The organism is Methylobacterium sp. E-046 (assembly GCF_022829625.1).
GTDB classification, from domain to species: Bacteria; Pseudomonadota; Alphaproteobacteria; order Rhizobiales; family Beijerinckiaceae; genus Methylobacterium; species Methylobacterium longum.
Genome location: NZ_JAKSYP010000160.1, coordinates 1 through 110,714 on the forward strand (window position 1 = coordinate 1; position 110,714 = coordinate 110,714).

The following is a 110,714-nucleotide window of genomic DNA, read 5'->3' on the forward strand; positions in this document are numbered from 1 at the left end:
CGACATGCTGTTCATGGCCGGCGGCGGGCGCACCACGCGCGTGCACGGGCCGTTCTGCTCGGACAGCGAGGTCGAGACCGTGGTCGCCCACCTCAAGCGCCAGGGCCGACCCAGCTACCTCGACGCCGTCACCGCGGACGACGAGGAGGGCGCGGCCGAGAAGGGCGGCGCCAAGGGCAAGGCCGGCCCGGCGGAACTCGAACTCGACGGTGCCGTGTTCGATCAGGGTTCGTTCGGCGAGACCGGCGGCGACCTCTACGATCAGGCCGTGCAGGTGGTGCTGCGCGACCAGAAGGCGTCGACCAGCTACATCCAGCGCCGCCTGCAGATCGGCTACAACCGCGCCGCCTCGATCATGGAGCGGATGGAGGTCGAGGGCATCGTCGGCCCGGCCAACCATGCCGGCAAGCGCGAGATCCTGGTGGAGGACGCCGTCGGCTGAGGGCGGCTTTCCTCGGACGGTGCCTCGGCCAGCGCAGCTGGCAGCGCATCGGATGGCGCGCCGGGCTGGTCGGACGGAAGGCCGCCCCTCCGCGTCCCGGGGCCGCCGGCGCGCCGGGACCGGTTTCCGGCCGTGCGGCGTCGCGATGACGTCTCCAGACGCGCCGCGCTCGATGCGCAGCGGGCGCCGGCGTCGCAGACGCCGATGTCCATCCGGGACGCCGCCATCCTAAGGTCGGCTCCGCGGAGCCGCCGGGACTCCGGAACGGGCCCCGCCCCGGCGGGTTGTCTGGCCGGTTTGCTGCAGCGCAGCCGCACGGGAGGCAGGGATGGCCGAGCCGACGACGACCCTCAAGGACAAGGCCGCCTGCGGCACCAAGCCGGCGCCGCCCTGCACGCTGGTGATCTTCGGGGCCGGCGGCGACCTGACCAAGCGCCTCCTGATGCCCTCGCTCTACAACCTCGCGGGGGCCGGGCTCCTGCCGGAGGGCTTCTCGATCCTCGGGGTCGACCACAACGACGGCACCGACGAGGGTCTGCGCGACACCCTCACCAAGACCCTGGAGGCGTTCAGCCAGGACCCGACCTCCGAGTTCCACGCCGACCATATCGACCAGACGAGCTGGGGCTTCATCCGCGACCGGCTGCACTACCTCAAGGGCGACTTCGAGAAGCCCGAGACGTTCTCCGCGATCCGGGAGCGGGTGACGGGCAGCGCGGTGTTCTACTGCGCGGTGGCGGCCCGCTTCTTCGGGACGATCGTGGACGGGCTCGGGCAGGCCGGCCTGCTCAAGCAGGAGGGTGACGAATTCCGCCGCGTGGTCATCGAGAAGCCGTTCGGCTCCGACCTCGCCTCGGCCCGGGAACTCAACGCCCGCATCCTCAAGCAGGGCGACGAGAGCCAGTTCTACCGGATCGACCACTTCCTGGGTAAGGAGACGGTGCAGTCGATCATGGCGTTCCGCTTCGCCAACGGGCTGCTGGAGCCGGTCTGGCGGCGGGAATACATCGACAGCATCCAGATCACGGCCGCCGAGACGGTGGGCGTCGAGGAGCGCGGCGGCTTCTACGAGCCGACCGGGGCGCTGCGCGACATGGTGCCCAACCACATGTTCCAGCTCCTCTGCATGGTCGCCATGGAGCCCCCGAACTCCTTCGACGCCGAGGCGGTGCGCACCGAAAAGGCCAAGCTCGCCGAAGCCGTGCGGCCGATCCCGCCGACGGATGCGGTGCGCGGCCAGTACACGGCCGGCACCTCGGAGGGGCGCGACGTGCCGGCCTACCGGGACGAGCCGCACGTGGCCGAGGATTCGGTCACCGAGACCTACATCGCCCTCAAGCTCCATATCGAGAACTGGCGCTGGGCCGGCGTGCCGTTCTACGTCCGCACCGGCAAGCGCATGGCCGGGCGGCGCACCGAGATCGCGGTGCTGTTCAAGCCGGCCCCGTTCAAGATGTTCGCGGATACGCCCAATGCGGATCTCGGGCCCACCGTGATGCGGATCCTGATCGATCCCGATCACGGGGTCAGCACCGAGTTCAACGTGAAGGTGCCGGGGCCGCAGATGCGGATCGGCCGGGTGCGGTCCGGCTTCCGCTACAAGGACTTCTTCGCCGACACGCCGAATGTCGGCTACGAGACGCTGCTGTACGACTGCATGACCGGCGACGCGACGCTGTTCCAGCGCGCCGACAACATCGAGGCCGGCTGGGCCGCGGTGGAGCCCCTGCTCGCGGGCTGGCCGCAGGCGGAAGTGGCCTTCTACCCCGCCGGCAGCACCGGCCCCAGAGAGGCCGACGCGCTCCTGGCGCGCGACGGCCGCCACTGGCTGGGTCTCGACGGGACGACGGATTGAGCGAACCGGGCGGAACCGGGCGGGGGCTGCCGGCCGGGCCGCCCGGCTTCACGCCCCCTGGCGACGCCCCCGCCCTCGAGGGCTGAGAGGCGGAACTGGAGCCGGCGCTCCTGTCCGTCAGGCGGGACCCCACCCGGATCCGCCTCGCGGCGATCGGCCCGCGGGCGACCTCGCGGCTTCGGACGGCCCGTGACCGTTTGCGGGTGCAGGGCCGTGCCCTCCGGAAGCGCGGCGGAACTCCGCCCGGGCGACCCGCCGGCGGTGGGCAATCCTTCCGAAACCCGGAATCTCAGCGGCGCTTGAACGGCACCATCGCGGCCACCGCGAGGGCGTCGACCCGGTTGTTCAGCGGGTCGCTGGCGTGGCCCTTCACCCAGTGCCACGCCACCTCGTGGCGCTCCCGGGCGGCGTCGATGCGGCGCCAGAGATCCTCGTTCTTGACGGGCTTCTTGTCGGCGGTGCGCCAGCCCCGGGCCTTCCAATTGTGGATCCAGCTGGTGACGCCCTGGCGCAGGTACTGCGAGTCCGTGAACAGGTCGACCCGGCAGGGGCGCTTCAGCGCCTCCAACGCCGCGATCGCCGCGAGGATCTCCATCCGGTTGTTGGTGGTGTGGGCCTCGCCCCCGGAGAGTTCCTTGCGGGTGTCGCCGAAGATCAGGATCGCGCCCCAGCCACCGGGCCCGGGATTCCCCGAGCAGGCGCCGTCCGTGTAGATCATCACGCGCTTCGGTTCGGCGGCAGACCCAGCCTCGGATTCAGCCTCGGACCCGGCCTCGGGTCCAGCCTCGCTCAGATCGGTGCTCATCCAGCCCTCAACCCTGCCGCCCGTAATCCCGCGCGTCCCGCGCCCGCCGGTGGAAGGTGAGCCGGCGATCGAATTCCCGCGGGTCCTTGGGCTTCACCAGGGCACCCGGCGGCACGTTCAGCCAGTCCACCAGCCGGGTGAGCATGAACCGGAGCGCCGCGCCCCGGCACAGGACCGGCAGGGCCGCGACCTCGGCGGGTTCGAGCGGCCGCACGGCCTCGTAGCCCGCGATCAGCGCCGCCGCCATGTCGCGGTGGAAGGTGCCGTCGACCGAGAAGCACCACGCGTTGAGGCAGACCGCGAGGTCGTACGCGAAGGCGTCCGTGCAGGCGAAGTAGAAGTCGATCAGCCCCGACAGGGCGTCGCCGATGAAGAACACGTTGTCGGTGAAGAGATCCGCGTGGATCACCCCGCCCGGCAGGTCCCGGGGCCAGTGCGCCTCCAGGACGTCGAGGTCGGCGCGGGTGCGCGCCGCGAGGCCGGGCTCGACCGAATCGGCCTGCGCCTCGGCCTGTTCGAAGAGCGGTCGCCAGGCCTCGACCGAGAGGTTGTTCTCCCGCGCCATCGCGAAATCCCGCCCGGCCGCATGCAGCTCGGCCAGTGCCCGGCCGAGTTCCCGGCAATGCTCCGCGCCCGGCGCCTTGACGGACACGCCCTCCAGGAAGCTCACGATCGCGGCGGGCCGCCCGCACAGCTGCCCCAGGGCCTGGCCGGCCCGGTCCCGCACCGGCTGCGGGCAGGCGAGGCCGCGGGCGGAGAGGTGCTCCATCAGGCCGATGAAGAACGGCAGATCCTGCTCCCGCACCCGCTTCTCGTACAGCGTCAGGATGTAGGAACCGTCGGTGGTGTGCAGGAAGAAGTTCGAGTTCTCGACCCCCTCGGCGATGCCCTTGTAGGAGAGCAGGCTGCCGATCGCGTAGGCGGACAGGAAGTCGGCGAGCGCCGCGTCGGATACCTCGGTGTAGACGGCCACGTGTTCGCGCTCTGGATTTTCGGATCTTCGATACAACGAGGGGCGCCGAAGCGCCCCCGCATAAAGCCTGCCGCGCCCGTGTCCAGGCTGCCTACTCGGCGGCCTCGCTGCGCAGCTCCCGCGGCAGCGGGAAGACCATGTCCTCGATCACCGTCGAGACCGTGTCGACCAGGACGTCGTAGCGGGCCGCGAAGGCGTCGATGATCTCCTCAACCAGCACCTCGGGGGCCGAGGCCCCGGCGGTGAGGCCGAGCTTCCGGATGCCCTCGAAGGCCGGCCAGTCGATCTCCTCGGCGCGGAGCACCAGGCGGGTGATCGGGCAGCCGACGCGCTCGGCGACCTCGCGCAGGCGCTGCGAATTCGACGAGTTGGACGAGCCCACGACGATCAGGGCGTCCACCAGCGGGGCCACCTGCTTCACCGCCTCCTGGCGGTTGGTGGTGGCGTAGCAGATGTCGTCCTTGTGCGGCCCGGTGATGGTCGGGAACTTCTTCTTCAACGCCTCGACGATGTGCCGGGTGTCGTCCACCGACAGGGTCGTCTGGGTGACCCAGGCGAGGTTGTTGGGGTTGTCGGGGGTCAGGGCCGCGATCTGGTCGAGATCCTCCACCAGGGTGATCGAGCCCTTGGGCAGCTGGCCCATGGTGCCGACCACCTCGGGATGGCCGGAATGGCCGACCAGCAGCACGTGGCGGCCGCGCTTGTGGTGGATCTCGGCCTCGCGGTGGACCTTCGTCACCAGCGGGCAGGTGGCGTCGATGGTGGTCAGGCCGCGCGAATCGGCGTTGGCCGGCACCGTCTTGGCGACGCCGTGGGCGGAGAAGATCACCGGGGCGGCGCCGTCCGGCACCTCGTCGAGCTCGCGGACGAACACCGCGCCCTTCCGCTTCAGGCTCTCGACCACGTACTTGTTGTGCACGATCTCGTGCCGCACGTAGACGGGCGGCCCGTAGATGGCGAGCGCCCGTTCCACCACATCGATGGCCCGCACCACGCCGGCGCAGAAGCCGCGAGGGGCACAGAGCAGGATTTCCAGCGGCGGCTTGCCGGTGGTGCCCGCGACGGGCTCAGAAGGCGCGATTTCGACGGTCATAGGGGGGATGTGGCGAGGGCGGGGCTATCCTGTCAACAGGAGTCACCCACGAACAGGGCAGGAAGAGGGACGCGGAGCGGCTCTGTAGCACGATTGCCGCGGGACGCACGACGGGGGCGGACCGGGACCCGCGCCGGTCCTCGAACGCCCCCCGAGACTAAAGGCGTCTGAGGCCCGTGACCGCGCCGAAGCTGTTCGCCCGGATCCGGGCGACCGCCGCGTCCAGCGGCTCCGCAGCCACCGCCATGTGGTGACCGTTGGCGTGGATCAGCGTCCCGGGATCGAGCATCAGCCCGACATGGCCGCGCCAGAACACGAAGTCGCCCCGGCGCAGGCCCGCGAGATCGAGCGGCAGGGCCTGCCCGAGATCTCGCTCCTGCATGTCCGCGTCCCGCGGGCAGGGCAGGCCGGCCGCGTCGAGGCAGAGCTGCACGAGGCCCGAGCAATCGAGGCCGAGGCTGGTGCGCCCGCCCCACAGGTAGGGCGTCCCGATGAGCCGCGCCGCGGTGGCCGGGTAGTCGGGTTCGCACTCCGCGGCGGGCGCGCAATGGTCGGCGAACACGAAGCCGCCCGGCGTTTCCAGGTACGCCCCGGCCGCGCCGGTCACGACGAGGCGCGCCCCCAGGCTCAGATGGGCGCGGACCGGCCGCTTCAGGTCCGGCGCGGGATACAGGAAGGTGCGCAGAGCCGTGACCCGGTGCGTCGGCTCCGGCTCGGCCGGTCCCAGGCAGGCGGACGGCAGGTAGCCGACATACCCGTCGCGGACGAGCTGCACGAAGGCGAAACCGTCCGCCTCGGCGTAGAGCGTGACCGGGTCGCCCTGGAGCGCTTCAGTGTCGAGCCCGGCCTCCGGTCCGGGTTCGCGGCGGAGGGGCGCCGAGGGCGCGACGACCCGGCGCGGCGTGCCATCCACGTAGCGGGCCGCCGCGACGCGGCCGCGCAGGCCGCTGTCGGCGATGTCGGGGCGGGCCGGCGTCAGGCGCGGATCGAGCGTGTCGGTCATGGGAGGATCGTACACGCACCTCGTTAATCCCGCCCGCCCCGCGCGGCCGGGCGACGCGACCGCCGTGCCGGGGCACCGGCGCGCGAATCCGCTGATGCGCCATTATGCCGCACGAGCCGCGTTCCGGGATGGGGAGTGCTGAAGACGTGGTCGTCTGCCCCACCCCGCCGGGCGGATCCGCCCGGGCGCCCTGCTCATTTCGACGCCACGCGACCGTCGGGCGGCATTGGCGCCGCCTGCAAGCCGGCTTCCCGCAGCCATCAGGCATGTGCCCGGCACGGCGGTCGTCCGTTTTTGATGCACTGCACAACCGGCCCGGAAGACGCTATGTCTGTCCCATGAAGACTGCGAGTCGCCCCGTGAAGAAGACGCAGAAGAGCTTTGCCGACCTGCCGCCGATCCGGGTGCGCCGCGAGCCGCCGACGGTGAACGAGGCGGTGGCCGCCGCGCAGGACCTCGCCGACGACGTCGAGCAGCAGGTCGAGATCGCCGCCGGCCTGATGGGCCTGCCGGCGGATGAGGTCCGTCCCCACGTCCTGGCGGCCAAGCTGGCGGCCAGGACGGCCAAGCCGGAGCGCGTCCCGGAGCGGATCCTGACCCATGCGAGCCCGAGCCGGGCCCCCCGCACCGTCGTGGTCGAGCGCCGCACCCGACCGACCGTGGTGATCGAGCGCCGCGGCCGGCCCCTCGACCCGCGGCGCTGAGCCGCCGTCAGGGCGATGGCCTCACCAGGTCAGCGCCTCGCCCCGGAAGTCGAGGTAGTGGGCGCCCGGTCGGCCGAGCTGCGCCGTGATCACGTCGGCGAGGCCGGCGACGCTGGTCGCCACGTCGATGTCGGCCGCCGCCCCGCCCATCTCGGTGCGCACCCAGCCCGGGTGCAGGATCAGCACCGACAGGTTCTCCGCCCGGTGGCGGATCTCGAAGCTGCGCGCCAGGGTGTTCAGCGCCGCCTTGCTGGCCCGGTAGGTCTCCCAGCCCCCGGTGTCGTTCAGGCCGACGCTGCCGAGGACCGAGCTCATCACCGCGATGCTGCCGCCGGCGGCGAGGCGATCGAGGAAGGCTTCGGCGAAGCGGATCGGGCTGACGGCGTTGGTGAGATAGACCTGCGCGGCCACCGCCCGAGGGACCACGTGGAGCGGGTCCTGCGCCTGCGTGGCGACGCCGGCGACCACGAAGATCAGGTCGAACCGCTGGTCCGCCAGCCGGTCGTGAAGGGCGGCGACACCCGCGTCGTCGTCGATGTCGGCGGTCTCGATGCGCAGCGCCGGCGCGCTCAGGCGGCCGAGTTCGGGGGACGGCGTGCGCTGGGTCGCGGTGACGCGCCAGCCCCGCGCCAGGAAGGTCTCGACGAGGCCGAGCCCCAGGCCGCGGGAGGCCCCGACGATCAGCGCGCTCTTCTGGGATGGAATCATGGTCGGTCTCCGGGATCGGCCGGATAAGGTCCGATCGGGTCCGGAGGTTGCGTGACCGGGCTCACGTCCCGGGCGGTCGGGCCTCGTCCGGATCGGATCTGTGGCCGCGTCAGGACACCCTGGCGTGTCGGGGCCTCGGACGCGTTGTGTGCGGGTTCCGACTCAACCGCTCCCGTGCGCGGGCCGCCCGACCGCGGCGCATCGCACGAGCCGCAGGCCATGATCCCGACCCCCACTCTGCTGACCGCCATGCTCAAGCGGGACGACGCCGATCTCTCCTACCTCCAGCAGGCGCTCGCGACCGTCTGCGCGCAGACGGGCGGCAAGGCCGGCACCGTCCTCGAAACGGTCCTCACGCCCGTGCCGAGGCAGCGCGCCGCCGTCGTGCGACCGTTGGCCGTCCAGGTCCAAGCGGAACGATCGCCCGGCCCGCCGGACGCGGACGACCCCTGGCCGTAGGCCGAATGCGGCTTCCTCGTTCGCGAGCGCCGGACGGTGCGCGCCCACCGGCGGGCAGGTCCTCGGTCGGCAAGGCTCTCGGTCGGCGAGATCCGCGGCAGGGTCGAGGCGGAACGCCGGCTCACCGGCGACGAGCCAGGGTCCGACCCCTACCGGTTGCGGACCTGCAGGGCGGGCGCCGGGCGCCGGATCGTCATCGCGACCCTGCGGGATACAGGGCGCTGTGCGGGGGGAAGCTGGCGAGATACCGCGCACGTTCCCAGAGATCGATGCCGTGACCGTTGGACAGCGTGGCCGCCAAGGCTTTCGCCTCGTCGTCGGTGCGTGCGTCGAGGATGTTGGCCTCCCCCACCGTTCCGTCGGGGCTGAGCCTGATCACGCGGTACGCCCTCGGTCCCGGATCAGGATCATCGATGCTGGTTGGGGACCCTGACACGCGCTGATCCGTCTGTTCCGGGCCGAACCACGACAATCGCCCCACGCCCCGTTGCGGGCGCCTACGCCAGCGGATCGAGGCAGACGCGCATCGGCGCGGGCGACGCCGGCGGGAGCCGACCAAGCCGATTTTGCACAATCAACCTGAGAATGCACTTCGGAAAACCACGCAGGATCGCTGATTCCCAGAGCATTCGATCACTTTTCCGTTGATCAGGTGACGCGGTTTGTTTTCGAACATCGAATGATTACGGTGATCATCGCGCAATCCTTGAAGCCCTGCGGGCCCTCGACCCCATCGATCGGACGTTCTTGCAGCGCGGCGGCGGGACTATTCGGTCCTAGAAAGGCAACATCTCTGTCGAGTTCGTGTCGAAGATAATCTTGACTATTCGACTTAAGTCCACCCGCGGTCCTTGGACTGTCGGCGTGGACCGGCGTTCCGGAAGCCCCGGCCGATCCCGGGCCGTTCCTCGCAGGTCCGGGATGGCCGGACGCGGATTCCGATACGACCGGGCCAATCGGGGGTGCTCCCTGTGAATCAGTCGGCGGTCTGGAGCGACCAGGTGGCGTGGCGGATACCCGGGGCGCGGGCGAGTTCGGCCGTGACGGCGTCGAGCTCCTCCGCCTTCACGGCGCTGGCCGTGAGGGTCGCCACCACGTCGACCGCGCTCTCGCCCCGCTCCGCGACCTCGACGTTGCTCACCGGGTAGTTGGCCGCCTCCAGGCGCTCGACCAGAAGGTCCTGGGCGGGTCCCGCCTCGCCGGGGGCCGTGGTGACCTGGACCTCGTAGGTCGCCTCGGTGGCGGATTCGCGGATCGGCGCGCGGTTGATGGCGTTCACCAGCGGCCGGAGCGCGGTGTTGCAGGCGAGCACCGTCACCATCACGAACACGGCCTCCAGGGGCAGGTCGGCCCCGCAGAACGCGCCGACCGCGGCCGAGCACCAGAGGGTGGCGGCCGTGTTGAGGCCGCGGACGTTCATGCCTTCCTTCATGATCACGCCGGCGCCGAGGAAGCCGATGCCGGAGATCACGTAGGCCACCGTGCGGACGCCCCCGTCCGGGCCGGTCAGGCGCATGCCGAGATCCACGAAGGCGCTCGCCCCCACCGCGACCAGCACCGCCGTGCGCAGGCCCGCGGTGCGCTGCCGGTACTGCCGCTCGGCCCCGATGATCGTGCCGAGCACGAAGGCCACGAGCAGGCCGATACCGGATTTGAGCTCTTCGGGAAGGGAGGCGTAGCTGATCATCCGCGGTCTCATGGGAGCGGGGCGGTGACGAAACCGTGACACCGTGGCCCGGGTCGGGCTCGAAAGGGCGACCGGATCGGGATTGACGGCCGCACCGGGCAGCGGGCACACCGGCAAGAGCCTGAGGATCCCTTAAGAATTCGGGACCCGGCCGAGGAGACGTGCAGGATGCAGCACACGGCCCAGGATATGGCCCGACGGGCGGCTTCGGTCCGCACCGGATCGTTCTCCGCATGAGCGGCGCCCTCGCCGAACGCCGGCCCGACACCGCGCCCAGCAGCGCCCCCGACGCCGCCCTGCACGGCCGCGTCATGGCGCTGCGCGAGGGGCTGGAGCGCGGCCTGATCGGCAGCGCCGGCCTCGTGGAGCGCCTGCTGATCGGGCTCCTGACCGGCGGCCACCTGCTGATCGAGGGCGCGCCGGGGCTGGCCAAGACCCGCGCGGTCAAGCGCCTCGCCGACGGCCTCGACGGCTCCTTCGCGCGCATCCAGTGCACCCCGGACCTGATGCCGGCCGACCTCACCGGCACCACCGTCTGGCGCCAGGACAGCGGCACCTTCGAGTTCCTGCAGGGACCGCTGTTCCACGCCCTCGTGCTGGTGGACGAGGTCAACCGCGCCCCCCCGAAGGTGCAGTCGGCGCTGCTCGAATCCATGGCCGAGGGGCAGGTGACGGTCTCCGGCCACACGCATCGCCTGTCCGATCCGTTCATGGTGGTGGCGACCCAGAACCCGATCGAGCATGCCGGCACCTTCCCGCTGCCCGAGGCGCAGCTCGACCGCTTCCTCTTGCACGTCGTCGTCGACATGCCCGACGAGGCCACCGAGCGGGCGATCCTCGACCTCGTGGAGGGTGAGATCACCCACCACGTCGACGCGATGACCATGCGGTTGTCGCTGGCGGACGTGCGCGCGGCCCGGGAGGCGGCACTCGCCACCTACGTGTCGCCGGCGCTCAAGGACTACCTGGTCCGGCTGGTGGCGGCGACCCGCACCGACGCGGCCGCGCCGGACCTGCGCGCCATGATCGAGCACCCGGCCTCCCCGCGCGGCACCCTGGCGCTGATGATGGCCGGCAAGGCCCGGGCCTGGCTGCGGGGGCGCGACCACGTCATCCCCGAGGACGTCACGGAGCTGGCCCGCGACGCCCTCTCCCACCGCATCGGCCTGACCTGGCGGGCGGCCGCCGAGGGCAGGACGGCGCGCGGCCTCGTCGGCGAGCTGGTGCAGCGGGTGCGGGCGCTCTGACGGTGTTCGGGTTCGGGCAGGCGCGCCGCAGATCCCCTCCCCCCTCCGCGGCGGAGGGTACCCCGCGCGGCAGGGGAGGAGCGGGGACCGAGGCCGCGGGCACGGTCTCCCCCGACGTGAAGGCGACATCCCTCTTCGGAAGCGTCGCTGCCCTCTCCCGACCCGGCCTGACGGCCGGGCCACCCGTCCCCGGAAAGGGGGACGGGATTGGCAGCGGCGCGGGCATCCACCTCTCGGGGGAGGCCCTGATGGGCCTGCGCCACCTCGCCCGGCGGGGTTCCGCGCCCGCCACCCAGACGCTGGCCGGGCTCCCCGGCGGCATCGTCACCCGCCGCCGCGGCCGCGGCTCCGAGCCGGAGGATGTCCGCCTCTGGTCCGAGGGCGACGACCGTCGCTTCATCGACCGCAACGCCACCGCCCGCACCGGGCAGCTGCACGTCCGCACCCACCACGACGAGCGCGACCGGGCCGTGGTGCTGCTCGCCGATTTCCGGCCCTCCATGCTGTTCGGAACCCGCCGGGCCCTGCGCTCGGTGGCGGCCGCCGAGGCCCTGGCGCTGCTCGGCTGGCGGATCGCCGCCGATGGCGGCCGGGTCGGCCTCGCGGTGGCGGCCTCCGGGGCGCCGACCGTGCTGCGGCCCGCGGGGGGCGAGCGCGCCATGATCGCGGTCACCGGCGCCCTCGCCCAGGCCCATGCCGACGCTCTCGGGGCCGAGTCCGGTTCCCCGGCCCGCGCGGAGCCGCCGCTCGAGGCGACGCTGGGTCTCGCCCGCAGCCTGCTGCCGGCCGGCGGCCACCTCGTGATCGCCAGCGCCCTGGACGATCCCGGCCCGGGCTTCGACGAACTCCTGACGCTGCTCGCCGAGCGGATCGCCATCCGGCTGATCCTGGTGAGCGACGCCTTCGAGCGCGCCCGGCCGCCGGGCTTCTACCCCTTCGCCCTCGCGGATGGCCGCCGCGGGACCGCGCTGCCGACGGCCGCCGGGCCGGCGGGCGAGTCCGCCGAGGCCCGGCTCGCCGACTACGCCCGCCGGGGCATCGCGGGGGTGCGCCTCGACGTCGAGACCGGCCCGGAGGCCTACGCGCCGCTCATGGAGCGCCTCGATGCGGTGCTGTGAGGCCGGACCCGGCGGCGCGATCCGATGAATCCCGTCACGCCCGCCGAGATCCCCCTGACCCTCGATCAGCTCCGGGGCCTGCACCTGCCCGGCGGCGCCGCGGGCGCCGTGCAGGGCGAGGTCGTCGCGGCGGCCGCCCTGGGCTTCCTCGCCGCCCTGCTGGTGGGGCTCGTGCGCTACGCCCGCGGCCGGGCGCGGGCCACCGTCCGCCGGGCGGCCCTCGCCGAACTCGCCCGGAGCCGCGGCCTCGACCCGGAGGCGCGCCTCGTCGCCCAGGCCCGGCTCCTGCGCCGCCTCGGCCGGACGCTCGACCGGTCCGGCGCGGCCGAGGTCCGGGCGACGGGCGCGGACTGGGCCGCGCGGCTGGACGGGCTGTTCCGGACCGACTTCTTCACCCGGGGCGCCGGCCGGGTGCTCGCCGACGGGCTGTACCGGCGGCAGGATCCCGACCTCGACGCCCTGGACGCCGAACTCGGCCGCCTGATCGGACGGCTGCGGGCATGACCGGCTTCCTGCCCGCGTGGCTCAGCGCGCTCCTGTCGGCCTTCGACCTGGCCGCGCCCTGGGCGCTCCTGGCCCTGCCCCTGCCCCTGCTGGCCGCGCGCCTGATCCCGGCCGAGCCCGAGGGCGGCAGCGGCGCCCTGCGCGTGCCCGGCACGCTGGTGGGCGGGGCGCGCTCCGGCGCCGACCTCGCGGCCCGCGGGCGGCGTCGGGCCCTGCTGACCTGGACGCTCTGGATCGCCCTGGTGGCGGCGCTGTCGGGCCCGCGGCTGGTCATGCCGGCGGCCGCGCTCCCGGCCTCGGGCCGCGAGATCATGATCGCCATGGACCTGTCGGGCTCGATGGAGCGGCGCGACTTCACCCTCGACGGCGAGACCGTGAACCGGCTCACCGCGGTCAAGCGCGTGGGCACCGACTTCATCCGGCGCCGGGCCGGAGACCGGATCGGCCTCGTGATCTTCGCCGACCAGGCCTACGTGGCGGCGGCCCCGAGCTTCGACACCGCCGCGGTCGCCCGCGCCCTCGACGAGGCCACGATCGGCATCAGCGGCCGCTCCACCGGCATCGGCGACGGCCTCGGCCTCGCCCTGCGCCGCCTGGACCCGCGGGATGCCGAGGGCGAGGCCGGGTCCAAGGGCGCCAAGCCCGGCGAGAAGGCCGCGAAGGCCGTGATCCTGCTCTCGGACGGCGCCAACAATGCCGGCCAGACCGCCCCCAAGGACGTGGCCGAGCTCGCCAAGACGCTGGGCATCAAGGTCTACACGATCGCGCTCGGCCCCCGCGACATGGCCGATGCCGACGGCGAGCAGGACGTGGTCGACACCGAGACCCTGCGCGACATGGCGCAGGCCAGCGGCGGCGAGGCGTTCCGGGTGCGCACCACCGACGATCTGGTCCGGGTCGCCGACGCCATCGACCGGCTGGAGGGCGGCCGCGCCCTGGCGCCGCCCCTGCCCCTGCGTCGGGACCTCTGGCCCTGGCCGGCCGGCCTGGCGCTCCTCGCCGCCGCCGCGCTGCTCGCGAGCCGGAGGGGCGCGTGATGGGTCCGCACCCGACCCTTACAGCCGGCCCCCTTATCCCGAGATGCGCGCAGCGCGAGCCCCGCACGAGGGCTCCCGGGATCGCGGCGTCTTCCGGCGGGATCCTTCGTGGCCCCCTTCGCGGCCCCCTTCGCGCTCCGGCCCCTCAGGGTGCGGGGATCTTGGCGGGAGGACCGGCCCGATGAGCGCACTCACCGCCTTCGCCCTCCTGCGCCCCTGGTGGTTCCTGGCGATTCCCGCGGTCGTCCTGCTGGGCCTGCGCGCCGCGTGGCGCTCGGCGCCGCTGGGCGACTGGGCGCGGGCCGTGGACCCGGCGCTGATGGCCCATCTCGCCCGCGCCGGCGCGGTGCTGGGCGGGCGGCGGCAGGCGAACCTCGCCGCCGCGCTGGCGGCCGGGCTGATCGCCCTCGCGCTCACCGGCCCGGCCGTGGAGCGGGCGGACGGGCGGACCTTCCGCAACCTCGACGAGACCGTGATCGTCGTCGACCTGTCCCGCTCGGTCACGGAGGGCGGCAGCCTCCAGGGCGTCCGGCAGGCCGCCGCCGCCGTCGCCGAGGCCGCCGGCACCCGGGCGGTCGCCCTCGTGGTCTACGCGGGCGACGCCTACCTCGCCGCCTCCCCCACCACCGACCGCGACAGCCTCGGCACCACCCTGTTCGCGCTGGACGCCGACACGGTGCCGGACCGCGGCTCCCACCCCGAGCGCGGGCTGGCGCTGGCCCGCCGCACCCTGGCGGAGGCCAACGTGGTGGCGGCCGACGTGGTGCTGATCAGTGACGGCGACGGCATCGGCGAGGCCGCCAACCGCGAGGCCCGCGCCATCGCCGAGCACGGCTGGCGGCTCCAGGCCCTGTTCGTCCCGGCCGACAAGCCGCTGCCCCCCGGCGCGCCCAAGCCCGACCGGACCGCCCTCGACGCCCTTGCCCGGGCCGGCGGTGGCACAGCCGCCGACATCGCGACGCCGGGCCCGGTGCTCGACGCGGTCGGCGCCGGTCTGGCGCAGCACCTCGCGGCGGGCGGCTACGGCGTCCTGGCCTACGCGGATCTCGGGCGCTGGCTGCTGCTGCTGGCGGCCCTGCCGGCCCTGGTCCTGTTCCGCAGGAGCGCATGATGAGGAGCGCGTGATGCGGCTCACCCTCCCCGATACGGGCTTCGCCGCCCCGCTCCGGGCCGGCCTGCCGCCGCGCTGGCGGCGCCGCGCGCGGATCGCCGGCCTGGCGCTCGCCGGCGTCGGCCTCCTGGCGCTGCTCACCGTCTCGCAGCCCCGCACCGGCTTCGGGCGCCTGCTGATGGGTCTCGGCCTGCCGGGACTCGCCGCCGACGTCTTCGTCGATCCGGCCTGGCGCGCCGCCGCGCTCTACGAGGCCGGCCGCTACGACGCGGCGATCGCGCTGTTCCGCACCGGCGGGCGGCGCGCGAGCTACAATCTCGGCAACGCCCTCGCGAGGGCGGGCGACCTCGACGGGGCGCTCGCGGCCTACGACGAGGCCCTGCGCTTCAACCCCCGCGACGCCGACGCGCAGGCCAACCGCTCGCTGATCGCCCGGATGCAGGCCGAGGTGATCGACCGCGGGCCCGGCGGCGGCATCGCCAACGGCACGGCCCAGTACGGCGCCCGCTACAACAACACCGCCAACCAGGATCAGAACAACGACATCAACGCCGCCTCCAGCGGCGAGGGTCTGGCCGGCAACAAGGAGTCCAACGCCAGCGCGTCGCTGCCCGGCAACAGCAAGGTCGCCCGCCGCGGCAAGGCCGAGCAGCAGTCGATCGACGCCGGCAAGGGCCAGGCCCGCGGCTCCGCGGGCGACGCGGCGGGTCGCGGCCGGACCGGCGGCGGCGCCGCCATGGTGGCCGAGGCCCCCGAGCGGGAGGTCCGCCGGGTGACCAAGAGCTTCGAGGCCCACGAGATCCGCCCGGACCGGCTCTGGCTCCAGACCCTGCCGGACGATCCCGGCCGCTATCTCAAGCTGCGCCTGCGCGCCGAGCAGACCCGCCGGGTCGAGGCCGGCACCGCGATTCCAGCCGGGAGCAACCCGTGGTGACTGTGTCCGGGATGCCCGAGAGGCGCGCCCTCGTCCTCATCCTCCTCGCTCCCCTGCTCGCTCCCCTGCCCGCCCGCGCCGAGGTCGAGCCCGGCGACCTCACCCTGACGGTGACGGCCGAGCTGAACGGCAACAGCGCGCCCTTCTCCCGCGAGATGGTGCTCTTGAAGATCCACGGGGTCTACAAGCAGCCGATCCTGCTGGAGGAGGTGGTGCAGCCCTCCCTCGCCAATTTCTCCTGGACGCAGCTCGGCCGCGACCACTGGAGCCGGACCAAGCTCCCCGACGGCCAGAGCGCCATCGCGTTCGACCGCACCGTGGCGGTGTTCCCGCACCATGCCGGGCAGTTCACCATCGAGCCGTTCACCCACAAGCTGACCGTCAACGATGTCGGCGAGCGGCGGGTGGTCGAGGTGCGCTCGAAGCCGATCCCCTTCCCGGTCGCGCCCTGGACCGAGCCCGCCGGCGGCCCGGACGCCAAGGAGCCCTGGTGGCTGCCCGCCAAGGACGTCGCCATCACGGATTCCTGGAGCCCGGACCCCGAGACCATCAAGATCGGCGAGACCGCCCGCCGGATCGTCACCCTGGAGGCGCAGGGCATGGTGGCCGAGGGGCTGCCGCCGCGGCCGGTGATGCGCACCCGCGGCATCATCACCTTCGCGGGGCCCGTCACCCGCGAGACCCTGCTGACGCCCTCGGGCCCCGTGGCCCGCGCCACCTATCAGTGGGACGTGAAGCCCGGCGTCCCGGAGATCATCCCCCTCGACGCCATCGCGATCCCCTGGTTCGACACCAGCACCCGCACGATGCGGGAGACCGAGATCCCGGCCCGGCAGATCGGCGGCGGCCTGCCCGATCAGGAGACCGACCGGGCGCCGCCCCCGGTCCCCTCGCCGCTCGTGACCGCCGCCGCGGCCCTCGCGGCCTTCGGGCTCGGACTAGCCCTGATCGGCTTCGGCCTCGGCCGGCCGTCCTTACGCCTCTCGGGACCGAACCGGCGCGCCCTGCGGGCGGCGGCCCGCACGGGCGATCCGGCCCGGTTCCGCGCGGTTCTGGACGCCGCGATGCGGGAGGCCCCGGACCTCGTCCGGATCTGGCGGGCGCGACCCGGCCTCGCGGCGTCCTTCGCGGCCCTCGACCGGGCGGTGTTCGGCGCGTCCGGCGCCCCCGTCCCGGACCTGCCGGCCCTGGCCCGGTCCCTGTCGCGCCCCGAACGCGTCGCCGGCCCGGCTCCGGGCACGGGCCGTCTCGCCCCCCTCGACGGTCCGGTCGGCTGACCCCGGCGACGGGCACGGGCCGCACGGACTCGGCGGCGGGTGATCGGCGGCTGTGGTCGGCGGCGGTGGTCGGCGGCTTGCGGACGCGCCGCCGGGAGCGGCCCGCCGCAGGGCGGCTTGGGCTGACGATCCCGACGGCGACGGCCCCTCGATGCCGGGGACCCCACGAGCCCGGCCGGACGGAGCCTGCCGGTGGGCCTCGCGCGAGGCCGACCCACCGGATGATCGCCGTTGCACAGTTCGTGAGCAAGTATTATTCCTGTGCAACGGCTCAAGTTTCGAGCAGGCATCAATATTTTGCACGATATTGCATCGTCTGATCTGCCTCCGTAGGTTCACAATGTCCGGGCGACAAAGCATCGGGCAGAACCATCAGGGAGGCGCGCGATGGCACACGTGAACGAGGTCAAGGACAGGTTCCGCGCGCGGCTGCAGGAGGCCGATGCCCGCAGCAACGATTTCCGCAAGAAGCTCCTGGAGGACGGCGCCCGGGCGCTGGAGCCGGTCGTCGGCGTGCTGCACCTCATGGCCGAGGTCCTCAACGAGGAGGACAACGTCCACGGCAGCATCACCGGCCTCGAGGCCAAGATCGACCAGGACAACTTCATCAGCCTCTGCGCGCAGCTGCGCGGCACCGAGTCGGAGCAGAAGATCAAGATCAAGTACGGGCCCGAACTCGGCGGCAGCAACTACATCTCGGTCTCGGGCCTGAACCAGCGCTACAACGAGCGCCTCGTGCCCGGAGCGGCGAGCTGCGCCGTCGGCCGGACGGTCGGCAGCGACATCCAGCTCGACGAGCACCGGGGCGACGAGCTGGCCGAGGTGGTGCGCGAGGTCATCGAGGATTTCTACGCCGCCCAGATCGAGCAGCGCAGCCACTTCGCCTTCGCGCGCTGATCCGGCGGGATCGCGGGCGAGCCGGAAAACCCGTTTCCCCCGTCGCGCATCCTGCGCTATCCCTGTCCGCGATGGGGATGGAGCTCCCCGACAACCGCCCGGCAATCCCGTGCCGGGCTGATGGCTCCTACCGCACGGGCGCGCCTGACGCCGTCCGCGGTGGGGCCGTGCGCCGAGCCGCGACGTGACGCAGCCGCCCGACCGAACAGGAAGGGCAGGCATGATCAACACCCTCATCGTCATCCTCGGCGCCGGGCTCGGCGGCGGGACCCGCCACGGGATCAACGTCGCGGTGGCGCGGCTGCTGCCCGGCCTCGGCTTCCCCCTCGCCACGCTGATCATCAACGTGCTGGGCTCGTTCCTGATGGGCGTGCTCGCGGAGGGTTTTGCCCTGCGGGGCGCCGCCGGCCATCCGGCCCGGCTATTCCTGACCACCGGGATCCTCGGCGGCTTCACGACCTTCTCGACCTTCTCCCTCGACGCGATCAGCCTGTACGAGCGCGGCGAGCCGGCCGCGGCCGCGGGCTACGTCGTCGCCTCGGTGGCGGCCGGCCTGGTCGGCCTCGTGGCGGGCCTCGCGCTGGTGCGGGCGATCCTGAGCGGGGGGTGAAACGTTCCGGTTCGCGGGGACCGGTCCTGCCGAGACTCCGCCCTCAATCGGCGATGAACTTGAGCCGGTGGTCGCGGTACAGGTCGACGATCGCCGCCGCGGTCTCCTCGATCGAGCGGCGGGTCACGTCGATCGTCGGCCAGCGGTTCCGGGTGAACAGCCGGCGCGACATCGTGATCTCGTCGGCCACCGCCGAGCGGTCGACGTAGAGGGAGGATTCGTCGGCGTTGAGGCTGGAGAGCCGGTTCTGCCGGATCTGCACGATCCGCTCCGGTGAGGCGAACAGCCCGACGACCAGGGGCTTGCGGGCGCGCTCGATCGCCGGCGGCAGCGGCATGCCCGGCACCAGCGGCAGGTTGGTGGTCTTGAGGCCGCGATTGGCGAGGTAGATCGAGGTCGGCGTCTTCGAGGTCCGGCTGACGCCCAGCAGGATCACGTCGGCCTCCTCCAGATCCTCCGGCAGGTTGCCGTCGTCGTGGGCCAGCGTGAAGTTCATCGCGTCGATGCGCTTGAAGTACTCGGCGTTCAGCATGTGCTGGGCGCCGGGTCGGGCCGTGGTCTCGGCGCCGAGATAGGCGCGCAGCAGGTCGTGGACCGGCCGCAGCACCGACAGGCAGGGGGATCCGGTCTCCCGGGCAACCTCCTCCAGCCGCTCGCCGAGGTCACCGCCCACCAGGGTGTAGAGGACGAGGCCCGGCGCCGCCCGGATCTCGGAGATCACCCGGTCGAGCTGCGCGGCCGAGCGCACCAGAGGGTAGACGTGCTCGATCGCCGAGACGCCCTCGTACTGGGCGGCCGCGGCGCGCCCGACATTGATCAGCGTCTCGCCGGTGGAGTCGGAGACGAGGTGCAGGTGGAAGTAGCTGCGGCCCATTCTGGTCGCCTTTGCGGTCGCCGTTGGCGGGGCCCACGTTGTCCACCGCCGGCCGCCAGGGGAGTCGATGAGTGTGGATAGGATGCCCGACCGGGCCGGTCCAGGGCGATTCCGTTGCGCGCTATCGACTCCGCCGTTCACAGGCAGACGGTCGGGACGCGCAGAATCCGGCCCGCTGGGAGAATCCGGGACGCATCCGGGGCCCGCACTGGACTCGGCGCCGCCAAGCCGCTGTCGGACTTGGCCGTTCTCACAAGATGAAGCGAATCCTTTAAAGCCCCGTTAACGGCGCGGCGCCGGGGACCGCCTGTGGACGCTTTTGCGCTCCCGCGATTCGCCCCCCCAATAGAAAAAACAGAGTCCTAGAATCTCTCTTTTCTTTTCGAAGGGGCCTGTGTGGGGATCGTCGCGCTTCGACTCGACAGGAGGCGCGCCGACGGGCATGCGGGATGACGGATACGGGATGGGAACGACGATGACGGGGACGCAGCGCGAGTCCGAGCGGAAGCCGTCCGAGCGGAAGGTGCTGCGCGTCCTCGAAGGGGACGCGGTCGGACCGCCCCCCGCCTGGATGATGCGTCAGGCCGGGCGCTACCTGCCGGAATACCGGGCGACCCGGGCCGAGGCCGGCTCGTTTCTCGACCTCTGCTACAGCCCGGATTTCGCCGTCGAGGTGACGCTCCAGCCGATCCGGCGCTTCGGCTTCGACGCCGCGATCCTGTTCTCGGACATCCTCGTCATCCCCCACGCGCTCGGGCAGGACGTGCGCTTCGTGGAGGGCGAGGGGCCACGCCTCGACCCCCTCGACGGCCGCGCGGCCTACGGACGGCTGCGCGAGGCCGGCGATCCGGCCGTGATGACGCATCTCGCCCCGGTCTTCGAGACGGTGACGCGGCTGCGCGCGGAATTACCGGGCGAGACCACGCTGCTCGGCTTCTGCGGCGCCCCCTGGACGGTGGCGAGCTACATGATCGGCGGGCGCGGCACCCCGGACCTCGCCCCCGCGCGGGCGCTGGCCGAGGGCGACACCGCGCTGGTGGACGCCCTGATCGACCGCCTCGTCACGGTGCAGACCGACTACCTCGTGCGCCAGCTCGAGGCCGGCGCCGACGCCGTGCAGATCTTCGAGTCCCATGCCGGCACCCTGCCACGCGCCCTGCCGGCCTCCGGCGGCCCGGTCGAGCCCGTGGGCGACGTCGCCGAGAGCGCGCTGCCGGACGCGCCCGCTGCGGATGCCCTCACCCGCTGGTCCCTGCGGCCGATCGCCCGGATGGTGGCGGGCGTCCGCGCCCGGGTGCCGGGCGCCAAGATCATCGTGTTCGCCCGCGGCTCGGGGCTCGACGGCCACGCCCGGGTGGTGCCCGAGACCGGCGCCGACGCGGTCGGGGTCGATTGGGGCGTGGACCTGAAGGCCCTGCGGGCCGCGGTCCCGCCCACCATGGTGACGCAGGGCAACCTGCATCCCGAGACGCTGATCGAAGGCGGCGCCGCCCTGGACGCGGCGGTCGATACCGTGCTGGCGGCGACCGCCGGCCTGCCGCACATCTTCAACCTCGGCCACGGCATCACGCCGCAGACGCCGGTGGCCCATGTCGAGCGGATGCTCGCGCGGCTGCGCGGGCAGGGCTGAGGCGGGACGCGTGCTGTACGACTGGATCAAGGCCGGCCACGTCATCAGCCTGATCGCCTGGATGGCCGGCATGCTCTACCTGCCCCGGCTGTTCGTCTATCACGCGAGCCTGCCGCCCGGCTCGGAGCCGCAGGCCGCGACCTTCAAGGTGATGGAGCGCCGCCTGCTCAAGGCGATCATGACCCCGGCGCTGATCGCCACCTGGGCGTTCGGGCTGGCGCTCGCCGGGATGAGCGGCTTCTACGCGAGCCCCTGGCTGCAGGCGAAGTTCGTGCTGGTGCTCGCGATGTCGGGCATCCACGGCTGGCTCGCCCGGATGGTCAAGGATTTCGCCGCCGACCGGAACACCCGCGGGCACCGGTTCTACCGGGTGCTCAACGAGGTGCCGACGCTGCTGATGATCGGCATCGTCATCCTGGCGATCGTCAAGCCGGGCTCCTGAGCCCGGGATCCCGGGCCGGTTCACCACGCCGCGGCGGCGCGCGGAGCCTTTCGCCGGCCGGACCGTTCTGAGGCCATGTCGAAGTCGTTCCCCGCCGTCCTGGTCCTGACCGCCCTGGCGTTCGGACCCTGCGCGCAGGCCGCGAGCTTCCCGTGCGACAGGGCCGAGGCGGCCGACGAGAAGGCCGTGTGCGCACACCGGCCCCTCAACGACCGGGACGTCGAGATGGCGACCCGGTTCGAGATCCTGAAGGCCGTTCTGCCGATGGGCGGCCAGACCAAGCTGCGCGATGACCAGGAGGCGTGGCTGACGGAGCGCCGGACCTGCGGCGGCGACGTCGCCTGCCTCACCGGGGTGTACGACACGCGGCTGAAGGTGCTGCGCGGGGTCTTGGCGGAGTTCGCCAAGCAGGGGCCGCAGTAGTTCGAGCGGCCGGTCCAGGGCCCCGAACGCGGACGACGGCCGGAACATGCCGATGCCGTCGGCCGGCGCCGGCCGCGAACCCCTAGCGCGCGCCCGCCCTCCGCCCCCGGATATCGGCCCTCACAACCGCGCCAGCAGCCGCTCCGCCAGGGGGTTCTCGGCCGCGAAGGCGTAGTCCACGCGCCGCACCGTCACGGCCCGGGCGCCGGCCTGGACCAGGGCTCCCGCGAGGTCGAACACCGCGCCCTCCGGGCAGCGCAGGACGATCTCGCCCTCCGCGCCCTTCGGCGCGCCGTAGGGCAACTCGGCCTCGTGCAGGCCCGCGATGGTGGCGAGGTCGATCGTGCCGCTCTCCGGCAGGGCGGCGCGCACCTCCCGGGTGGTCCGGGCGCGCTCCTCGGCGGCGATGCGGCCGAGCACGGTGCGCAGGGCCGCCCGCTGGCCCTCGCCCCAGGGCGCCTTCAGCGAGGCGACGAGGTTCGCCTCCGAGCGCAGGATGATGCCGTCGTCCAGCACCTTCAGGGCGTTGGCGCTGAGGGTGGCGCCCGTGGTGGTGATGTCGACCACGATCTCGGCCGAGCCCGCCGCCGGCGCCCCCTCGGTGGCGCCCAGGCTCTCGACGATCCGGTAGTCGGCCACGCCCTTCTCGGCGAAGAACCGGCGGGTCAGGTTCACGTACTTGGTGGCCACGCGCAGGCGCCGCCCGTGGCGGGTGCGCATGCCGGCCGCGACCTCGTCGAGGTCGGACATGTCGCGCACGTCGATCCAGGCCTGGGGCACCGCCACCACCACGGTGGCGTTGCCGAAGCCCAGCGGCGTCAGCAGCTCGACCTGGCCGCGCACGTCCGGCAGGGTCTCGCGGATCAGGTCCTCGCCGGTGACACCGAGATGGGCGGCGCCCGAGGCGAGCTGCGCGGCGATCTCGGAGGCCGAGAGGTAGCGCACCTCGACGTCGGGCACGCCCAGCAGCTTGCCGCGGTAGTCGCGGGCGCCCGCGCCTTGAGCGAGCTTGAGGCCCGCGCGGCCGAAGAACGCGCTGGCATTCTCCTGCAGGCGGCCCTTCGACGGGACGGCGAGGATCAGCGGCAGGGTGGTCGCGTCCGAAGCACTCATCGGCCGGCTCCCGCCACGCGCTCGATCCAGAAGGTGCAGCCCACCGCGGGCAGCGGGACGGGGCTGCCGAGATGGCCGAGCAGGCCGTCGTAGCGGCCGCCGCCGACCAGGATCGGGCCCGCTTCTTCGGTCACCTCGAAGATGAAGCCGGTGTAGTAGTCGAGGTTGCGGGCGAAGCCGCCCTGGAAGCGGAACCGCTCGATCGGCAGGCCGCGGGCCGCGATGAAGCCGGTGCGCTCCTCGAACAGGTCGAGGGCGGCCGAGAGGGCGTCGTGGCGGATCTGCGCGTCGGCGACCAGCGCCCGCAGGTCGCGGGCGGCCGCGTCCGGATGGCCGGCGATCACCCGGTAGCGGTCGAGGATCGCGCGGTTCTCGGCGTTGAGCCCAGCCCCGCCATGGGCCTGTGCGGAGGCCTTGGCGAGGAAGCGCTCGGCAATCTCGCCGGCGCTGCGCCCGCCCACCGCCGAGATGCCGGCGATCGCCAGCACGTCCTCCACGAAGGCGCGCACGCCCCGCGGGTCCTGGCCCTGGATCGCCGCCAGCAGGCCCGCATGGGGATCCTCGGGACGGGTCCCTTCGGCGCCGTTGGTGACGGCATCGAGCGAGCGCCCGGCCGCCAGCGCCCGGAGCGTCCGGCGCTTGGCGGCGGGCGGGACCGCGAGGCCGTCGAGGAGCGCCACGGTCAGGCCCATGTCGCCGAGCCGCACCGCCGGGTCGGTCCGGCCGAACAGCGCGAGGCCTTCCAGGGCGAGACCCAGCACCTCGGCGTCGGCCGCCGGCGTGTCGGTGCGCCCGATCGACTCGATCCCGGCCTGGAAGAACTCGTCGGGCTCGTCGGCGGCGAGCCGGAAGACCGGGCCGCAATAGCTGTAATCCGCCGCCCGTCCGTCGGACTCCGCGCGGTGCAGGCGGCAGACCGGAATGGTGAATTCGGGCCGCAGGCACAATTCGGCCCCGCCCGCGTCCTGGGTGACGAAGATCCGCCGGCGGATATCCTCGCCCGACAGTTCGAGGAACGGCTCCAGCGGCTGCAGCACCGGCGGCGTCACCGGCCGGTAGCCGGCCGCCGCCAGATGCGCGAGCAGCCGCGTGCGCGCCGCGTCCCCCGCCCCCGTCTCTCCCGCCTCCGGTCGTGTCATCGCAATCCACCTCGCGGGCGCTCTGTAGCAACCGCGACCGGGCTTGGCGACCGGGTTGGCGACCGGGTTGGCGACCGGGCTTGGCGACCGAGCTTGGCGACGCCGTCGGTCGACCCGAACGGCATCGGCTTCCTCTCCACGGACGCAGCGCCGCGATCCCGGCGGGGCGATCTCGGTGAGCGCGGCGCCACCCGGGCCGGCCCGGCCGCTGGGCCGCGGCCGTCGACCTGCTCCGCGTCCCCGTCGCGGATCGTCTACCCGGTGGATACCGCAAATACAGGGTCGGTTTCGTCGTCGGACATCGTGTCGTGTCAGGACCCTTCCGAGGCCTGATCCCTCGGCGCGATGCAGAGGCGGCGCCTGAAATCTCAGGACGGATCGAAGACGCGGCCGATTGCGTCCGGAGCGATGCCGGATCCATCATGGCGTAACCGGATCGTCCGGCGACGGAGTGGGGACAAGGCTGCGATGCGGCGGCGCGCTTCTCGGGCCGTGGGCCGGCCGCGATGCACCGGGCTGTGCGCCGCGCTGATCACGCTCCTCGCCGCCGCCCCCCGCCGCGCGGCCGATCTCCTGCACCGGACGCCTGAGATCGCGGCATTCCGCGCGGCGACGCTGCTGCGGATGCTGGCGGACCTGCTGGCCGGTGAGGCGCCCCGGGGGCTCGGCGTGCCGCCGCTGGGCCCGCGCGCCCGCCTCGTCGTGCTGGCCGGTGACGACACCACCCTGGCGAACCTGTCGGGCGCCCTCGGTCTGGGCTGGTCGCTCCCGGGGCAGCCGGATCCCACGCCCCCCGGCGCCGCCCTCGCCTTCGAGCTCTGGCGCAACACCGAGACCGGCGCGCGGACGGTCCGGGTCCGGATCTACGCCCAGACCCTCGACCAGCTGCGGTCCGCCCGGGTGCTCGGCCCCCTCGATCCGCCGGTGACGTTGCCGCTGGCGATCGGGATCTGCCGGGCGCGGGAGGGTGCGTGCGGCGTGGAAACCTTCGCGACCAACCTCTGCGCCGCCGTGCCGCCCGTCTGCGTCCGATAGCGCCCGCGCGGAGCCGGCCCCGGACGAGGGCGCGGGCTGGAGACCGGCCGTCTCGGCCCTCCTCCGGATACGTCGCGATGCGTCCGGATGCGTCCGGAGGCCGGACAGGTTCTCAGAGGGGTCGGATGCTGCCGAGCCGGGCCCCGCGGGGCCGACGTGCCGGCTTGCGCCGTGTGAGGGAGGCGAGTGCGGGGGCGCCCGCGACGCCGGCGCTGAGGACGGGGGCACTGCCGGTGCCCGGCGTGGCGGCCGCGACGGCGCTCGGCAGGGGACCGGGGACCGGACGGGCCGCCGAGGCCGGCGCCGCGCAGGCGAGGACCAGCCCGGCCGACAGGATCAGGATCTTGGTGCGCATCCCCGGATCTCCCTGCCGACGGCGTCGCGGCATCGACCGGGATCAACGCCGTCGAGGCCGCGGCGTTTCAACCGGCCGTGGATGTGAAATGCCGGGCCAGCACGGCGCGGACCTGCGCCACCAGATCGGCCTCGGGACAGGAGATCTGCGCCGGCCGCGCGGCCTTCCACTCGGCGTTGCTGGCGATGGACTCGGCTGCCCGGGCACCCTCGATCAGGTCCTTGATCTGGACCTCGCCGGCCAGCCGCTCGTTCGAGCCCTGGATCACCGCCACCGGGGCGCGGCGGCGGTCGGCATACTTCATCTGCGCCTTCATGCCGGCGGCGCCGAGATAGAGCTCGGCCCGGATGCCGTCGGCCCGCAGCAGCGCCACCAGCCGCTGGTAATCGGTCATGTTCTCCCGGTCGAGGACCAGCACCACGACGGGCCCGGGCGTCTCGGCACCGGCGAGCAGCGGGCTGCCGACGAGCTGCAGCGCCGAGAACAGCCGCGAGACGCCGATCGAGAAGCCGGTGGCCGGCACCGGCTCGGCCCGGAACCGCCCGACGAGGCCGTCGTAGCGGCCACCGCCGGCCACCGAGCCGAAGCGCACGGTCTGGCCGTCCTCGTTGGTGACGGGAAACGTCAGCTCGGCCTCGTAGACCGGGCCGGTATAGTACTCGAGCCCGCGCACCACGCTCGGATCGGCCCGGATCACGTCGTGGCCGTAGCCGGCGGCGGCGCAGAGCCGCATGATCGCGTGCAATTCGGCGATGCCCTCGCGGCCGGTCTCGGACGCGCCGACCGCGTCGTGCCAGCCCGCGAAGAACTTCTCCCAGAACGCCATCTTGTCGGCGCCGTCCCCGGCATCGGCCTGGAACGACACGTAGGCGAGGATCCGGCCGATCGCCGCCGCGTCGAGGCCCGCGCCCCGGGTGAAGTCGCCGCTCTCGTCCTTGCGGCCGGCGCCGAGCAAGTCGCGCACCCCGTCGACGCCCAGCCGGTCGAGCTTGTCGATGGCGCGCAGGACCGTCAGGCGCTGGCCGGCCTTGTCGGCGCCGGCGAGCCCGATCGCCTCCATGACGCCGTCGAGCACCTTGCGGTTGTTGACCTTGACGACGTACTGCCCGCCGAGCCCGAGGCGGTTCAGCGTGTCGGCCATCAGCATGCAGGTCTCGGCGTCGGCCGCCACCGATCCGGCGCCGACGATGTCGGCGTCGAACTGCATGAACTGGCGGAACCGGCCCGGCCCCGGCTTCTCGTTGCGGAAGACGTAGCCGGCCCGGTAGCTGCGATAGGGCTTCGGCAGCGCGTCGTAGTTCTCGGCCACGAACCGGGCCAGCGGCGCCGTGAGGTCGTAGCGCAGGCTCAGCCACGCCTCGTCGTCGTCCTGGAACGAGAACACGCCCGCATTCGGACGGTCGAGGTCGGGCAGGAACTTGCCCAAAGCTTCGGTGTACTCGACGAAGGGCGTCTCCAGGGCCTCGAAACCGTAGAGTTCGAAGCTCCTGCGAATCGTCTCCAGCATCCGTGCCTGCGCGGCGATCTCGCCGGCGCGCCGGTCGACGAAGCCGCGCGGCAGGCGGGGCTTCAGGGTCTCGGCCTTCTCGGCCCGGGGGGTATCGGCCTTGGACATGGGTGCGCGTTCGCTTCTCGCGGACCCGGATTCCGGGTCCGGCATCGGATCTTGAATCGTCTCCGGCGGGCGGAGATCCTGGGGCCGGGCTCTAGAGCATGCCGCGCGAAAGGGGAATTCGGTTTCCGGCTGCCCGATGCGAGGCTGGCCCGGTGCGAGGCCGCCTCCCCGATCGGGTCCGGCTCCGCTCGACCGTGTCGTTCCGGAGCGCCGCCGGGGGTCCGGACCGACGGCCCGCGGGCGGGATCCGTCAGTACGGCGCCGTCAGCTTGAGCCAGAGCAGGGCCGCGAGGCTCACGACGGCGATCGGCATCTGCAGGGGGCGCAGGCGCGCATGGGCGAGCGGCACCTCGCCGGCCCGCGCGGCGATCGGGTCGAGGATGCCGATGAGGGCGTAGCCGAGGATCAGCATGGCGAGCGCCGGCACCGCCTTACCCATCACCGCCGCGAACAGGCTGGCGAGCCCGAGGACGTACAGGATCAGCATGGTCACGATCTGCGAGACCTGCGGGCCGCCCTCGGTCCGGAAGCTAACGCCCCGGTGCACGCCCGCCAGGAACAGCAGGATCGAGGCGGCGTACAGCAGGGTGAACAGCGCCACCAAGTAGTCGAGGGGCTGCCCGTTCAGCCACCACGCCCCCGCGGCGCCGACCGCGATCGGGACCATGGGCCCGAAGCCGAAGACGACGTCGAGCCAGGGGATCCGGCGCGGCTCGTGCGCGGTGAGGGTGCGTCCGGTGGCGTCGTCGCGCATGGCGTTCAGGCAGGCTCTCGTGGGATGTTCGGGCGGATTTCTGTTGCGCTGCGGCGCCGGCACGGTGAACGGCCCCGCGCCGGCACGGTTCCGAACCGGGGCCGGCGGCGCCGCGGGCGTCGCCCCGGCCGACCCGCCGGGAAGTCCCGGGCCCGCCGATCCTGACGCCTTGAACTTGCCGAACGCTTGCGCCGCCGCAAGCCCCCTTGAGTACGGTGAGGAAACGCGTTATTTCTGTCCCGCCCTCATCACAAGGTCTGCGCCACAGCGCGCCCGTGAGCCACGAGGGTCCTGCCAAAACGGTTTCGCCAACCTGATCCTCGGGCCCCTCGCCGCAGCGCGGCCCGTCCTTCGGCGCCCGTCCCCCGGGCGCATGGCACAGAACCGGCCCTCCCACCTTCTCCGTCGGTTGCAAGACACTCCATGACGCAAAACCCCGACGCCCTCGCCGACGACATCGAGACCGCGGAGCCGGCTGAAATGCCCGCCGCCCTCGTGGGCGTCCGCGAGGTCAAGCTCCAGGACCTCAAGTCCAAGACGCCCACCGACCTCACGGCCTTCGCCGAGGAGGTCGAGGTCGAGAACGCCTCGACCATGCGCAAGCAGGAGCTGATGTTCGCCATCCTGAAGCAGCTCGCTGCCAAGGAGGTCGAGATCATCGGTTCGGGCACCGTCGAGGTGCTGCAGGACGGCTTCGGCTTCCTGCGCTCCTCCGACTCGAACTACCTGCCCGGTCCGGACGACATCTACATCTCGCCGACTCAGATCCGCCGCTTCGGCCTGCGCACCGGCGACACGGTCGAGGGTCCGATCCGCGGCCCCAAGGACGGCGAGCGCTACTTCGCGCTTCTGAAGGTCAACACGATCAACTTCGAGAATCCGGAGAAGATCAAGCACAAGGTCCATTTCGACAACCTGACGCCGCTCTTCCCCACGAAGCGGTTCAAGCTCGAGCTCGAGAATCCGACCAAGAAGGATTTCTCGCCCCGGATCATCGACATCGTCTCGCCGATCGGCAAGGGCCAGCGCGCCCTGATCGTGGCGCCGCCGCGCACGGGCAAGACCGTGCTGATGCAGAACATCGCCCAGTCGATCACCCTGAACCATCCCGAGTGCTACCTGATCGTGCTGCTCATCGACGAGCGGCCCGAGGAGGTCACCGACATGCAGCGCTCGGTGAAGGGCGAGGTCATCGCCTCGACCTTCGACGAGCCGGCCACCCGCCACGTGCAGGTCGCCGAGATGGTCATCGAGAAGGCCAAGCGCCTCGTGGAGCACGGGCGCGACGTCGTCATCCTGCTCGACTCGATCACACGGCTGGGCCGCGCCTACAACACCGTGGTGCCGTCCTCCGGCAAGGTGCTCACCGGCGGCGTCGACGCCAACGCCCTGCAGCGGCCCAAGCGCTTCTTCGGCGCCGCCCGCAACATCGAGGAGGGCGGCTCGCTCTCGATCATCGCCACCGCGCTCATCGACACCGGCTCGCGCATGGACGAGGTGATCTTCGAGGAGTTCAAGGGCACCGGCAACTCCGAGATCATCCTGGACCGCAAGGTCTCCGACAAGCGCATCTTCCCAGCGATCGACATCACCCGCTCGGGCACCCGCAAGGAGGAGCTGCTGGTCCCGCCGGACGCCCTCAAGAAGACCTACGTGCTGCGCCGCATCCTCAACCCGATGGGCGTCACCGACGCGATCGAGTTCCTCCTCGACAAGCTGCGCCAGACCAAGAGCAACGGCGACTTCTTCGACTCGATGAACACCTGAGGCGACGCCACGGGTATCCCGGCCGCCCGCCGCATCCGGGGTCCGCACGTCGGCGGACCTCGCGGGAGAGCTCCGGGGATCGCCGGGCCGGCCGGTGCCTCTGCCCGTGTCCCGCCGCGGCACAGTTGCGCCCCGCCGCCCGGCGCGGCCGTTGACCGTCCTCTAACCGGTCCCTGCCAGGATCATCACCGGGCGCCAGGTTGCGTATCGGCCCCGCGACAGCCCCGCCGGCCGGTCGAACCCGGCGGTGGGGCTCGTCGCAGCCCCCGCGTCCGGGGCGGCCGCCGACTTGCGCCCGACGCCGGATCCGTGACACTGGCGCGATGCCCCGCTCGCCCTGGATCGGCCCGGACCCGCTCCTCCTCGCCTCCACCAGCCCGACCCGGCGCCTTCTTCTGGAGAGCGCCGCCCTGCCGGTCGAGACCGCCGCCCCCGACGTGGACGAGCGCGCCCTGGAGGCGCAGTGCGCCGGCCTGTCCCCGGCCGACCTCGCCCTGACCCTGGCCCGCGCCAAGGCCCGCGCGGTGGCGGCCCGGTTCCCCGGGCGGCTGGTGGTCGGCGCCGACCAAGTGCTCGCTCTCGACGGCACCGTGTTCCACAAGCCGGAAGACGCCGCCTCGGCCCGGGCGCAGCTCGCCCGGCTCGCCGGCCGGACCCACACCCTGCACGCCGCTGTGGCGCTGGCCGGTCCGGTCACGGACGCCTTCGTGGAGACCGCGCGGCTGACCCTGCGCCCCCTCGATGACCGGGCCATCGCGGCCTATGTGGACTGCGCCGGCGCGGACCGGGTGCGGTCGAGCGTCGGCGGCTATCAGCTCGAAGGGCCGGGGATCCACCTGTTCGAATCGGTCGCGGGCGACCACAGCACCGTCCTGGGCCTGCCGCTGCTGCCGCTCCTCGCGCGGCTCCGCGCCGCCGGGCGTCTGGATTTCTGAGGGAGCACCGCCTTGGCGGGACACGACCACGCGCATGGCGGCCCTGCTCGGGGCAGCCCCGGGCCCGGGAGCCATTCCCACGGGGGACACGGCGGGCATGGGGGGCACGGGGGACACGCCCACGGCGGCCACGCGCACGCGCCGAAGGATTTCGGCGCGGCCTTCGCCATCGGCATCGGGCTGAACACCGCCTTCGTGGTGGTGGAGGCCGTCTACGGCTATCTCAGCAATTCCATGTCGCTCGTGGCCGATGCCGGCCATAACCTCTCGGACGTACTGGGCCTCGCCGCCGCCTGGATCGCCGCGATCCTGGTCCGGCGGCGCGCCACCGCGCGCTTCACCTACGGCTACCGGGGCTCCTCGATCCTGGCCGCCCTGTTCAACGCGGTGTTCCTGCTGATCGCCATGGGTGCGGTGATCTGGGAGGCCCTGGTCCGGCTGGTCCATCCCGAGCCCGTGGCGGGCACGACCGTGATGGTGGTGGCCGCCATCGGGATCCTGGTCAACGGCCTGACCGCGTGGCTCTTCGCCAGCGGCGCCAAGGGCGACATCAACGTCCGCGGCGCCTTCCTGCACATGATGGCCGACGCCGCGGTCTCGGCCGGGGTCGTGGTGGCGGGCCTCGTGATCCAGCTGACCGGCCTCGCCTGGCTCGACCCCGCGGTCAGCCTCGTCATCGCCGCCCTCGTCGTCTGGGCGACCTGGGGACTCCTGCGCGACAGCGTGGCGATGTCCCTCGATGCGGTGCCGCCGGAGATCTCCCCGGAGGCGGTCACCGGCTTCCTGCGCGACCGGCCCGGCGTCGCCGACCTCCACGACCTGCATATCTGGCCGATGAGCACCACCAGCATCGCCCTCACCGTCCACCTCGTGATGGAAGAGGGCCATCAGGCGCACCGGACGCCCGGCAACGGCTTCCTGAACGAGACGGCGGACGGCCTGCGCGCGCGCTTCGGCATCGGCCACGCCACGGTGCAGATCGAGGAGGCCGGCGGCCCGGCCTGCCGCCTCGCGACGGCGTGCGCGGCATGAGCGCCGCCGCGCCGCCCCGCGCCTTCGTGGTCGGCCACCCGATCGCCCATTCGCGCTCGCCGCTGATCCACGGCCACTGGCTCGCCGCGCACGGGATTCCCGGCTCCTACGAGCGCCTGGACGTGGCGCCCGAGGCGTTTCCGGACTTCGTCCGCGGCCTGCCGGCCTCCGGCTACCGGGGCGGCAACGTCACCCTCCCCCACAAGGAAGCGGCCTTCGCGCTCGCCGACACCCTGACGGCGCGGGCCGAGAGGATCGGGGCCGTGAACACCCTGGTGGTCGAGCCGGACGGCCGGATCCGCGGCGACAACACCGACGCGCCGGGCTTCTGCGCCCATCTCGACCAGGCCCTGGGGGCGGACTGGCCGGCGCGGGGCACGGCCGTGGTCCTGGGGGCCGGCGGGGCGGCGCGCGCCATCGTGGCCGGCCTCGCCGAGCGCGGCGTGCCGCGCATCCTGGTGGCCAACCGCACCCCGGCCCGGGCCGAGGCGGTCGCGGCGCTCGCGCCGGGCATCGGCGCGGCGCTGGCCTGGGACGACCTGCCGTCGGCGCTGGAGGCGGCCGGGCTCCTCGTCAACACCACGTCGCTCGGCATGAAGGGCCAGCCGCCCCTCGACCTCGACCTCGCGCCCCTGCCGGCCCGGGCCGCGGTGGCCGACATCGTCTACGCGCCGCTGGAGACGGCCCTGCTGGCCGCCGCGCGGGAACGGGGCCTCGCCGCCGCGGACGGGCTGGGGATGCTGCTGCACCAGGCGGTGCCGGGCTTCGAGGCCTGGTTCGGGCTGCGCCCGACCGTGACCCCAGCCCTGCGCGACCGGATCGTGGCGGATCTCGCCCCATGAGGCCGAAGGCCGGTTCCGGACCCGTCGTGCTCGGGCTCACCGGCTCGATCGGCATGGGCAAGTCGGCCACCGCGGCGATGTTCGCGCGGCTCGGCGTCCCGGTCCACGATGCGGATGCGGCCGTGCACGCCCTCTACGGGCCGGGCGGTGCGGCCGCGGCGGCGATCGGGGAGGCCTTCCCGGGCGTGCGCGACGCGGAGGGCGGCGTCGACCGGACGCGCCTGCGCGCCGCCGTGCTGGGCGCCCCCGACCGGATGGCGGTCCTCGAGAGACTCGTCCACCCGCTGGTCCGGGCGGCCAGCACGGCGTTCCTGGCCCGGCACGCGGACGCGCCCCTGGTCGTCCTCGACATCCCGCTCCTCTACGAGACCGGCGGCGAGGGCCGCTGCGACGCGGTCGCGGTGGTGAGCGCGCCGCCGGACGTCCAGCGCGCCCGGGTGCTCGCCCGCCCCGGCATGGACGAGGCGGCCTTCGCGGCGATCCTCGCCAAGCAGATGCCCGATGCCGAGAAGCGCGCCCGGGCGGATTTCGTGATCGACACGAGCCGGGGTTTTCCCGCTGCCGAGGCCGCGGTGGCGGGGATCGTCGCCCGGCTGACGGAGGGGGGTGCGCCGACGCACCGGGCGGACGGATGACACGGCCGCACGGCCGCATATCTGCGGGTGCCGGTCGCGCGGGCGCGAACCGGCCACGGGGTGGACGCGATGGGACGGCGGTTCGGAATGGTCGATCGGACCGGGCGCGCCGGAATCCTGGCGGTGACGGCCCTGCTCGGAACGACACCGGCGCAGGCCCCGTACGCCGCGTCCTGTCCGCCGCCCCTGAAGCTGGCCGCCGGCGCCTGCCTGGCCGCCTGCCCGGCCGGCTACGCGGATCAGGGCCGCGTCTGCCTCTACCGCAACAGCTCGCGCTGAGGGGCACGGGAGCTTAACCACGCCGGCCTATCCGGGTAGGATCCGCCCCCCATCTGCGAGCCGCGAGACCCATGCTGCGCGAGATCGTCCTCGACACCGAGACCACCGGCACCGAGGCGAAGGGGGGCGACCGGCTGATCGAGATCGGCGCGGTGGAGCTCCTCAACCACATCCCGACGGGCCGGACCTTCCACCGCTACTGCAACCCTCAGCGCGCCGTCTCCGAGGGCGCGTTCAACGTCCACGGCCTGTCCGACGCGTTCCTGTCCGACAAGCCGCCCTTCGCCGACATCGTGGGCGAACTCCTGGCCTTCCTCGCCGACGGGCGCCTCGTCATCCACAACGCGCCCTTCGACGTCGGCTTCCTCAACATGGAATACGCGCGGCTCGGGGCGAACGCCCCCCCGCCAATCCGGCTGGAGGACGTGGTCGACACGCTGCCCATGGCCCGGCGCAAGCACCCGGGGGCGGCCAACAATCTCGACGCCCTCTGCAACCGCTACGGCATCGACAACACCCGGCGCACCAAGCACGGGGCGCTCCTCGACGCGCAGATCCTGGCGGAGGTCTATGTCGAGTTGCTCGGCGGCAAGCAGACCAGCCTCGGCCTCACGGCGGCGGCGACCGCGGCCCCGGCGGCGGGGTCGTCCGGCCGCGAGGCGGCCCCGGCGATGTCCCGACCCTACCGGAGCCGCCTGACCGAGGCGGAGCGCGCCCGCCACGACGGCTTCCGGGCGAGCCTCGGTCCCGCCGCGATCTGGTCCGAGTATATCGGCGCGGACGATCCCGCCTGACCGGTCCGCGCCCGAGGGCGTTGCCGCATCGCACATCGGCGTTTATTGCAATGCACAATAGGTTGTCGGCGCTCCCACCCGCCGGGTGGTGACGCCGAGGCACGCGGCGGCACCGGCGAGCCGGTCCCGCCCGCGGCAGGAATGCTGAGGCAACGAGGCGCGCACGCATGGCCGAGAATTTCGGGACTCGCGACAGGGACAACGAGGCCCAGGACGGCATATCCCGCGGCGGGTCGCCCCTCGCCGACATGATCGAGGCCACCCGCCTCACCGGCCTCGGCCGCCTGGAGGAGGCGACCGCCCTGATCCAGCGCAGCCTCGGCGGCCACAGGGCGGCCCCGCCGGCGGCTCCCGCCCGCAGCGACGAGACCCGGGCCGATACAGGGGCCGAAACACGGGCCGAGACCTCCCGCGGCGCGGCTGAGTCGGGGACGCGGGTGCGCGAGGTGGTCGGCCACGTGGTGCGCGGCCTCGCGCCGGTGCTGAAGGGCCTCGGCAGCCCCCGGCGCCCGTCCGCGCCCCCCGGTGAGCGGAAGCGCCCCGCCGGCAGCCAGTTCGTGGCTCTGAGCCACGCCGAGACCGCCGGCACCCGCGAGTACAAGCTGTTCATCCCGAGCCATCCGGAGGCGCGGGCGCCGCTGATCGTCATGCTGCACGGCTGCACGCAGAACCCGGACGATTTCGCCGCCGGCACCGGCATGAACGAACTGGCCGAGCGCGCGGGCGTGTATGTCGCCTATCCGGCGCAGAGCCGTCAGGCCCACGCCCAGCGCTGCTGGAACTGGTACGAGCCCCGCGACCAGGCCCGGGGATCGGGCGAGGCGGCGATTATCGCGGGCCTCACCCACGCGATCGTGGCGGAGCACCCGATCGACCCAGCACGGGTCTACATCGCCGGCCTGTCGGCCGGCGGCGCGGCCGCCCTCAACATCGCCCGGGCCTATCCCGACCTCTACGCCGCCGTGGGCGTCCATTCGGGCCTCGCCGCCGGCTGCGCCCGCGACCTGGGCTCGGCGCTGATGGCCATGCAGGTCGGCGCGCCGGGCCTCGGCGCCGCGACCGCCTTCGGGGCGCCGGCCGCGGCGATCCGGGTGCCCACCATCATCGTCCACGGCGAGGATGACGGTACGGTGAGCGTGCGCAACGCCGACCAGGTGCTGGCGCAGGCCAACGTCGCGGACCTGACCGCGCGGTCCGAGACCATCGAGGGCCGCGGCCACCCCTTCACCCGCACCCGCTACCGGGATGCCTCCGGGCGCGTCGTCGTCGAGGATTGGCGGGTGCGCGGCGCCGGCCATGCCTGGTCGGGCGGCCACCCCGAGGGCAGCTATACGGACCGCGAGGGGCCCGACGCCTCCCGCGCCATGCTCGACTTCTTCGCCGAGCACCGGCTGGGCCCGCAGCGCCGATAAAGGGTTCCCCAGGGGCAAGCCCTCCGGCGGGCCGCCGGGGCGGGCTCGGGCTTCAGCGCGCCGTGCCCGCTTGCAGGGCGCCGCCCCGCACCCCCACAAGGTCCCGGACCTTCAGAAACCACGATTTCCACGGACCATCATGACCGCGATCCCGACCCTCGACGGCCTCTCGAACGTCGCCGACCGGTACGACCTGATCCTCTGCGATGTCTGGGGCGTGCTGCACGATGGCCAGAAGGCGCACGAACCCGCCGGCGCGGCGCTGATCCGCTTCCGCGGCCTGTCGGGAGACCGGCCGCGCCGGGTGATCCTCGTCTCGAACGCCCCGCGGCCCGGCGACGGCGTGGGGCGCATCCTCGACCGGTTCGGCGTGCCGCGGGAGGCCTACGACGCGATCCTGACCTCGGGCGACCTCACCCGCGGCCTGATCGCCCAGCGCCCCGGCGCCCGGATCCGGCATCTCGGGCCGGAGCGCGACCTCGGCATCTTCCAGGACCTCGACCTCAGCCTCGTCCCCGAGGGGGAGGCCGACCTCGTGGTCTGCACCGGGCTGTTCGACGACCGCAGCGAGACCGAGGAGGATTACCGCGAGGAACTCACGCGCTGCGCCACCCGGGGGCTGCCGATGATCTGCGCCAACCCCGACCTCGTGGTCGAGAGCGGCGACCGGCTGATCCCCTGCGCGGGCCTCCTCGCGGCCGCCTACGCGGAGATCGGCGGCACCGTCGTCTATGCCGGCAAACCGCACCGCCCGGTCTACGAGGCGGCCCTCGGCAAGGGGGCGGACCTGACCGGCGCCCCGGTGGACCCGACCCGGGTCCTGGCGATCGGCGACGCGATCCGCACCGACATCGCGGGCGCCAGCGGCTTCGGCATCGCGAGCCTCCTGGTGGCGCGGGGCATCCACGCGGGGGAACTCGGCGTCACCGCCGCGCATCACCGGCTCGGCGACGTGGCGGAATGGCTCGGCCGGCAGGCGGTGCACCCGGACGCGGTGATCGAGCGGCTGGTCTGGTAGGCACCGGCGCCGCACGATCCGGTGAATGCACGCATCGGGTCGAACAGGTCTGGCCCTCGGAGCGGTCCGTCGGCCACGCGAGCCCCGATACGAGGGGCCGCCCGGTTCAAGGATCGGACGCCTGCATACGCCCCGTGACCCCACGGCGATGGCCGAGAGCCTGCGCTCGCCGCCCGGCGGATCGCCGTCGCCCACAGGGACAGCCCGGGATGCGGGGCCCGCCAGCTCGGCTGGCGGGCCTGGAACATCCTTGCGGCGGAGGGCTCGCGGCGCGACGACCACGAGACGGGCTTCGATCCGCGGGTCGACTGCGCGCTCATCCGGTACAGGGCCGACGTCGCGGCGCCGGTTCCGGCCCGGCGGGGATCCGGCATCGGGCCGCTGACGCAGCCGTTCCTTCGTAGAGTGACCGTCGTAGGGTGACCTTCGGCCCGGCGGTCGGGATCGCCGGGCCGATCCACCGGCGCCGACACCGCCCGCGCCGGCGTAGCGCGGGCGCCAAGCCGCCGATCTCATCACCGGAAGCGGACCTATGACCGAGCCTGTATCCACCGCCGCCCATGCCCGGACCATCCTGGCCGCGCACGAGCATCGGCGCCCGATCCCGCCGCTGACCGGCTGGGATCCGGCCCTCGACCTGCCGGCCGCCTACCGGGTGGCCGCGGAGGTCCGGCGGCTGCGGGAGGCGCGGGGCGAGCGTCCGGCGGGCCGCAAGATCGGCTTCACCAACACGACGATCTGGGAGCGGTACGGCGTCGGCGCCCCGATCTGGGGCCACGTCTACGACACGACCCTGCGTGACCGGGACGCCCTGACGGGGCCGGTGGCGCTCGCCGCCTTCGTGGAACCCCGGATCGAGCCGGAGATCGTGTTCGGCCTCGCCCGCGCGCCGGAGCCCGGCCTGGACGCGGCGGCCCTGCTCGCGTGCTGCGACTGGGTGGCGAGCGGCTTCGAGATCGTGCAGTCGCTCTATCCCGGCTGGCGCTTCGCGGCCCCCGACACCGTCGCGGCCTTCGGGCTGCACGGGATGCTGGTGGTCGGCGAGCGCGTGCCCGTCGCCCGGGCGGACCCGCGGGCCTGGATCGGCGGCCTTGAGAGCTTCACGGCCGATCTCCTGTGCGACGGCGCCGTGGCGGATCGTGGCGGCGGCCGCAACGTCATGGGGACCGGGCCCCTGGCCGCCCTCGCCCACCTCGTCGATGTGCTGGCTAACGATCCGGCTGCGCCGCCGCTCGCCGCCGGCGAGGTCGTCACCACCGGCACCCTCACCGACGCGCTGCCGGTCGCCGCCGGCCAGGTGTGGCGCCTGCGGCTCGCGGGCCTGCCGCTGCCCGGCCTCGACCTCGCCCTGATCTGAACGACCCGCCCGGATCGCCGGGCCGGAACCCTGCGGATTTCCGGACCGGTTCGGGAACTCGGGCATTGGTAATGGTTAGCCGACATGCCAGATGCTGAGACATGCCCGGACGCCTGCGGAGACGCTACACGACCTTCCTCGTTTCCGTCACGGCGGGACGATCCCGCAGCCAGGGCACCACGGTCTACGCGGTCATGATGCCGGGGGCCGAGGAGGCGCTGGAGGCGGTCCGCGCGCGCGCCGACCCGGGCGCCACCGTGGCCATCGTGGGCAGCCTCTCCACCCGGATCGCCAAGGCCCTCAAGCTGAAGCCCGACGAGCCGCGCGCGGTGTAGGGCGGCCCGGGACCGGCCGCCCCGGTCCCGCGGCCGGAAGCCCCGGTCCCGGGCCGGAAGCCCCTGGCCCGGGCTCAATCCACCGCCAGCCGGTAGCCCACGCCCCGCACGGTCTGCAGGAAGACGGGGTTCGCGGGATCGACCTCGGTCTTGCGGCGCAGGCGGTTGATCTGCACGTCGACGGTGCGCTCCGCCGCCGCGCCGCCGCTGCCGGCGAGCTGCTCGCGCTCGACATTGGCGCCGCCCGCCATCGCCAGGACGGTCAGGATCTCGCGCTCGCGCTCGGTGATGCGGATCAGCTCGTCGTCCCGGCGCAGCTCGCCCCGGTCGATCCGGTACGCGAACGGACCGAAGGTCACGGATTCGGCGCCCGCCGCCCGGGGGCGCACGCCGCGCTTGATGATGTTGTTGAGCCGGAGGGTCAGCTCCCGCGGCTCGAAGGGCTTGGGCAGGTAATCGTCCGCGCCGATCTCCAGGCCCATCACCCGGTCGTTGGTGTTGGAGCGGGCCGTGAGCATCAGGATCGGCACCCGGGAGGTCTCGCGCACGCTGCGGGCGTAGTCGAAGCCGTTCTCGCCCGGCATCATTACGTCGAGCACCATCGCGTCGAACACCACGCTCTGGGCCCGCGCCCGCGCCTCCGCGGCGCTCGCCGCCGTGGTGACCCGGAAGCCCTGGTCGGTGAGGTAGCGGGCGAGCAGCTCCCGCAGCCGGCGGTCGTCGTCGACCACCAGGACGTGCGGGGCCTCGTCGGGCAGCTCCGCCCGGACGGGGATCGTCACGCGCCGCTCCCGCGCCGCGCCATCAGGCGTTGGACCGCCGGGCGGTCCTCCGGCTCGATCATGGCCATCAGGAAATCCTCCGGCGAGCCCCGTGCGTCCGGGGCGGCCAGCGCCCGCGCGAGGCGACGGGCCTGGACGCGGGTGAGGTCGGCGGCCAGCCCCGCGCCGGCCTCCGTGCAGTAGAGCAGGCGCTGGCGCCGGTCGCTGGCGCCGGGCTTCTGCGCCACGTAGCCCTGGCCGATCAGGTCCTTGAGGACCCGGTTCAGGCTCTGCTTGGTGATGCGCAGGATGTCGAGGAGTTCGGCGATGGTCAGGCCCGGATAGCGGTCGACGAAGTGCAGCACCCGGTGGTGCGCCCGGCCGAAGCCGTAATCCGCCAGGATCCGGTCCGGATCGCCCACGAAGTCGCGGTAGGCGAAGAACAGGAGCTCGATCAGGTCGTCGCTGCCGAGGGTGGCCGGCGCGGCGACCGGGACGGGTTTGGCCGCGAAGGACTCCTCGTGCGGGGCTGTCCGTGTCACGGCGCGGCCGCTCCCAACGTGATAGGTCAGTTTCGGTGACGTTTCTCAAGCAGGGCGGGGCCCGTCAACCCTGACGCGCCCCGAGGCACCCGGGCGCGTGACCCGCCCGGCCTGGCGGCGCCTCGCCCGCCCGACTCGCGCGTCCGCGCCCGGACCGGTCCGGGCACTTGCCCCCGGCCGGGCTTGCGGGCGATCCGGCCCCTCCGCTACGCAGTCCCGGGCGGACGGACGGAGCGATCGACCATGGCCGAGGCAGCTGAACCGGGGCGCCGCCTGTGGATCCGCGACCCGCTCGCCATCCTGGCCGAGGGGGCCGGCGGCGGGATCGTGGTCGCGGGAACCCGGATCGTCGAACACGTACCGGCCGGGGCACGGCCCGCGGGGCCCGTGGACGAGATCTTCGACGCGTCCCGCCACGTGGTCATCCCCGGGCTGATCAACACCCACCACCACGCCTTCCAGACGCTGACCCGCGCCCACCCGCTGGCGATCGACAAGCCGCTCTTCCCCTGGCTGAAGGCGCTCTACACGGTCTGGGGGCGGATCACCCCGGAGGCGTTCCGGCTGGCCACGCGGGTGGCCTTCACCGAACTGCTGCTCTCGGGCTGCACCACGGCGGGCGACCACCATTACCTGTTCCCCAGGGGGCTGGAGGATTCCGTGGACGTCCAGGTCGCGGAGGCCCGGGACCTGGGCATCCGCGCCTTCGTCACCCGCGGCTCCATGAGCCTGTCCGACCGGGAGGGCGGCCTGCCCCCGGAGGCGCTGACGCAGGACGACGACGCGATCCTCTCCGACAGCGAGCGGGTGCTGAACCTGTTCCACGACCCCGCCCCCGGCGCGATGGTGCAGATCGGGCTGGCGCCGTGCTCGCCCTTCGCGGTGACCAAGCGCCTGATGCGCGAGAGCGCGGACCTCGCCGCCCGCCACGGAGCCCGCCTGCACACCCATCTGGGCGAGACGCTGGACGAGGACGGCTATTGCCAGTCGATGTTCGGCTGCCGGCCCGTGGAGTACCTGGAGGAGGTCGGGTGGCTGAACGACCGGGTCTGGCTCGCCCACGGCATCCACTTCACCGATGCCGAGGTGGCCCGGCTCGGCGGGGCGGGGGTCGGCGTCTGCCACTGCCCGACCTCGAACATGACCCTGGCCTCGGGCCGCTGCCGCACCTGCGAACTGGAGGCGGCGGGCTCGCCCGTGGGCCTCGGGGTCGACGGCTCGGCCTCCAACGACAGCTCGAACCTGATGGAGGGGGTGCGTCACGCCCTGATGATCAACCGGCTCACCTACGGGGCGGAGGCCGTGACCCATCTGGATGCCCTGCGCTGGGCGACCGAGGGCTCGGCCGCCTGCCTCGGCCGCTCCGATATCGGCCGGATCGCGCCGGGCCGGGAGGCCGATCTCGCGCTGTTCACCCTGGAGGAACTGCGCTTCTCCGGCGCCCACGACCCGCTGGCCGCGCTGGTCCTGTGCGGCGCCACCCGGGCCGACCGGGTGATGGTGGCGGGGCGCTGGCGGGTGATCGACGGGCAGCCGCTCGGGGTCGATACCGGGATGCTCCACGAGGCGCATTCCCGGCTGGCGGTGGCGCTGTTCGGGACGCTGTAGGATCCGGCCGCCGGAGGGCCCGCGCCCGTCCGCGGTCTCCGCCCCGGTCCGGCCCTATCGGGACGGGTCGCCGGCCGCGACGGCGCTCATCCGCGGCCCGAGGGTCGTGACCGGCGAGGTGATCGACGGCGGCGCGACCGGCGTGCCCCGGCCCGATCCCTGGACCGGCTCACCGGAGGGGCGAGCCGGTCCGGCTGCGGGAACCGGCGCTCCTCAGAACAGCCCGTCGATCTGGCCGTTGGCGTCGAGGCGGATCGTGTCGGCGGCGGGCACCCGGGGCAGGCCCGGCATGGTCATGATCTCCCCGCAGATCGCCACCACGAAGCCGGCGCCGGCCGAGAGCCGCACGTCGCGCACCCCCACGATGTGGCCCTCCGGGGCACCCATCAGCCCCGGGTTGGTGGAGAACGAGTACTGCGTCTTGGCCATGCAGATCGGCAAGTGGCCGTAGCCGTCCTTCTCGAAGGCGGCGAGCTTGCCGGCCGCCTTGGCCTCGATCTGGATGTCGGCCGCGCCGTAGAGCTTGGTAGCGATCGACCGGATCTTCTCCGAGAGCGGCGCCTCCGTCTCGTAGGCGTGGCGGATCGGCGCCGGCTCGGCCTGCGCGAGCTTCACCACGGCCCGGGCGAGTTCCTCGGCCCCGGCCCCGCCCTCGGCCCAGTGGCGGCAGGTGATCGCCTCGACGTCGAGCCGCGCGCGGCACAGCTCCTTGAGCTTGGCGTGCTCGGCGTCGGTGTCGGCGTGGAAGTGGTTGACGCCGACCACCACCGGCAGGCCGAAGCCGCGCAGGTTGGTCACGTGCCGGGCGAGGTTGGCGAAGCCCTTCTCCAGGGCGTCGATGTTCTCGGCCCCGAGGTTCTTCTTGTCGACGCCGCCGTGCATCTTGAGGGCGCGGATCGTGGCGACCACCACGACCGCCGAGGGGGCCAGCCCCGCCTGCCGGCACTTGATGTCGAGGAACTTCTCGGCGCCCAGATCGGCGCCGAACCCGGCCTCGGTCACCGTGTAGTCGGCGAGCCGCAGGCCGGCCCGGGTGGCGATCACCGAGTTGCAGCCATGGGCGATGTTGGCGAAGGGGCCGCCATGGATCAGCGCGGGGTTGCCCTCCAGCGTCTGCACGAGGTTGGGCTGCAGGGCGTCCTTGAGCAGCACCGTCATGGCGCCGGTGGCCTTCACGTCCTTGAGGGTGACGAGCTTGCGGTCGCGGGTCTCGGCGATGACGATCCGGCCGAGGCGCTCCTCCAGGTCGGCGAGGTCACGCGCGAGGCAGAACACCGCCATCACCTCGGAGGCGACCGTGATGTCGAAGCCGTCCTCCCGGGGGAAGCCGTTGGCGACGCCGCCGAGCGACTGGGTGATCTGGCGCAGCGCCCGGTCGTTCATGTCGACGACGCGGCGCCAGTGGATGCGGCGCACGTCGATGTTGAGCTCGTTGGCCCAGTAGACGTGGTTGTCGATCAGCGCGGCCGCGAGGCTGTGGGCCGACGTGATGGCGTGGAAGTCGCCGGTGAAGTGCAGGTTGATCTGCTCCATCGGCACGACCTGCGCCTTGCCGCCGCCGGCCGCGCCGCCCTTCATGCCGAAGCACGGCCCGAGCGAGGGCTCGCGCAGGCAGATCATGGTCTTCTCGCCGATGCGGTTCAGGGCGTCGCCCAGGCCCACCGTGGTGGTGGTCTTGCCCTCGCCCGCCGGCGTCGGCGAGATGGCGGTCACCAGCACGAGCTTGCCGGGCGTCCGGCTCTCCAGCCCGGCGATGTAGCCGTGGTCGATCTTGGCGATGTGCCGGCCGTAATTGTGGAGTGCGTCATCCGGGATGCCCAGCGTCTCGGCGACCTGTGCGATCGGCTTCAGGGTCGCGGCGCGGGCGATCTCGATGTCTGACGGCATGGGCGTTCCCTCCCTGGATTGCGGGCTCGGAGCCCGACCGCCGGCTGTTGCCGTGACGGTGTCCGCTCGTGCGGGCAGCCGCCCGCGAACGGCTGCGCAGTGTGCGTCAAACGTGCGGGAAATGCGCGTCGATTTTTATGAGGCGGCGGACAAAAACAAGTTTCTGGTCCGCCGGCCGGGGGAGGCCGGGGGATGGCCGCCATCCCCGGGCCTCATCCGGAGGCGCCGGAGCGCGGCGCAGGCCGCGAAGGGGGCGCCGGAAGGTGCCGCGACCCGTCGAGCCCGCCTTCCCGGGCGGCCTCGCCGCACCGCGGGATGACGGGGGTGGAGGGGAGCCGGCGTCGCGGGGCCGGGCCCCGTCAGCCCCCCGACTTCTTGGCCTTGTCGGCGGCGCCGGGCGCCTCGTGGGGCTGCGGCGCGCCCTTCGGAAGCTCCGGGTTCTCGGCATTGTGCGGGGCGGCCACCGGCGCCGGCACGGTCTCGGCCGTGGCGGTCGGCTTCTCGATGTCCGGCAGACCGTCCTTCAGCTTCGCGTTGATCTGCGCGAGGTCGTCCGGCTCGGGATTGAGGTCCTTGGCATGCTGCCACTGGAACTTGCCCTCCAGCCGCCGGCCCGCGCGCCAGTAGGCGTCCCCCAGGTGGTCGTTGATGGTCGGATCGCCGGGCTTCAGCTCGACCGCCTTCTCCAGCTCCCGCACCGCGTCGTCCCAGCGGCCGAGGCGGAAATAGGCCCAGCCCAGGCTGTCGACGATCATGCCGTCCCGCGGGCTCGCGTCGGCGGCCTGCTGCAGCAGCTTGAACGCCTCGTCGATGTTGGTGTTCTGGTCGACCCAGGAATAGCCCAGGTAGTTCATCACCTGCGCCTTGGCGGCCGGCTGGTTGGCCGGCACGAGGGACAGCGCCTTCTTCAGGTCGGCCTCGGCCTTCGGCCACTGCTTGGCGCGCTCGTAGGCGGTGCCGCGGAAGTAGTAGGTCGTCCAGTAATTGGCCTGCGGCCGGTCGCCGATCAGGTTGATCGCCCGCGAGTAGGTGGCGGCGGCCTCCTCGTACTTCTTGCGGGCGCGCTGGACGTTGCCGAGCGCCGAGATCACGTCGATGTCGTCCGGGTGGGCCTTCATGGTCGCGTCGAGATGCGCGAGCGCCTCGTCGCCCTTGCCCATCTGCTCCAAGTTCAGGCCGACCTGGATGTCGGCGTTGAGCTTGAGCGGCGAGGTCGCGGGGATCTGCGCGTAGGCCTCGTTGGCGCGCTCGGTCTGCTTCATCCGGTCGAGGGTGTCGGCCAGCGTCAGCCGGGCGAGGGCATGGTCGGGGGCGAGGTAGAGGGCCAGCCGCAGGTAGATCACCGCGGGCAGCTCGTCGCCCTGCGTGGAACCGGCCGAGCCCAGCCCGTACAGCACCTCGGCGGCGCCCTCCTGCGCGGTGGTGACCAGGCGCGTGAGGGGCTTGCCCTCCTTGAGCTTGTCGAGGGCGTCGCGCACCAGCGGGTGGCGCGGCGAGAGCTGGTCGAAGTCCGAATAGGCCTGGATCGCGAGGTCGGTGCGGCCGAGGCTCGCCTCCATCCGGGCATAGGCGTCGACGATGCGCAGGGTGTTGCGGTCGGCCTCGTAGGCGGCCTTGAGGCGCCGCTCGGCCTCGGCGTTGTCGCCGGTCACCGCCGCGATCAGGCCGGCATGGTAGTCCCGGAAGGTGTTGTAGTAGCGCTCGCCCCGGAGCTTGTTGACCGTCTCCAGCGCCTTCTTGCCGTCGCCCGCGCCGGCATACGACCAGGCGGTGAGCAGCGTCGCGGTCAGGTCGGTGGCCGCCCCGCGCCCGCTGCGGGAGAAGTTCTGGCGGGCGGCGGCCCACTGGCCGGCCTTGATCTGGCGCACCCCGAGGGAGAGGTTGGCGAGCCCGTTGGTGGGATCGCGGGCGATCAGCTTCTCGGCCGCGCGGAACGCGTCCGGCAGGGCGCCGTCGGCGAGCAGCGAGATGAAGGCGCGCTCGACCAGCTCGGCGTTGCGCGGGTCGGCCTTCACGGCCTCGCGGTAGAAGGTGGCCGCCGCCGCCGTGTCCCGGGAGGCGCCCGCGATGTAGGCCGAGAGGAAGTTGCCCTCCAGCGAGTCCGCGGGCTCGTAGTCGAGCACCGGGGCCGATTCCTTGGGCTGCGCGGCCAGCACGGTCTGCGGGAGCCCGGCGGCGAGCAGCAGGGCGAGCGCCGAGACGCTCCGGCGGGCGCGTGATGTCATCATGAACCGATCGCGGCTCCTGGGCGCCGGCCAGCCAAGGGGCCAGGCGCGAGAATGGCGGGTTATCCCCGGAAAAACGCCGGGGACACTGGACCCATCCCGCCAGCCCCGCAAGGCGAAAGGATGGCGCGGGGCGGATGAGCGGGTCGTCCGCCGTCCCGTCGGCGGGCGCGCCGCGACCCGGTGCGGCACGGGGCCGGCCGCGACGCCCCCGCGCCCGCGGGCGGCGCGCCTCGGCGCCCCTCGGCGTTCCGGCCGGGACCCGGCCTCACATGTTCGGGTAGTTCGGGCCGCCCGGGCCCTCCGGCGTCACCCAGTCGATGTTCTGGTTCGGATCCTTGATGTCGCAGGTCTTGCAGTGGACGCAGTTCTGCGCGTTGATCTGGTAGCGCACGCCGTCGCTGGCGGCGGCATCCTCCACCCACTCGTACACGCCCGCCGGGCAGTAGCGGCCCGAGGGCCCGCCGTAGACGTCGTGCTCGGAGCGCTTCTGCAACTCCAGGTCGCGGACCTTGAGGTGGGGCGGCTGGTCCTCCTCGTGGTTGGTGTTCGACAGGTAGACCGAGGAGAGCCGGTCGAAGGTCAGCTTGCCGTCGGGCTTCGGGTAGACGATCGGCGTCACCTCGGAGAGGGGCTTCAGGCAGGCATGGTCGGGCTTGCCGTGCGAGAGCGTGCCGAACGGCGAGGCGCCCAGCAGGCTGGTCGCCCACATGTCGATCCCGCCGAGCCCCACGCCCACCAGGGTGCCGTAACGCGACCAGAGCGGCTTGACGTTGCGCACGGCCTTGAGGTCCCGCCCGATCGGGCTGTCGCGCCAGCCGGCCTCGTAGGCGGTGAGCTCGTCGCCGGCGCGACCGGCCTTCAGGGCGTCCGCGATGGCCTCGGCCGCCTGCATGCCGGACAGCACCGCGTTGTGCGAACCCTTGATCCGCGGGACGTTCACGAACCCCGCCGAGCAGCCGACCAGGCAGCCGCCGGGGAAGACGAGCTTCGGCACCGATTGCCAGCCGCCCTCCATGATGGCGCGCGCGCCGTAGCCGATGCGCTTGGCGCCCGCGAAGGTGTCGGCGATCAGCGGGTGGGTCTTGAAGCGCTGGAACTCCTCGAACGGCGACAGGGTCGGGTTCTCGTAGTTCAGGTGCGTGACGAAGCCGACCGAGAGCAGGTTGTCGTCGAAATGGTAGAGCCAGGAGCCGCCGCCGGCCTTGTTGGGGAGCGGCCAGCCCATGGTGTGGCGCACCAGCCCCCGCTCGAAGGTCGCGTCCGGCAGCTGCCACAGCTCCTTCACGCCGAGCCCGTACTTGAAGTGGTCGCTGTGCCGGCTGAGGGAGAAGCGCTGGATCAGGCCCTTGGTGAGGTTGCCCCGCGCGCCCTCGCCGAACACCGTGTACTTGGCGCGCAGCTCCATGCCGCGGGTGTAGTCCTCCCGCGGCTCGCCCGAGCGGCCGATGCCGAGATCGCCCGTGGCGACGCCCGCCACGGCGCCGTTGGCGTCGAACAGCACCTCGGAGGCCGGGAAGCCCGGATAGATCTCGACCCCGAGCGCCTCGGCCTGGGCGCCCAGGTACTTGCACACGTTCGACAGCGAGCCGACGAAGTTGCCGTGGTTCGACATGAGCTTGGGGAAGAACACGTTCGGCATGGTGACGCCGCTGTTCCGGGTGAGCAGCATGAACTCGTCGCGCTGGACCTCCGTCTTGAGCGGGCGCTCCGGATCCTGGCGCCACTCGGGCAGCAGCTGGTCGAGGCCGCTCGGGTCGATCACCGCGCCCGACAGGATGTGGGCGCCGACCTCCGAGCCCTTCTCGACGACGACGACGGAGATCTCCTCGCCGATCTCGGCAGCGCGCTGCTTCAGGCGGATCGCGGTGGCGAGGCCGGCCGGGCCGGCGCCCACCACGACCACGTCGAAATCCATGCTCTCGCGTTCGGGCAGCGCCATCCTGGCCTCCTTATTCTTGTTCCGGCGCCCGGTACGTCGCCGGGCCGGCATCCCTGCTGCCGTCTCAAGCGATTCCAAGCTGGAAAGGCAAGGTGCCGAAGCGTCGGCCGCAGGCAAAGTTCCCTGTGCCGCAGGGCGGGCCCCGCGGCGCCGCGCAGCCGGCCGGTCCCCTCCGGCGCGGGCGCCCCACCCTGCGGGGGCCGGGGCGGACCGGCGCCCCCGGGGCGCGGGCACCGCGCTGTTGCGTCACGCAAGCCCTTGCCGGCGGACGGGTTTCATGAGTTGTCCACAGGCTGCCGCGACCCCATCTACCGAGTCACATGCCGAGCCCCTCCGACGCGCAAGCCGACCTGATCGCCTATCTCGACTTCCACGTGGAGGCCGGTGCCGACGCGGTGCTCGACGAGCGGCCGCACGACCGGTTCGGGGAGGCGGATGCGCCGGCGCCGGCCCTACGCGCCCCGCGCCGGCCCGCCGTCCAGGCCGAGGCGCCGGCCCGGACCCTCGTGCCGCCCCCCGGTTCGCCCCCGCCCTCCGCGGCGCCGGCCCGCACCTTCGGCCGCGCCGCGAGCGCCCAGCCCGACGAGGCCGCGAGCGACGCCCGCGCCCGGGCGCGGCAGGCGAAGACGCTGGACGAGCTGGAGCGGATCCTGGCCGATTTCGACGCCTGCCCGCTGCGCTTCACCGCCAAGAACCTCGTCTTCGCGGACGGCAATCCCGCGGCGCGGGTGATGTTTCTCGGCGAGGCGCCCGGCGCCGACGAGGACCGGATCGGCAAGCCGTTCATGGGCCGCTCGGGCCAGCTCCTCGACAAGATGATGAAGGCGGTCGGCCTCGACCGGTCGAGCGCCTATATCGGCAACATCGTGCCCTGGCGCCCCCCGGGCAACCGCAACCCGACGCCCCAGGAGGTGGCCGTGTGCCGGCCCTTCGTGGAGCGTCAGATCGAGCTGGTCGACCCGGACATCATCGTGTGCCTCGGCGCGCCCGCGACCCAGACGCTCACCGGCAGCAAGGACGGCATCCTGCGGACCCGCGGCCGGCTGTTCCCGTACCGCCTGCCGCACCGCGAGGTGAAGCTGCTGGCGACGCTCCACCCGGCCTTCCTGCTGCGCCAGCCGGTGCAGAAGCGCCTGGCGTGGCGGGATTTCCGCGCCCTGCGGTCGCTGCTGGACGGGAAAGCTTGACCGCGGTGGCGGAACCGGCTCTCCCCTCCCGTCATTAGAGCTTCGTTCCCGCCGGCGGTTCGCCGCTGTCCGGACACAACGACGCACAGCAAGGTCCGGCCCCCCGCGGCGGCCGGCGCAGCATCGATGGCGGGACCCAACCATGCGCTGGGAAGATCTACGCAGCTCCGACAACGTCGAGGATCGGCGCGGTGAAGGCGGCGGCGGCGGGGGCGGCATGGGCTTCCCCGGCGGCGGCGCCGGCGGCCTCGGCATCGGCACCATCGTGGTGCTGCTGATCGTCAGCTACTTCACCGGCATCAACCCGGCGATCCTGATCGGCGGCGCCGAGCGGATCGGCGGCGGCCACAGCAGCCAGGAGCAGCCGGCCGACCCGCAGACCCAGGCCAAGCGCCGTCAGGCCCCCACCGACGACAGCGGTCGGTTCGCGTCGAAGATCCTGGGCAACACCGAGGACGTGTGGAGCCAGATCCTGCCGCAGCAGACCGGCAAGCAGTACACGCCGACGACGCTGGTGCTCTACACCGGCGGCACCCGCTCGGGCTGCGGCTCGGCCCAGGCCGCCATGGGCCCGTTCTACTGCCCGCTGGACAAGAAGGTCTACCTGGACACGGGCTTCTTCAAGGAGATGGCCTCGAAGTTCGGCGTGAAGGGCGACTTCGCCTACGCGTACGTGATCGCCCACGAGGTCGGCCACCACGTCCAGGACGTGCTGGGCATCCTCGGCAAGGTGCAGGCCCGCCAGCAGCAGGCGTCGAGCAAGACCGAGGCGAACGCCCTGTCGGTGCGCATCGAGCTGATGGCCGATTGCCTCGCGGGCGTCTGGGCCAAGAACTCCAACGACAAGTATGCCGAACTCGACCAGGGCGACATCGACGAGGCTCTGAACGCCGCCGCCCAGATCGGCGACGACGCGCTGCAGCAGCGCTCGCGCGGCTACGTGGTGCCGGATTCCTTCACCCACGGCTCCTCGGCCCAGCGCCAGCGCTGGTTCACCGCCGGCTACAAGAGCGGCCAGACCAAGTCCTGCGACACGTTCCGCACGGCGAATAACTGAGGCGGCACGGGTTCTCGGGATCGCCCGAGGCTTGACCCGACACGCGCCCTCCCTCCCCGCGGAGGGCGGGCGGCTCCCGGTCACGCGTCGCCCGAGGCCTCAGCGGGGGCGCGGGAGCAGATGCGGGCTCACCCCCGGCTCAACCGCTGCGCGTTGGCCTGCACCTTCCGCCGGTAGCTGCGGATCACCTTGCCGTTGGAGGCGCCGGCGGCCAGCATCAGGGCGGCCTCGCCGGCGGCCAGCATCTTCTCGGTCACCATGAGCTGCGCCTCGGCCTGCGCGGCCGGACCGCCGAAGGCGAACATCGCCATCCGCTGGGCGATCACGCCCTGAGCCTCCAGGCCCAGCATGGCCATGTCGAGGCTCGTCGTCCACCAACCGCAAAGCATCGTGTTCCTCAAAGGTGTCGGCAACCGCCAAGCCCCATGCCAATGGGCCAAGATCCCTGCCAATGGGCCAAGCTTCCTGCCCTCGGCCAGGATCCCTGCCGGTGGCTAAGATTCCTGCCTTCGGCAACGATCCATGCCGTCGGCCGAGCCCCGTGCCGTCGGCCGAGCCTGCCACCATACGCCGGAGCGGCGGCCGGTGCGGCCGGGAAACGACGTAGCTCGCAGAATCGGGCCGAATAGCCGCAAAGCGCACGGATGAAGGCCACGGTTGCGCGGCGCGCAGGTCTCACCGCCGCGCCGCCCGTCTTTGCGCCGTCTCGATCCATGCCGTAAGCGCCCGGGAGGTTTCCCCCGACACGGCCCGCGCCATGATACGCCTCGACAAGATCACCAAGCAGAACGGGCGGCAGCTCGTGTTCATCGAGGCCTCGGCCGCCCTGCAGCGGGGCGAGAAGGTCGGGCTCGTGGGCCCGAACGGGGCCGGCAAGACCACGCTGTTCCGGATGATCATCGGCCAGGAGCAGCCCGACGAGGGTCAGGTCGCCGCCGACCGGGGCATCACCATCGGGTATTTCAGCCAGGATGTCGGCGAGATGGCCGGCCGCAGCGTCGTCACCGAGGTGATGGACGGGGCCGGTCCGGTGAGCACGGTGGCGGCGGAACTCGCCGAGCTCGGCGCGGCGCTCGCCGATCCGGACCGCGCCGACGAGATGGACGCGCTGATCGAGCGCTACGGCGAGGTCCAGGCGCGGTTCGAGGAACTCGACGGCTACGCGCTGGAGGGCCGCGCCCGCGAGGTGCTCGACGGGCTGAGCTTCAGCCAGGAGATGATGGACGGGGATGTCGGCGCCCTCTCGGGCGGCTGGAAGATGCGCGTCGCCCTCGCCCGCATCCTGCTGATGCGCCCGGACGTGATGCTCCTCGACGAGCCGTCCAACCACCTCGACCTCGAGAGCCTGATCTGGCTCGAATCCTTCCTCAAGGCCTATGACGGCGCCCTGCTGATGACCTCGCACGACCGCGAGTTCATGAACCGCATCGTCACCAAGGTGGTCGAGATCGACGGCGGCGCGCTCACCACCTACTCGGGCGACTACGCCTTCTACGAGGGCCAGCGGATCCTGAACGAGGCGCAGCAGCAGGCGCAGTTCGAGCGGCAGCAGGCCATGCTCGCCAAGGAGATCGCCTTCATCGAGCGGTTCAAGGCCCGGGCCTCCCACGCCGCCCAGGTGCAGAGCCGGGTGAAGAAGCTCGACAAGATCGAGCGCGTCGAGCCGCCCCGGCGGCGGCAATCCGTGGCCTTCGAGTTCCAGCCGGCGCCGCGCTCGGGGGACGACGTCGTGATGCTGAAGGGCGTCAACAAGCGCTACGGCAGCCGCACGATCTACGAGGGGCTCGACTTCTCGGTGCGGCGCCGGGAGCGCTGGTGCGTGATGGGCATCAACGGCGCCGGCAAGTCGACGCTGCTGAAGCTCGTGACCGGCACCACCGCACCGGATGACGGGTCGGTCACGGTCGGCGGCAGCGTCAAGCTCGGCTACTTCGCCCAGCACGCCATGGACCTGCTCGACGGCGACCGCACGGTCTTCCAGACCCTGGAGGACGCCTTCCCGCAGGCCGGCCAGGGCTCCCTGCGGGCCCTCGCCGGCTGCTTCGGCTTCTCGGGCGACGACGTCGAGAAGCGCTGCCGGGTGCTGTCGGGCGGCGAGAAGGCCCGGCTGGTGATGGCCCTGATGCTCTACGACCCGCCGAACTTCCTGGTGCTCGACGAGCCGACCAACCACCTCGACATGGGCACCAAGGAGATGCTCATCACGGCGCTCGCCCAGTACGAGGGCACGATGCTGTTCGTCTCCCACGACCGGCACTTCCTGGCGGCCCTGTCGAACCGGGTGCTCGAAGTCACCCCGGAGGGCATCCACCAGTACGGCGGCGGCTACACCGAGTACGTGGCCCGCACCGGCCAGGAGGCGCCCGGCCTGCGGAGCTGACGGGGCGGGGCGGGCCGGGGACGGGGCGATCCCTGCGACCGCCGCTCCGCTACCCTCCCGGGGCAACCCGGGTTAGGCTGCGCCGAAACGGCCCTGCGCGAGACGCCGTGCGACGCCTGCTGAAGTTCCTCCACACGATGGGGTCCGCCGGATTGCTGGGCGCGATGGCGGCCCTGGTCGTCATGCTGGGCCTCGCGCCCCCGCCGACGGCCCTACCCGGCTACGCGGCGATCCGGGGCGCGATGGGGGCCGTCGCCACCTGGATCTTCCTGCCCGCCCTCGCCCTCACCCTCCTGTCGGGCCTGCTGGCCATGGCGCTGAACCGCGCCTACCTCAACGCCGGCTGGGCCTGGGTGAAGCTCGCCACCGGCGTCCTGATGTTCGAGGGCGGACTGGTCTACGTGCAGGGCCCGATGCGGCGGGAGGCCGAGCAGAGCGCCCGGGCCCTCGCGGGCCTCGCGGATCCCGGCCTCCTCGCGACCGCTCTGGAGGGCGAGCGCGGCACGCTGTGGGTGCTGCTCGCGGTCTCGGCCGCCAACGTGGCGCTCGGGATCTGGCGCCCGCGCATCCTCCGGATCCCGCGATAGACCCGTCACTTCCCAATACAGAAGCCGGCAAACAAACGGTCGAGCACGTCCTCGACGCCGACATGCCCGGCGACTTCGCCGAGGGACCGGACCGCGAGGCGCAGGTCCTCGGCGGCCAGTTCCGGCAGGCCGCCCGCGCCCGCGAGCAGGCGGTCCAGATGGCCCACGCAGGCTTCGAGGGCCGCCCGGTGACGCGCGCGGGTGATCAGTGCGTCGCCCTGGCCGAGGCCGCTCTCGGCCGCCGCCTGCACGGCGTCGAGCAGGGCGTCGAGGCCGAGGCCCGTCCGGGCCGAGACCGCCAGCGCGGCCTCGGGGAAAGGTTGTAATGAGCCGGCAATTAAGTCGGTCTTCGTGAGCACCGTGCGGTACGACGTTCCGGACCGGCCGAGATCGGGGGGATCCTCTCCGGGCGGCACCAGGACGAGCACCAGATCGGCCGCGTCGATCCGGGCACGGGCCCGCCGGATGCCGGCGGCCTCCACGGGCTCGGCGGTCTCGCGCAGCCCCGCCGTATCGACGAGGATCACGGGGAGGCCGCCCAGGTCCAGCCGGACCTCGATGGCATCCCGGGTGGTGCCGGGGATCTCCGAGACGATGGCGACCTCCCGGCGGCTGAGGGCGTTCAGCAGGGTCGACTTGCCGGCATTGGGTGCACCGGCGAGGACCACCGTGAAACCGTCGCGCAGGCGCTCGCCCCGACGCCCGTCCCGCAAGGCGGCGGCGATCTCGTCGCGGAGGGCGGTGGCGCGTTGGACCAGCCCCGCATCCAGGCCGGCCTCGTCCACGTCGCCCTCGTCGGAGAAGTCGAGGGCCGCCTCGGCGGCGGCGAGGCCATCGATCGCCTGCATCCGCCAGGCCGCGACCTGCCGGCTCAGGGCGCCGTCGAGCTGGCGCAGGGCCTGACGGCGCTGGCCCTCGGTCTCCGCGTCGATCAGGTCGGCCACCGCCTCGGCTTCGGCCAAATCCAGGCGGCCGTTCAGGACCGCCCGACGGGTGAAGGCCCCGGGCCCGGCGGCGCGGCAACCCGGCAGCCCTGCCAGGGCCGTCAGCACGCCCATCCGGACCGCCTGTCCGCCATGGAGGTGCAGCTCGACCATATCCTCGCCGCTGTACGTCTCCGGGCCGGGAAACCACGCGACCAGCGCGCGGTCGAGTTCGGCGCCGTCGACCGGATCGCGGAGGGTTCGGAGCGACAGGCGCCGGGGCGGCGGAAGCGCGGCACCCAGGGCGGTCAGGACGTCCCGGGCGGCAGGACCGCTGATCCGGATCACCGCGACGGCGGCCCGGCCGAATCCACTGGCGGGAGCGAAGAGCGTTTCGGTTTCGGTCATGGTTCGCAGCTTCGCACAGACACCGCCTTCATTCGGCCCCGGGCAGGCGTTTCACGTGAAACATGCCGGCTGCTCCATAGCATCCGGCGCGGCCGGCGTTCCGCGGTGTGGACCGGCATGATGCAGACCCGTCGCACGAGGATGCAGCCCGCCATGCACACGACGCGCCGCGCGCTCTGCCGCGCCCTCCTCGCCGCACCCCTGGTCCTGCCGGTCCGGACGGCCGCCGCCGACACCGATCCCGACCTCGCGGCGATCGAGCGGCGGCTCGGCGGCCGCCTCGGTGTGGCGGCCGGATCGACGGAGCGCCTCCTGATCGGCCACCGGGCCGACGAGGACTTCCCGATGTGCAGCACCTTCAAGGTCCTGGCGGCGGCCGCGGTTCTGGCGCGGGCCGATGCCGGGTCCGAGAACCTCGACCGGGTTGTGACTTACGGCGCCGGCGATCTCCTCAGCTACGCGCCGGTGACCCGGAAAGCCCTGGAATCCAGTGGCGGGACGGGGCGGCTGTTGGTCTCCGACCTCTGCGCCGCCGCCCTGGAATGGAGCGACAATACCGCCGTCAACCTGCTTCTTCCGAGCCTGGGCGGACCGGAGGGCCTGACGGCGTGGCTGCGGCGTATCGACGATCCCCGCACCCGGCTCGACCGCACGGAGCCGACCCTCAACAGCGCGATTCCCGGCGACCCGCGCGATACCACCACCCCCGCGGCGATGCGGTCGACCCTCGGTCGGATCCTGCTCGGCTCAATCCTGGCGCCGGCCTCGCGCGGGCGATTGGAGGGCTGGATGGCGGGAAGCCAGACCGGCTTCAAGCGGCTCCGCGCCGGCCTGCCGAAGGATTGGCCGGTGGGCGACAAGACCGGCAGCGGCGACAACGGCACGGTCAACGACGTGGCGATCCTGCGGCCGCCCGGCCGTGCACCCGTGCTCGCCGCCGTGTACATGACCGGCACGACGGCGCCCGCGGCGGTTTGGGAAGCGGCCTATGCCGAGATCGGCCGGCTCATCGCCGCACGGGCGTCCGGTGCCTGATTGAGACCGACCGTTCGACGAGGCCATGGCCAGGACAGCTTCGAAGACCACCCGCGCGACGCAGGCCCTGGACAGGGCCGGCACCCGCTACAGCCTTCACGCCTACGATTACGATCCGGAGGCCCAGCGCGTCGGCCTCCAGGCCGCCGAGGCTCTGGGTGTCGCACCCGGCCGGGTGCTGAAGACCCTGATGGCGGCGGTGGACGGGCGTCCGGTCTGCCTGCTGGTCGCCTCGGACCGAGAGGTCTCGATGAAGCGGGCGGCCGCGGCCTTTTCGGGCAAAGCCGCCGCGATGCTCAAGCCCGCTGATGCCGAGCGGCTGACGGGCTACCATGTGGGCGGCATCAGCCCGCTCGGACAGAAGCGGCCCTTTCCCACGGCGATCGATGCCGGCTCCCTCGGTGAGCCGGATACGGAGATCCACGTCAATGGCGGAGGCCGAGGCCTGCAGATCCGCCTGAGGGAGGCCGACTTGGTCGCCGTGCTGCAGGCTCGCGTCGTCCCGCTGACATGATCCGCAGCCGGTAAGCGCCCGTTTACCCTGGTCCCCCACGGTGACGGCGCACGGGAGAAGTGAGGCGGCATCGGATGACGGGACGGGGCATGGCGGCCATCGGTTGCGCGCTGCTGCTCGCCGGTCCCTGCGCGGCGGCGGACCTCGATCTGCGCGGCGTCGCGGAGCCCGGTCTCGCCGCAACGCCGCGGTTCTTTCCGCGCAGCGACGGAACCGACCGTCGCTCGGTCTTCGCAATCCGGAACCGCCCGGTGCCGGTGGGATGCACGCCCCGGCGGGTGCCCGTGCCGACCAACGCGCCGGACGACCCGAGCTACGTGGGGTCCGAGTACGGCCTGTCCCATCCGAGCTACTACGGCTTCACGCCTCCGTTGGGCGTCGATGATCCATTCGGGCGATCTCTCCTCCCCTACTGCCCCTGAGGCGATCCTCCGCAGGGAACCGGACCGCTGTTCCCTTGAGGCGGCCGCATGCTCTAGACGGGCAGCGACCCCTGCGGAGCCAGTCCCGTGCCCGATTCGACGCCCCAGCGCTTCACCGATCTCGCCGCCCTCCGGCACTGCGTGGCCGGCTGGCGGGCGGCCGGTGAGCGGGTCGTGCTGGTGCCCACCATGGGCGCCCTGCACGAGGGGCATCTCGCCCTGATGGCCGAGGCGCGGCAGATCGGCCGCCGGACGGTTGCCAGCATCTTCGTCAACCCGACCCAGTTCGGGCCCAACGAGGATTTCTCCCGCTACCCGCGGGATCTCGCGGCGGACTTGGCGCTGCTCGCACAGGCCGGGGCCGACGCCGCCTGGACGCCCGAGGTGGACACCATGTACCCGCCGGGCTTCGCCACGCGGATCGAAGTCGCCGGTCTGTCGGAGGGGTTGTGCGGTCCGTTCCGGCCCGGCCATTTCGCCGGGGTGGCCACGGTGGTGACCAAGCTGCTGAACCAGGTTCGGCCGGACGTCGCCCTGTTCGGCGAGAAGGATTTTCAGCAGCTGCGGGTGATCCAGCAGGCGGTGGCCGACCTCGACCTCGCGGTTGAGATCCGCGGCGTTCCGACCCTGCGGGAGATCGACGGCCTCGCCCTGTCGTCCCGCAATCGCTACCTGGCGCCCGAGGAGCGCGCTGTCGCCCCCAAGCTCCACGCCGTGCTGGCCGATATCGCGGCCGCCTCGCGCAACGGCACCCCCGTGGCCGGGCGGATCGCCGCCGGAAAGGCCGCCCTGGAGGCGGCGGGCTTCCGGGTCCAGTACCTCGCGGTCTGCGATGCCCGGACCCTGGCGCCAGTCGAGCGGGTCGACGGCCCCGCCCGGGTCCTCACCGCGGCCTTCCTGGGGCGGACCCGACTCATCGACAATCTCTCCGTATGAGGCCGCCCGGCACGACGCGGCCCGATGTCCCGAAGGTGCGGCCTCTACCCCGCGCGCGGCGCGTCCGGATCCAGGCGGCACGCCATGGATCGTGACGGGCGCCTCGCCGCCGGACCTGCCCCCTCGATCGCGGGGGCGCGCGCCCCGCCTCCTGGCAGCCGGGCCGCGGGGTGGACCGGTCACGCAGCCGGTGTCTTCGCGCCGACCCCACGCCCTGTATCGGCGGTCCGGGCACGACCTGATCTCTGCTGGCGCGTGATCGGTCTCTGCCCAGCACCGGCCGTCCTGGCCATCCTGGCCATCCTGGCCGTCCTCCTCGTCTGGGGGGGGCCTGCCCGCGCGGAGGACGGTGCCGTCGAGGGGATGGCGGGGCCATACGGCGAGCGCCTGCGCTACGACGCGAAGGGCCTGACCCTCGCCTTCCCCGAACAGGCGGTGAAGCTCGAGCTCGGCGGCCGTCTGCACATCGATGCCGGGGCCGCGGGCTTCAGCCGACCCGGACCGAGCGATGCCTTTCCAGACACGATCGCGGTGCGCCGCTCCTGGATCGAGCCGACGCTGACGGTCAGCCGCGACTGGGTGATCGCCTTCCAGTACGATTTCAGCGATCCGATCCTGCCGATCAACGACGCGTTCGTGGCCTGGAAGGGGGTGCCCGACACCATCCTGACCCTGGGCAACATGAAGGTGCCGTTCAGCCTGGAATGGCTGCAGAGCAACAACGACACCCTGTTCACCGAGCGCTCCCTCGCCAACGCCTTCGTGCCGGACCGCCGGTTCGGCTTCGCGGTCGGCCATCATGGACGGGCCTGGACCGCCGTGGCCGGCGTGTTCGGCGATGCGGCCAGCAATGGCATCACCGGTAACGGGGTCGCGGCCGCGGCGCGCGCTACCTGGGCGCCGATCCTGGAGGAGCGCGAGACCCTGCATCTCGGGCTTGCGGGGATCCATCGTCGACGCGCCCGGGGCGACGGTGACTTCGGTTTCTCCACGCCGGCGGAGACCTTCCTGTTCGCGCGGCCCTTCGTGGACACCGGTGACCTGCCCGATGTGGCCCGGGCATCGCGGATCGGGACCGAGTTCGCCTACCGCAACGGGCCATTCCTCCTGCAGGCCGAGTACATCCGGGCCGAGGTCGAGCGGTTCGCGGGGCCCGGCGGCGCGTTGCCGGTCCTCGGCTTCCAGGGCGGCTATGTCGAGGCGGGCTGGGTGCTCAACGGAGACGACCGCGGCTACGCGCTGGTGCCCGACGGCGGCACCAGCTACGCGACCTTCAAGGGCGTGCGCGTGTCGGAGAGTCGGCGGGTGACGCGCGGCGGGATCGGCGTGTTCGAACTGGCTGCCCGCTACAGCGCCATCGAACTCGACGCCCGGGGCTTCCGGGGCGGAACGGAGCGGGACGTCACCGTGGGCCTGAGCTGGTATCCCGAGCCGAATCTCCGCCTGATCGCCAGCTACATCAACGGGCGCGTCCGCCCGGGCGAGGCGCAGGCCGACGCCTTCGGCACCGCGGCGTTCTCGGTCGATACGGTCATCACGCGGCTGCAGATTTACTGGTAGGCGTCGCGATAACCCGGACCTCCCCGGGGCTGAACGCGGCCGGCTCGGACGTGGCGGTGTCCGTGGGGGGCGCGGCCGTCTGCTCGCGACTGGCCGATCCCTGAAGCGGACATCGCCGCTGGCCCCTGCCCGTCCGCGGACGTCGCCGTGCTATCCGCGCCGCATGTTCGAGAACCGCCCGGGTGTCGGGGCCTGGATCCGGTCCGGACAGCCGATCAAGACCCGAGCCGTCCCTCTCCGTCCCGCCCCGAGGATCGGAGAACCGCCGATGCTCAAGCTCTCGCGCGGGCCAGACGAGCGCCGAGGCGGAGCGGTGATGGACGGGTGGGCTGGCGAGGGCGCGGCGCGGGTCCTCGCCCGGGACGACCACGCGCCTCCTGCAGCAGGCCACCGGTACCGGCTCGCCCGCCCGCATGGCGCGTCGAGGATGGGACGATGAGTGGTGCGGTCGGTCCCTCCGGACGGCCGCTTCCGATCCGGCGCCGGCGGCGCCTGCCGGTCGGCGGAAGACCGCTTTCGGCAAGGATTTTCCGCCGTCCGCACGGCCGGCCTGGGTGGACCGCAGCCCTCCGCTCACGCAATCCCGGCTGGGCTTCTAAACCGCCCGGCGGAGAACCGACCGGAAAGGGCGCCGCTCGGGTTCCGGCTCCGTGGGCGGCGTCGGCGTTTCGGTGGGCGGCGCAGACAGGACTTCGGCGCGCACGGGCCGGGGCGTCGCGAAGGCCGCACCCTGGGCGAACGGCACGTCGAGGTCGATCAGATCGGGTACGTCGGCCTCGTCGGCGACATCCATGGCGACCAAGCGGATCCCGGCCCGCGCCAGGGCCGGCGCCGTGTCCTCGACGGCGATGTCCGACAGGCCGCCCCGGCCGGAGCCGGATCGCAGCAGCATGTCGGCCGGCACCTTCACCTGTCCGATACCGAGTGCAGCCAACTCCGCCGCATCGAAGCGGAGGTCGTCCGGCCGGTCGAGGCTGAAGCCGATCCGGTCCCGCAGGGCGGCGAGCAGGCTGCGCTGACCGGCATCGAGGCCCCGCCAGCTCGCCTGCGGCAGGGCCAGCACCAGCCCCCCGGCCAGGGTGGGGTCGTCCGCCGCCGTGCGGGCCAGCTCGCACAGCAGCCCGGGTTCGAACAGCGACAGGGGTGAGAGGCCGTAGGTCAGCGTGGTCTCGCTGCCCCGCCGGGCGAGATGGCGCACCACGATGGCCGCGCGCTGCAGCATGCGGCGGTCGAGCTCGGTGGTGCGGCCGTAGCGCTCCAGCACCGGCAGGAAGGTCTCGGGCTCGACCGGAACCGGCGTGCCGCCGATCCGCAACCGCGCCAGCGCCTCGTAGGCCACCACCTTGCGCTGTGGCAAGGTGACGACGGGCTGGAGGTGGATCTCCAGTCCCTCCCCCTCGAAGGCCCGGATGATCTCTGCCTCGCTCCCGGGATCCCGGGCAGGCTGCGGCGGAAATGGCCGCGGCGGGATGGACCGCGCTGGCGTAGTCGGGGCGGAGGGCGGTGTCTCTGCCATCGGCGGTGCGTCGGGCGGCGCCCGATGGGCTGCCGGCGGCGCGGCGGTGACCCGTGGACGCGGTGGCGCGGGTTCCGGACTCGCCGCGGGGGCGGGCGCAGGCGGATTCTCCGGCCGGATCTCGGGCCGGGCCTTGAGATCCGCGATCTCGGCATCCTGGGTGCTGACCACCGTGGTCAGGTCACGCACGATGCCGCTCAGGAGGCCGAACTCGACGGTGAGTTCCTCGATCTGGGCCAGCAACGCGGCCTCGGCGGTCTCGGGCGGCGGCTGGACCGCAGCATTGGCCGCGGCCGTCTCGACCTTGAGCAGGCGCCGGGACAGCAGGTCCACCTCGCCGGACAGCTTCTCGCAGCGCGCCTTCAGGGTCGCGATGCGGGTGAGGGCGAGGCTGGCGACGCCGGACGCCAGGGCGCCGAGCGTCAGCGCACTCCAGAGCGGCAGGAACACGGCGAGCGGCCCGAACACGACGAGCCCGAGGAGGCCGACCGTCAACAGCCCCGCGTACCGGCCGAGGACCGGGACCATCGTCTGAACACCCGCCAGGGTCACGCGCCGGTCGCCGGGGGAAATCCCGAGCGAACCCCACCGGGCGTAAACCGAATCGTTCGGATCATTGGCCCTGCCCGCGCAGCCCGGCAAGGCTTGAGAGGCCGCTCCGATGCGCCGGCGGCTGTGAATTCCGGGTGGTGTGACGCCGACGCCCGCTGGAACGTTGCGGAATCATCACGGCCGGTCCGATTGCGGACCGAACCGAGACGGGCGGCGCGCCTTGCGCATGCGCGCGGGATGAAATGACGGCATAAAGCGTGGCCATGACGTCAGTCCCTCCGCGTAGCCCACGACGCCGCGCCGCTTGCGGTGCCGGAATTCTCCTCGCCGTCTGCGGGACGGCGGCGCCGCGCGCCGCGGACCTCAACGCCCAACTCCCGCGCGCCGCGCCGACCTTCGCGATGGTCGATCCGGCCACGTGGATCGTCACGCTGAGCGGCTCGATCCAGGCCGTGCCGCGCTATCCCGGCGCCAGCGATTACACGGCCGTGGGCTATCCCTCCATCGACATCCGCCGGGTGGGTGAGCCGCGCCGCTTCTCGACCCCGGACGACGGCTTCAGCCTGGCCCTGTATGACGACCAGACCTTCCGGCTCGGACCGACGGCGCGCTTCGTACCGGGGCGGTACTACGGCGACGATCGCCGCCATCTCTTCGGCTTCCGCGATGCGCGCTTCGCCGTCGAACCGGGCCTGTTCGTGGAGTTCTACCCGGTGTCCTTCATCCGCACCCGGGCGGAGATCCGTCAGGGCGTGTACGGCCATCACGGCACGGTCGGCTCCCTGGCGGCCGACTACCTCGTCCCAACCGAGAAGTTCCTGTTCTCGGTGGGGCCGCGCTTCAACATCGGCGATGCGAGCTTCGCGCGGAAGTATTTCGGCGTCTCGCCTGCCGAGGCCGCGCTGAACGGCCGGGTTACCCCGTACGACCCGGACAGCTTCTACTCGGCCGGTGTCCTCGGCGCCGTGACCTACACGCAGAGCGAGACGTGGGCCTACACGGCCTATGCGGGCTACACCCGCATCCTGGGCGCCTCGGGCGACAGCCCGCTGGTGCGCCGACCGTTCGGCGACCCGAATCAGTTTCAGTTCGGACTCCGCGTCGATTACGCCTTCCGCATGCCGGCCCTGTTCTGAGCCGCTTGCGCGAGCCGGATCGCACGCCGACATGCCGGCGACACGGTTCTCGGAGGTCCCTATGGACGCGACACGCCCCGAATTGCTGATGCGGGTGGACGGCATGACCTGCGATGGCTGCGCTGCCGCCGTGACCCGCACGGTGAAACGCATCGATCCCAAGGCTGACGTTCAGGTTGACAGGACCGGGGGGCGGGTGGCGATCCGCACCGACGCGCAGGCTCTCGACCTTGCCGAAGCGCTGACGAAGGCCGGCTATACGACCACCGCCATGACCGGCTGACCGTGGAATCCAGCCGGCGACTCAGGAACGGGTGAGAAACATCCCGGTCAGGAGCAGGGCGAAACCGGCGAGCCCGAACAGGCCCTCCTTGCGCTGGGTGCGATCGAGGAAATGCGCGGCGGCGCCGGCCGCGCAGCAGGTGGCGCCCAAGCCGATCGCGAGCGACGACATGTCAGTCTCCCTTACCCGGTGACGCGGGACGAACACTGCATTCGATGGGCCGGGCGGACGTCTTTATCCGCTCGGTATAGCGACGGGGAGAAGATTTACACGGGTCCCCTGTTCTGACAAGCGCGACGTGGCGCGCGATCACCGCATCCATCGCAATACAGCGTGGGATCGGGGTAGAATTCCGTCTCGGACGGAATTGAATACTGCATAATTACGCCCATCCGTCCGGCGTCGGTTCACGACATGCCGGAGGGGCGCGGGCTCGACGCGGACGAGCGCGGCAAGGACGGAAGGCACCGTCATTCCAGGCCGCAGTGAAGCCCTGCGGGACTGCGATCCCCGGGCGGCAGTGCCGCGCGTTGACCATCGCGCCCGCGCCCGCTTAGACCGGCGGCGAGGCATCGGGCCTTCGGGTCCCCTCCCCTGCATGAGGCTGCGGCGGGATCCCTGCGAGAGGCGGTTCGTTAGGCGATGCACACTCCATTACGCGACCGGTTCGATGTCGCGGTCGTAGGCGGCGGCCATGCCGGTGTCGAAGCGGCTGCGGCGGCAGCGCGCTGCGGAGCGCGCACCGCCCTGGTGACCCACGATCCGGCCACGATCGGCGCGATGTCGTGCAATCCTGCCATCGGTGGCCTCGGCAAGGGGCACCTCGTGCGCGAGGTCGACGCCCTCGACGGGCTGATGGGCCGGGTGGCGGACGCGGCGGGCATCCAGTTCCGCCTGCTCAATCGCCGCAAGGGACCGGCCGTCCGCGGACCGCGGACGCAGGCCGACCGCAAGCTCTACGCGGCCGCCATGCAGGCGGCGGTGGCCGATACCGGGGGGCTGTCGGTGATCGCGGGCGCCTGCGAGGACCTTGCCTTCGATGCCGACGGACGCCTCAGCGGCCTCGTCCTGGGGGATGGGCGCATCGTCGCGTGCGGTTCCGTGGTGCTGACCACCGGCACCTTCCTGCGCGGCCTCATCCATATCGGAGAGCGGCAGATCCCGGCCGGCCGGGTCGGCGAGGCTCCGGCGATCGGGCTGGCGCAAACCCTCGACCGCCTCGGCCTCCGGCTCGGCCGCCTCAAGACCGGTACGCCCCCGCGCCTCGACGGGCGGACCATCGACTGGGCGGGCCTCGACATGCAGGAGGCCGATGCGGAACCGGTGCCGTTCTCGACGCTGACCGAGCGGATCACCACTCCTCAGATCCGCTGCGGCATCACCCGGACGACCCGGGCGGTCCACGACTTGATCCGGGCCAACCTGCACCGGTCGCCGATGTATTCGGGCGGCATCGCCAGTCGCGGGCCGCGCTATTGCCCATCCATCGAGGACAAGGTCGTGCGCTTCGGCGACCGCGAGGGTCACCAGATCTTCCTGGAACCCGAGGGCCTCGACGACCCCACCGTCTACCCGAACGGGATCTCTACGGCCCTTCCCGAGCCGGTTCAGCACGACATCGTCCGGGCGATCCCGGGATTAGAGCGGGCCGCGATCCTGCGGCCAGGCTACGCGATCGAGTACGATTACGTGGATCCGCGGGAACTCGATACGGGCCTGCAGGTCAAGCGCCTGCCCGGCTTGTTCCTCGCTGGACAGATCAACGGCACCACCGGCTACGAAGAGGCGGCGGCCCAGGGGCTGGTGGCCGGCCTCAACGCCGCCCGGTACGCCGGCGGCCTCGGCATCGTGGGTTTCGATCGGGCCGAATCCTATCTCGGTGTCATGATCGACGACCTCGTGACCCATGGGGTCAGCGAGCCGTACCGGATGTTCACGTCGCGCTCGGAGTACCGGCTCTCGCTGCGGGTCGACAATGCCGATGCCCGGTTGACGCCCCGCGGAATATCCCTCGGCTGCGTCGGCCGCCATCGGACGGCGCATTTCGCCGCCTCGCAGGGGGCCCTCGACGCGGCCCGGTCCCTTCTCGGCAGCCTCAGCCTCACGCCGAGCCAGGCGGCCGTGCACGGGATGAGCCTGAACCGCGACGGCATCCGCCGCACGGGGTTCCAGCTGCTGGCCTACCCCGAGATCACGTGGACAAGCCTGGCGGCGGTCTGGCCGGATCTCGCGAGCGTGCCGGCGCGCGTCGCCGACCGTCTCAAGACGGATGCGACTTATGCGGTGTATCTCGACCGCCAGAATGCCGATATCGCCGCCTTCCGGCGCGATGAGGCGGTGCGGCTGCCGGCCGGGCTGGATTATGCGGCGATCAGCGGCCTCTCGAACGAGATGCGCACGAAGCTGGAGACCGTGCGTCCCGGGACCCTTGGGCAGGCGGCGCGGATCGAGGGGGTCACGCCGGCCGCGCTGACGCTCCTGGCCGCCCATGCCCGCCGGGGCGAGCGGACGGGTTCGGCCCGGGCGGCGGCCGGCCGCCTGTCGGCATGACCGATCCGGATCGCGCCCGCGTCCTCGCGACGTCTCGTGTTTCACGTGAAACAGCCGAGCGGCTCGACCGCTACGTGGCCGAGCTGCGGCGCTGGCAGCCGATCAAGAACCTGGTCGGCCCGGCGACGCTGGCCGAGGTCTGGAGCCGCCACGTCGACGACGCGCTGCAGCTCCTCGAGCTGGCCCCGGAGGCGCGCACGTGGCTCGACCTCGGCTCTGGGGCCGGCATTCCCGGCCTGATCCTGGCCATCGCCGGGATGGAGCGCGGCATCCGGGTCGATCTGGTGGAGAGCAACGCGCGCAAATGCGCCTTCCTCACCGAGACGGCTCGCCTGACCGAGGCTCCGGTTCGCGTGCGCAACGCGCGGATCGAGGCGGTGGTCGGCGAGTATGCGGGGGTCGAGGTCGTCTGCGCCCGGGCCCTGGCGCCGATGGCGCAGCTCCTCGCCTGGACGGAGCCTCTGTTGAAAACGGGCACCACCGGTCTGTTTCCGAAGGGCCGGGACGTACAAGCTGAATTGACCCGGGCCGCCGCGCAGTGGACAGTCGTTAACGACCTCGTGCCGAGCCGCACTGATTCCGATGCCCGGATCGTGCGCGTCACTGCCCTCGCCGCCCCGAGCCACCGATGAGCGAAGCGATCCTCGGCGAGTCCGCCGACCGGTCCATGGATTCATCCATGCGACGCCCCCTCCGTGTGCTGGCGCTCGCCAACCAGAAGGGCGGCGTCGGCAAGACCACGACGGCCATCAACCTCGGCACCGCCCTGGCGGCAATCGGCGAAGACGTGCTGGTGATCGACCTCGATCCGCAGGGCAATGCCTCCACCGGGCTGGGGATCGACCGCGCCAAGCGCCGGGTCTCGACCTACGAGGTGATGGCCGGCGAGGCTTCCCTGGCACAGGCCATCGTCCCCACGGCCGTTCCGCGCCTGTCGATCGCGCCCTCGACCATGGACCTCCTCGGTCTCGAGCTGGAATTGGCCACCCTGCCCGACCGGGCGCACCGGTTGCGCGGCATGCTGAAGAGCCTGTCCCAGGCCCCGAGCCTCAGCCGGATCAGCTACGTGCTGATCGATTGCCCGCCTTCGCTCAACCTGCTGACCATCAACGCGCTGGCCGCCGCGGACGCGGTGCTGGTCCCCCTGCAATGCGAGTTCTTCGCCCTGGAGGGTCTCAGCCAGCTGCTGCGGACCGTCGAGCAGGTCCGCGGCGCCCTGAACCCGAAGCTGACGATCCAGGGCATCGTGCTGACGATGTTCGATCCGCGCAACAACCTGTCCGCTCAGGTGGTGGCGGACGTGCGCGGCTTCATGGGCGACAAAGTCTACGAGACGGTGATTCCGCGCAACGTGCGCATCTCGGAGGCTCCCTCGCACGGCAAGCCGGCGCTGCTCTACGACCTGAAATGTGCCGGCAGCCAGGCCTATCTGCGCCTCGCCTCGGAGGTGATCCAGCGCGAGGGCCGGGTGCCCGCGGCGGCCTGACGGCCCTGCGCCTCCGCGGCCGGGACGATCGGTCCGGTGCCGGGGCGCGTCTGACGACGATGCGGAGACGGCCGCCCACTCGACGGGTGTGTGCGCCGGGTCCGGTGAGCCCCGCGGCGAAGTCGGGGCGAGTGTGGAGCGTGACACGGGTGGCGATCATGGCGGAGGAGGGGGCAAGACCTCGACTGGGGCGCGGACTCGCGGCGCTGATCGGTGATTTCGGCGATACCGGACAGACCCCGCCGAAGGCGGAGGGGCAGCGCAAGGTGCCGGTTGAGTTCCTGCGCCCCAATCCGCGCAACCCGCGTCGCAGCTTCGGCGACGCCGAACTGGCCGAACTCGCGGTCTCGATCAACCAGCGCGGCATCATCCAGCCGATCGTGGTGCGGCCGATCCCCGAGGTGCCCGGCACCTACGAGATCGTTGCGGGCGAGCGGCGCTGGCGGGCGGCCCAGCGCGCCGAACTCGAGGAGGTGCCGGTGGTCGTCGTCGAGATCGACGATCGCGCCTCGCTCGAATTCGCCATCCTGGAGAATGTCCAGCGCAGCGACCTCAACCCGATCGAGGAGGCCTCCGGCTACGAGCGCCTGATGCAGGATTTCTCCTACACGCAGAAAGAGTTGGCTGAGATCCTCGGCAAGAGCCGCAGTCACCTCGCTAACACCCTGCGCCTGCTCAACCTGCCGCCCTCCGTGCAGGACCGGGTCTCCGCGGGCGAGCTCACCGCCGGTCATGCCCGGGCGCTCCTGCCCGTGCGGGATCCGGAAGCGCTGGCCCGCCGCGTCGTGGCGGAGGGCCTGTCGGTCCGGGAGGTGGAGGCCCTCGCGTCCGCCGAGGCCGAGCCGGCCGAGACCCCGCGCGCCGGCCGCCCTCGCCTCTCCGCGGAGCGGTCCGCACCGGTGCGCGACCTGGAGCTGCGAATCCATCGGGCGCTGGGCGTCCCGGTATCCTACCGGCCGAAGGATGGGGATTCGGGCGAGATCCGCATCCGCTACGAGTCCCAGGACGAGCTGCAGGGGCTCCTCAACCGCTTCCGGGTGTCGGACGGCTGAGCCGGGCCGTCCGTGGCCGGGCCGCATCGACGAACGCTCCGCGCCGCGGCGACCGTCTGAGGCTCCGGCCGAGATACCCGGCTCCGTCATCGTTGGCGCAGCGCAGCGGCCTGGGACGGCACGGCGCCCACCCGCGTAGGGCGGTGCCGGATCCTTCCGCTCGCGACGACGGCCGTGCGGAAGCCGCCGACCGCTGCACCCGGGAGAACCCCTGCCCCCGTTCTGCGCTACCGCCGCCGCCGCGCGCCCGCATCGGCAACCCGCAGCAGGGCCGCGGAGGCCTGCGCGTGGGCCAGTGCGGGCTCGGCCCGGCGGCAGGCCAGGATCGCCGCCTGGAGGGCCACGACGGCTTGCCGCAGGGTACCGGGTGCCCAGGTGCCGAGCTGCCCCTCGATGCTGGCCCTGCGCTTGAAATGGAGGCCACGCCACGTGGCCACCATCATGGCCGGCGTCTTGTCGGGATTGTCGAGGCGGGTCGTCAGCAACGTGAGGGCGTGACGCAGGGCTGAGCCCAGCACGACGCCCGGATCCAGACCCTCGTGCCGGAACCGCCGGTAGTCGCGATCCACCGCGTCGCGCCGCCCGTCGAAGGCGGCGTCGATCAGGGTGTTGAGCACGCTGGCCGCGACGTCGCTGGTCACCGCCTCAACGTGGTCGAGGGTGACGGTGCCCTCCCCGGCCGCGTAGAGGGCGAGCTTCTCGATCTCCATCAAGCTCGCCCGGCGGTCTCCGCCCAGGCTGCGGGTGAGAACCTCCCGGGCGGCGCGGTCGATGCGCAGGCCACGCTCCTGGAGCGTGCGCTCGATCAGGTCCGAGAGCGTGCGCTCGTCATCGGCGTAGCAGGGAAACGCCAGCGCCCGGGGCGAGCGCTCGCACAGGACGCGCAGCGGGTTGTTCTTGGCGAGGTCACCGGCCTCCACGACGATGCGGGCGTCCGCGATTGCGGCGCCCAGCACCGCCTCCACGGCGGGCGCGTAGTTGCGGGTGCCGGGCCGGACCCAGATCGACCGCCGGCCGCCGAACAGGCCCATCGTGCCGGCCTCGTCGCAGAGCCGCCCCGGATCGGAGGCGAGGGCGTCGCCGTCGATCCGCACCAGCGCGAAGGGATCCGCCGGGTCGGTGACGAAATCCTCGGCGAGCTTGCGGGCGCGCTCGGTCACCAGGCCGGTATCCGGCCCGTAGACGAGGAGGACGGGAATGCGGGGGTCGGGGCCGCGCCGGATCAGGCCCTCGATCTCGCCGGCCTTGACCGCGGTCACGTCCGGCTCGGGCCGGCTGCCCGCGCCCCTCGGGGCCGCAGGACGATCCCGGAAGACCGGTGGCCACGCGCGCGCATCATGCCCTACGGCTTCGTCGAGAGCACGGCGGCGAGGCGGCTCTTGATCTGGTCGGAGAGCACGCTGGCCAGCCGGATCTCGGCGTCCCGGGCCGCCCGCTGGCTGGCGAAGCGCTGGACCGAGCGGTCGTAGGTCGCCGTCGAAGTGGCGACGCCCTCGGTATAGACCTTGGCGCCGGTCATGTCCTCGAGGCTGTACTTGATGTTGGCCACCAGCGTGCCGGCCTCGGCGCGGCCGGTGGTCGACGAGACGATCGGGGTCTGCACGATCTCGGAGCCGGAGAGCTTCAGCCGGTAGCGCTTGGCCGAGGGCTGGCCCGAACCGTCGAGGTCGAAGACGAGCTCGCTGCGCAGATAGTGCCCGAGCCGCTCCTGGCCCTGGGCCATGGCGACCTCGTCCACCTGAACAGCGGCGAGCAGCGCCGGGACGGATTCGCCGGAGGCGGTCGGCCCGTAGAGGGGGCGGAAACAGGCTGAGAGGCTCAGGCTCAAGCCGGCCGCGCAGGCGAGGCGGGTGACCCGCCCCACGATCGAAACTCCCGAACCCACCATCACGCCGTCGTTCCGCCCCGCTTCGCCGGATCGTTCTAGCGCGGACACGGCGTGCCGCGCCACGACGCTACGGATCAAGTCTTACGATTCCCTGTTGCGCGCCCTCTGCGGCAGGAGCGTGGTCGTCTCGTTTCCGACCCGTCACCGTGCCGGCGGGGAGGCCTTCAGGCGATCGCCGCGAGGTAGGCCGAGACGGTGGCGACCGCCAGAACGGTGGAGACCAGCACCACCGTGGCGGTCAGGTCGGCCTCGCGCCGGTAGAACTCCGCCAGCATGAACGGTCCGGTTCCCGTGGGGAGGGCGGCCATGAGCACGGCCGTGTGCAGCAGGAGCGGCGGCAGGTCGAACAGGTAGCGGCCGAGCCCGTAGGCGAGCAGGGGGTGGAGGGCGAGCTTCAGCCCGACCAGCAGGGCCGCAATCCGCCCCTGCCCGCTCCGGGGGCGGCGCTTCTGGGCCAGGAACAGGCCGAGCGCCACGAGGGCGCAGGGCGCGGCCGCGCCGCCGAGGAGCTTCAGGAACGTCTCTACGGTGGCCGGGAGCGCCAGTCCCGCGCCCGGCACCAGGGCGCCCAGAGCCGGTGCCACCAAGAGCGGATTGCGCAGGAGCGAGCGGCCGACCGCGTGCCAGACGGGGATGCGCGAACCGCCCTGACCCGTCGCCGCCGCTTCCCTCCGGAGCCCGGTCTCGATCAGCACGATCGCCACCGCGAACACGCCGCAGACCGTGAGGATCGCCGCCACCGTCGTGGGTGCCAGGGCCTCCGGCCCGAAGGCGACGAGCGCCAGCGGGAAACCCATGAAGCCGCAATTCGCGTAGCCGGCATTGAGCCCGTCCACGGCGGCATCCGCCAAAGGCTGCCCCTCCCCCCGACGGATCACCACGGTGAGGGCGAAGACCGCGAGGCTGCTGAGACCGAAGGCGCCGATGAAGCCGGGCTTCCAGATGGCGCTCCAATGGGCGTGGGCGGTGACGTCGAACAGGAGCGCCGGCAGCGCCAGGAAGACCACGAAGCGGTTGAGCTCGGTGGTGGCGGCGGCGCCGAGCACGCCGATCCGCCGGACCAGCCAGCCGGCGAAGATCAGCGCGAAGATCGGCAGCACGACCAGGAGGGTCGAGAGCATGGCGGGTCCGGAGCGGGCGGCGACGCTCCGGCCTTACGGCAAGGTCCGCCGCCACCGCCAGTGTCGCGGGTTGGAGCCTGCCATGCTGGCTGCCGACGCTGGACAGGCTTACCAGCGATAGATCAGGCTGCCGATCACGGTCGCCGGGGCACCGCGGTAGCAGAAGCCCGCTTGGCAGTTGTAGTAGTCGCGATCGAAGATGTTGAACGCGTTGATCTGAGCCCGGAAGCCTTTGTACTTCGGGTCGAGGGCGGCGAAGTCGTAGGCGACCAACGCGTCGAACAGCGTCACGGTCGGGTTGCGCACCGTGTTGTCGTCGTCGGCGAAGCTGTTGGTGTTGAACCGGATGCCGCCGCCGAGGGTCAGGCCGCGCAACGGGGAGGAGGGCGGGAACAGGTAGGTCAGGAAGGACGCGAACGTGTCCCCCGGGATGCCCGAGAGCCGGTTCCCGTCGATCGCCGCGCCTGTGACCGCGGATGTCTGCCGGACGAAGCGGAAGTCGAGGTGCGTGTAGGCGACCGTCAGGTTGGTGCCGGGGGCGAAATTCGCGGTCGCCTCCATCTCGAAGCCCCGCGAATTGACCGCGCCGGTGGCTACTTGGTTGGCAAAGTTCGTCGGATCCTGGCGCAGGATGCGCGTCTGGTTGATGTCGAAGCCCGCGATGGCCGCGCTGATGTTCGTGCCCGGGATCAGGTATTTCACCCCCGCCTCGATCTGATCGCCGGTGGCGGGCCGGTAGGGGCGACCGGTGACGGTGCTGACGCCGACCTGCGGGGTGAAGGTCGTGGCGTAGCTGGCATACGGCACGAGGCCGGGCGCGAGCTCGTAGTTCAGGCCGGCGCGGTACGTGAAGGCGCTGTCGTTCTGCCCCTGCGGGCCCGCGACGACGCCCCGGGTGACGCTCGCCGTGTCGGAGGCGACCCAGTCCTCCCGCCCGGTCAGCGTGAGGACGAACCGCCCCCACCTGGCTTGTTCCTGCACGTAGACGCCGACCTGATCCTGCGCCTGACGCGACGAGCAGTCGATGCTCGGGCGGGTGATCGGCTGACGGCCGTAGTTCAAGGTCAGCAGGTTGAGGTCGGGCGCCACGCCGAACCCGGCGCGGCTCGCGAAATCATAGTGGTAGTAGTCGACGCCCGCGAGCAGCATGTGGGCCACCGGCCCGGTCCGGACGTGGCCCTCAAGCTGCGTGTCCACCGCGACGGCGGCGAAGGATTGGTTGAACAGGCCGGTGGAGCGTTGCGCGCTGAGGCCGGTCACCGAATCGACCTGCGTGTACGAGAAGTTGGCCTCGACGCGGGAATAGCGGAAGTTCTGCCGGACGATCAGGTCCGGCGTGAACACGTGCTCGAAGGCGTAGCCGATCCGGTGCTGGTCGGTCCGGTAGGTGTTGAGCGCGCCGTCGCCCGAGTAGATTCGCGACACGCGGAAACCCGGGAGGTTGTAGAAGGCCGCGTTGCCCGGGACGTTCGATTCCTGGAACTCGGTCAGCAGCGTGAAGGTCGTGTCGGCCGAGGGGCGCCACGTGAAGGCCGGCGCGATGGTGAACCGGTCGTCCCGGACGCCGGGGCCGGGCAGGAACGCGTTGGAGTGGCGGGCGACGCCGGTGAGTCGGAAGGCCATCGTGCCGTCCGATCCTTCCACCGGGCCGCCGATGTCGAAGTTCCCCTGGTAGCGGTCGAAGCTGCCGCCCTGGAACCAAAGCTCGCCGAACGGGGCGAAGACCGGACGCTTGCTGGTCACGTCGACGATGCCGCCGGGCGAGCCCAGGCCGTAGAGCCCCGAGGCCGGCCCGCGCAGGATGGTGAGCGCCTCTGTGCCGTAGGGCTCGATCCGGGGCACCGCGAAGCCGACGCCGGTCTGGCGCAGGCCGTCGCGGAAGATGCCGTCGTAGGTCTCGGCGAAGCCGCGGATGTAGAACGCATCGGCGCGCGGATCGAAGCCGAACACGTTGCTGGAGACGCCCGGCGTGTACGCCACCGCCTCGTTGAGGCTCTGCACGTTGCGGTCGTTGAGCTGCTCGCGGGTGACGACGGAGACCGATTGCGGGGTCTCGATCAGCGGCGTGTTGGTCTTGGTGGCGGTGGGGCTCACCCGCGCCACGTAGCCGGTCACGCCCGAAGGCCCCCCGCCGCCGCTGGTCGCCGCGCTGCCGCCGTCGCCGCCGCTCACGTTGACACCCCCGAATCCTGCACCCGCGACGGGCGCGGCGCCCGGACGGGCCGCCTCCACGGAGATCTCGTTGAGCTGCACGGCCGCACCCTGGGCGGCGGCGGTGCCCACGAGGGCGGCCGTCGTGAGGGCGGTGGTGGCGAGGAGCAGCCCGAAGGGGGCGGAACAGGTGGACATCGGAGACCCCGAAACGCGCCCTGACGCGGCGCATCATCCAAGGTCCACCAATCGCGGCGTGTCGAGCAAGTCGAAAACGTGTTGTAAATCGCACACTTAGAAGACTTAAAATCTGGAACGGTTCGAGAGAGATCCGCTCTCGACAGGGTTGAAAACCTGTCCCGTCAGGCCAAGGCACCGCAGGCCAGCCCGGGATTCAGGCGCACCGCGGGTGGACGCTTTCGAGGCGTCGGCGGACCCGGGATGACGTGGAGGCCGTACCCGCGCGGAGCCGAGGTCGCTGCCGGCACGATGGGCAGGCCGACGCATCACCGGCTCGGATCCGATGGGCCGCAGGTTCTCGACGGAGACATCGCTGCCTCGTCCGCGAAACCCGCCTCAGAACTCCAGCGGCGGCTCCCGGAGGGCATCCGCCTCCCGCGTGCAGGCTGCCTGATCGGGGGCCGTTCCGGCGCCCGCCAGGGCGGCTCGGAGCTCGCCGCGGGCCTTCTCCAGATCGGCGCGGAAGGTCGGATCGCCCATCAAGGCGGCGAAGACCGACGTGCCCGTGAGGCGCCCCGCCACCACGTCGCTGAGCCAGTGCACGCCGCACACGATCCGGCTCTCGCCGTAGGCGCGGCCGCGCACCAGGATCGGGGTCGCCTTCTCGGGGACCAGGGCCGCCAGGATCAGCGCGTAGGCCCAGCCCTGCGTCGCATGGCCCGACGGATAGCTGAAGCTGTCGGCCAGAGCCTGGCTCCGCTGCACGCAGATCGGCGCCTCGTTGCCCACGAAGGGGCGCAGGCGGCGGTAATGGACCTTCGGTCCCCGCGTCGCCCGGGCGAGGTCGAGGCGGGTCCGCTCCAGGAGATGGATCACCGCGGGAACCCGAGCCTGGTCGATCCGCGTGCCGAGCACGCAGGCGAAATTCTCCAGCACCGCGGACGCACCCTCCGCCACGTCGTTGGCGGCGATCTCCCACCGCGGGGTGCCCCTGAGGACCCGGGTACTGGCGAAGGCCGCCCGGTCGGCCTTGTCGAGGGGCGCATCATGGGCCGGCGGCGACGGCAGGATCTGCACGGCATCGGGTGTCGCCGTCTCGGCCAGATAGGGCTTCACGGCCGGCTTGCCGGGCTTGAGCGTGTCGGTGCCCAGGGACGGCGCCGAGGGCGCGGCCGGCGGGGCAGGGTGGGGCATGTCCTCGGCGTGGGCCGCGACCGGTGCGGCCAGGAGGAGGGTGAGGACGGTCGAAGCGAGGCGGGATGGGGTGCGCAGCATCGGATCCGGGACTCTCTCGGATGAAACCTGCGGGTCGATCCCGCTGACTGACGAACGGCTCGGCCGGCCCGCTCAGTCCCTGCACAGGCGAAACCTCCTGTCCAGGGTGCGGCGGCGACGGTCGCCAGGAGCCCGGCTCCGCGCGAACCCCGCGGCGCGATTGGCAGGGCCGGGAAGCCTCTCGCCCGGACTCGGGTCCGCCGAACCCCGTCCGGGGCTGCCGGACGCCGGGACCCGACTGCCCTGTTCGTGCCCCACGATAACCCTGCGGCACCCTCTGCCCTGCGTCAGACGGGCGGTGTTCCGGACGACTCCCCTCAGGCCGCGCGGATCGCCGCCGCGACCGCACCGGGATGCTCCTCGTGCGGGCTGAGGGCGCCGGGGACCGACACGCCCGTCACCCGGCCGCTGCCGACGAGGGCATCCATCTCGGTCCCCGAGCGCCGGGGCGCTCCCTCAGGCCGCAGGACCAGGATCGGCGGCAACCCGCCGGCGAACAGGTCGAGGAACGCCTCCCGGCTGCCCACCGGATCGAGCCCGCCGGTGACGAAGGCGGCGGTGCCGAACCGGCCGTTGCGCTGGCGGGTGATCGCGTGCTTGTCCCGGACCAGGGCCGGGGTCACCCCCGCGGGGTCGGCGTAGACGTGGGCGCGCATCATCCGGCCGATGATCGGCGGGCTGATGTTGATCCGGTAGAGGGCCTCCCCGAGGATCGGCGCCTCCACGGCCCGGCGGATGCGCGGGAACCAGTGGGCCCGCCCCGGCATCGCGGTGGGCAGCGGCCCCCGCCAGGTCGGCGCCACCAGGACCAGCCGCGCGAAGGCCTGCGGGTGGCGCCTGGCCGCCGCCACGAGGTAGCCGGCGGCATGGCCGGCCGCGACACCGAGGGCGTAGGGGCCGGCGGCGAGGAGCGCGTCCAGGAAGCCGTGGAACGTCGCCGGTTCCAGCGGCACCCGCGTCCGGGGATGGGCGCCGAAGCCCGGCCAGTCGGGAATGCGGCACCGGTATTCGGATCCCAGCGCCTCCGCGAGGCTGCGCATCTCGGCGCGCGCCGAAATGGTCGAGAGGGCCGGAAGCAGCAGCGCCTCCGGCCCCTCCCCGAACACGTCGCAGGGGGTCGGCACGGACCGGCCCGCCACCGTCAGGTTGAGCACCCGCGTCTCCATCGGTCCCCCGCCAAGTCCCAGGATCAGGTGCGGAGCAGCTCGTTGATGGCGGTCTTCGACCGGGTGCCGGCATCGACGCGCTTGACGATCACCGCGCAGTACAGGCCCGGGCCCGGCGAGCCGTCCGGCAGCGCCTTGCCGGGCATCGTGCCCGAGACGACCACCGAGTAGGGCGGCACCCGGCCGTACATGACCTCGCCGGTGGTGCGATCGACGATCTTGGTGGAGGCGCCGATGTAGACGCCCATGGACAGGACGCTGCCCTGGCCGACGATGACGCCCTCCGCCACCTCGGCGCGGGCGCCGATGAAGCAATCGTCCTCGATGATCACCGGGTTGGCCTGGAGGGGCTCCAGCACCCCCGCGATGCCGGCGCCGCCCGAGATGTGGCAGTTTTTTCCCACCTGCGCGCAGGAGCCGATCGTCACCCAGGTGTCCACCATGGTGCCCTCGCCGACATGGGCGCCGAGGTTGACGAAGCTCGGCATCAGCACGGCGCCGGGGGCGATGTAGGAGCCGCGGCGGACGAAGCAGCCCGGCACCGCGCGCAGGCCCGCGGCCCGGAACTCGGCCTCGCCCCAGCCGGCGAACTTGGAGGCGACCTTGTCCCACCAGGGTGCCCCGCCGGGGCCGCCCTCGATCGCCGCCATGTCGTTGAGTCGGAAGGAGAGCAGCACCGCCTTCTTCAGCCACTGGTTCACCACCCAGTCGTGGTTGCCGGACTTCTCGGCGACGCGGGCCTTGCCCGAATCGAGCAGCTCCAGTGCCGCCTCGACCGCCTCGCGCACCGCCCCCTGGGTGGCGGTCGAGATGTTGGCGCGGTCTTCCCAGGCGGCTTCGATGGTCTGGGCGAGATCGGAATGGGGCAGGCCGGCCTGGGACATGGAACGGGTCAGAACTCTTGCGGCGGGAGCCCGTGCTTACAAGGGGGCACCCGCCCTGTCACCTGAGGGCGGCCGGCGTCGCGGTCACCGGCGTTGCACGGCCCCGGATCGCTTCGCTGCGCGCGGCGCCGGGGGAGGGGCCCGGCGCCCTCAGGCGTCGTCGAGCAGCACCCGCACGCGGTCGAGGTCGGCCACGAACGCCGCGAGATCTTCCGCCAGCGTGGCGTGGACCGCCTGCGCGGCCGCCGGGAATTCCTCAAGCACGCGGCGCATCAGCGTGGGGGTGATCCGCATGACCTCGGTGGCGCCCTCGGCGCGGGCCTCGGTGGGGCGCGTGCCGCGCACGAACAGGGCGAGTTGCCCGATCAGCGCGGAGCGCCCGGCGCGAACCGGCTCGGCGGCGCCGCTTCGCGGGATCAGCCGGATCGTGCCCGACAGGACCACGAAGCCGCCATCGGCGGGATCGCCGCGGGCGAAGAGCAGGTCGCCGTCGGCGAGGTCCCGGCGCTCGGCCGCGAAGGTGAGCAGGCGCAGGGCATCACGGTCGAGGAAGCCGAACACGGGCGCAGCGGCGAGGATCGCGATGTCGTCGTCGAGACCCAAGGAATCGCCTCACCAACCCTGCCGACCGGGATCGCAGGATCGATTACACGCAAAAACCTAAACAGTCAGGGCAGTAACTTGTATCCGCCACCCTCGGTCACGAGGATCGCCGCGGTGGCCGGGTTTGGCTCGATCTTCTGGCGCAGCCGGTAGATGTGGGTCTCCAGCGTGTGGGTGGTGACGTGGGCATTGTAGCCCCAGACCTCGGCGAGCAGCGTGTCCCGGTTCACCACGGCGCGCCCCGCCCGGTAGAGGAAGCGCAGGATCGCGGTCTCCTTCTCGGTGAGCTTGAGCTTCGAGCCGCGCTCGCCGACCAGCAGCTTGGCGCCGGGTCGGAACGTGTAGGGGCCGATCTGGAACACCGCGTCCTCGGAGGCCTCGTGGCTGCGCAGGTGGGCGCGGATGCGGGCCAGAAGGATGCCGAACTTGAACGGCTTGGTGACGTAGTCGTTGGCGCCGGCCTCCAGGCCCTCGACGTGATCCGCCTCGGAATCCTGGGCGGTCAGCATGATCACCGGGCCGCGGAATCCGCCCGCCCGCATCCGGCGCACGGCCTCGCGCCCGTCGAGGTCGGGCAGGCCGACATCCATCACGGCGAGGTCGATGCGCTCCGTGGCCGTCCGCCGGATCGCGTCCGCGGCATTCGCTTCCGTGAACACCGCGAATTCCTCGCAGAGATCCAGCTGCTCGGTGAGGGTGTCGCGCAGGATCGCGTCGTCGTCGCAGATCAGCAGGCGGTAGGCATTCGGCATCGTCCGATTCCCAGAGCAGGCAGCGGGAAGGGGCGGGCCGCCTTCCGGGCGCAGCGTGCGATGACTAAGATCTCAGCAGGATCGCGCGCGGCGACTCTGCCGGGGCTTCTGTTTCCGCATCATTGTCCCTGCCGGGGCGACGACGCACCGAAATTTCCCAGGCGTCGACCCTTCGCGACCGGGCGTTGAACGTGTTCGCTCCCGCATCCCGACTCGGCAGCCGGTTTCCGGCCAAGGATAGGGCAACGTTTGTGGCCGGAAACTGGCTTGCGCGCAATTGTTCACCGGTTTCGGGGCACCGATCCCGGGCGACGGAGGCCCCGGTCCGCCGCGGCGGGCTGGCGGAGACAGGAAGCGGAGGAGGGCTGGCATGCGTCAGCGGCGAAGCGAGCGGCCCGGATTCGTCCGTCTGACCCTGGGCGAGATCCGCGTCCGGGCGATGATCGGCGATCGGCGGCGGGGTCAGCTCCTGATCGGTCCGGCGGTGATTCCCTGCGCCCTGGGGGCCGGCGGGATCGTCATCGACAAGCGCGAGGGCGATGGCGGCACGCCGCGCGGACGGTTCCGGCTGCGGGGCGGTGCCTATCGGCCCGACCATCTCGGGATCCGCCCGCGCACCGCGCTCCCGCTCCGGCCGACACGGCAGGACGACGGCTGGTGCGACGATCGTCGCGACCGCCGCTACAACCGGCCGATCCGCCTGCCGGCACCCGGAATCAGCGCCGAGGCGATGTGGCGGGGCGACGGACTCTACGACGTGGTGATCGACCTCGACTACAACCGCGCCCCGATCCGGAAGGGGCGGGGCTCGGCGATCTTCCTGCACGTCGCCCGGGACGGCTACCGCCCCACGGAGGGCTGCGTCGCCCTGGCCCGGGCCGACCTGCTGCGGCTGCTCCGCCGGCTCGGACCACGGACCCATCTGCGGATCGGGTGACCCTCAGGCCTTCCGGGTCCGCGCCCCGAAGATCGCGGTCCCGACCCGCACATGGGTGGCGCCGAGCTGGATCGCGGCGGGGAAATCCGCGCTCATCCCCATGGAGAGGATCGGCAGGTTGTGCTCCCGGGCGAGCCGGGCCAGCAGGGCGAAGTGGGCCGAGGGCGGATCCTCGGCCGGGGGGATGCACATCAGGCCCTGGATCGCCAGCCCGTGGGTGTCCCGGCACTCCGACAGCAGGGTGGCGAGCTGGTCCGGCAGGACGCCGCCCTTCTGGGGCTCCGCACCTGTGTTGACCTGGATCAGCAGCTTCGGCGTGCGGCCGGACCGGTCGATCTCCTTGGCGATCGCCGCCGCCAGGGACAGCCGGTCGAGGGAGTGGATCACGTCGAACAGCGCCACCGCCTCGCGCGCCTTGTTGGATTGCAGCGGCCCGACGAGATGCAACTCGACGTCGGGGTAGCGGGCCCGCAGATCCGGCCATTTCGCGGCGGATTCCTGGACGTAGTTCTCGCCGAACACGCGTTGCCCGGCCTGGAGCGCCGGCAGGATGCCCTCGGCCGGCACGGTCTTGGAGACGGCCACGAGCTGCACCGATGCGGGGTCGCGCTCCGAATCCTCGGCCGCCCGGGCGATGGCGGCGCGCACCTCGGCGAGCCCGGCGGCGACGTCGGCCTGACCGACGGGGAGCTTCGCGGTTGCGTGCCCCATCCCGTCTGTCGGTTGGGTGTTCGTGTCCGTCGTCGCGTCGTCCATGGCGTGTCTGTCCTGTCGCTGCCGGGCGCCGGTCTGCGCGGCCCCGTGCCGTGCTTCTCGAGCGAGGAGACGATCATCCCACCCACCCCCCTCATCCTGAGGCGACGGAGCGCGACGGAGGCCTTGAAGGAGCCCTCCACCCGGCGCGCGATCCCTGGAGCCCTCCTCCTTCGAGGCCCGCTGCCGCGGTCACGTCAGGATGAGGAATGAGATCGGGAGCGCCCCGGCGCAGGCCCTCGGTGTGTTCGGTGTCCCGGTGTTCTATGTCCCGTCATGCGGACCTATGCGTTCGCGCGCCCCGCGCAAGCCCGAATCGCGCGCCGCGTTGACCGGCTGCGGCGCAGATATGCTATCGCGGCGCAAACCGTGCCGCGCCGGCTCCTGTGGCCGCCGCCGAGCCCCTGACCCAGCCGGATCCATGACCAGCACCGCCCCCCAGCCCGTCGAGCGCTACAACGCCAAGGATGCCGAGCCGCGCTGGCAGGAGGCCTGGGCCGCGCAGCGCCTGTTCGAGACCGACAACGGCGACCCGCGCCCGAAATACTACGTGCTGGAGATGTTCCCCTACCCGTCGGGGCGCATCCACATGGGCCACGTCCGCAACTACGCGATGGGCGACGTGGTCGCCCGCTACAAGCGCGCCCGCGGCTTCAACGTGCTCCACCCGATGGGCTGGGACGCCTTCGGGTTGCCGGCCGAGAACGCCGCCATGGAGCGCAAGGTCAACCCGCGGGACTGGACCTACGCCAACATCGCGTCGATGCGCGACCAGCTGAAGGCCATGGGCCTGTCGCTCGACTGGAGCCGGGAGATCGCGACCTGCGATCCCGACTACTACAAGCACCAGCAGCGCATGTTCCTGGACTTCCTGAAGAAGGGCCTCGTCACCCGGCGCACCGCCAAGGTGAACTGGGACCCGGTGGACCATACGGTGCTGGCCAACGAGCAAGTGATCGACGGGCGCGGCTGGCGCTCCGGCGCCCTGGTGGAGCAGCGCGAGCTGACCCAGTGGTTCTTCAAGATCACCGATTTCGCCGAGGATTTGCTGACCGCCCTCGACGGGCTGGACCGCTGGCCGGAAAAGGTCCGGCTGATGCAGAAGAACTGGATCGGCCGCTCGGAAGGCCTGGAGGTCCGGTTCAGCCTCGCCCGGCCGGTGGCCGGCGCCGACGATTCGGTGACCGTCTACACGACCCGGCCCGACACGCTGTTCGGCGCCAAGTTCCTGGCGATCGCGGCCGACCATCCCCTGGCGGCCGCCCTCGCGGCGGACCGGCCGGACCTGCAGACCTTCATCGAGGAGTGCCGCCGCACCGGCACCGCGCAGGCCGCGATCGACACCGCCGAGAAGCACGGCTTCGACACCGGCCTCACGGTCCGCCATCCCCTGGACCCATCCTGGGAGCTGCCGGTCTACGTGGCGAACTTCGTGCTCATGGAATACGGCACCGGCGCGGTGTTCGGCTGCCCAGCCCACGACCAGCGCGACCTCGATTTCGCGAACAAGTACGGGCTCGGCAACACGCCGGTGGTCTGCCCTGAGGGTCAGGATCCGGCGGGCTTCGTGATCACCGACACCGCCTATGTCGAGGACGGGCGGATAATCAACTCGCGCTTCCTCGACGGGATGAGCACCGGCGAGGCCTTCGAGGCCGTGGCGCGACGTCTGGAAGGGGAGGGGATCGCCGCCCGCAAGGTCCAGTTCCGTCTGCGCGACTGGGGCGTCTCCCGCCAGCGCTACTGGGGCTGCCCGATCCCGATCATCCACTGCGAGTCCTGCGGCCCGGTGGCGGTGCCCGTGGCCGACCTGCCGGTGACGCTCCCCGAGGACGTGTCCTTCGATCAGCCCGGCAACCCGCTGGAGCGGGACGCGGCGTGGCGCAACGTGACCTGCCCGCATTGCGGCGGCCCGGCCCGGCGTGAGACCGACACGATGGACACGTTCGTCGATTCGTCCTGGTACTATGCCCGGTTCACCGCGCCCTGGCTCACGGATGCGCCTACCGACCGGGCCGTGGTCGATCGCTGGCTGGCGGTGGACCAGTATATCGGGGGCATCGAGCACGCGATCCTGCACCTGCTCTACGCCCGGTTCTTCATGCGGGCGATGTGCGAGACCGGCTGGGCCGGCACGCCCGAGCCCTTCGCGGGCCTGTTCACGCAGGGCATGGTGGTCCACGAGACCTACAAGGACGCGGCCGGCGCCTGGGTGCCCCCGGCCGAGATCCGCTTCGCCACCGAGGAGGGCGAACGCCGCGCGTTTCACGTGAAAACTCAGGCGCCGATCACGATCGGCTCCATCGAGAAGATGTCGAAGTCGAAGAAGAACGTGGTCGACCCCGACGACATCATCGCGAGCTACGGGGCCGACACGGCGCGCTGGTTCATGCTGTCCGACTCGCCGCCCGAGCGCGACGTGATCTGGACCGAGGAGGGCGTGCAGGGCGCGGCCCGGTTCGTCCAGAAGGTCTGGCGGCTGGTCAACGCCGCCGGGCAGGCGACCGGAGACGGCGCGGCCGACCTCGCCGTGCGCAAGGCCGCCCACCGGGCGCTCGCCTCCGTCCAGGACGATATCGAACGGCTGCGCTTCAACCGCTGCGTCGCCCACATCTACACCCTGGCCAACGCCCTGGAGGATGGGTTGCGCGGTCCGGTCTCGGCGAGCGCCGCGCGGGAGGCCGCCGGCATCCTGGTGCAGCTGATCGCCCCAATGATGCCGCACCTCGCCGAGGAATGCTGGTCGGTCCTCGGCCGCGGCAACCTCGTCGCCCAGGCGCCCTGGCCGGAGGCTGAAGCCGGGCTCCTCGTCGAGGACGAGATCACCCTGCCGGTCCAGATCAACGGCAAGAAGCGCGCGGACGTCACCGTTCCGCGGGAGGCCGACGCCAAGGCCGTCGAGGCCGCGACCCTGGCGCTGGAGGCCGTCCAGAAGGTGCTGGACGGCAAGGCGCCCCGGAAGGTGATCGTCGTGCCGGGGCGGATCGTGAACCTGGTGGTGTGAGGCGTCGATCGGCTCATCCCACCCGACATCTACTTCCGCCCGCCACGGTCCTCATCCTGAGGTGCCGGAGCGTAGCGGAGGCCTCGAAGGAGCCCTCCAGTCATCGCCGCACTCCTTGGAGCCCTCCTCCGAAGCCCGCTGGCGCGGTCACCTCAGGATGAGGGCGGGGGTGGGATCAGCGGATCGCAAGGCGATGACGGCTCTGCTGTGTAGGGCCTTTGTGACGGCGCCGGTGTCGAGGAAGGCCCTCGTCGCGCCGCGTGTCGCCGCTCACGGCGCCGCCAGCGCCGGATCCTGCCCGCTGGCCTCCAGGCCGCGGCGCACCAGCCCGTCCCGCTTCGCCGACGCGATGAAATCGGCGAGGTACGCCGCCCCCGCCGGACGCCCGACCGGCAGGCCCATCGCCTGCGGGATCTCCATGAAATGTCCCGGCAGCAGCCGCACCTCCGGGTGCGTCGCCGCGTAGCCGGCGAGCGGTTGCTCCACGCCGGCCGCCACCTCCAGCCCGTCCCGCGTGAAGGCCGTCACCGCCTCGGACGAGGTCGGCGCCCGCACCAGGGTCGCGTGCGTCAGGGCGCGGGTCAGGAACAGGTCGTAGGCGCTGCCACGTCCCACCGAGACGCGCACGCCGGCGCGGTCGACCGCCTCCAGGCTCCGGATCGGCGAGGCTGCCGGCACGAGGTAGCTGCCGGCGATCAGCACGTAGGGATCGGTGAAGGTGATGCCCTCGGCCCGCTTCGGATCGATCGCCAGGAAGCAGATGTCCCAGGTCCCGGATCCCGCCGACCCGGAGACCGCGCCCGCCCCCGGATAGGTCACCAACGCCACCGGCACGCCGAGCCGCGCCGCCAGCGCCCGCGCCAGGTCCACCGATACGCCGGCCGGCCCGTCCGGGCCCCCTTGAGCGAGGACCGGGTTGCCGAGGTTGATCGCCGCCCGGAGCGTGCCGGTCGGAGCGAGGTCGTGCAGGATCGCGGGATCGGGTGTCACGGGTTTCGTCTCCGCGCGGGCCAGGGCCGGGAGAAGGAGCAGGCAGAGGGCCGCGGGGATCCGCATTGGGCGCCCGTCAGACCTGCCGTGCCGCGCCGCCGGCCGGGGCCTGCGTCCCGGCCTTGGCCGCTCGCCTGCGCCGACGGACCAGCATGTTGAGCCCCTCGACGCCGGCCGAGAAGGCCATCGCGGTGTAGATGTAGCCCTTCGGCACGGTCGGCCAACTAACGTGCTGACACGCAATATGTTCTAGCGATCGCAGGCACATAGGGCTACCGACAGGTACAAACGGGTGGTACAAATGCCCCTCACTATGGCGCGTCCCTACAAAGATCCAAAGACCGGAATTTACAGGCTTCGGCGCGTCGTCCCCGAAAGCCTGCGTCAATTTGTCGGCAAACGGGAGGAGAAGCTCAGCCTTGGCACCCGCGATCCCGAGGAGGCGCGCCGCCTGCACGCGAAGGCCATGGCCGAGATCGAGGCGCGGTGGGCGAACCTACGAGCTGGTGAGCGGACGCTGACGGAGCGCGAGGCTCACGAAATGGCCAAACCGCTCAAGGCAAAATTTCTCGCACTGTACCTGGACGATCCGAGCCAGCAGCCCTGGTACCCTGAATGTTACGATCAGCTGAGTTTAGCCCAGCCTTACGACTCTGCAGACGATGAATTAGTCGAAGGCGAAAATGGTGAACTGATCCACGGCAGACGACTAGACGCCATCCAAGTAGAAGCGATGCGCAGGTTCGCCCTGGCGCAAGCCAATTATGTCTTGGACGCCCATGGTTTGCGGGTGGATATCCTTAGTCACCTCAAGCAAGCCAAGGCTTGCGCGATCGCATTGCAAGCTGCCAGCATAATTCTCGCCCGCTCGGCCGAAACGGGAGAACCAATCGAGGTGAGTGAATGCTCAGATTCGCCTAGCCGAATTGAAACACGTTCGCTAACAGTGGCAACCTTAAATCCAAGCAGTTCCGTCCCTCCCTCATCTCCTCAAAGGTCAAGGGATAGAGAAACACCCGCCTTGACCTTGACAGGGATATTAGCAGGGTGGTGGGCAGAGGCCAAGATTAGCGGACTAAAACAGAATACATACGAGAGTTATAGCAGCACGCTGAATGCTTTGATCACATTTCTCGGGCACGACGATGCGTTTCGTGTCCAAGCAAAAGATATCGTTGCCTTCAAGGATTGCCGCCTCACGATCCCCTCGACGCGGACCGGGAAGGTTCGAATGGCCAGGACTGTGAAAGACGGCGATCTCGGAGCTCTTCGAACCGTGTTCGGATGGGCCGTCGACAATCTCAAGCTCTCCGTGAATCCAGTCACCGGAATCAAGATCAAACTACCCAAATCTCAACGACTCAGACAGAAGTGGTTCACGGACGACGAAGCGAAGGCCATCCTGATCGCCACGCTACACCTCGCGCCGAGTCGCGTAGCACTGAAAACTCAGGCGGCCAAACGATGGGTGCCTTGGCTGTGTGCCTTCACGGGCTCACGGGTTGGAGAAATGGCACAGCTGAGGAAGGAAGACATCATCCATCACGGAAAGTTCTGGATCCTTCGTATTACTCCCGAGGCGGGAACCGTCAAAACGAACCAAACGCGCGAGATCGTATTGCACCCCCAGGTGATCGAGCAGGGGTTTTTGTTGTTCGTGGAGAGTGCCCCAGCTGGTCATCTGTTTCTTACGCCACGTGAGGATGGCGATATTCTGAAACCGCTCGATAGCTTAAACGCCCGACTGGCTGAATTTGGTCGAAAGATGGTTCCAGATAAAGGCGTTGACCCCAATCATGGCTGGCGGCATCGTTTTAAGACGGTTGGTTTAGAGATTGGCATTCAACAGCGAGTGCTGGACGCGATTCAAGGACATTCGTCGCGCAGTGCGTCAGATGATTACGGAGACGTTACCCTCAAAACGCAGGCGGACGCAATTTCAAAACTGCCGTACTATGATCTTTCTTAACGTCATTTGATAATTCAGCGCGAGGCCAATACATATCGACGCAACGTCGCGCCACCCCTAAGCGCGGCCGTTAGTTTGGGATGGATCTAGGCCATGCTTGACAACACGGTTCCGATCTTTCGGTTTAACCGACCTCGGCCCCCCTCCACTTCAACCCAGGCCCCTCACCACCGAGCTGGTGAAAGCGCCCAACCGGCCGACAGCTGCCAAGCCTGCTGAATCAGATCGAACCGGCGCCGAGGTTGGCAGCCGCGACGCTGTGGCCGCCGATGCGGAACGCTTCCTGCATCAGGTCCGAGGTACCGGGTCGCAGCCACTCGACAGCGCCGGTTGGTTGCAGCGCGCCGGTTTGAACATCCGCAAGGCATCGGACGCGCAGCACCTTGAGGCCATCGCCCTTGCGTACGCGACCTACATCCGAATCAGCGCCAGCCCACTGAAGTCCGCGATCATGGTCGAGCTTGAAACTTTGAGCGGGCGCAAGCGCTCGCGCACCACCCTCGACCTGCACCTCATCGTCGAGCGGTTCGTCTCCTACGGTGGCGAGACCGCGGCCGAGCGGCTGGCGGTGCGCAAGTTGATCAGCCGGGACGTACGAGCGATTCAGCACCTAAAAACAGCCAAGGTCCTGCCGAGCCGGGTTCAAGTGTTGGCGGCCACGCCAGGCGAAGGGTTGCACGCCTGGGCACGTCAGCGTGCGGTGGCGAAGCGGGTATCTAAACACCCACCGGACGCCATTGTCGCTGCCCGGCGCACCAAGGCCGAGGCACGGCAGCGTGCGCTGATCCACGAGGTGACGATCACGACACGACGGCCCGACGGATCTCGAAAGGCGCAGCGGCGCTACGCGATCACTGGCGTTCCAGGGGCCGAGATCGCGGGGCTGCGACGGCGCCTGAAGAATCTTCAGATGGTAGCCAAGTGCGAAGCTTCGACTCGCTGATCGAGCTGACGGCTAACCGGCATGTGCTCAGCTCCACTGCTGGAATGCGCCATGAGCGGACATCAGCTAACCGCCCGGTAGCAGACATTCAGTTTCAGGTGACCGTCCGTCCGGTATCGACCCAACACAGTCTTTAAGATGCGGCCGTACGGTTTCCTGAAGCGAACGTATGCTCTTATCCTACTATGATAGTAATGAGCCTTGAACGGACCTCCTAATTTTATCGACGATATCCGAAAAGGCGTTGTGATGGTTCGAGCCGCCCGGAATGCGAATGACGCGGGGCGTCAGCAGTTGTACGACGGACGACTCTCGATCTCTACGCGGATATCGAAAAAATCTTACTCGGAAGCGTACTTGACCATCGCCTCGCGGATCACCGGAACCGCATTCTCGTGGTAGGCGAGATTGACATGTTCGGTGACCGAAAAGGTGATCTTGATGACGTCCTACATCCCCGCAACCGTGGCAAGCACGTCGATATCGGCGGTCATGGTACAATCCAACGGCTGGTGAAAGACTCGTTTTGTTTGTACCGAGCGAGCTTCGGGCCGACTTCGTCGCAGAGTTCTCCGAACGCATCACGCGTCACGTTGAACTCAGCGTCATTGATATAGCCCGTTACGTAACAAACATCCTGATACTCGCCCTTGATGCGATTTCGCATCTTGATGCGGGTTGTTGCCAGAGCTGTTTCGAGAGGGCGGTTTTTGTAGAGCGCCGTTCCGTAGTCGAGTATGTGGGTTTCCAGGGACATGAACTCCCAGCGATCGTTGCGCTGTTCTCGATAATTCTTTGCGAGCTTCGGATAGAGTTGGTCAAAGCTGGCGGTTTGCGCACCGGTGGCGAAGGCACGGGCATCGTCACCGAGCGCCTGCTCGAAGAACCGAGCGCGCTCGCCGTACTGGGCGCGCAGCGCCTGTTCCTGCGCGGCACGCCGAACACCTTCTTCATTCGCCTTGATCTGATCGAGTTTCCTACGGTCATCGAGCTCTCGCTGCCGCTTGAACTGCTGTTCGGCGCTGCGTGTCTTGTCCTGCTCGATCGAGTCCCGAGTTTGGGCGACCTCCGCCGATTCGATCCAGAGCGGGAGGTAGCGATGGCTGATCCCATCCCGGTTCATGGCTTCGTCGAGGGCTGCGAGATCGGCGGCGGCGGCGTAAACTGCACCGCATTCACTCCTTTTCACCGCGATGAATGCGCCGTCGGCCGACGTCGCCGTAGCCACAGGCTGACCCGGCAGTTCATCGGTGATCCGGTCGTTCAGACGCAACAGGATCGCCGCGTGGGCTTCGGCGTCCGCCGACGGCACCCGGCACAGCACGCTCGAACCATTGGGTACGACGACGAGGCCGAAGCCGTCTGCAGTCTTGCCGCGAACCTTGGCCTCGACCTCGTTCGCCTTGGCCGCTTCAACCTGCTTGACCGCCGCCAGAGCGCTCGCGTCCACCACGTTGAGACGGGCGAACAGGTTGCCGTTGACGGCATCCACCAAGCTGATCACCCGGTTGACCGGCTCACGCAGAAGGCGTTCCCGCTCGGCGAAGATGAGGTCTTGGCTGGCAAGATCGTTCGCGCCGCATGATGCAAGCGGCAGATCGAGCTTCGCTCCGAGCGCGGCGCTTCGGTCGCGGATCTGACGGTTCATGAACACGTCGGAGAGCGGGGCGTGATACAGGCAGGCGGCCGCGCGCCCATCCACGAATACCAACTCGCCGCGCAGGTTGCGTACGACCGACGGGGCCTTGCCGCTGTCGTTGTACAGGATGATCAGGTCGCCGCGATCCCCTTCCATGAGGAAACGGCTTTTCGCCGTGACTGTCCGGGCGAGCCGAGCCGCCTCGTCGATGCGGGCGCGCTTCCCGGCATAGGCGTCAGCCAACTCCCCCAAGTCGGGCATCGGAGGTCTCGGGCGCGATGCTCGCAACCTCGGCGACGAAGCCACTGAGGAAGGTCTGAAGATCCTGCGGGATGCCACCCTTAAGGGTCAATTCGGCCTCGGCCTGATCACGCTTGAGGCGGTCGACAAGCGCGGTCCGGCTGCGTTCGGCCGCATCACGCTCGCGCCGCCGCGCGTCCTGCTCGCGATCGCGCTGCTTCGTCGCCTGCTGCTCCGTCAACGCTGCTTGCGCCTTGCCAACTGTTTCGGGCGAGATCCAGATCGGCAGATAGCGGAACGTGATGCCGTCGCGGGTGAGACCCTTTACCAGCGCAGCCAAGTCCGGGGCCGTGCCATAGACGGCCCCGCACTGCCCACGCTTGATCGATAGAAAGGCCCCGTCAGCGTTCGCTGTCACCGTGGTCGTCACGCCGTGCAGTTCCGCCCTCAGCAGCGCCTCGTAGGGCTGCAGGAGCTGATCGTGCAGCACCTTGTCTCCGGTGGCGATCCGGCAGATCGTGCGGGACCCGGGACCGAAAGCGAGGACGGCCAAGCCATCCGAGGTGCCGCGAGCGACTTCGCTCTCGGCCTCGGCCGCTCGGATCCCTTCCGCTTGGCGTGCGGCCTCGATGTCCGATTTCGGCACCGTGCCACCAAGGGTGAACACACCCGTGTCCACGGCCGAGGCGATGGTCTGGAACACCCCGACCTGCGCACGCAGCGCGCCGCGTTCGAAGGCGACGAGATCTGCGCTCTGCTGCTGAGCGCCGCTGCATGGGGGCAGCGTCTCCTTGACCGGCGCACCGAGGCTGCGCGCCTTGGCGATCAGCTGCTCCAGGGCGATGCGGTCGCTCGGCGCTTCGGGCACCGCGCATGCAACAGTGCGCTCCGGGTCGAACACGAGGTTGCCGTCGAGACCGCGCACGACGGCGGCCGCGCGGGGCGAGCTGTTGTAGAGGAGCAGCAGATCGCCGGGGTCGCCTTCCGCGAGGAAGCGGTTCTTGTCGGTGACAGCGCGCTGGATCGCCTCGGCCTCCCGCATCCGTGGCTCGATCTGGGAGAGGCGCTGCTGAAGCGCCTCGGCGGCCTTGGGTAAATCCTTTGGCGCAGCGCCGTCGAACTGCTGAACCAGTACGGCGAGGTCCGGCCGGAGGTCTTCCGGTACGGGACCGGCCAGGAGGGCCTCGACACGCTTACGCTGCTCGTCGATCTGGCGCTGTGCCTGCAGGCGCGTGCTGCGATCCCGCTCCTCGACAGCTAGATCCGTGAGGTAGCTGTCGTAGCGCCGTGCGACGGCGTCGATACGCGCGGGGAGGCTTGGGTCGGTAATGAGGGACAAGTTCGGCGCAGGCGTCGAGCCGCGCCCAAGCTTGGCGGCGAGCCCATCGCCGAGAAAACCATCGGCGTCCACGCTTTCGGCCTCGGCGAACGCCACGAGCGCTTTGCGCGTCACACCGCCGTAAACGCCGTCCGCGGTCGCGTCGGCAGGCAGGTAGCCGGCGCTGCGCAGCGCCTCCTGAAGGCGAACATGGTCTTCTAGCGACCGGGCGATCTCCTGCCGGGCCGAGACCGGCCCTTCGCGACCCACGCGAGCCGACCACGCGTCCCGCTGACGCTGGTAGGTTGCGGCGATACAGGGGATGGCCTTCCGAGTGGCGGCCGTGGTCTTGCTGGTCTCCGGGATCCGACAAGAGGCGAGCGTGCGCTTCACGAGGTCGTTCGAGGCCTCCTTGAGCTCGGCCGCGGCGTCCGGATGAATCTGACGGAGCGCGTAGAATGCCCGGGCCATGTCGAGATCGACGCGCCGCAGGCCGGTATCCTCACAGATCAAGGTGGGGAGGGGCGTATTCGCCCGCTCGCAATCGAACGAGGGGCCGAGGTCGCGTGCCGGACCCGCCGTCTTCGTCGGTGAGGCTGCCCGGGGTGGTTCGGAGACCGACACGGCATCCTTGCGCAGATCGGCCAGACGCTTGCGCAGGCCATCGGGCACATCCGCCTTCGTGCGGGCTTCGGCCTGCGCGCGCAATCCGCTCATGCGATCGAGCGCGGCCATGCGCAGGGCTTCGGCCTGCGACAGCGCGCTCAACCCGCCGATCTCGCGATTGAGCGATTCGGTATCAGGGGCGGACGGTCCGGTGCGTGCACCGAGCTGCTGATCGATGCGGCTCTGGATCCGGGCGATTTCGGAACGGACGATAGGGGACGGATCCCGCTGGTATGCCGTCAGCGATCCCTTGAGCACCTGAAGCTGCTCGGCACGTCCCTGCGCCTCCGCGCGGGCCCGGCGCATCTCACGCGCCTCGCCGGTCTCGACGTAGGCCACGATGATCCGGGTGCCCGAGAAATGAAGGTCGATCGCCTCCCGCGGCTCGACGGATTGGACGCGGCCATCACCATTCCGGTAAGCGAACGTCTGATTGCAGGTCGTCGTGATCGACCATCCGCTATCGTCCGGCACCGTGCAGCTGTAACCGCGCCTGAGATTCGGCTCCGTGAAGCGCCGGCATTGGGCGAAAACTCCGCTCAACTGTCCATCGTCCGGGCCGATGCCGCGCTGGGCCAGCCCGGCGATGTCAGTATTTTGGCGGGCAAGAGCTCGATCGAGGCACGAGCGATCCGCACTCGGGAGTCGGGCCCAAGCCTCGCGTGCTGCTTGCGCTTGAGCGGCACCGATCAGGGTTCCGAAGATGTCGACCGGCGAGATCTGCGCGCGGGCTTGGCCTGGAAAGGCGGCGGCTGCCGCCAGCAGAAACCCACACCACCTTCCCCGCGCCATGACCGTGCCCTGCAGCCTCGTTTTAAGCTGTGTCGCCGGTTCCGATTCCCTATTCAAGGTTGCAAAAGACACGCGGCGCAGGTTTGTGCTGCGATCGTAAACCGTTACAGCGCTCAAGTTGGCGCATCCAAGCCACACGTTTGGCAATCACCGGCGACAGGTATAAAGGCCGCCCTGTCGAAGCCTAAGACTTGTTGAGTATCGCCCAACAATAGCCCCGGTGAACGAGAGTGGCTGCACACTCTCTGATGCGTTCACTGGTACAACCACGGATGGAGCAGCTTATTTAAGGGTAGTATTCCGGCTCCTAAGCCTGGACTGCGACGTCCGTTTCCGACGATACAACGCTAAGAGCGGACGGGCGGCTTTCCACCCTTCTCGGACGGCGAGGAGTTTGGTGCGGCAGCCCATGAGGGCCGCCGCGATAGGCGTGAGATGTCGGTTTGCTCGGACATCACCAGCGCGTCGTCCGCCTCGATGCCGAGGTAACGCACCGTGCTCTCTAGCTTCGTGTGCCCGAGCAGCAGCTGGCAGGCGCGCAGGTTGCCGGTGCGCCGGTAGATCAGCGCGACCTTCGTCCGGCGCAGACTGTGCGTGCCGTAGCCCGCTGGGTCGAGGCCGATCAGCGTCACCCACTCGTCGACGAGCCGCCCGTACTGTCGCGTCGTCAGATGTTCGCCGGGACGGCTGCGGCTGGGAAACAGCCAGTCACCTGCTCGCAGTCCCCGCAGCTTCAGCCAAGCCGCCAGCGTCTCGCGGGTCGTCTCAGTCAGCTCGAATGGGACGGGCCGGCCGGTCTTTTGCTGGATGATGGTGGCACGCAGGCGAATGCCATCGCCGAGGTGGACGTCGGCCACACGCAAGCGGACGAGATCGCAGCCCCGCAGCTTGCTATCGATGGCCGTGTTGAACAGGGCAAGATCGCGGGTACGGCCTTCGTGCTGTAGGCGGGTACGGATCGCCCAGATGTGCTTTGGCTTGAACGGCGGCTTGGGCCCGATGAGGCGGCCCAGGTTCCAGGGGCGGCGGGTAGTTTCGTTCGTCGAGTGCATGATGAAGCTCCGTCTGTGGAGCCATCAGCATCTCACCCAGCCCGCGATCAGCCCGCGTCCCGGTTGCCCGAACCGACGTCGGCGGGTAGCTCGAGATGTGCCGGAGGCGGAGGCATGCACCGCGCTTTCACGGATACGGCGGCACCGCTACATATCTGACGTGCCCATCCTCCTAGCGCTCGGCGCCCTCCTGTTCGGCCTTGTGTTCGGCCCCCACTGGTGGGTGCGCCGGGCGATGCGGCAATACGCGACCGAGCGGCCGGATCTGCCCGGGACCGGAGGTGAACTCGCCCATCATTTGCTCGACCTAGCGGGGCTGAAATACGTTTCCGTCGAGATAGCGCCAGCCGACCACTACGACCCGGTCGCGAAGGTCGTGCGGTTGTCGCCGGGGAACCATGACGGCCGCTCGATCACGGCGGTCGCGGTCGCGGCACACGAGGTCTCCCATGCGCTTCAGCACGCGGCGGGGGACCAGCTTTTCGCGGCGCGGGTGAGGTTTGCCCCGGTTGTGCAGGGCTTCGAGTTTACTGCGGCAGTGGTGATGATGACTGCGCCCGTGGTGCTCGCTCTCGTCCATTCGCCGGTGCTGCTCGCCCTACAGGTTGGTATCGGCGTCGCACTCCTCGGCATTCGCCTCGTGTTCCACGTCCTGACACTGCCGGTCGAACTCGACGCGAGCTTCCGCCGGGCCCTGCCCATCCTGGAGACGGGTCGTTTCCTCGACGCAGGCGACATGCCCGGCGCCCGCACCGTACTGCGCGCCGCGGCCCTCACCTACGTGGCCTCGTCCCTCATAGCGCTCGTGAACATTGCCCGCTTTCGGCGGCTCCTCCCGTTCTAAAACCTCGTGGTTAGGGGCCAATGCGCCTGACCGCCAAACTGCGAGCGGACCGCCACCTTCGGAACCAGACTTGGCCATTCCTCCCAGTTGCTGTGCGCCAGGAACGGAAGTTGGCGCCTCTCCAGGATGCGGACATTCAGAGCGAGATGTTGATGAGGTCACTTCCGCCGAATTCGACCATCCGGAGTGACGGCTAGGGTGCAGCGGCAAAGCTCCGTGCCGGCGGCAAACTCAAGCCTACCCTGGGTTGTCTGACGCCAAGGTTCAGATAGGATCGACCCTGGCCGAACTTGGGAAGGCCCGAGTAGCTGGGGGTTAAGATGTGGCGCAGCGCCCTTCTCTACGATCGCGGACATCGATGAGCGGCGGTGCACGCTCGCCGTATTCTGCGGCCGAACAAAGTCTAGGCTACATCTACCAAGCTCGATTTGCTCTCTTAAGAATCCTGGAGCTGCCAGAAGACAGTTCGCTGCTCCTCGAAAAGGAGGACGACGTCGAATTCGATGACGCCGCTGGCCGCAAGAGCCTCATGTCCCTAAAGCACAAGGCTGTGGGCGACACCCTCACCGATCTCGCGACCGACTTTTGGAAGTCGGTTCGCATTTGGCTGGCGCACTACAAGGCCAATGGCAGGATCGGCTGTGATGCGCGTTTCATGCTCTTCACGACGGGTGTCATTGGCGCCGACTCCATCCTCACCTTGTTCAAGGACGAGGAAGTCGAAGGCGAGGCCCGTGCCCAGGCCGTCAAGGAGCCGCTGGACAAGTCTAGGAGCGTCTTGGTGGTCGCCGTACGCGAGGAGCTAGCGACCCTTGTCGGGGCCGAGTTAGCCGACTTTTACTCGCGCATCACCATCGCTGACGCCACGCTCCGGATTACGGACATCCCAAGCGCCGTCATCAACCGGCACCTTCGCACCATTCGTCGCGAGTCGCGGCCGTTCCTGTTCGAACGGCTCGAAGGGTGGTGGATAGATCAGGCGATACAGCTCCTGGCCGGCGAACGCACGGCGCCCATTTCAGGTATTGAGGTCTCCGACAAACTTTCGGCGATGGCAGAGGAGTACCGCAACGATAATTTACCCATTACATTTCGACAGCGCAAACCCGACATCCTGGATGTGGCCAACGATCCGCGCATGTTTGTCGAACAATTGCGCACTCTGGAACTCTCAACAACGCGTTTGCAGGCCGCAATCATCGACTACTATCGGGCGTTCGAGCAACGCTCCAGCTGGGCTCGGGAGAACCTGCTCGTCTCCAACGAAATCGAAGAATACGAAGACCGGTTGATTGACGAATGGGGGCGGTACAAGGAAGTCGTTTTCGAGACCATAAGCGACAAGAGCGGTGATGCCGACTGCCTGGCGGCGGGACGGGAACTCTACCGCTGGGCCGAGCTGGAAACGACCTCGCTGCGCATTCGAGAACGAGTGACCGAGCCCTACGTCACGCGCGGTGCCTTTCACATCCTAGCCAACGCTAGGCCCGAGCCGCACGTACATTGGCACCCACGGTTTCTGGCGCAGTTGGCACAGATCCTGGGGAAGGCCGCGTGAGGGTCTGGGACCAACGCCCAATTGAGGTCCGAAACCTCTTCAATCCGGCTTTTTGCGGGCTGGTTTTGCTTCGGGCTATGGCCACCTTTGAGGAAGAGGACGATCGCGGCATTCCATTCTCGCTCGCACCGCTCATCCTGCCGATCTGCCTACATAAGCAATCGCGAGAAATCCTCGCTTTAAGTACGAGAAGCTATTTCCTCAAACTCATATCCAACCATCCGCAGTTGCTCATAGGCTTCGGCGCTAGAGCCCAGGATATGCTGCCCTTCACCTTCGAAGCGCTGGGACTGTTGCACTACCTTGGATCAATGCAAGTGCGGACTGACGGCCGCTTGAAAGCCAATCTCAAAGGAGTGCGCAAGTCGATAACCGGATCCAACGAGACCCAAGCGATTCAGAAAGTCGCAAAGTACCTGGGCAAGGAATTTGCTCGTATCGGTGATCGCGTGACGATCTACGCGACGATGGGCGTTCGGCCTTGAAGATTAAATCGATCCACATCTACAGCCATGACGGCCGCCGCCGCGATCTGGCGTTTCATCTCATTGGCTTCAATGTCATCACGGGTCGATCCTCGACGGGAAAGTCGGCGCTGTCCGAGATCCTCGAATACTTGATGGGCCGTTCTACTTTTAACATCCCCGAGGGAGTGATTCGCGATCGTGTAGCCTGGTTTGCGGTGATCTACCAGTTTGGGGGGGGACAAGTTTTGATTGCAAAGCCTACGCCCAGCGATGGTCGCGCCAGCTGCAGCTTGGCAATGGTTAGGCGCGGTGCTCAGCTGGACGTCCCGGTCTTCGCCGAACTGGCGGTAAACGATGATGACGATGGAGTGGAGACGCTCTTGTCACGGCTCCTGGGCATCCCAGAGAACGTTACAGATGTGCCGTTGAGCAGCAGTCGAGAAAGTTACGAAGCCAATATCAAGCACACGCATTACTATCTGTTTCAAAAACAGGGCATTGTTGCTAACAAGGACCAATTGTTCTATCGGCAGAACGAGCAATTTCAACCGCAGGCGATCAAGGACACACTGCCGATCCTGCTCGGCATCTCCTCGCGCGACAAATACGAGCTGGAGTCGCGCCTTCGCGGGGTGCAACGCGACATTCGGCTCAACGGGAAGCAGCTGGAACAGGCCCGCACTGCCGTCGCGACCTCGGACGAAAAGGCGCTCGGCCTCTTGTCTGAGGCCAGAGCCGTGGGCATCCCGCTCCCTGACGTTGGTGAAGCGGGATCGTGGATCGAGGTCCTGAGGAGCGTTCTTGCTTGGGAGCCCGCATCGGTGCCGGAAGACGACGGCCTACGTGTGTCGGCAATTGAAAATGACTTGGTGTCGTTGCGCGAACAACGGCGCGAGGTCCAGCAGCGCATCGATGCGGCAATCAATTACGCCAAGCGATCGGAGGGTTTCGAAACCGAGGCTTGGGAGCAGAAGGATCGGCTGACCTCGATCAAGCTACTACCCAAGAACTCTGCGACTGGAGAGTGGCAGTGGCCCTTCGCCGAAGCCAATCTGGGCATGGAGACCCCATTGGCCGCCGCCCTGATTGCCGAGCTTACATCGCTCGAACGTGAAATGGCCGCCGTGGTTGGCGAACGGCCGGCCCTCGACGAATACCTCGCCGCCCAGCGCCAGGAGATCCAGGGCATCGGCGACCAGATCCGGAATAAGGAGGTGGAGCTGTCGGCCGCGATCACAAGCAGCGAGATCATTGCCCAGATGGGAAACCGTAACAATGCTGCCTCACGCGTCGTCGGCAGGGTCAGCCTGTTCCTCGAGGGCCTTGTGCCCGATGAAGAACTTGCCCGGCTCGAGCGTGAGGATCGGCATCTCAAGCTTAGAGCCAACGACCTGGAGCGCCAGATCGGTGCCGACGACTCCCGAGAACGGCTGGTTTCGACGCTCAACAGCATCGCCATGCACATGTCAGGCTACATCGCAGCACTCGGCGGCGAGTTTGGTCAGTTTCCCGCGCGTCTGGACTTGCACAACCTAACCGTGGCGATCGATCGTCCGGGCCGGCCTATTTACATGCCGCGCACCGGCGGTGGCGAGAACCATCTCGCTTACCACTTGGCGGCCCTGCTGGCTCTACATCGCTATTCGGCAAACAACAACCAACCAATTCCTCGGTTCCTGCTTATCGACCAGCCGACCCAGGTCTACTTCCCATCCGAGGCCGTTTACAAGGCGGCTGACGGCTCGGTCGAGACGACCGAGACCGACGCCGATCTTGAAGCGGTCCGTCGCCTTTTCGAACTCCTGCGTCGCTTCACGGAGGAAGACGCGCCAGGGTTCCAAATCATTGTGACCGAACACGCCAATCTGCGTGACGACTGGTTTCAGACGGCGTTGGTCGAACGACCTTGGACGAAGCCACCAGCGCTCGTGCCCGAAGATTGGCCCGACGCAAATGGTGGTCTGGCCTGAATTTAGCGCCAAACCTCACCTGCAAGACGATGATCGCATGCAGTGGAGTTGAGACAACGCCCCGAAGCGGACGTTCCCAACGTCGCCAATGGGTCATACCACGACGTCGTAGTCCGCCAATTCGGGCAGCATCGCCTCAACGACGAAATCGACGAACGCTGCCGGCACGTCGAGGTAGAACTCCCGATCGGAATAGGCACCGACATGAGCTGGCAGCCCCCTGGCAACGAACCACGAGGCCAGACGGTCGAGATCGGCTTCGGGTGTGTCGCTGAGGAACGAGATCTGCGAGCGCTCCCGGTCGTGATCCCGGTGCCCGGTGTCGCTGCGGCTGAGTTGCAAGTCCACGTTAGTCCCGGGCTGCCGCAACCACACGGCGCGTTCGGTGCGTCGCAACTCCACGAAACCCAGCTGCCCGACGAACATGTCCACGACGGCGTGGAAATGACCCGGGTTGACCCGGTTGGCGACATGGTTGAACCGCACGACCCAGCTCCATCCCGTCGCACTGGACAACGACATATTGGATGGGTCCGAAGGCGTCGAGGAACTGATCGACGGGGTTGGGGGCGAGCTTCTACCGTCTCAACCATTACCTTACTGCGCCGCCCCAGCCGAGCTTGGCCATATGCGTCACATCGATCATGATGCGAGTTGAAGGCGGGCGACGTTCAAAGCTCTGATTGGCGGCATCTTCAGCCCGGTTGAGCCGTTCGGAGGTGGGTTTGAGGGATATTGGGGGCCGGTTGAGCGTGTTGAGCAACTGCACCTCGGTGCCGACGTCTGAACCCCCTACCGACCCCCGCAAAAGCCCGTGCATCGCGTGCATCCTGTGCAGGGACTGATCAGCGTCGCTTCCGTCCCGCCGGCAAGGGTGACGGCTCCGCCTCATCGGCCGCTGGCACTGCCAGCAAGTCGAGGATGTCGACCGCCAAAGCCATCGCCAAACGGTCGAGCAGATCCACGGTCGGGTTGAACTCGCGCCGCTCGATGCCGCTGACGTAAGTGCGATCGACGCCGGCATCGACCGCCAGACCTTCCTGGGTGATGCCACGCTCAACCCGCAGCCGCCGCAGGTTCCAGGCGACGCGCGCTCGGCCTTCCATGCCAGCACTGGCATCACCTTGCCCGCCACAAAAACACCGAATATATTCGACATGAAACCAACGTCAGGTTTCGCCTGTCGCCCAACCTTTCCCTTCGGCATCTTCGAAGCTCGATCGCCCGAACTCCGATCACCATCAGCGCAGCCAAGGACCAACCTTGCGCATCGCCGTGCTGATCATCGGGCTGTGCTTGTCCCTCGCCGTCGGTCTGCAATCCTGCGCGGTCAGCCTCGGCGGAGGCATGGCCAAAGACCAGACGATCAGCGCTGGCGGTGCCCTCGGTGTCCTTGTCGCCCTGCTGTACCTGCTTGGCTCGGCCTTCGCTCTCGGCCTGCCGCGGGCTTCAGTCGCTATGTTCCTCATCGCCGCTCCGCTCGGTATCGGCGTTGGCAGCAGCTCAGGCTTTCACGACCTGCGGATCTGGGGTTTCGTCGCCCTCGCTCTCGCCGCTATGGCCTACCTCGGCGTGCGCGAGCAGCGCTGGCGTAAGCTCCCCGCCGGTGGAACGGAGGTGAGCCCGTGAGGCCGCCCCGTCCCCCTCGCACAAGCTTGCCGATGGATGTGTTGGCGGCCGGCCTCTTCGGTCTTGTCCTTGTGGGATCAGGACCTGCCGTAGCTCAGTTCGGACAAGCATCGCCGCACACGCTCGAACTCAACCATGTCTTCTATTTCAACGGAAACAAAGCCGTTTACGCCAAGCCGCCGGACTGCAAGGCGTGGCCCGAGGCGATGCAAGCCTTTGACGCTCTGCGCGTGGCGGGCAAGGCGATCACGACCGTGCAGGGCAAGGACAAGGCTGCGTCCTTCGTCGAGCACGCCTACGCCGAACGCCTGCGGCCTGTACAGTATGTCGATCTCGAGAGTGTCTTCATCGAACCCATGAGTGGGGACCAATACCGGGTCTACACCGGCAACGAACCGAAGCAGGTGGTCTGTGGCTTCGACCAGCCGCAGTTCCTTGACAAGCTGTGGCTCGACGCCGGGCTTGATGGCAAGGATGTGCCGATCAAGCCGCGGCCGCCTTCACCGCTGGATCCGTTGCGTTCGGCTTATTGGATGGAGAGCTATGGCCTTGTACGGGAGTCGTTGCAGCAACGCGGCTACAGCGTATTCGCTGTTCCAGATCCCGTGATCGAGCGCTGTAAGCCAACCCTGGAGAGGCTATGCGTGACTTACCCTGAAGCGTTCTGCGATCGCGAGAATATGTCTGGGATTAGCTGCACATTCGTGTTCTTGCGCAATGGCACGAAGCAGGTCATCGGGGTTGACGCAACGGCCGAGAATTTGACGCAGTACGCCGCGAATATCACAGTCACAGGATTGCGGGAACTCGGCGAGGATAAGTGAAGGTCGCTCAAGCTACTGTGGCGATCGCGCTGAGATCAAGGAGGATAAGGCGCAGCTCACGCCAGGGCGAGGCCGCACTGGCGGCCTCGCCGGGTTCCTCCAAGCTCAGCAGCACCACGAGTTTCAGCACGAGACCGGTGAGGGTCGTCGCGGGCATCGCGTACAGGCTGTCGGCTGCGTCTCGCACGGCGCGGAACAGGGCGTCTTCCCGTTCCTGGGCAGGCGTAAGTCCGCACGCTTGTGCGGCGTCGGCCCAGCGCGCCTGCCGCCGTCGGAGAACACGCTGCAGCCGCTCACGTCGACGGCCGGGCGGCACAAGGCGCGCAATGGTCTCAAGATCAGCGGCGAACCGATCGGGAAGGCCAAGTATCCCGGTCAGCCGAACACGCGGGTAGCCGAACTTGGCCACGAGCGCTGCTTCGAGCTGGTCGCAGGCTTGCAGGGCTCGCTCGTGCTCAGCTAGGCGGCCCTGAACCTCGGCGAACAGGCGCAGCGTCTGATCTAAGCCTGAACGGTGGCGCAACCACGACGGGTCATCCTCGGCGGCGTATTGCGGCTGGGCAGCCGGCAACGCCGCCATTAGGGTGAATAGGCGGCGGCGAGTCGGCGAGAAACCTGCCACCGCCAGCTTGCTATCGGCGTCAGCTGCAGCAATGCCGACCTCCAGCATCATGGGACTAGGTGGGCGGGCCATGCTCAGCCCTCCTCCCGGTCGCCGTCGCGGGCGCAACCTGACCAGTCGCCGTCGTCATCGGCCGGCCAGTCCTCGTTCCATTCGGTGTCGGCATCGAGCTCGGCCTCTCCGCGCGGCTGGGGTCGTATGACCTCGCCGGGGTAAGGCGGATTGATCCGGGGCACCCGCGGCGTCGTGTAGGAGCCAGCCACGTCAGTACTCATCGGCGCACATGATCGTGAGCACGCGGGTCGTGACCGCGGGGTCGGCCGGGTCCGGCGAGCCGCCGAGCAGCGCCCGATCGTAGGCGTCGATTTTCCAGAAGAAGCGCTCGCCCCCAACCTCGACCGTGCCGAAGTCGTGCTCTCCGTGGGGATCGTTGTCGGCGTCGAAGGTGCTGAAGCGGCGTACGGCCAGCAACAGGGCGATGCGGTCGCTTTCCGGCAGTTCGACCACGCCGGGCGTCTCGACCACCTGCCCACCGGCGAAGCTGCGCCGAAAGGCATCGTTCAGGGCGCGCATGCGGGCGATGGGATCGGCGACCGTGACCGACGATTGCCCTGGCTTCTGCGAATCGCCGAACTTAGCGGAGTGGTCGGCTGGTGTCGAAAAGTTAGCGCTGCTCATGGTCGACCTCGCAAAGAAGAAGGGGCCCCGTGTGGGACCCCTTGCTGGTGGTGCTCGGATTGAGGTGGCTTGATCGCCGGGCCCGTGGTGCCATGGCGAATTGCATTCGATGGTGCGGCTGTCGCGACACGGCTGGCCTCGAGCTGGCATGCGGTACAAAGCGTTTTATAGGAATATTAGCATAATGTCAAACGCGACGAATTGCTGGCTTTTCAGTTGCATGAATCGTCGGCCCGACCGCACCCATTTGTCGTTTGATGACAGCCGTGGTCGCCGGGCAAACTCGATCGGCCTTTCACGTGGCCGACTGACGCGGTAAGCGACGCCATGCCCGTCCTGACCGATCGCCAGCAGATCGAACTCGCTGTCCCGGCTCACCTGCTGTACGCGCTCACAGGGGCGCCGGGCGTCTTCGTTCCTGCCAGCCCTACTCTGGCTTCCAAGGCTGAGATGGACATCGCTGAGCTGCGCGGTGATCTGCGGATCGCATGCCTGGAGCCCTTCACAGACCTGACGCCGGCCAGGAAGCAGGCGCTCCTGCGCCGCCTTGAACGCATCAGACGGAAGGCGAGCGTCGACTGGCACGAGCGCCCAGCACTCGGCCTCATGCTCATGCTCTGGTGCTTCCTCAAAGATCTCACCGACCGTGAAGTTCTGATCCTCTGGGAAGGCTCGGCGATGGATCGGGCGATGCGGAAACTGGAGCCGATGTGTGGGCATGGCCCTGGGCAGCGCGATTTCGGCATAGCAGCCAGCGACTGGGCCTGCTCGCTGCTCAACCGTCTCCGCGACGAGGGCCTGTACCGCTGATCGGCAACTAGCGCGGGCGGCTGGTTATGGCCGTAAGCGGAGCGGCCGCTTTGGAGCAGGACCGTCGGAAAAGCAGACGGGCTCCTAGCGACCCAACCCGGCCGCAAAGACCGTGTCCGGACTCATCTTATAAGCGGACTTCGCCGCCGTCGCCTCGAATGACGTCAGGCCGTGCTCAGCTCTCATCGTTCAGCTACATGCCTCGACACAATGCGGTTGACGTCGCGTGCAAAGCGGATATTGGTATGTCTACCAACCAGGGCGGGTCGGTGAATGAGCGCAGACAGCAGATCCTGGAAGCGGGCCTCGCCACCCTCCGTGAACATGGCTATGTCGGCTTCACCCAGCCTCGCGTCGCTGCCCGCGCCGGCATGCGCCAAAGCCACATCACCTACTATCACCCGACCCGGCTCGATCTCCTGGCTGCGGTCGGTCGTGCTGCCGTCGATCGCCAACTCGCGGCCGTCGGTGCCACGCTGGGCTCTCTCACCACGCTCGACGAGGCGGCCGGCGCCATCGCCGAACTGGTCACCCGCTACGAGAATACCCGCGTGCTCATGGCTCTCGTCCAGGCCAGCGATGAGGAGCCACGGCTGCGCGAACTCTTCGGAGAACTCGTGGACGGCATCGCAACTCATGTGACCGCTTTCCTGAGCCGCATCAGCGGCTCGCCGGTATCCGAAGAGTCCGCCCGCTTTCTACACGCCCTCTCCGTGGGTCTCTCCGTTGTCAGCCTCGCAACCGGACGTCCCGACGGCAAGCAGCGCGCCGCGGGCATGCTCAAGACCGCGCTGCATCTCATCGTCGGCAGCTCCGGGTCCGCCTAGCGGTCATCCCAGGTCGCTTCCCCACGATACTGCGACCTGGAGAAATCTTGTGACGCCTTCTGTCCTCATCATCGGCGGCGGCCCGGTCGGCATGACGCTGGCGTCCGAGCTCACACGCTACGGCGTTGGCGTGCGTATCGTCGATCAGGCCGCGCAGCGCACCGACAAGTCGAAGGCCATGGTGCTGTGGAGCCGAACCCTCGAACTTCTCGATCGCGGCGGCGCCCAGGGGGCCACCCCCTTCGTGGACGCGGGGTTCAAGGTCGAGGGCGTCACGTTCGTGGCCGGCAGCGACGTTGTCGGCCGCGTCGCCATGGATGCCATCCCGAGCGTTCATGCCTACGCGCTGGCCATACCCCAGTCCGAGACCGAACGGTTGTTGGAGGAGCGTCTCGCCGCGCAGGGTATCACCGTCGAGCGCAGCACCCAGGCGACGTCATTCACTGTGGGTGATCGTAGCGTCGAAGCAACCCTGCAAAGCGCCGACGGCACGCGGGAGGTGGTTCGGGCGGATTGGCTGGTCGGCTGCGACGGCGCTCACAGCGCCGTGCGTCACGCGCTCGACATGCCGTTCGCGGGCGAGACGTTGCTCAGCGACTGGTTCCTCGCCGACGTGCACATGACGGGCTACCCGCGGCCCGACACAGATGCGTCGATCCACTGGCACCGCGACGGCGTACTGCTGATCTTCCCGATCCAGCCCGGACGCTACCGAATCATCGGCGACCTCCCCTACACCGAGGGCAAGGCCGCGCCCGTGCCGAGCCTGGAACAGGTGCAGGCGCTGGTCGACCTGCGCGGTCCCTCAGGTACGCGCCTGTTCGATCCTGTCTGGTTATCGGGCTTCCGCATCAACGGCCGCAAGGTTGCCTCCTATCGCCGTGGTCGGGCCTTCCTCGCAGGCGACGCGGCACACATCCACAGCCCGGCCGGCGGTCAGGGCATGAACACGGGCATGCAGGATGCCGTGAACCTTGCCTGGAAGCTGGCCCTGGTGGCGCACGGCCGGGCCGCCGCCGGGCTTTTGGACAGCTACAGCCAGGAGCGCAGCGGGGTCGGGGACGAGGTGCTGAAGGCCGCCGAGCGGCTGACCAGCGTGGCGACGCTGAAGAACCCGATGGCGCAAGGAGTGCGCAACGCGGTCGGGCGCCTGATGCTCGGCATCCCCCGGATCGCCCACGGCGTAGCCGACACCATGTCGGAGGTCGCAATCCACTACGCCGACAGCCCGCTGAACGGACCAGGCGTGCATGGGATGGTGCGGCCCGGCGAACGCGTTCCGCCCGTCGCAGGACGGCCGCCGGTCGGTGCGGGGTCGGCGCCGCGCTTCGTCCTGTTCGCCGCACCATCGATGGCGGTCGCCGGGCTCCCAGACAAGTTCGGCGATCTGGTCGATCCCGAGATCCGCCCGGCCCTCCATCCGGACACCATCGCCCTGGTGCGCCCGGACGGCTATCTCGCGTGCGCGGCGACGAGGCCGGAGGTCATCTCCGCCTATCTGTCGCCCATCGCGGCACAAGCGGCCCCAGTTTGACCCGCGCGTCCAGTCCGCATCTCTTTCGGAGCAGTGATCATGCCCACAACGATCCGCTTCGCCGGCCTCGAACTACGCTTCCTGCAGGATCGGCACGGCACAGAGGACAGCCTCGACCTTTTCACGACGACGGCTAAGGCCGGGGCGGGCATGCCGATCCCGCACTATCACGACAGGTGGGACGAAACCGTCTACGGCCTCTCCGGCGTCACAACTTGGACGGTCGATGGACGTGACAACGACATTGGCGTGGGGGCGTCTCTCTTCATCCTCCGTGGAATCGTCCACGGCTTTGCCAACCGTACGAAGGACGCCGCGACCTTCCTGAGCATCCTCACGCCTGGCGTCCTCGGACCGGAGTACTTCCAGGAGACCGCCGATCTCGTGAACTCCGGACGCTCCAGCCCCGAAGCTATGCGTGCGCTGATGATGCGTTATGGCCTCGTCCCGGTTCCAGCGGACTAGGCGAAACCTTGTTGCGGTACGACTGCGGGAGAGACGCATCATGGACGCAGCAGCCGCTGCCGGCCTCGTCTTCGTGACAGTGAGCGCGGCTGGGGGCGCCGGGCTGGCCTTGCACCGTCGCTTGCCTGAGAACACCCTTGATGATGCGTCTCACGACGTCGTTCGCCTCGTAGCCAGCTTTCTTGCGACGCTGTCTGCCTTGGTGCTCGGCCTACTCGTGGCCTCGGCTAAAACCAACTACGATGAGCGCAACAGCCAGCTTCACCGCATCGCGGCCGATGTGGTGACGCTCGATCGCACTTTGGCTCGCTACGGCGATGGCGCTCGCCAGACCCGTGAAGTGCTGCGCTCCGCCCTGAGCGAGGCTTTGAGCGCGCGTGTCGTGGGTGACAGGCCGAGTGAACGAGGGCTCACCGAGCCGATCCGCGATCGCCGGCTTCTCGGGCTGGCAGATCGCATACAGGGGCTTGCCGCACAGGATGATGCCCAACGGGCGGCCAGGGACCGAGCCGTACAGCTCGCCGAGGGCATCGCCACGACGCGGGTGCTGATGATCCAAGATCCTGGAGGCGCCATCCCGACACCGTTCTTGGTTGTCCTGGTCTCATGGCTGTCAGCCATATTCCTAAGCTTCGGCCTGTTTGCGCGGGTGAATGTGACGGTCGGCGGTTCCCTGCTACTCGGGGCCATGGCTGTGGCGAGTGCGGTCTTTTTGATCCTTGAGCTCGATCGGCCGCTGGACGGCCTCATGCGCCTCTCGACTGAGCCGTTGCGGCACGCTGTCGAAACGATCTCGTCACCTGAATGACGAGCGCCAGCCCTGACGGCAGAGCAGTTCATACGAGGCGCAACCACAAGCAAGCGCGTGTCTGGAAAGCATGCATATTGTCCCTAAGCGGACAGGCTGATTTCCACCCATCTGAGATGCTCGCGCGGGCCGAGCGTTGCGGCATCTGTTGGCCGAAAGCCGCCGGTCTACTTTCTGGAGAGTGACGGCTCGAACCAGACATTGCCTCTCGTAGGAGTATTTTACCGACGCTTGAAGAGCCGGCACGCCTTTCCGACAGGAAGGAGGGCCTCCTTGGCGCTTTCCAACGGACGCAGGACGCATGTCGGAAAGGCGATCGTTTATCTGACATAGCCGGCCGCGCTACCTATTGTCGCCTCCTGATAGGGCCTGCTTATCGGGATGCCACGTAGCGCCGGTGTCAGGCGGTAGCCGCTCATTCCGCAGCAGCTCCGACATTATCGGCCATCTTTGCCCCCCGCGTCCCCAAAGGCTGCGGCGTACCGACAGTGGTGTCCTCAGCGGTCTGATGCTCGGTCTCGGCGTTCAGCTGCGCACCCAGCAGCACGATCGTGGTCGAGATCCAGATCCAGGTCATGACCCCGATCGCCGCGCCGAGCGAGCCGTCGGTCTTGTTGTAGCTGCCGAAATTGGCGACGTACCACGAGAACAGCAGCGAGCTGCCGAGCCAGAGGACCGCTGCCACGGCGCTCCCCCCGGTGACCCAGTGCCAACGCGGCGCGTCCCGGCTCGGGCCGTAGCGGTACAGCACCGTCAAGCCGCCGAGCACGGCGAGCAGAAGCACCGGCCAGCGCAGCATCGCCAGCCACCACGCTTCCTTGCCGATGCCGATGAACTCGAACACCACCGGCAGCACCACGACCGCGACAAGCGCCAGGATCAGGAACAGCAGCGCGCCCGCCGTGAAGGCGAGCGACACGAGGTTGAGCACGACGAAGTTGCGCTTCTCGCGCTCGTTGTAGACGAGGTTGAGCGCGTCGAAGATGTGCTTCATCCCGCCGTTGGCGCTCCACACCGACAGGGCGATGCTCACGATCAGGCTCAGTCCCAGCGTGGCGTTGCCCTTCTCGTCGAGGTTCTTGACCTGATCGCTCAGGATGTCGAGGGCGCCCTGGGGCATGATGCCCTGCAGGCTGGCGAGCTGGTCGTTGATGGTGGAGGCGTCGGCGACGAGGCCGTAGATGGACACCAGGGCAGCGATCGCGGGGAAGATCGCCAGCAGCGCGAAGAAGGTCACGCCAGCCGACACCAGCATGATCCGGTTCTCACCCACGTCCCGGTAGGTGCGCAGCGCGATGTCCTTCCAGCCCTTGGCCGGGATCTCCGTAGGCTTTGACGCTCGGCGGCCGCGGTCGGCCTGCGTCCGCGCTACCCCATGGGCGTCGCCCCCGGTGTGTGAGGGCGGAGTGCGCCGAGCCCCTTCACCCTTGCCATCCTGCATCTCTCCAGATCCGGTGGATCTTGTGCGAGCCGCACGTCGCGGCAGAGCCACGATGCCAAGCAGCGCGGTAGACAAAGCCAGGGTCCAAGCGAGGGAGCCCCCCTTCCTGTCAGGATCCGGCTGTGGGCGATCTGGAGGGGAGGTCGTCATCAGAAACTTCCGCGTGCACGGGACTGCGCTTTGGCATCAGGCGAACAACGGAGAGCTATCTTGAACGTTGCAATAAGCAGTTTGAGCGCGGGAAAGCGTATCGCCAGCTCCTCCTGCGGGTCGTAGGTCTGGCCGTACTGTCCAGGCATGCGCTCAAGATAGCGGGCGCTGGGCGGGTGTCGGGACTACCGTTCGAGTTCGTTCGCGTCCTGCAAGCGCTCACCGGTCAATTTATAGGGCACAGCGATAACGCGGTTCTAGGAAATACAAGCCAGAGCCATAAAGCAATGTATGTTTATATCTAAATAAAATTTCGAACGCTCCTTAGCAAATTCAATAGCAATGATTATCTCAAAATCACGATCCCGGGTCGTCTGATTTAAAAACGATCGGGAATTATAAATAAAGATAGGACGTGGCCATGAAATCTTCTCACGAGCTGCCGACGGCAGCTGGGCGCACCGCGCAAATCGTGCCGATTGCCAGCGGGCTTCGCCGCGAGAACAAGGCCGTTGTTCTGAAGCCCAAGCCGGAGCAGATCGTTGCGACTGAATATGGAAGCGGCTGGTATCACGACGCAGCGATCCAGCGGCTCAAGGACGTTCACTAAAAACCAGTGCCTCTTTAGGCGGGGACTCGCGCCGGGTGAGTAACTCCGGCCAAACTACTACTAGCGGCTGGCCCCAAAGTGGCGCGCGCTGGTCAAGATCCCACTGCCCGCCCCTGCGACATTACCGGTGGGACACATCGCGCGCGATCGAGTGTTCCCCAGCCTCACCAAGAAAGGGCCCTATGACCAAGCTCATCCTCGTTGCGACTTTCGCCGTGGCGCTCTCTACCCCTGTCTCCGCTCAGGTCTTCGAGACCCCGACCAGCACGACCGTCATCATCGCGCCCGGCGTCGTCACGCGCCAGCCCGGCTCGACCGGTGATGAAGGGGCCGCCACCTACTCTCCGACGGGGCGTGCTGCCGACGGCATCTCAGAGGACTCGGCCTCGGCGGGCAATGTAGACCAGCCGTCCCGGGTCGGTTCGACAGGCAGCGGCGGCGCAGGTGGGAACGGCGGCGGCTAAGCTGGCTCGCATCGGCCAAACTGTCGAGGAAACAAATTAATCGAACTCTCAGCGTCCCGGCAGCGGCTTTGCCGGGGCGTGAGCCAACATGCTTGAGGCAGTAGATCCAAGCCTTGAGCGATCGGTATCGCATCCAACGATGCCGGATGCCGCTGCCCTGAAAGGCACTCTCATGCTGTTCCGATCCGAGACTCCGCCGTCGCCCGGCAACCTGCACGTGGCCGAGCCGCCCTACTCCGATCGGCCGACTACGGCCATGTTGAAGGCGGACATCGATAGCGGCGCGACCGGCGACAAGGTCGCGGCCTATGACCCTGGCCTGTCGCAGCTCGGCACGGACGATGAGGCTGCCGGCAACCCGCCTTCGCATGAGCGCATCGCGCTCGCCCGCAAGACCGAGGCGGCGACCGCCAGAGTTCGGAAGGCCGCCCAACCTCAGGGATTGAACAACTGGATCGTCCCCGGCTTCTGCACCGCCATCGGCGGGATCGCCGCCGTCCTGTCGCTCTCGATATGGATTTTTTGATAGCCTCGCGCACACAACCACTCCAGGATGGTTTGCCAGGGATGGCTACCCTCGACCAAACCCTACAGATCTTCCGGGCGCTCCTCGACGCTGAGCACTCTGTGGCTATCGGCGAGGCCGATGCGGCGATCTGGGCCTATCTGAGTTCGACACAGGGATTGCGGGCACAGGCCGATGCGCTAGTGGTACTCAGGGCAAAGACCATCGAGCTGAACTCCGCCTCAGATTTCTTGCCGCGCCTGCTGGATGACCTCGATCTTCACCGGACTCGCCTGAACGAGAAGTCCGTCTGACACGAAGACTTACGGGGGCGTCCGGTCGACGCCGAGGTATGGCTTTGCCAATCGCTTAACGGTTGTCCGTCGCCATACCGCCGGGTCAGAGTGACTTGACTGGTATATTGGACCGGGCCAGTTGTGAGGCTACTGCATGGCTGCGGCCATGGGTAGCCGAAAGGCCGGATCTGGGTAACTGACGGGCGCGGGCGGCCGGTAGCCTAACGACGAATGCGGGCGGACGCGGTTGTATGTGTTTCGCCATAGACCGATCACGATCTGCGCTTCCTTCAGCGAGTAGAAGACCTCCTGACGCAGGCACTCGTCGCGCAGCTTTCCGTTGAAGCTCTCGCAATAACCCGTTCTCCCACAGCGAGCCCGGAGCGATGTACTGGATCTGCGGCCCCGTCTTGGCGACCCATTTGCGTAGCGCCTCTGAGATCATCTCCGGGCCATTGTCGCAGCGGATGTGCTCCGGGATGCCGTGCAGGCACATCGCATCGGCCAGGGCCTCAATCACGCCGACGCTGTTGATCCGCCGTGCGACCTTCAGCGCAAGGCAGGTCCGGCTGTGCTCGTCGATCAGCGTCAGGATGCGCAGGCTCCGCCCGTCGCGGGTCTGCGCCTGTACGAAGTCGAAGCTCCAGACGTGATTGCGGTGGAGCGGACGCAGCCGCACACACGAGCCGTCGTTCAGCCACAGACGGCTTCGGGGTCTATGTCGGCTCGGGACCTTCAGCCCCTCGCGACGCCAGATGCGCTGGACCCGGTCCTGGCCCACCCGCCAGCCGGCCGCCTGTAGCAGCGCGGTGACGCGGCGATAGCCGTAGCGCCCGTACTCGGATGCCAGGGCGATGATGGCCTGGGTCAGTCCATCCTCGTCGGCCGGCAGTATAGGCACGTAGCGCTGCGTGCCCCGATGCTGGCCGGCGATCCGGCAGGCGCGACGTTCCGAGAGGCCGTACTTCTCCCGGATGCCAGCAACCGCCTGCCTGCGTCGCTCGGGGGCTACAAGTTTCCCGAGGCGACGTCCGCCAGGACCTGCTTTTCCAGGGACAGGTCCGCCACGAGCCGCCGCAACCGAGCGTTCTCACGCTCCAGGTCCTTCATCTTCTTGGCCTGATCGACTTGGAGTCCACCATACTCCTTGCGCCAGCGGTAGTAGCTGTGCTCGAAGATCTCCGCTTCCTTGCACGCCAGCGCCAAACTCTTGCCCTGGGCTGTCTGCACCTCGATTTGGCGTAGCTTGAGCATCACCTGCTCCGCGCTCGTCTTCTGTCCTCGCTTCATCCCCGACTCCTCTGGTTCAGGCTGATCCTCTCAATCAGCCCGGTCCAAAGCCAGCCGGTCAGGTCAGTCGCCGTCGGCGTGCAGAACCAGCCCATTCTCGAACTAACCGGGCGCCGTGATCGTGACGGGTACATCGGCGCTGCTGACGATATGCAGGGCCACGTTGGTGTTGGCGGGTAGGAGAATTTCCGCGGGGTCGCACATCGGCTTCCCGTGCTTCATGCTGATGATCAACTCCATCGGAGGCATCGCATCGCTGGCCGGCGCCTCCAGAGACTTGCTCTCAGCGTAGGTCGAGCCGACCAGAAGGAGGACAGCCAGGGACGCCGCTCCAGCGAAAGTATGCTGCATCATGAGGTGCTTTCTGGGTTCAGGCTTGGCGAAGAGCCGCAATCTGCTTTGATGAAAGATCATCGTTCCGTATGATGTTCCAAGATATGTAGTCGCACGCGCTTATGCGGAGGCATGCACAGTGATTCTTGTGTGTAATCCTGTCTTTTGATCGCATTATCGTTCATCTAAAGATCAGGCCGAGGGATTTCTATACGATTTAAATTAAGACAACTTGCAAATTGTGCGTCTCATTCAGATATCGTATTCTCACCTGTTGATCGCGTTTCAGCTGCGCGCTGGTTGGTGCAGCTCGCCGCGGCGAGGAGTTCAACTGATGACGATCCTCATGTCGGCTGCCCTCGCGCTGATCGCGATTGGGGCGGCCATATCCCTCTGCACCTTCAAGTATGCGCCCGTCACAGAGGATTTTGCTGGCTGGGACCTCGCCTGCCTCGGCGGCATCAGCACGACCGCACTGGGCGGGCTGGGGGCGCTCCTGCTCCTCTTCACGACCTGACGTCGCGCAGCAGTGCATGCCGACGGCATCGATGCCCGCCTGTCGTCCGGGATCCGGCGTCAGACTGCGTGCTTTGCCTACCCTTCTCGCCGCGCGCTCCAGCCGCCGCTGCATTCGACCAGACCGCCCGACGGGCGCCACGTCCCTCTGCCGCTACCCTTGGGATCGAGGCTGCCGAGTATCGGGACCTTGTTCGAACCGCTGATGATCGTCGCCTGCACGGTCCCGCTCGGAGAGACGCCGCCGTCGATGTCGACCTCCTGCCCGGGGATCGAGGCGTCGCTGTCCTTGATTTGCACGTGATAGCTCGTGCTGGCCGAGCAAGGACCCTGAGCCGTCGTGGCGACGATGGTCCATGAGCCGTCATACTGATTTGGAACGTGCACCTTCCGCATCGCAGCCCCGGTCGGACAAACCGCAGCCGCCATCAGGCCAGCAGCAGTGATCAATGTGGCAACACGAGTCATAGTCTGCTCCGACGGTCGCGCCGTCGAGATCGACTTCGCGTTATGAATATAACGGTATCGCTCAAACAGTTTCTCGGTCTTGAGACCTTCAACGTTTGTTGGATCAAATCCCGCAGCAGCGTGATCTGGTGCGAGAGGGAAGTTCCGGGATAGAGCATACGAGGCTTAGCTCAATCCTGGTCCAGCGCGGCGTCTCCGGTGACCTCGACAGCAAGATACAAAACTGCTGGGAACTTAAGGGCCGCCGCGTGCGAATTGCGATGACGATGGCCCGGCTGGTACTGATGAACGGAACCGGATCCGGGCGCCCTCACCGCCAAAGGGCGCTGAAGGTTCCTTCGAAATCCCAGACCAAGGTCCGGTTGCAGAAGCGGTGCAAGACTGGTCCGTCCGTGGTGCCCTCGCGCATCTCGATCGACTCGGTATTCTGGTCGTAGGAGAACGTCAGATGGCGGCTGCCGAGGGTGGTCGACAGGATGGCCT

General features: G+C 69.9%; 111 protein-coding genes, 2 pseudogenes and 1 riboswitch (1 of these 114 running past the window's edge). Of the genes and pseudogenes, 65 read left to right on the forward strand and 48 right to left on the reverse strand.

Going from position 1 to position 110,714, the window contains the following annotated elements; all coding sequences use genetic code 11:
- A partial coding sequence (locus MKK82_RS14030; RefSeq protein WP_279603004.1) for a DNA translocase FtsK occupies positions 1-442 on the forward strand: 442 nt, incomplete at its 5' end.
- A gap of 328 nt (positions 443-770) precedes the next feature.
- Entirely contained in the window at positions 771-2,297 is a 1,527-nt protein-coding gene (gene zwf, locus MKK82_RS14035) for a glucose-6-phosphate dehydrogenase (RefSeq protein ID WP_243986082.1), read from the forward strand.
- Between the two features lie 289 nt (positions 2,298-2,586).
- On the opposite strand, the gene rnhA is transcribed toward zwf, so the two are convergent.
- The 4 genes from rnhA to MKK82_RS14055 form a co-directional block, all read right to left on the reverse strand.
- Positions 2,587-3,015 carry a ribonuclease HI gene (gene rnhA / locus MKK82_RS14040; protein ID WP_238289505.1) on the reverse strand — a complete coding sequence of 143 codons (429 nt, stop codon included), beginning with the start codon at positions 3,013-3,015 and terminating at the stop codon, positions 2,587-2,589.
- Positions 3,016-3,109: 94 nt separating this feature from the next.
- Positions 3,110-4,075: a homoserine kinase gene (locus tag MKK82_RS14045; protein ID WP_238289296.1), complete on the reverse strand. Its 966-nt coding sequence runs from the start codon at positions 4,073-4,075 to the stop codon at positions 3,110-3,112.
- Between the two features lie 91 nt (positions 4,076-4,166).
- Entirely contained in the window at positions 4,167-5,168 is a 1,002-nt protein-coding gene (gene ispH / locus MKK82_RS14050; RefSeq protein ID WP_238289298.1) for a 4-hydroxy-3-methylbut-2-enyl diphosphate reductase, read from the reverse strand.
- A gap of 157 nt (positions 5,169-5,325) precedes the next feature.
- A complete protein-coding gene (locus MKK82_RS14055; protein WP_243986083.1) occupies positions 5,326-6,171 on the reverse strand; it encodes a C40 family peptidase in 846 nt (281 codons plus the stop codon).
- Between the two features lie 359 nt (positions 6,172-6,530).
- Between MKK82_RS14055 and MKK82_RS14060 the strand changes: the two genes are divergently transcribed.
- Positions 6,531-6,875, forward strand: a complete 345-nt coding sequence (locus MKK82_RS14060; RefSeq protein ID WP_238289302.1) for a hypothetical protein — start codon at positions 6,531-6,533, stop codon at positions 6,873-6,875.
- A 21-nt stretch (positions 6,876-6,896) separates the two neighbouring features.
- On the opposite strand, the gene MKK82_RS14065 is transcribed toward MKK82_RS14060, so the two are convergent.
- Positions 6,897-7,583 carry an SDR family oxidoreductase gene (locus MKK82_RS14065; RefSeq protein WP_238289304.1) on the reverse strand — a complete coding sequence of 229 codons (687 nt, stop codon included), beginning with the start codon at positions 7,581-7,583 and terminating at the stop codon, positions 6,897-6,899.
- 219 nt (positions 7,584-7,802) lie between these two features.
- On the opposite strand from MKK82_RS14065, the gene MKK82_RS14070 reads away from it, so the two are divergent.
- Positions 7,803-8,042 (forward strand): hypothetical protein, encoded by a 240-nt coding sequence (locus MKK82_RS14070; RefSeq protein ID WP_238289306.1) that lies wholly within the window; start codon positions 7,803-7,805, stop codon positions 8,040-8,042.
- Between the two features lie 193 nt (positions 8,043-8,235).
- On the opposite strand, the gene MKK82_RS14075 is transcribed toward MKK82_RS14070, so the two are convergent.
- Positions 8,236-8,421, reverse strand: coding sequence for a hypothetical protein (locus MKK82_RS14075; RefSeq protein ID WP_238289308.1), 186 nt, complete (start codon positions 8,419-8,421; stop codon positions 8,236-8,238).
- Between the two features lie 597 nt (positions 8,422-9,018).
- Positions 9,019-9,729 carry an MgtC/SapB family protein gene (locus MKK82_RS14080; protein WP_238289310.1) on the reverse strand — a complete coding sequence of 237 codons (711 nt, stop codon included), beginning with the start codon at positions 9,727-9,729 and terminating at the stop codon, positions 9,019-9,021.
- Between the two features lie 233 nt (positions 9,730-9,962).
- On the opposite strand from MKK82_RS14080, the gene MKK82_RS14085 reads away from it, so the two are divergent.
- The 9 genes from MKK82_RS14085 to crcB all read left to right on the forward strand — a co-directional run bounded on the left by MKK82_RS14085 (position 9,963) and on the right by crcB (position 18,464).
- Positions 9,963-10,976, forward strand: a complete 1,014-nt coding sequence (locus MKK82_RS14085; protein ID WP_238289312.1) for an AAA family ATPase — start codon at positions 9,963-9,965, stop codon at positions 10,974-10,976.
- A gap of 248 nt (positions 10,977-11,224) precedes the next feature.
- Entirely contained in the window at positions 11,225-12,094 is an 870-nt protein-coding gene (locus tag MKK82_RS14090) for a DUF58 domain-containing protein (protein ID WP_243986084.1), read from the forward strand.
- A 24-nt stretch (positions 12,095-12,118) separates the two neighbouring features.
- Entirely contained in the window at positions 12,119-12,598 is a 480-nt protein-coding gene (locus tag MKK82_RS14095) for a DUF4381 family protein (RefSeq protein WP_238289314.1), read from the forward strand.
- Complete coding sequence (locus tag MKK82_RS14100; protein ID WP_238289316.1) at positions 12,595-13,635, forward strand: VWA domain-containing protein; 1,041 nt, start codon at positions 12,595-12,597, stop codon at positions 13,633-13,635. The genes MKK82_RS14095 and MKK82_RS14100 overlap by 4 nt, the downstream gene beginning before the upstream one ends.
- A 181-nt stretch (positions 13,636-13,816) precedes the next feature.
- A complete protein-coding gene (locus tag MKK82_RS14105; RefSeq protein ID WP_238289317.1) occupies positions 13,817-14,746 on the forward strand; it encodes a VWA domain-containing protein in 930 nt (309 codons plus the stop codon).
- Between the two features lie 13 nt (positions 14,747-14,759).
- Entirely contained in the window at positions 14,760-15,680 is a 921-nt protein-coding gene (locus tag MKK82_RS14110) for a tetratricopeptide repeat protein (protein ID WP_238289319.1), read from the forward strand.
- 11 nt (positions 15,681-15,691) lie between these two features.
- On the forward strand, positions 15,692-16,957 hold the full coding sequence (locus MKK82_RS14115; protein ID WP_238289509.1) for a hypothetical protein: 1,266 nt from the start codon (positions 15,692-15,694) through the stop codon (positions 16,955-16,957).
- A 387-nt stretch (positions 16,958-17,344) separates the two neighbouring features.
- Positions 17,345-17,854, forward strand: coding sequence for a hypothetical protein (locus MKK82_RS14120; protein WP_238289321.1), 510 nt, complete (start codon positions 17,345-17,347; stop codon positions 17,852-17,854).
- Between the two features lie 64 nt (positions 17,855-17,918).
- Positions 17,919-17,991: riboswitch (Fluoride riboswitch) on the forward strand.
- An 83-nt stretch (positions 17,992-18,074) separates the two neighbouring features.
- Complete coding sequence (crcB, locus tag MKK82_RS14125) at positions 18,075-18,464, forward strand: fluoride efflux transporter CrcB (RefSeq protein WP_238289324.1); 390 nt, start codon at positions 18,075-18,077, stop codon at positions 18,462-18,464.
- 43 nt (positions 18,465-18,507) lie between these two features.
- On the opposite strand, the gene MKK82_RS14130 is transcribed toward crcB, so the two are convergent.
- Positions 18,508-19,338 (reverse strand): pyruvate, water dikinase regulatory protein, encoded by an 831-nt coding sequence (locus MKK82_RS14130; RefSeq protein WP_238289326.1) that lies wholly within the window; start codon positions 19,336-19,338, stop codon positions 18,508-18,510.
- 463 nt (positions 19,339-19,801) lie between these two features.
- Between MKK82_RS14130 and MKK82_RS14135 the strand changes: the two genes are divergently transcribed.
- From MKK82_RS14135 to MKK82_RS14145, 3 genes are all read left to right on the forward strand, one after another.
- Positions 19,802-20,968, forward strand: coding sequence for a uroporphyrinogen decarboxylase (locus tag MKK82_RS14135; RefSeq protein WP_238289328.1), 1,167 nt, complete (start codon positions 19,802-19,804; stop codon positions 20,966-20,968).
- A gap of 10 nt (positions 20,969-20,978) precedes the next feature.
- On the forward strand, positions 20,979-21,410 hold the full coding sequence (hemJ, locus tag MKK82_RS14140; protein ID WP_238289330.1) for a protoporphyrinogen oxidase HemJ: 432 nt from the start codon (positions 20,979-20,981) through the stop codon (positions 21,408-21,410).
- A gap of 75 nt (positions 21,411-21,485) precedes the next feature.
- Positions 21,486-21,833 (forward strand): lysozyme inhibitor LprI family protein, encoded by a 348-nt coding sequence (locus MKK82_RS14145; protein WP_238289332.1) that lies wholly within the window; start codon positions 21,486-21,488, stop codon positions 21,831-21,833.
- Between the two features lie 120 nt (positions 21,834-21,953).
- Here MKK82_RS14145 and hisG read toward each other — a convergent pair whose 3' ends face one another.
- Positions 21,954-22,946: an ATP phosphoribosyltransferase gene (gene hisG, locus MKK82_RS14150; protein WP_238289334.1), complete on the reverse strand. Its 993-nt coding sequence runs from the start codon at positions 22,944-22,946 to the stop codon at positions 21,954-21,956.
- Complete coding sequence (locus tag MKK82_RS14155; RefSeq protein WP_238289336.1) at positions 22,943-24,085, reverse strand: ATP phosphoribosyltransferase regulatory subunit; 1,143 nt, start codon at positions 24,083-24,085, stop codon at positions 22,943-22,945. The genes hisG and MKK82_RS14155 overlap by 4 nt, the downstream gene beginning before the upstream one ends.
- A gap of 468 nt (positions 24,086-24,553) precedes the next feature.
- Here MKK82_RS14155 and MKK82_RS14160 point away from each other — a divergent pair, with 468 nt between their 5' ends.
- Positions 24,554-25,120 (forward strand): histidine-type phosphatase, encoded by a 567-nt coding sequence (locus tag MKK82_RS14160; RefSeq protein WP_238289338.1) that lies wholly within the window; start codon positions 24,554-24,556, stop codon positions 25,118-25,120.
- Positions 25,121-25,232: 112 nt separating this feature from the next.
- Here the strand turns inward: MKK82_RS14160 and MKK82_RS14165 are convergent, their stop codons facing one another.
- The 3 genes from MKK82_RS14165 to MKK82_RS14175 form a co-directional block, all read right to left on the reverse strand.
- Positions 25,233-25,475 carry a hypothetical protein gene (locus MKK82_RS14165; RefSeq protein WP_238289340.1) on the reverse strand — a complete coding sequence of 81 codons (243 nt, stop codon included), beginning with the start codon at positions 25,473-25,475 and terminating at the stop codon, positions 25,233-25,235.
- A 67-nt stretch (positions 25,476-25,542) separates the two neighbouring features.
- Positions 25,543-27,090, reverse strand: coding sequence for a histidine--tRNA ligase (hisS, locus tag MKK82_RS14170; RefSeq protein WP_238289342.1), 1,548 nt, complete (start codon positions 27,088-27,090; stop codon positions 25,543-25,545).
- A 250-nt stretch (positions 27,091-27,340) separates the two neighbouring features.
- A complete protein-coding gene (locus tag MKK82_RS14175; RefSeq protein ID WP_238289512.1) occupies positions 27,341-27,844 on the reverse strand; it encodes a DUF3429 domain-containing protein in 504 nt (167 codons plus the stop codon).
- 423 nt (positions 27,845-28,267) lie between these two features.
- Between MKK82_RS14175 and rho the strand changes: the two genes are divergently transcribed.
- The 11 genes from rho to MKK82_RS14230 all read left to right on the forward strand — a co-directional run bounded on the left by rho (position 28,268) and on the right by MKK82_RS14230 (position 38,250).
- Positions 28,268-29,611, forward strand: a complete 1,344-nt coding sequence (gene rho / locus MKK82_RS14180; protein WP_373323345.1) for a transcription termination factor Rho — start codon at positions 28,268-28,270, stop codon at positions 29,609-29,611.
- Between the two features lie 323 nt (positions 29,612-29,934).
- Positions 29,935-30,546: a Maf family protein gene (locus tag MKK82_RS14185; protein WP_238289344.1), complete on the forward strand. Its 612-nt coding sequence runs from the start codon at positions 29,935-29,937 to the stop codon at positions 30,544-30,546.
- Between the two features lie 12 nt (positions 30,547-30,558).
- Positions 30,559-31,578 (forward strand): cation diffusion facilitator family transporter, encoded by a 1,020-nt coding sequence (locus MKK82_RS14190; RefSeq protein ID WP_238289346.1) that lies wholly within the window; start codon positions 30,559-30,561, stop codon positions 31,576-31,578.
- Complete coding sequence (locus tag MKK82_RS14195) at positions 31,575-32,420, forward strand: shikimate dehydrogenase (RefSeq protein WP_238289348.1); 846 nt, start codon at positions 31,575-31,577, stop codon at positions 32,418-32,420. The genes MKK82_RS14190 and MKK82_RS14195 overlap by 4 nt, the downstream gene beginning before the upstream one ends.
- Entirely contained in the window at positions 32,417-33,055 is a 639-nt protein-coding gene (gene coaE / locus MKK82_RS14200) for a dephospho-CoA kinase (protein WP_238289350.1), read from the forward strand. The genes MKK82_RS14195 and coaE overlap by 4 nt, the downstream gene beginning before the upstream one ends.
- 87 nt (positions 33,056-33,142) lie before the next feature.
- On the forward strand, positions 33,143-33,334 hold the full coding sequence (locus MKK82_RS14205; protein WP_238289352.1) for a hypothetical protein: 192 nt from the start codon (positions 33,143-33,145) through the stop codon (positions 33,332-33,334).
- A 71-nt stretch (positions 33,335-33,405) separates the two neighbouring features.
- Positions 33,406-34,128, forward strand: coding sequence for a DNA polymerase III subunit epsilon (gene dnaQ / locus MKK82_RS14210; RefSeq protein ID WP_238289354.1), 723 nt, complete (start codon positions 33,406-33,408; stop codon positions 34,126-34,128).
- 167 nt (positions 34,129-34,295) lie between these two features.
- On the forward strand, positions 34,296-35,540 hold the full coding sequence (locus tag MKK82_RS14215; RefSeq protein ID WP_238289356.1) for an alpha/beta hydrolase family esterase: 1,245 nt from the start codon (positions 34,296-34,298) through the stop codon (positions 35,538-35,540).
- 139 nt (positions 35,541-35,679) lie between these two features.
- Entirely contained in the window at positions 35,680-36,558 is an 879-nt protein-coding gene (locus tag MKK82_RS14220) for a TIGR01459 family HAD-type hydrolase (RefSeq protein ID WP_238289358.1), read from the forward strand.
- Between the two features lie 532 nt (positions 36,559-37,090).
- Complete coding sequence (locus tag MKK82_RS14225) at positions 37,091-37,915, forward strand: 2-keto-4-pentenoate hydratase (protein WP_238289359.1); 825 nt, start codon at positions 37,091-37,093, stop codon at positions 37,913-37,915.
- A 101-nt stretch (positions 37,916-38,016) separates the two neighbouring features.
- Complete coding sequence (locus tag MKK82_RS14230; RefSeq protein WP_238289361.1) at positions 38,017-38,250, forward strand: hypothetical protein; 234 nt, start codon at positions 38,017-38,019, stop codon at positions 38,248-38,250.
- 74 nt (positions 38,251-38,324) lie between these two features.
- On the opposite strand, the gene MKK82_RS14235 is transcribed toward MKK82_RS14230, so the two are convergent.
- Both MKK82_RS14235 and MKK82_RS14240 read right to left on the reverse strand, forming a co-directional pair.
- The gene (locus MKK82_RS14235) at positions 38,325-39,032 is read right to left on the reverse strand and encodes a response regulator (protein WP_238289363.1); all 708 of its coding nucleotides are present in this window, start codon (positions 39,030-39,032) and stop codon (positions 38,325-38,327) included.
- Positions 39,029-39,553 carry a MarR family winged helix-turn-helix transcriptional regulator gene (locus MKK82_RS14240; protein ID WP_243986085.1) on the reverse strand — a complete coding sequence of 175 codons (525 nt, stop codon included), beginning with the start codon at positions 39,551-39,553 and terminating at the stop codon, positions 39,029-39,031. The genes MKK82_RS14235 and MKK82_RS14240 overlap by 4 nt, the downstream gene beginning before the upstream one ends.
- A 243-nt stretch (positions 39,554-39,796) precedes the next feature.
- Here MKK82_RS14240 and MKK82_RS14245 point away from each other — a divergent pair, with 243 nt between their 5' ends.
- Positions 39,797-41,161 (forward strand): 8-oxoguanine deaminase, encoded by a 1,365-nt coding sequence (locus tag MKK82_RS14245; protein ID WP_238289368.1) that lies wholly within the window; start codon positions 39,797-39,799, stop codon positions 41,159-41,161.
- Between the two features lie 213 nt (positions 41,162-41,374).
- Here the strand turns inward: MKK82_RS14245 and MKK82_RS14250 are convergent, their stop codons facing one another.
- From MKK82_RS14250 to MKK82_RS14260, 3 genes are all read right to left on the reverse strand, one after another.
- Positions 41,375-43,048: a formate--tetrahydrofolate ligase gene (locus tag MKK82_RS14250; RefSeq protein ID WP_238289370.1), complete on the reverse strand. Its 1,674-nt coding sequence runs from the start codon at positions 43,046-43,048 to the stop codon at positions 41,375-41,377.
- Positions 43,049-43,407: 359 nt separating this feature from the next.
- A complete protein-coding gene (locus MKK82_RS14255; RefSeq protein ID WP_238289372.1) occupies positions 43,408-45,276 on the reverse strand; it encodes a tetratricopeptide repeat protein in 1,869 nt (622 codons plus the stop codon).
- Between the two features lie 265 nt (positions 45,277-45,541).
- Positions 45,542-47,215 (reverse strand): electron transfer flavoprotein-ubiquinone oxidoreductase, encoded by a 1,674-nt coding sequence (locus MKK82_RS14260; RefSeq protein ID WP_238289374.1) that lies wholly within the window; start codon positions 47,213-47,215, stop codon positions 45,542-45,544.
- A 320-nt stretch (positions 47,216-47,535) separates the two neighbouring features.
- Between MKK82_RS14260 and MKK82_RS14265 the strand changes: the two genes are divergently transcribed.
- Together MKK82_RS14265 and MKK82_RS14270 are read left to right on the forward strand one after the other, a co-directional pair.
- Positions 47,536-48,402: a uracil-DNA glycosylase family protein gene (locus MKK82_RS14265; RefSeq protein ID WP_238289377.1), complete on the forward strand. Its 867-nt coding sequence runs from the start codon at positions 47,536-47,538 to the stop codon at positions 48,400-48,402.
- 142 nt (positions 48,403-48,544) lie between these two features.
- Positions 48,545-49,459 (forward strand): neutral zinc metallopeptidase, encoded by a 915-nt coding sequence (locus MKK82_RS14270; RefSeq protein ID WP_238289379.1) that lies wholly within the window; start codon positions 48,545-48,547, stop codon positions 49,457-49,459.
- A gap of 128 nt (positions 49,460-49,587) precedes the next feature.
- Here the strand turns inward: MKK82_RS14270 and MKK82_RS14275 are convergent, their stop codons facing one another.
- The gene (locus tag MKK82_RS14275; protein WP_238289381.1) at positions 49,588-49,848 is read right to left on the reverse strand and encodes a hypothetical protein; all 261 of its coding nucleotides are present in this window, start codon (positions 49,846-49,848) and stop codon (positions 49,588-49,590) included.
- 368 nt (positions 49,849-50,216) lie between these two features.
- Between MKK82_RS14275 and MKK82_RS14280 the strand changes: the two genes are divergently transcribed.
- Both MKK82_RS14280 and MKK82_RS14285 read left to right on the forward strand, forming a co-directional pair.
- Positions 50,217-51,839: an ABC-F family ATP-binding cassette domain-containing protein gene (locus MKK82_RS14280; protein WP_238289383.1), complete on the forward strand. Its 1,623-nt coding sequence runs from the start codon at positions 50,217-50,219 to the stop codon at positions 51,837-51,839.
- Positions 51,840-51,946: 107 nt separating this feature from the next.
- A complete protein-coding gene (locus MKK82_RS14285; RefSeq protein WP_238289387.1) occupies positions 51,947-52,426 on the forward strand; it encodes a hypothetical protein in 480 nt (159 codons plus the stop codon).
- A 5-nt stretch (positions 52,427-52,431) separates the two neighbouring features.
- Here MKK82_RS14285 and mnmE read toward each other — a convergent pair whose 3' ends face one another.
- The gene (gene mnmE, locus MKK82_RS14290) at positions 52,432-53,757 is read right to left on the reverse strand and encodes a tRNA uridine-5-carboxymethylaminomethyl(34) synthesis GTPase MnmE (protein ID WP_238289388.1); all 1,326 of its coding nucleotides are present in this window, start codon (positions 53,755-53,757) and stop codon (positions 52,432-52,434) included.
- A 153-nt stretch (positions 53,758-53,910) separates the two neighbouring features.
- Between mnmE and bla the strand changes: the two genes are divergently transcribed.
- The 6 genes from bla to MKK82_RS34425 all read left to right on the forward strand — a co-directional run bounded on the left by bla (position 53,911) and on the right by MKK82_RS34425 (position 58,663).
- On the forward strand, positions 53,911-54,792 hold the full coding sequence (gene bla, locus MKK82_RS14295) for a class A beta-lactamase (RefSeq protein WP_238289390.1): 882 nt from the start codon (positions 53,911-53,913) through the stop codon (positions 54,790-54,792).
- Positions 54,793-54,817: 25 nt separating this feature from the next.
- Positions 54,818-55,306 carry an aminoacyl-tRNA deacylase gene (locus MKK82_RS14300; protein WP_238289392.1) on the forward strand — a complete coding sequence of 163 codons (489 nt, stop codon included), beginning with the start codon at positions 54,818-54,820 and terminating at the stop codon, positions 55,304-55,306.
- 89 nt (positions 55,307-55,395) lie between these two features.
- Entirely contained in the window at positions 55,396-55,728 is a 333-nt protein-coding gene (locus MKK82_RS14305; RefSeq protein WP_243986087.1) for a hypothetical protein, read from the forward strand.
- Positions 55,729-55,815: 87 nt separating this feature from the next.
- Positions 55,816-56,664, forward strand: a complete 849-nt coding sequence (gene panC / locus MKK82_RS14310) for a pantoate--beta-alanine ligase (protein ID WP_238289396.1) — start codon at positions 55,816-55,818, stop codon at positions 56,662-56,664.
- A 255-nt stretch (positions 56,665-56,919) separates the two neighbouring features.
- Positions 56,920-58,224 carry an OprO/OprP family phosphate-selective porin gene (locus MKK82_RS14315; protein WP_238289398.1) on the forward strand — a complete coding sequence of 435 codons (1,305 nt, stop codon included), beginning with the start codon at positions 56,920-56,922 and terminating at the stop codon, positions 58,222-58,224.
- 163 nt (positions 58,225-58,387) lie between these two features.
- Positions 58,388-58,663 (forward strand): aminoglycoside phosphotransferase family protein, encoded by a 276-nt coding sequence (locus tag MKK82_RS34425; protein ID WP_353959806.1) that lies wholly within the window; start codon positions 58,388-58,390, stop codon positions 58,661-58,663.
- A 156-nt stretch (positions 58,664-58,819) separates the two neighbouring features.
- Here the strand turns inward: MKK82_RS34425 and MKK82_RS14320 are convergent, their stop codons facing one another.
- On the reverse strand, positions 58,820-60,268 hold the full coding sequence (locus MKK82_RS14320) for an EAL domain-containing protein (protein WP_243986149.1): 1,449 nt from the start codon (positions 60,266-60,268) through the stop codon (positions 58,820-58,822).
- Between the two features lie 287 nt (positions 60,269-60,555).
- On the opposite strand from MKK82_RS14320, the gene MKK82_RS14325 reads away from it, so the two are divergent.
- Together MKK82_RS14325 and MKK82_RS14330 are read left to right on the forward strand one after the other, a co-directional pair.
- Complete coding sequence (locus MKK82_RS14325; RefSeq protein WP_279603006.1) at positions 60,556-61,428, forward strand: MipA/OmpV family protein; 873 nt, start codon at positions 60,556-60,558, stop codon at positions 61,426-61,428.
- Between the two features lie 61 nt (positions 61,429-61,489).
- Positions 61,490-61,711, forward strand: coding sequence for a heavy-metal-associated domain-containing protein (locus tag MKK82_RS14330; protein ID WP_238289402.1), 222 nt, complete (start codon positions 61,490-61,492; stop codon positions 61,709-61,711).
- Between the two features lie 21 nt (positions 61,712-61,732).
- On the opposite strand, the gene MKK82_RS14335 is transcribed toward MKK82_RS14330, so the two are convergent.
- Complete coding sequence (locus MKK82_RS14335; protein WP_243986089.1) at positions 61,733-61,882, reverse strand: hypothetical protein; 150 nt, start codon at positions 61,880-61,882, stop codon at positions 61,733-61,735.
- 471 nt (positions 61,883-62,353) lie between these two features.
- Here MKK82_RS14335 and mnmG point away from each other — a divergent pair, with 471 nt between their 5' ends.
- The 4 genes from mnmG (at position 62,354) to MKK82_RS14355 (ending at position 66,799) form a co-directional block, all read left to right on the forward strand.
- A complete protein-coding gene (gene mnmG, locus MKK82_RS14340; RefSeq protein ID WP_238289406.1) occupies positions 62,354-64,261 on the forward strand; it encodes a tRNA uridine-5-carboxymethylaminomethyl(34) synthesis enzyme MnmG in 1,908 nt (635 codons plus the stop codon).
- A complete protein-coding gene (gene rsmG / locus MKK82_RS14345) occupies positions 64,258-64,893 on the forward strand; it encodes a 16S rRNA (guanine(527)-N(7))-methyltransferase RsmG (RefSeq protein WP_243986091.1) in 636 nt (211 codons plus the stop codon). The genes mnmG and rsmG overlap by 4 nt, the downstream gene beginning before the upstream one ends.
- Complete coding sequence (locus MKK82_RS14350; RefSeq protein WP_279603007.1) at positions 64,890-65,747, forward strand: ParA family protein; 858 nt, start codon at positions 64,890-64,892, stop codon at positions 65,745-65,747. The genes rsmG and MKK82_RS14350 overlap by 4 nt, the downstream gene beginning before the upstream one ends.
- Positions 65,748-65,905: 158 nt before the next feature.
- Positions 65,906-66,799, forward strand: coding sequence for a ParB/RepB/Spo0J family partition protein (locus MKK82_RS14355; RefSeq protein ID WP_238289518.1), 894 nt, complete (start codon positions 65,906-65,908; stop codon positions 66,797-66,799).
- Positions 66,800-67,026: 227 nt separating this feature from the next.
- Here MKK82_RS14355 and holA read toward each other — a convergent pair whose 3' ends face one another.
- From holA to MKK82_RS14400, 9 genes are all read right to left on the reverse strand, one after another.
- Positions 67,027-68,058 carry a DNA polymerase III subunit delta gene (gene holA / locus MKK82_RS14360; protein WP_238289411.1) on the reverse strand — a complete coding sequence of 344 codons (1,032 nt, stop codon included), beginning with the start codon at positions 68,056-68,058 and terminating at the stop codon, positions 67,027-67,029.
- 83 nt (positions 68,059-68,141) lie between these two features.
- A complete protein-coding gene (lptE, locus tag MKK82_RS14365; protein ID WP_238289413.1) occupies positions 68,142-68,687 on the reverse strand; it encodes an LPS assembly lipoprotein LptE in 546 nt (181 codons plus the stop codon).
- 164 nt (positions 68,688-68,851) lie between these two features.
- Complete coding sequence (locus MKK82_RS14370) at positions 68,852-69,808, reverse strand: AEC family transporter (protein ID WP_238289415.1); 957 nt, start codon at positions 69,806-69,808, stop codon at positions 68,852-68,854.
- Between the two features lie 108 nt (positions 69,809-69,916).
- A complete protein-coding gene (locus MKK82_RS14375) occupies positions 69,917-72,157 on the reverse strand; it encodes a TonB-dependent siderophore receptor (RefSeq protein ID WP_243986092.1) in 2,241 nt (746 codons plus the stop codon).
- Positions 72,158-72,535: 378 nt separating this feature from the next.
- Entirely contained in the window at positions 72,536-73,414 is an 879-nt protein-coding gene (locus MKK82_RS14380; RefSeq protein ID WP_238289420.1) for an acid phosphatase, read from the reverse strand.
- A gap of 317 nt (positions 73,415-73,731) precedes the next feature.
- Positions 73,732-74,580, reverse strand: coding sequence for an alpha/beta fold hydrolase (locus MKK82_RS14385; protein ID WP_243986093.1), 849 nt, complete (start codon positions 74,578-74,580; stop codon positions 73,732-73,734).
- Positions 74,581-74,603: 23 nt separating this feature from the next.
- The gene (gene dapD, locus MKK82_RS14390; protein WP_238289521.1) at positions 74,604-75,449 is read right to left on the reverse strand and encodes a 2,3,4,5-tetrahydropyridine-2,6-dicarboxylate N-succinyltransferase; all 846 of its coding nucleotides are present in this window, start codon (positions 75,447-75,449) and stop codon (positions 74,604-74,606) included.
- Positions 75,450-75,614: 165 nt separating this feature from the next.
- Complete coding sequence (locus MKK82_RS14395; protein WP_238289424.1) at positions 75,615-76,067, reverse strand: cyclic nucleotide-binding domain-containing protein; 453 nt, start codon at positions 76,065-76,067, stop codon at positions 75,615-75,617.
- Between the two features lie 65 nt (positions 76,068-76,132).
- Entirely contained in the window at positions 76,133-76,819 is a 687-nt protein-coding gene (locus tag MKK82_RS14400) for a response regulator transcription factor (RefSeq protein ID WP_238289426.1), read from the reverse strand.
- 370 nt (positions 76,820-77,189) lie between these two features.
- Here MKK82_RS14400 and MKK82_RS14405 point away from each other — a divergent pair, with 370 nt between their 5' ends.
- Complete coding sequence (locus MKK82_RS14405; protein ID WP_238289428.1) at positions 77,190-77,756, forward strand: L,D-transpeptidase; 567 nt, start codon at positions 77,190-77,192, stop codon at positions 77,754-77,756.
- A 3-nt stretch (positions 77,757-77,759) separates the two neighbouring features.
- On the opposite strand, the gene MKK82_RS14410 is transcribed toward MKK82_RS14405, so the two are convergent.
- Positions 77,760-78,512 carry a YggS family pyridoxal phosphate-dependent enzyme gene (locus tag MKK82_RS14410; protein ID WP_238289430.1) on the reverse strand — a complete coding sequence of 251 codons (753 nt, stop codon included), beginning with the start codon at positions 78,510-78,512 and terminating at the stop codon, positions 77,760-77,762.
- Positions 78,513-78,930: 418 nt separating this feature from the next.
- Here MKK82_RS14410 and leuS point away from each other — a divergent pair, with 418 nt between their 5' ends.
- Complete coding sequence (leuS, locus tag MKK82_RS14415; RefSeq protein ID WP_238289433.1) at positions 78,931-81,513, forward strand: leucine--tRNA ligase; 2,583 nt, start codon at positions 78,931-78,933, stop codon at positions 81,511-81,513.
- 270 nt (positions 81,514-81,783) lie between these two features.
- On the opposite strand, the gene MKK82_RS14420 is transcribed toward leuS, so the two are convergent.
- Together MKK82_RS14420 and MKK82_RS14425 are read right to left on the reverse strand one after the other, a co-directional pair.
- The gene (locus MKK82_RS14420) at positions 81,784-82,503 is read right to left on the reverse strand and encodes an ABC transporter substrate-binding protein (RefSeq protein WP_238289435.1); all 720 of its coding nucleotides are present in this window, start codon (positions 82,501-82,503) and stop codon (positions 81,784-81,786) included.
- A 76-nt stretch (positions 82,504-82,579) separates the two neighbouring features.
- Positions 82,580-82,717: pseudogene (locus tag MKK82_RS14425) on the reverse strand (TerC family protein); the annotation flags it as partial.
- A gap of 87 nt (positions 82,718-82,804) precedes the next feature.
- Between MKK82_RS14425 and MKK82_RS14430 the strand changes: the two are divergent.
- Together MKK82_RS14430 and MKK82_RS14435 are read left to right on the forward strand one after the other, a co-directional pair.
- Positions 82,805-84,472, forward strand: coding sequence for a DUF6538 domain-containing protein (locus tag MKK82_RS14430; RefSeq protein ID WP_243986094.1), 1,668 nt, complete (start codon positions 82,805-82,807; stop codon positions 84,470-84,472).
- 178 nt (positions 84,473-84,650) lie between these two features.
- Positions 84,651-85,415, forward strand: coding sequence for a hypothetical protein (locus MKK82_RS14435; RefSeq protein WP_243986095.1), 765 nt, complete (start codon positions 84,651-84,653; stop codon positions 85,413-85,415).
- A 490-nt stretch (positions 85,416-85,905) separates the two neighbouring features.
- Here the strand turns inward: MKK82_RS14435 and MKK82_RS14440 are convergent, their stop codons facing one another.
- From MKK82_RS14440 to MKK82_RS14450, 3 genes are all read right to left on the reverse strand, one after another.
- The gene (locus MKK82_RS14440; protein ID WP_243986096.1) at positions 85,906-87,315 is read right to left on the reverse strand and encodes a hypothetical protein; all 1,410 of its coding nucleotides are present in this window, start codon (positions 87,313-87,315) and stop codon (positions 85,906-85,908) included.
- On the reverse strand, positions 87,290-90,187 hold the full coding sequence (locus MKK82_RS14445) for a peptidoglycan-binding domain-containing protein (protein WP_243986097.1): 2,898 nt from the start codon (positions 90,185-90,187) through the stop codon (positions 87,290-87,292). Before MKK82_RS14445 ends, MKK82_RS14440 begins: the two co-directional genes overlap by 26 nt.
- 230 nt (positions 90,188-90,417) lie before the next feature.
- A complete protein-coding gene (locus MKK82_RS14450; RefSeq protein WP_243986099.1) occupies positions 90,418-91,122 on the reverse strand; it encodes a tyrosine-type recombinase/integrase in 705 nt (234 codons plus the stop codon).
- Positions 91,123-91,282: 160 nt separating this feature from the next.
- Between MKK82_RS14450 and MKK82_RS14455 the strand changes: the two genes are divergently transcribed.
- The 4 genes from MKK82_RS14455 to MKK82_RS14470 all read left to right on the forward strand — a co-directional run bounded on the left by MKK82_RS14455 (position 91,283) and on the right by MKK82_RS14470 (position 95,961).
- Positions 91,283-91,966 (forward strand): zinc metallopeptidase, encoded by a 684-nt coding sequence (locus tag MKK82_RS14455; protein ID WP_243986100.1) that lies wholly within the window; start codon positions 91,283-91,285, stop codon positions 91,964-91,966.
- Positions 91,967-92,324: 358 nt separating this feature from the next.
- Complete coding sequence (locus tag MKK82_RS14460) at positions 92,325-93,524, forward strand: ABC-three component system protein (protein ID WP_243986101.1); 1,200 nt, start codon at positions 92,325-92,327, stop codon at positions 93,522-93,524.
- Complete coding sequence (locus MKK82_RS14465) at positions 93,521-94,009, forward strand: three component ABC system middle component (protein WP_243986102.1); 489 nt, start codon at positions 93,521-93,523, stop codon at positions 94,007-94,009. Before MKK82_RS14460 ends, MKK82_RS14465 begins: the two co-directional genes overlap by 4 nt.
- A complete protein-coding gene (locus MKK82_RS14470; protein ID WP_243986103.1) occupies positions 94,006-95,961 on the forward strand; it encodes a DUF3732 domain-containing protein in 1,956 nt (651 codons plus the stop codon). The genes MKK82_RS14465 and MKK82_RS14470 overlap by 4 nt, the downstream gene beginning before the upstream one ends.
- 93 nt (positions 95,962-96,054) lie before the next feature.
- On the opposite strand, the gene MKK82_RS14475 is transcribed toward MKK82_RS14470, so the two are convergent.
- The 3 genes from MKK82_RS14475 to MKK82_RS14485 all read right to left on the reverse strand — a co-directional run bounded on the left by MKK82_RS14475 (position 96,055) and on the right by MKK82_RS14485 (position 97,067).
- Positions 96,055-96,447, reverse strand: a complete 393-nt coding sequence (locus MKK82_RS14475; RefSeq protein WP_243986104.1) for a hypothetical protein — start codon at positions 96,445-96,447, stop codon at positions 96,055-96,057.
- A gap of 106 nt (positions 96,448-96,553) precedes the next feature.
- Positions 96,554-96,724 carry a hypothetical protein gene (locus MKK82_RS14480; protein WP_243986105.1) on the reverse strand — a complete coding sequence of 57 codons (171 nt, stop codon included), beginning with the start codon at positions 96,722-96,724 and terminating at the stop codon, positions 96,554-96,556.
- 82 nt (positions 96,725-96,806) lie between these two features.
- Complete coding sequence (locus MKK82_RS14485) at positions 96,807-97,067, reverse strand: helix-turn-helix transcriptional regulator (protein ID WP_243986106.1); 261 nt, start codon at positions 97,065-97,067, stop codon at positions 96,807-96,809.
- A 157-nt stretch (positions 97,068-97,224) separates the two neighbouring features.
- Between MKK82_RS14485 and MKK82_RS14490 the strand changes: the two genes are divergently transcribed.
- Both MKK82_RS14490 and MKK82_RS14495 read left to right on the forward strand, forming a co-directional pair.
- A complete protein-coding gene (locus MKK82_RS14490; protein WP_243986108.1) occupies positions 97,225-97,590 on the forward strand; it encodes a hypothetical protein in 366 nt (121 codons plus the stop codon).
- A gap of 32 nt (positions 97,591-97,622) precedes the next feature.
- Positions 97,623-98,414: a hypothetical protein gene (locus MKK82_RS14495; RefSeq protein ID WP_243986109.1), complete on the forward strand. Its 792-nt coding sequence runs from the start codon at positions 97,623-97,625 to the stop codon at positions 98,412-98,414.
- Between the two features lie 7 nt (positions 98,415-98,421).
- Here MKK82_RS14495 and MKK82_RS14500 read toward each other — a convergent pair whose 3' ends face one another.
- Genes MKK82_RS14500 through MKK82_RS14510 form a run of 3 tightly spaced genes read right to left on the reverse strand, consistent with a single transcriptional unit; the run spans position 98,422 to position 99,714 of the window.
- Positions 98,422-99,108 (reverse strand): hypothetical protein, encoded by a 687-nt coding sequence (locus MKK82_RS14500; RefSeq protein ID WP_243986110.1) that lies wholly within the window; start codon positions 99,106-99,108, stop codon positions 98,422-98,424.
- Between the two features lie 2 nt (positions 99,109-99,110).
- Entirely contained in the window at positions 99,111-99,311 is a 201-nt protein-coding gene (locus MKK82_RS14505; protein ID WP_243986111.1) for a hypothetical protein, read from the reverse strand.
- Positions 99,301-99,714 (reverse strand): DUF3768 domain-containing protein, encoded by a 414-nt coding sequence (locus MKK82_RS14510; protein WP_243986112.1) that lies wholly within the window; start codon positions 99,712-99,714, stop codon positions 99,301-99,303. The genes MKK82_RS14505 and MKK82_RS14510 overlap by 11 nt, the downstream gene beginning before the upstream one ends.
- Before the next feature lie 327 nt (positions 99,715-100,041).
- Between MKK82_RS14510 and MKK82_RS14515 the strand changes: the two genes are divergently transcribed.
- From MKK82_RS14515 to MKK82_RS14535, 5 genes are all read left to right on the forward strand, one after another.
- On the forward strand, positions 100,042-100,524 hold the full coding sequence (locus MKK82_RS14515) for a hypothetical protein (protein ID WP_243986113.1): 483 nt from the start codon (positions 100,042-100,044) through the stop codon (positions 100,522-100,524).
- 245 nt (positions 100,525-100,769) lie between these two features.
- On the forward strand, positions 100,770-101,351 hold the full coding sequence (locus MKK82_RS14520; RefSeq protein ID WP_243986114.1) for a TetR/AcrR family transcriptional regulator: 582 nt from the start codon (positions 100,770-100,772) through the stop codon (positions 101,349-101,351).
- Between the two features lie 49 nt (positions 101,352-101,400).
- Positions 101,401-102,885 carry an FAD-dependent monooxygenase gene (locus MKK82_RS14525; protein ID WP_313902097.1) on the forward strand — a complete coding sequence of 495 codons (1,485 nt, stop codon included), beginning with the start codon at positions 101,401-101,403 and terminating at the stop codon, positions 102,883-102,885.
- Between the two features lie 39 nt (positions 102,886-102,924).
- The gene (locus MKK82_RS14530; protein WP_243986121.1) at positions 102,925-103,350 is read left to right on the forward strand and encodes a cupin domain-containing protein; all 426 of its coding nucleotides are present in this window, start codon (positions 102,925-102,927) and stop codon (positions 103,348-103,350) included.
- Positions 103,351-103,390: 40 nt separating this feature from the next.
- On the forward strand, positions 103,391-104,158 hold the full coding sequence (locus MKK82_RS14535; RefSeq protein WP_243986122.1) for a hypothetical protein: 768 nt from the start codon (positions 103,391-103,393) through the stop codon (positions 104,156-104,158).
- A 415-nt stretch (positions 104,159-104,573) separates the two neighbouring features.
- Here the strand turns inward: MKK82_RS14535 and MKK82_RS14540 are convergent, their stop codons facing one another.
- Positions 104,574-105,749 carry a YihY/virulence factor BrkB family protein gene (locus MKK82_RS14540; RefSeq protein ID WP_243986123.1) on the reverse strand — a complete coding sequence of 392 codons (1,176 nt, stop codon included), beginning with the start codon at positions 105,747-105,749 and terminating at the stop codon, positions 104,574-104,576.
- A gap of 421 nt (positions 105,750-106,170) precedes the next feature.
- Here MKK82_RS14540 and MKK82_RS14545 point away from each other — a divergent pair, with 421 nt between their 5' ends.
- The 4 genes from MKK82_RS14545 to MKK82_RS14560 all read left to right on the forward strand — a co-directional run bounded on the left by MKK82_RS14545 (position 106,171) and on the right by MKK82_RS14560 (position 107,642).
- Complete coding sequence (locus tag MKK82_RS14545) at positions 106,171-106,359, forward strand: DUF2735 domain-containing protein (RefSeq protein WP_243986127.1); 189 nt, start codon at positions 106,171-106,173, stop codon at positions 106,357-106,359.
- A 182-nt stretch (positions 106,360-106,541) separates the two neighbouring features.
- Positions 106,542-106,823, forward strand: a complete 282-nt coding sequence (locus MKK82_RS14550) for a hypothetical protein (RefSeq protein ID WP_243986128.1) — start codon at positions 106,542-106,544, stop codon at positions 106,821-106,823.
- 217 nt (positions 106,824-107,040) lie between these two features.
- A complete protein-coding gene (locus MKK82_RS14555; RefSeq protein WP_409566804.1) occupies positions 107,041-107,349 on the forward strand; it encodes a hypothetical protein in 309 nt (102 codons plus the stop codon).
- 41 nt (positions 107,350-107,390) lie between these two features.
- Positions 107,391-107,642 (forward strand): hypothetical protein, encoded by a 252-nt coding sequence (locus MKK82_RS14560; RefSeq protein ID WP_243986130.1) that lies wholly within the window; start codon positions 107,391-107,393, stop codon positions 107,640-107,642.
- A gap of 129 nt (positions 107,643-107,771) precedes the next feature.
- Here the strand turns inward: MKK82_RS14560 and MKK82_RS14565 are convergent.
- Positions 107,772-108,914: pseudogene (locus MKK82_RS14565) on the reverse strand (IS3 family transposase).
- 102 nt (positions 108,915-109,016) lie between these two features.
- Positions 109,017-109,268, reverse strand: coding sequence for a hypothetical protein (locus MKK82_RS14570; protein WP_243986131.1), 252 nt, complete (start codon positions 109,266-109,268; stop codon positions 109,017-109,019).
- 313 nt (positions 109,269-109,581) lie between these two features.
- On the opposite strand from MKK82_RS14570, the gene MKK82_RS14575 reads away from it, so the two are divergent.
- Positions 109,582-109,764, forward strand: coding sequence for a hypothetical protein (locus MKK82_RS14575; RefSeq protein WP_243986132.1), 183 nt, complete (start codon positions 109,582-109,584; stop codon positions 109,762-109,764).
- A gap of 77 nt (positions 109,765-109,841) precedes the next feature.
- Here MKK82_RS14575 and MKK82_RS14580 read toward each other — a convergent pair whose 3' ends face one another.
- Complete coding sequence (locus MKK82_RS14580) at positions 109,842-110,231, reverse strand: heme utilization protein (protein WP_243986133.1); 390 nt, start codon at positions 110,229-110,231, stop codon at positions 109,842-109,844.
- Positions 110,232-110,541: 310 nt separating this feature from the next.
- Positions 110,542-110,714, reverse strand: partial view of a hypothetical protein gene (locus tag MKK82_RS14585; RefSeq protein ID WP_243986134.1) — the 3' end only. The gene runs 193 nt beyond the window's last position; only the last 173 of its 366 coding nucleotides appear in the window; its start codon lies beyond the right edge, outside the window; the stop codon is at positions 110,542-110,544.

Coding starts and splice junctions, on each gene's coding strand:
- MKK82_RS14405 (WP_238289428.1), top strand. CDS start 77,190: ATGCGTCAGCGGCGAAGCGAGCGGCCCGGATTCGTCCGTCTGACCCTG.
- MKK82_RS14055 (WP_243986083.1), bottom strand. CDS start 6,171: ATGACCGACACGCTCGATCCGCGCCTGACGCCGGCCCGCCCCGACATC.
- MKK82_RS14220 (WP_238289358.1), top strand. CDS start 35,680: ATGACCGCGATCCCGACCCTCGACGGCCTCTCGAACGTCGCCGACCGG.
- MKK82_RS14550 (WP_243986128.1), top strand. CDS start 106,542: ATGACCAAGCTCATCCTCGTTGCGACTTTCGCCGTGGCGCTCTCTACC.
- MKK82_RS14400 (WP_238289426.1), bottom strand. CDS start 76,819: ATGCCGAATGCCTACCGCCTGCTGATCTGCGACGACGACGCGATCCTG.
- MKK82_RS14080 (WP_238289310.1), bottom strand. CDS start 9,729: ATGATCAGCTACGCCTCCCTTCCCGAAGAGCTCAAATCCGGTATCGGC.
- MKK82_RS14580 (WP_243986133.1), bottom strand. CDS start 110,231: ATGACTCGTGTTGCCACATTGATCACTGCTGCTGGCCTGATGGCGGCT.
- rnhA (WP_238289505.1), bottom strand. CDS start 3,015: ATGATCTACACGGACGGCGCCTGCTCGGGGAATCCCGGGCCCGGTGGC.
- MKK82_RS14320 (WP_243986149.1), bottom strand. CDS start 60,268: ATGGTCCCGGTCCTCGGCCGGTACGCGGGGCTGTTGACGGTCGGCCTC.
- hisG (WP_238289334.1), bottom strand. CDS start 22,946: ATGAGTGCTTCGGACGCGACCACCCTGCCGCTGATCCTCGCCGTCCCG.
- MKK82_RS14175 (WP_238289512.1), bottom strand. CDS start 27,844: ATGCGCGACGACGCCACCGGACGCACCCTCACCGCGCACGAGCCGCGC.
- MKK82_RS14250 (WP_238289370.1), bottom strand. CDS start 43,048: ATGCCGTCAGACATCGAGATCGCCCGCGCCGCGACCCTGAAGCCGATC.
- rho (WP_373323345.1), top strand. CDS start 28,268: ATGACGCAAAACCCCGACGCCCTCGCCGACGACATCGAGACCGCGGAG.
- MKK82_RS14195 (WP_238289348.1), top strand. CDS start 31,575: ATGAGCGCCGCCGCGCCGCCCCGCGCCTTCGTGGTCGGCCACCCGATC.
- MKK82_RS14330 (WP_238289402.1), top strand. CDS start 61,490: ATGGACGCGACACGCCCCGAATTGCTGATGCGGGTGGACGGCATGACC.
- MKK82_RS14385 (WP_243986093.1), bottom strand. CDS start 74,580: ATGGAGACGCGGGTGCTCAACCTGACGGTGGCGGGCCGGTCCGTGCCG.
- MKK82_RS14145 (WP_238289332.1), top strand. CDS start 21,486: ATGTCGAAGTCGTTCCCCGCCGTCCTGGTCCTGACCGCCCTGGCGTTC.
- MKK82_RS14505 (WP_243986111.1), bottom strand. CDS start 99,311: ATGAGTACTGACGTGGCTGGCTCCTACACGACGCCGCGGGTGCCCCGG.
- MKK82_RS14300 (WP_238289392.1), top strand. CDS start 54,818: ATGGCCAGGACAGCTTCGAAGACCACCCGCGCGACGCAGGCCCTGGAC.
- MKK82_RS14530 (WP_243986121.1), top strand. CDS start 102,925: ATGCCCACAACGATCCGCTTCGCCGGCCTCGAACTACGCTTCCTGCAG.
- MKK82_RS14090 (WP_243986084.1), top strand. CDS start 11,225: ATGGGCCTGCGCCACCTCGCCCGGCGGGGTTCCGCGCCCGCCACCCAG.
- MKK82_RS14260 (WP_238289374.1), bottom strand. CDS start 47,215: ATGGCGCTGCCCGAACGCGAGAGCATGGATTTCGACGTGGTCGTGGTG.
- MKK82_RS14375 (WP_243986092.1), bottom strand. CDS start 72,157: ATGTCCACCTGTTCCGCCCCCTTCGGGCTGCTCCTCGCCACCACCGCC.
- MKK82_RS14450 (WP_243986099.1), bottom strand. CDS start 91,122: ATGCACTCGACGAACGAAACTACCCGCCGCCCCTGGAACCTGGGCCGC.
- MKK82_RS14570 (WP_243986131.1), bottom strand. CDS start 109,268: ATGATGCAGCATACTTTCGCTGGAGCGGCGTCCCTGGCTGTCCTCCTT.
- MKK82_RS14130 (WP_238289326.1), bottom strand. CDS start 19,338: ATGGGCCGCAGCTACTTCCACCTGCACCTCGTCTCCGACTCCACCGGC.
- rsmG (WP_243986091.1), top strand. CDS start 64,258: ATGACCGATCCGGATCGCGCCCGCGTCCTCGCGACGTCTCGTGTTTCA.
- MKK82_RS14280 (WP_238289383.1), top strand. CDS start 50,217: ATGATACGCCTCGACAAGATCACCAAGCAGAACGGGCGGCAGCTCGTG.
- MKK82_RS14070 (WP_238289306.1), top strand. CDS start 7,803: ATGATCCCGACCCCCACTCTGCTGACCGCCATGCTCAAGCGGGACGAC.
- MKK82_RS14225 (WP_238289359.1), top strand. CDS start 37,091: ATGACCGAGCCTGTATCCACCGCCGCCCATGCCCGGACCATCCTGGCC.
- coaE (WP_238289350.1), top strand. CDS start 32,417: ATGAGGCCGAAGGCCGGTTCCGGACCCGTCGTGCTCGGGCTCACCGGC.
- MKK82_RS14230 (WP_238289361.1), top strand. CDS start 38,017: ATGCCCGGACGCCTGCGGAGACGCTACACGACCTTCCTCGTTTCCGTC.
- MKK82_RS14540 (WP_243986123.1), bottom strand. CDS start 105,749: ATGACGACCTCCCCTCCAGATCGCCCACAGCCGGATCCTGACAGGAAG.
- MKK82_RS14335 (WP_243986089.1), bottom strand. CDS start 61,882: ATGTCGTCGCTCGCGATCGGCTTGGGCGCCACCTGCTGCGCGGCCGGC.
- MKK82_RS14485 (WP_243986106.1), bottom strand. CDS start 97,067: ATGGAAGGCCGAGCGCGCGTCGCCTGGAACCTGCGGCGGCTGCGGGTT.
- mnmG (WP_238289406.1), top strand. CDS start 62,354: ATGCACACTCCATTACGCGACCGGTTCGATGTCGCGGTCGTAGGCGGC.
- MKK82_RS14270 (WP_238289379.1), top strand. CDS start 48,545: ATGCGCTGGGAAGATCTACGCAGCTCCGACAACGTCGAGGATCGGCGC.
- MKK82_RS14575 (WP_243986132.1), top strand. CDS start 109,582: ATGACGATCCTCATGTCGGCTGCCCTCGCGCTGATCGCGATTGGGGCG.
- ispH (WP_238289298.1), bottom strand. CDS start 5,168: ATGACCGTCGAAATCGCGCCTTCTGAGCCCGTCGCGGGCACCACCGGC.
- MKK82_RS14115 (WP_238289509.1), top strand. CDS start 15,692: ATGCCCGAGAGGCGCGCCCTCGTCCTCATCCTCCTCGCTCCCCTGCTC.
- MKK82_RS14185 (WP_238289344.1), top strand. CDS start 29,935: ATGCCCCGCTCGCCCTGGATCGGCCCGGACCCGCTCCTCCTCGCCTCC.
- MKK82_RS14380 (WP_238289420.1), bottom strand. CDS start 73,414: ATGCTGCGCACCCCATCCCGCCTCGCTTCGACCGTCCTCACCCTCCTC.
- MKK82_RS14095 (WP_238289314.1), top strand. CDS start 12,119: ATGAATCCCGTCACGCCCGCCGAGATCCCCCTGACCCTCGATCAGCTC.
- MKK82_RS14085 (WP_238289312.1), top strand. CDS start 9,963: ATGAGCGGCGCCCTCGCCGAACGCCGGCCCGACACCGCGCCCAGCAGC.
- hisS (WP_238289342.1), bottom strand. CDS start 27,090: ATGTCCAAGGCCGATACCCCCCGGGCCGAGAAGGCCGAGACCCTGAAG.
- MKK82_RS14515 (WP_243986113.1), top strand. CDS start 100,042: ATGCCCGTCCTGACCGATCGCCAGCAGATCGAACTCGCTGTCCCGGCT.
- MKK82_RS14215 (WP_238289356.1), top strand. CDS start 34,296: ATGGCCGAGAATTTCGGGACTCGCGACAGGGACAACGAGGCCCAGGAC.
- lptE (WP_238289413.1), bottom strand. CDS start 68,687: ATGGTGGGTTCGGGAGTTTCGATCGTGGGGCGGGTCACCCGCCTCGCC.
- MKK82_RS14350 (WP_279603007.1), top strand. CDS start 64,890: ATGAGCGAAGCGATCCTCGGCGAGTCCGCCGACCGGTCCATGGATTCA.
- MKK82_RS14105 (WP_238289317.1), top strand. CDS start 13,817: ATGAGCGCACTCACCGCCTTCGCCCTCCTGCGCCCCTGGTGGTTCCTG.
- MKK82_RS14160 (WP_238289338.1), top strand. CDS start 24,554: ATGCGGCGGCGCGCTTCTCGGGCCGTGGGCCGGCCGCGATGCACCGGG.
- MKK82_RS14495 (WP_243986109.1), top strand. CDS start 97,623: ATGGATGTGTTGGCGGCCGGCCTCTTCGGTCTTGTCCTTGTGGGATCA.
- leuS (WP_238289433.1), top strand. CDS start 78,931: ATGACCAGCACCGCCCCCCAGCCCGTCGAGCGCTACAACGCCAAGGAT.
- zwf (WP_243986082.1), top strand. CDS start 771: ATGGCCGAGCCGACGACGACCCTCAAGGACAAGGCCGCCTGCGGCACC.
- MKK82_RS14155 (WP_238289336.1), bottom strand. CDS start 24,085: ATGACACGACCGGAGGCGGGAGAGACGGGGGCGGGGGACGCGGCGCGC.
- crcB (WP_238289324.1), top strand. CDS start 18,075: ATGATCAACACCCTCATCGTCATCCTCGGCGCCGGGCTCGGCGGCGGG.
- MKK82_RS14370 (WP_238289415.1), bottom strand. CDS start 69,808: ATGCTCTCGACCCTCCTGGTCGTGCTGCCGATCTTCGCGCTGATCTTC.
- MKK82_RS14430 (WP_243986094.1), top strand. CDS start 82,805: ATGCCCCTCACTATGGCGCGTCCCTACAAAGATCCAAAGACCGGAATT.
- MKK82_RS14460 (WP_243986101.1), top strand. CDS start 92,325: ATGAGCGGCGGTGCACGCTCGCCGTATTCTGCGGCCGAACAAAGTCTA.
- MKK82_RS14265 (WP_238289377.1), top strand. CDS start 47,536: ATGCCGAGCCCCTCCGACGCGCAAGCCGACCTGATCGCCTATCTCGAC.
- MKK82_RS14500 (WP_243986110.1), bottom strand. CDS start 99,108: ATGGCCCGCCCACCTAGTCCCATGATGCTGGAGGTCGGCATTGCTGCA.
- MKK82_RS14535 (WP_243986122.1), top strand. CDS start 103,391: ATGGACGCAGCAGCCGCTGCCGGCCTCGTCTTCGTGACAGTGAGCGCG.
- bla (WP_238289390.1), top strand. CDS start 53,911: ATGCACACGACGCGCCGCGCGCTCTGCCGCGCCCTCCTCGCCGCACCC.
- MKK82_RS14520 (WP_243986114.1), top strand. CDS start 100,770: ATGTCTACCAACCAGGGCGGGTCGGTGAATGAGCGCAGACAGCAGATC.
- dnaQ (WP_238289354.1), top strand. CDS start 33,406: ATGCTGCGCGAGATCGTCCTCGACACCGAGACCACCGGCACCGAGGCG.
- MKK82_RS14165 (WP_238289340.1), bottom strand. CDS start 25,475: ATGCGCACCAAGATCCTGATCCTGTCGGCCGGGCTGGTCCTCGCCTGC.
- MKK82_RS34425 (WP_353959806.1), top strand. CDS start 58,388: ATGTTCGAGAACCGCCCGGGTGTCGGGGCCTGGATCCGGTCCGGACAG.
- mnmE (WP_238289388.1), bottom strand. CDS start 53,757: ATGACCGAAACCGAAACGCTCTTCGCTCCCGCCAGTGGATTCGGCCGG.
- MKK82_RS14100 (WP_238289316.1), top strand. CDS start 12,595: ATGACCGGCTTCCTGCCCGCGTGGCTCAGCGCGCTCCTGTCGGCCTTC.
- MKK82_RS14440 (WP_243986096.1), bottom strand. CDS start 87,315: ATGCCCGACTTGGGGGAGTTGGCTGACGCCTATGCCGGGAAGCGCGCC.
- MKK82_RS14110 (WP_238289319.1), top strand. CDS start 14,760: ATGCGGCTCACCCTCCCCGATACGGGCTTCGCCGCCCCGCTCCGGGCC.
- MKK82_RS14255 (WP_238289372.1), bottom strand. CDS start 45,276: ATGATGACATCACGCGCCCGCCGGAGCGTCTCGGCGCTCGCCCTGCTG.
- MKK82_RS14065 (WP_238289304.1), bottom strand. CDS start 7,583: ATGATTCCATCCCAGAAGAGCGCGCTGATCGTCGGGGCCTCCCGCGGC.
- MKK82_RS14135 (WP_238289328.1), top strand. CDS start 19,802: ATGGGAACGACGATGACGGGGACGCAGCGCGAGTCCGAGCGGAAGCCG.
- MKK82_RS14245 (WP_238289368.1), top strand. CDS start 39,797: ATGGCCGAGGCAGCTGAACCGGGGCGCCGCCTGTGGATCCGCGACCCG.
- MKK82_RS14325 (WP_279603006.1), top strand. CDS start 60,556: ATGACGTCAGTCCCTCCGCGTAGCCCACGACGCCGCGCCGCTTGCGGT.
- MKK82_RS14120 (WP_238289321.1), top strand. CDS start 17,345: ATGGCACACGTGAACGAGGTCAAGGACAGGTTCCGCGCGCGGCTGCAG.
- MKK82_RS14205 (WP_238289352.1), top strand. CDS start 33,143: ATGGTCGATCGGACCGGGCGCGCCGGAATCCTGGCGGTGACGGCCCTG.
- MKK82_RS14355 (WP_238289518.1), top strand. CDS start 65,906: ATGGCGGAGGAGGGGGCAAGACCTCGACTGGGGCGCGGACTCGCGGCG.
- MKK82_RS14275 (WP_238289381.1), bottom strand. CDS start 49,848: ATGCTTTGCGGTTGGTGGACGACGAGCCTCGACATGGCCATGCTGGGC.
- MKK82_RS14545 (WP_243986127.1), top strand. CDS start 106,171: ATGAAATCTTCTCACGAGCTGCCGACGGCAGCTGGGCGCACCGCGCAA.
- MKK82_RS14560 (WP_243986130.1), top strand. CDS start 107,391: ATGGCTACCCTCGACCAAACCCTACAGATCTTCCGGGCGCTCCTCGAC.
- MKK82_RS14510 (WP_243986112.1), bottom strand. CDS start 99,714: ATGAGCAGCGCTAACTTTTCGACACCAGCCGACCACTCCGCTAAGTTC.
- MKK82_RS14305 (WP_243986087.1), top strand. CDS start 55,396: ATGGCGGCCATCGGTTGCGCGCTGCTGCTCGCCGGTCCCTGCGCGGCG.
- MKK82_RS14410 (WP_238289430.1), bottom strand. CDS start 78,512: ATGGACGACGCGACGACGGACACGAACACCCAACCGACAGACGGGATG.